Here is a 115,343-nt window from a genome sequence, read left to right on the forward strand (position 1 = left end):
ACCGCATCGTTTTTCCTCAAAGCAGCGGCAGCATCTAGTGACAAACCATTGGGAATATAGCCGTTCAACGGATCATGTGCCGAAGTTTGATCAGTAAGCATATCAGGGATGATATTATCTTTCAATAGTTTTTCGAGCAAATCACCGGCATCGCTTACTAATCCCACCGAAAGCGGCTCCTTTTTGGCGATGGCTTCTTTTACCCAGGCGATAGCTTCATGATACGAATCCGTCATCCTGTCGATATATTTCGTATCAACCCGCTTTTGGATCCGTGACGCATCCACATCGGCGCCTAAAAACACGGCACCGGCCATGGTTGCAGCCAATGGCTGAGCGCCGCCCATTCCTCCTAAACCGGCACTTACAATGAGTTTTCCGGCCAGGTTGCTCTTGAAATGTTGGTTACCACATTCCACAAAGGTTTCATAGGTGCCTTGCAAAATGCCCTGCGTACCTATATAGATCCAGCTGCCGGCGGTCATCTGCCCGTACATCATCAGCCCTTTTTCGCGCAGTTCATTAAAATGCTCCCAGTTGGCCCATGCCGGCACCAGGTTACTGTTGGCTATCAAAACCCTTGGCGCTTCGGGATGGCTCCGGATGATCCCAATCGGCTTACCCGACTGGATCAGCAATGAATGATACTCATCCAACTCCAGCAGCAACTCAATAATTTTGCGGAGCGCCTCCGGGTTACGGGCAGCCTGACCGATACCACCGTAAACCACGAGTTCATCGGGATTTTCGGCTACCTGGCCATCAAGGTTGTTAAGCAGCATCCTGAGCGGAGCCTCGGTTTGCCAGCTTTTAGCATGAAGCTGCATCCCACGCGGCGCTTTATACACCGGGTGGTTAGCGTAGGTTTTAATAAATTCCGAACTCGTCATGACTTAAATCAATTTGGTGAGCAATAGCGGCTTCGCCTGCGGTTTTCAGCAGGGAGCCATCGGTAATCAGTTTATGGAGGCTGTTAATATCATCGGCAAAAACACGGTCGTCCTGTATAAAAGCTACATGCTGCCTTACCAATTGATGGCAAGCCTCAATAACCGGCGTCGATTTTAGCGGCCTGCGGAAATCCATAGCCTGCGCCGCGTAAAGCAGTTCAATAGCCTGAATGTATTCAATATTATCTATCACCTGGTGTAACTTGCGCCCGCTTATAGAACCCATGGATACATGATCTTCCTGCCCAAGTGAGGTTGGCACACTATCGGCACTGGCGGGGAAACAGAGGGTTTTATTTTCGGTAACGAGGGCGGCAGTGGTATACTGCGGAATCATCAAGCCCGAATTAAGCCCGGCATCATGCGTAAGCAGTTTGGGCAAACCGTAACGACCTTCGCTCATCAGGTAGCAGCGCCTGTCGGCAATGTTACCAATTTCGGCTGCTGCTGTGGTTGCATAATCAAGCGGCAAAGCAAGTGGCTGTCCATGAAAATTGCCCCCGCTAATGGTATCATCGGCATTAAAAATAACCGGGTTATCGGTAACCGAATTGAGCTCTATTTCGGTAAGTTCTTTCAAATGCAGCCATGCATTACGTGATGCACCGTGCACCTGCGGCATACAGCGCAACGAATATGGGTCCTGCACCCTGTCACAATTGATGTGCGACGAATTGATTTCTGATCCCTCAAGCAAAGTAAACAGGCGATGGGCTACCATCCTTGTACCTTTAAAAGGCCTGATCTGGTGCAGCCGCTCATCAAAAGGACGGATAGAGCCCATCAATCCCTCTAATGACATGGCACCGATGAGGTCGGCACGGTTCAGAACATCATCCAGGCGTTGTACAGCCTTGGCTGCAAAAGCCAGGATAAACTGTGTGCCATTGATAAGGGCAAGGCCTTCTTTAGGGCCAAGGGATAACGGCTGTAAACCGTGCTTCTTTAAAAGTTCTCCGGCCGGTATCCTCCCGCCATTCTCAAATACTTCTCCCAAACCAATTAATGGTAAAAACAGGTGCGATAAGGGTGCCAGGTCACCGGAAGCCCCAACCGAACCTTTTTCGGGAACTACCGGGATAATATCATTATCGATATGCCAGATGATCCGTTCAAGCGTTGCAAGCGCAATACCCGAATAGCCTTGTGCCAAAGCCTGCACTTTGGTAATCATCATGAGTTTGGCAATTTCCTGCGGGATGGGTTTTCCGACACCTACGCTATGGCTTTTGAGGATATTGCTTTGCAGCAAACTGGTATCTTCTTCCGAAATCCGGGTATCGCAAAGCGGGCCAAAGCCGGTATTAATGCCGTAAACCGGATGATGGCTATGCACAATTTTTTCCACCTCGCGCCATGAAGATTTGATCATGTCGGCGGCTTCTTTGTTAATGATGCCTTTGGTTTTGCCCGCTGCTATATCAAGACAAATACCTATTGTAAGATGGTCGGTGCCGTAATTAAATTTATCAGTCATTGCCGGCGGGTTTTAAATTGGTATTCAGTTTTTCAACGATGTTATCGGCCAGTTTAGTTTGGCGGAAAGTATTTTCAAGCGCGCTTATGGCCGGCAGTAATTGTTTCGCCGCTTCGTCTTTAGCAACAAGTTCGACCATCGACAGGCTGATAGCATCCCAAACCGGTACTACCTGCTTTAGTAACTCACGCCCTTCGGCTGTAAGGGTAACCAGTTGCCGCCTGCCATCGTCGCTACAGGTATCAGTACTTACAAGTCCTCTTTTTTTCAGGTTAGTGATCAGCTGACTGGCAGCAGGATGTGAAACCTCTATCTGTTCGCTTAATTCTTTGATAGATAAAGCATCATTCCTTGACAGTAAATAAAACACGGGAAACCAGCTGGCATCAAAATCGATACCCGCGGTTTGATAAGCACGATTAATTTCGGCCAAAAAAGCTTCACTCAGCCGCCTCAAACGGCTGCCCAAAACCAGATGCCCGAGGCTTTGATATAAATTCATAATGCAATTTATATAAGTGCTTATATAATTGCAAATTTTATTTTGGACTTGTGTAAATGTTATTTTTTTGACTGTAGAGGCGCATCACATGCGTCTCTACAACAAAACAGCTCAAACAAATAACAAAAAAGCTCCCGGTGGTTATCCGGGAGCCTTTCATTATTACTTAGTGATCAGGTTATATAACTCATCGAGCTTAGGGGTAAGCACGATCTCTATTCGCCTGTTCTTTGCGCGGGCTTCGTCGGTGCCGGAGGCATCTACCGGCTGGAACTCACTCTTACCTGTCGCGGTAAGCCTGTGCGGGTCAACACCTTCAGTTTCGGTAAGGTAGCGGGTTACCGAGGTAGCGCGTAAAACGCTCAAATCCCAGTTATCTTTGATCTGGCCAAGGTTTTTTACTTTCTTATCATCCGTATGACCTTCAACCGCCATATTGATATCTGGTTCCTTGTTTACTACCACCGCTAATTGCTTCAACGCAGCCTTACCCTTCTCATCAATAATGATACTGCCCGAAGGGAACAATAACTTATCAGCTAATGATACATAAACCTTGCCATTTCTGATATCTACTGTTAAACCGCTTTGCTGAAAGCCTAATAATGCCTTCTGCAATTTATCTTTCAATGCATTAGTAGCCTCATCGCGTTTCTTTAAAATATCTTCTACTTCCTTTAAACGAGCTTCACGTTTTTTCAAATCAGCGGCCAGTCTTGAGGTTTGGGCGGCCAATTCGTTAGCTTTTGATGATGTTGCATCCAGGTTGCTGTTTAATACACTGTTGTTTTTGCGCAGATCGGCAAGCTGGTTGTGCAGGCGGGCTGTATCTGCCTGCAGTTGTGCAAGCTCTCCTTCAAGGTTTGTTGTGCGGTTAGCTAAAGAGTCACGTTCGGCAACAAGGCTTTTGTATGCTTTTGGAGACATTACCTTGCATGAGTACATTGTGAAACATACAGCAGCGGCTAAAAATGCATATCTAATTTTCATAGTTATTAAGGGGTTATATCGAATTAAGAAAGGGCGTTCTTCAAAAATACATTAAGCGGATGGATCATGCTGCATACATCAGCAACCAACTTTTCCGCACCAGGAGCCGTTAGCTCTTTATCTTCCAGCTTATGCCAGGCTACAAAGCTTTTAAGCTTCAGCAGGTCGATATTTTCATTGTCGGGTTCATATCCTTTGGGTACCGACTTAAGTTGCTCCTGCTTCCTGAAATCGCCGAATAGCTTAACAAACGCCTTATCATCGATGATCTTTTTCAGATCGTCAGCGTTATAATCTATTTCCTGGCGGATGGCTTTCAGATGCGGCGCTTCGGGCATCCAGTATCCGCCGCCGATAAATGAATTACCCGGTTGGATATGCAGATAATATTCCACACCGCCACCTTTTAAGCCCGAGATTGGCATACTTACCCCAAAGTTATTTTTGTAAGGTGCTTTATTTTTACTGAAGCGGATGTCGCGGTAAATGCGCATCACACATTTTTTGGCATCAAGGTTCTCGTCCATGCATGCCTCAATCTTACGAACGCTGTCAAGCACCTTCGTTGTAAAATCAATTACATTTTCGCGGGCTTTATCGTAACGCTTTTTATTGGCGGCAAACCATTCGCGGTTATTATTTTCGGCGAGATCTTTTAAAAAATCAATACTTTCCTGGTATATCATCGGTATCTAAATAGCTTTGGTAATGTATCTTGGGTGATAACCAATACAACAAAAACACACGCGAATATCTGAAATTTACAGGAGCAAGTACAAAACAGCCTAAAATTATAGCGCCAAGATATAACCATGGCGAATCCTGGTTATGGGTAACCAAATAAGTAAGCCAGGCAATGCCGAGGGCCTCGCCCACATTTAGTGCATAGCTAACGTACATGGCGGCATAAAAATAACCGGGCTCAATCTCAAAGAAAAGACCACAATGAGGGCAGTTAAGATTTATTTTATTGGAGAAACTGTAAGGGCTACCCTTAAACATATCGCCGCGCCTGCAGCGCGGACATTTACATTTAAGCATAGCCCATGACTTTGGTGTTTGCGACACGATAAGTATCTTATAAGGTTACAAAAGCGGCAAATAATACCCGCAGTTGCTTATTAATTCAGATTAAGTTTTTCGCCGCGCATCTCAAGCTTAACATCTTTACGGCGGTATTTTTTATACCAGATGTAGCCACCTAATGCAGCAGCAAAATAAGGAGCGCCCAATAAAAACAGGATCCCGTTATTTAAACCCCTTGTTTTTGAACTACCGCTTTGAGCGTTGGTTTCGACAGTAGCAGCGCATTGTGCGCACTGAGCTTTTACAGGTTCACGGGCAATTAGCATAAGGCCAAGGGCCAGTACAAAAAGGATAACTTTAAAACCTTGTTTCATAAGAACAAATTTAACCAATTATAAATTAAAAATGATAAAACGGGCGGATCATTAAGTAAACCACCACACCGCTCGCAGTAACGTACAGCCATATCGGGAATGCCCAGCGCACCAGCTTACGGTGCTTTTCAACCTGCATTTGCAGCCCGCGGTAAAAGCTCAATAATATTAACGGTAAAACAGCTGCTGCAAGTATAATATGGGGCGTCAGAATGGTTAAGTATATTGTCCTTAAAGAACCTGCAGATGTCCTTTCTGCTGCTGACAACTGCCCATCGCCGTTAAGATCTCCGTAAACGATCTCGTTACGCATCAGGTAATGAAACAGGATATACGATACGAGGAATAACGATGATAAACAGAACGTAATAATGTTAAGTTTTTTATGCAGTGTTATATTCCCTTGTTTAATTTGATATAACGACAAAAGAAGCAATAAGGTACAAGTGCCGTTAAGTACAGCATTAAGCATCGGCAGGTAAGGTGTAAAAGCAGGAGCCACAGCCGGGCCCGGGATCAGGTGTCTGTTTAACAAAACAACTACTGCAATTACAAATATGGTAACACCCGCAACAAAGCGGATTATAAATTTATCACTCATGGCAAATTAATATAACGGCTTATCAACTTTACGAAGCTCTTCGGCTATCAACACTTTTATCTCATCGTTAAGGCGGTTTACCTCTGGTGTTACCGCTGCTTTGTAATATCCACGAATCCGGTGTTCCTGATCAACCAGTACAAAATCATCGCTGTAAACAAAGTCGCTACCGGCTTTTGCAGCATTTACAAACAGCCCATTACGGGCAAAGTTGTAAACCGATGAAGTATCGCCACTGCACATCAGCCAGCGGTTTGATTCGGGCTTAAATGTTTGCAGGTATTTGTTTAATACTTCCTGAGTATCATGTTCCGGATCAACTGTGATGGTTAAAAAGTAAACCATCTTGTTTTTGTAATACGTACCCACCAGCCAGCTCATGTTTTTGTTGATGGTTTGACAAACCGTAGGGCAGTTAGCGTAAAAGAAATTAACTACAAAAATCTTTCCTTTCAGTGTGTTCAGTGTAACCGGCTTTCCTTCCTGATCGGTAAGTTTAAAATCAGGAATGGTGTGGTAAATGGTATCAGGAATGTACTTGCCGTGAAATTTATGCCCTGTTTTGGCAACCACCTTTGGCCCAAAAACAGCGAGGGGCTTATACCTGTTTTTACCTTTAGCGGTAAGTAAATAATATAAAAATCCCGGTACCGCTAATATGAGTACCAGGATCAGGATCTTTTTTAATATAGAAGCCTTGTTCATTACCTCAGGTCAACCCAGTGGTGGCTTTCGTTTGTAAGTACCAGGATTAAACCGATTATAAATATTACCGGAATTGCTATTGACAATATGAGACCCATTTTCTCAAACTTCAAGTGCATGAAATATGCAACTATATAAAATGCTTTAAGCAAGGTTAAAACGATATATACAGGATTGGCATACTGTATCGGAAGAATTCCTTTAGGCACACATACAAGCGCGATAAAGAATTCGATACAGGTAATAACAGTTAAGATACCTGCAACCTGCCATATCCGCTTTCTGCTCATGGTTTCATGATCACCATCGTGATGAATTTCGTGCGATTCTGCTGACATATGATAAATATTTTTAAACTAAGTAAAAGAATGTAAATACGAATACCCAAACAAGGTCTACAAAGTGCCAGTACAAACCAACCTTTTCAACCATTAAATAACTGCCTCGTTTTTCGTATGTGCCCATTAACACGTTTACTGTAATAATAATGTTGATAATAACACCTGTAAATACGTGGAAACCGTGGAAACCTGTGATGGTAAAGAACAAGTTAGCAAACTCCTGCGAAGTCATATGTTGCACAGCTTCGGTGCCGCCGGTAAATAACTTTTTAAGTTCTTCGGCAGGCGGAACACTTCCCCACCAGAAACCTTCATGGTGTAAATGTCCCCATTCCAAAGCCTGGCAACCAAGGAACATGAAACCGCCTATCACTGTAGCTATCATCCAACCTACTACCTCTTTTTTAGCATTACGATGGCCCGCCTCTACAGCCAATACCATAGTAACAGAACTTGCAATGAGGATGAAGGTCATTAAACCCACAAACACCAATGGTGCACCGTGATCAACTAATCCGGGTACTGATTGAAAAACCTTATCCGCACCTGGCCATACGCTTGCGCTGAAACGCAATGAACCGTAAGCTATCAATAACGATGAAAAGGTAAATGCATCCGAAAGGAGGAAAAACCACATCATTATTTTTCCGTACTCCACGTTGAACGGGGATCTTCCTCCCGACCAGGGCGAAGTTTTTACTTCGTCAATTTGTGAAACTGTTGTACTCATCTGTACTAATCTATGGGTGTATTAATTATGATTCAAAAGTAAAAAAACATAGAGATAAATCCATATAATATCGAGAAAATGCCAGAAAATGGAAGTTAATTCCATCTTAAACATATTCTTTACCTGGGGGATATTACGGTATGTACCTATAAGTGTATTTATTAGCAATAACAGCGCCGCAAAAATGTGTACCAAATGCGCGCCAACAAAAACATAAACAAAGGAGCGTGAAGCATTAGGATCAACAAAATAGATCTGCATTTTGAAGGTTAACACATAGCAGGCATAGATCTGTAAGGCAAAAAAAGCCAGCCCTAAGCCCAATGTGATCCATAAATACAGCTTCTGTTTGTCAAACTGCAACGCCTTGGCAGCCTTTGACGCTAAAAACAACGAGCCGCTGCTTAACACTATAACAATAGTGCTATACAAAAACGACTGCGGCATGATCACATTTAAACCGTGCCCGCTGCCTCCCGAATAAACGATAAAGCCGCTGGTAAAAGCTGCAAAAAGCATAAATGATGTGAATATGAAGATCCACATATTAAACTTTTTGGCACCAAGGTTCAGCCTGTCGTTATCTTGTTCCATCCTTGCCATCATCTCACTTAACTATAAAATCTACTAAAAACATTATCTGAACTACCGGCAGGTAAAAAAACGAGCCGAACATTAATTTACGAGCCTCGGGTATTTGCCGGGTACGTAACAGCATAAATGACTGATATAAAAATATTAAGCTGCATATCAGCGATACACCGCCTACCCAGTAACCACCATAACCGTAAAAGGTTGGCAATAAACTTACGGGTACTAAAACGATGGCAAATATAAACGTAATTACCGCACTTGTTAAATCTCTTTTACCTGACGGCAACAAGCGAAAACCTGCGAGCTTGTAATCATCATCCAAAACCCAGGCAATAGCCCAGAAATGAACAAACTGCCAGATAAACTGGATAGAGAATAAGATTAAAGCTATTTCGTCTATCCTACCGTGAACCTGCGCAGCTACATAGCCTATAAGCGGCGGCAATGCTCCGGGGATAGCGCCAACAAAAACTGCTGCAATACCCGATTTGCGTTTCAAAGGCGTATACGCAAATGCATACAATAAAATCGAAAATACAGATAGTAAGCCGGTTAACAGGTTTAAGCTGCCTAACAAGTAAGTGCCGGCCATGCCCATGCCTAAACCTAATACTAATGCCTGCCCCGTGGTCATTTTACCTGAAGGGATTGGCCTGTCCATAGTACGCTTCATCAGCCTATCCAAATCTTTTTCGATGATTTCGTTAAAGGCATTGGCTGCCGATGTAACCAGGAAACCACCTATAATAAGCTTTACCCAATCAATCCAAACAATATGGCCATTTGCGCGACATCCGATTAAAAATGATATCGACGCCGAAAATACCACCAAGGTAGTAAGTCTTGTTTTGATCAATTTTGAAAAATCAGCCCATTTCATCTGCTTACCTCCCTACCCTTAACACCCTGAAATAAATTCAAAAGCAAATAAAACTGTGCCCCAAATATTAAACTCGCCAATACAATATGTGCAGCCTGGGCAACAGGCGGCAATGCGAGATATGATAACAAGATCCCGGTAACTATCTGCAACGTGATCATTAAAAATGTAAAACTCATCAGCTGCTGCTGAATAGAATGCCTGTTAAAGCCTTTACGGATCAAAGCAAACAAAGCAACGTTCAATATCAACACCAAAATGGCTATATCCCTGTGATGTTGAAATATCTCGCCGGCATTAGTGATCCAATCTTTACGGTAACCTCCCTGAAAATGATTGGCAACCGCATCTATTTTCTCACGTACCTCGGTTCCGAAAGCAATTTGCAGAATACTTACAAACAGCGCAGCAAGCGTTATAACGTAAACCAAAGGTGACGATCCTGAAGTACTTTTACCCGAAATCCGCGCTACATGATAAGTGTAAATACAAATAGCTAAGATAGCCAGCGCTAAAAGCATGTGTACGGTAACAATCCAGGCAATCAAATTGGTAGATACCACGATTGAGCCTAACCACGCCTGAAACCCCACAAGCACCAGATTAAAAATACTCAGGATGGCTATCCTCTTATCCGTTTTCCAGTAGCTGAATGAAAAAACAACCGAAAGCAAAAGAAAAAAGCCAGATAAAGCACCAATTAGGCGATTGATATACTCAGTCCATGTTTTGCCCGCGTTAAACTCTTCAGGCACAAGGATAGAACGGTCTTCGCGGATGCGCTTCGCCAGATCGCTATAACCAAACACATCAAGTGTCTTTGCAAAACGCTGGTTCTTTTCCACGCGTTTGGCTACATACTTTTGCTTATAATCTTTTGGAAGATCAGTTACATCAGCAGGTGGAATATACCTTCCGAAGCATTTTGGCCAGTCGGGGCATCCCATACCTGAACCTGAGCTACGCACAACACCACCGGCAAGAATCAAAACAAAGAGCAGAACAATGGTTGTAATATTGATCTTTTGAAACCTATTTTTTGCGGCTGTGCTCATTTAAATGTTTCTAAAAATTTAGGGTACCTTATTAAGTCGGAAGTTCTAAGTTTTAAGTTCAAAGCTGCTTAACTTAGGACTCAAAACTTCCGACTTAAGACTTAACCGGTACCCTAAAAGATCAGATAAGTATTAAATTATTTTACTTGTTCGTTTGCTTTCAGTGTACTTGTAAACTTGTTTAGTTCTTCCAAACCTGCAGGATTATCTTCGAAATCATGCGGAAGGTTTGAGCTCATAGTTTGCGAGTAAGGAACAGTTTGAGGGATGTAATCCTCTTCTGCACCTGGTTTGCTGTAATCATATGGCCAACGGTAAACGGTTGGAATTTCGCCCGGCCAGTTGCCGTGTAAGTGCTCAACAGGAGTAGTCCACTCCAATGTATTTGACTCCCATGGGTTTTGAGTTGCTTTTTGTCCTTTAAAGATTGATACAAAGAAGTTATAAAGGAAACCAAACTGTGTAAGTGCAGCAATAATAGCAGCCCAGGTAACAAATGTGTTGATAGTTAACCATTTTTGCATTGAAGCAAATTCGGTGAAGGCATAATATCTACGTGGAACACCGTCAAGACCCATAAAGTGCATTGGGAAGAATACCAGGTAAGCACAGATAAATGTTAACCAGAAGTGCAGGTAACCTAATTTCTCGTCCATCATGCGGCCGAACATTTTAGGGAACCAGTGGTAAACACCTGCAAGCATACCAAATATAGCAGCCGAACCCATTACGAGGTGGAAGTGGGCAACCACAAAGTAAGTATCATGTAAGTTGATATCCAAAGTAGCGTTACCCAGGAAGATACCTGTTAAACCACCAGAGATGAAGAACGATACCATACCGATAGCGAACAGCATAGCAGGTGTAAACCTGATGTTACCGCGCCAAAGCGTAGCTAACCAGTTAAATGTCTTTACTGCCGATGGAACCGCAATGATCAACGTAGTGATCATGAACACACCACCCAGGAATGGATTCATACCTGTAACAAACATGTGGTGGCCCCATACGATAAACGATAATACCGTGATACCGATTAGAGAGTAAACCATCGCGTGGTAACCAAAGATTGGTTTACGTGAGTTTACCGACATTACCTCAGATGAGATACCCATCGCAGGCATAATAACGATATATACTTCCGGGTGACCAAGGAACCAGAACAAGTGCTGGAACAGGATCGGGCTACCACCTTCAAATGGTTGCTGTACGCCGTTTAATACGATATCAGATAAATAGAAGCTTGTACCAACACTGCGGTCAAATATCAACAATACTACACCAGCAACTAAAACCGGGAATGCAAGGATACCTAATATAGCAGTAAGGAATAAAGCCCAGATAGTTAATGGCATTTTCCAAAGGTCCATGCCTTTTGTACGCATGTTTAATACAGTACTTACGTAGTTGATACCACCCATTAATGATGATGCAACGAACAGTACCATACTGATCAGCCAAAGGGTCATACCCTCGCCTGAACCCGGCATTGCTTTTGGCAATGCAGATAATGGCGGATAGATTGTCCAGCCACCGCTGGCAGGGCCTTTTTGTACAAAGAAAGATGACAACATGATAACGCTGGCTAAAAAGAAGAACCAGTATGAAAGCATGTTCATGAAAGGCGAAGCCATATCACGTGCACCTACCTGCAATGGAATTAATAAGTTGGCAAAAGTACCGCTCAACCCGGCAGTTAGTACGAAGAATACCATGATAGTACCGTGTATGGTAACCAAAGCAAGGTAAAAATCGGGGCTGATACGACCGTTAGGCGCAAAACGACCTAACAAAGTTGTTAACAGCGGGAATGTTTTATCAGGGTAAGCAAGCTGGATCCTAAACAGGATTGACAAAATCATTGCGATAACCGCCATCGTAATACCTGTAATCAGGAATTGCTTGGCAATCATCTTGTGGTCCATGCTAAATACATATTTAGACAGGAATGATTGGTCATGATGGTGTTCGTGACCGTGTTCGTCGTGGTGGGCTCCTGCGTGGTCGTGAACTGCTAATGTTGACATATCTCTATTTCTTATCTTTATTAATTATTTAACGCTAACCTATTTGTTGAAGCACCGCTTTGCTCGTTGTTTGCTGCCGCAAAATGAAGCTCTTTTCTTAAAGCATCATTGAGGTAAGGCTTTTGCCTTGACAGCCATGACTGATATTCGGCTTCAGAAACAACACGTACAACTTTTTGCATGTTGTAATGGCTTCCACCGCATATTTTGTTGCAGTAAAGGGTATATTCAAATTTAGGGTCGTCTAATTTGGTACGCATTTCTGCGGTAGTAATAGTCGGGGTAAATTTAAAGAAGGTTGGTAAACCAGGTACCGCATTCAACTGAACCCTGAAGTGGGGCATATAAACGCTATGGATCACGTCCTGTGCAAGGATATTCAGCCTGATTGATTTGTTAACCGGCAGATACATAGTATCAACCTTCAAGTCATCAAAACTGCTTTTCTTTTTAAAGTTAACACCTAACAAGTTAGCGCCTGTAACCAAACGGAAATCTTTGGGGCCTAATACACCATCTTTACCAGGGTAACGCAATTCCCAGGCAAACTGGTGACCGGTTACATCGATATTGATATCATCTTTAAGATTTTCGCTGTTCATGATCTTCTGCCAGGTAAAGAAACCAAACACAACCAGGATAGTCAGAACGATGGCTGGTGCAATTGTCCAAACTTTCTCAATGGTATTATTGTGAGGCAGGAAGTGTGCACGACGTTTATCAGAATGACGGTATTGGAACAGGAATGTAAACAGCAGGATCTGGGTAACAAAAAATACTATCATTGTTAAAACAGTAGTGACTGTAAACATCTCATCTATTTTAACGCCATGGGCCGAAGCGGCTTCAGGTAATGTCATACTGCCCTGTTCGGTAAATGACCAGTAAGCACCGTATAAACCTACAAAAAGGAAAACAATACAAATTACAGCCATCACGGTATTCCACTTAATGCCTTTTTTGCCTTGCATCTTTAAAGTAAGATCGTAGATCTTGAGGATTTTACCAACAATGGCAACGCCTAAGCAGATCAGGAAAAATATAAGCACATAATACGCAATCCCGGTCCAGTCAACCTTAGGGGCCTCTTCCTGGCCCGGAGCAGCACCTGCCGCAGTTTGCGCCATCAGCAGGTTTGTGCCCAGGAGCATAAACGCAGCGAAGAACGATAGTAGTTTTTTAGAATTTATTAGTTTTCTGAATCCCATTTTAGTAAGCTGTTTGGTATTCTGTATATGGTGCAAATGTAATAATTATTATATGTGATGATGAAGGCTTTCCTGTAAGAACGGGTGTTTTTTAGGAACTAACGATTTGAACTTGGTTAAAGCTGTCATCGCAGTGAAGGTAAATAAACCTCCGAAACCTAAGAACACGCCTATCTCAATCGGGCCAATCTCAGTTAACCACGATGAAGTTGGGCCAACTGTACCAGGCATGATCATCATAAAGTAATCTAACCAGTGACCAACAATCAGGATAATACACATAATCTCAACAGTACGATAGATACGTTTAGAGTCACGTGACATCAACACTAATAAAGGAGTAAGGAAATTTACTACGATGTTGATCCAGAACCAAGGTTTAAACTCAGGCTCCCAGCGTTTAAAGAAGTAAACTGTTTCCTCAGGCATGTTAGCATAGTAAATCAACAAGAACTGAGCAAACCATACGTAAGTCCAGAAGATAGAGAAACCGAAGATAAACTTGGTTAAGCTATGCATATGATCTTCTGAAACCCATTCAAAGTAACCAATACGTTTTAACCTGATTAATGTAAGTGTAATAACAGATAAACCGCTAACCCACATTGCTGCGAAGTTATACCAACCAAACATAGTTGAGAACCATTCTGCTTCTAATGACATGATGGTATCGAAAGCGTATATTGGTGTAGTAAAACCAAAGATCACCAGGAATAAGCATGACATGTTAAAGCTCTTTTTGTAGTAGAACATGCCGCCCAAATCATCTTCCGCTTCTGAATATTTAGCCAATAAACGACCAAATATGCAATATGAACCAAGGAAGCAAATTAAACGGATTATAAATCCAACTTTATTCATGTAACCGGCTTTGCCAGCTATAATGGCGTTGTAATTTTCGTTATGAGGATCAGTAACACCGGCAGCAGCCCAAATTTTGTACAGGTAAGGAGCTACAACCTGCTTACCTTCTTCATTGGTTACTGTATGTGTTAATGAAAACCCTGCGATAACTACCACAATAAGAGTAATTGCTGCTATCGGCAAAACTTTACCAAAAGCTTGTGGAATCCTGATCATTGATGCAGACCAACCAGCTTGTGCTGCATATTGCACGGCGCAAAAGAAAATACCGCACATACAAACCGCTGCAAAGTAATAGGTCATTAGCAACAGGTTGGCAAAGGTACGCTCAGCGTAGCCAAGCGCAAAGCCACCAAGTATGGCAACCAAACCAATCACGATGCATATTAAGCTCCATGTTTTGGCTTTGCCGACAAATTCGTATTGCCCGTCAAAATTATTATGAGTCTTCATTAATATCTTTTTCTTATAAGGTTTGTAAATGGTGAACATACATGATCACTTTCCAGCGTTCTTCGGGAGCAAGCTGAGAAGCGTATGAACCCATAGCATTTACACCGTAAGTAATGGTATGATAAATTTTACCGTCTGTAAGGTCTTTCATGTTACCACCGCGTGATGACTGGCCTTTTGAATATGATGGAGGAGCCGGATAACCGTGCTGTACCACTAAACCGTCACCCTGACCGTTAACACCATGGCAAGGTGAGCAAAAGTGCTCAAACAAAATCTTACCTTCGGCGTAATTAGCCTGAGTTTGTGCCAGTACAGATTTAACCTCAACACTGGCTAATTCATAACCTTCTTTGGTATTTGGATAATCAAATTTGGTAAAGCCAACCGGGATAGTTCCGGCAGGTGGTAACTGAGCGGTTTTACCATCTTTAAAATTATCATTTTTCTGATCCGGATCGTATGCCAAATGCTCGTACATATTAGGTGCATACTCCCAGCCGGTACTCCTTTTATCCTTGCACGATGTAAAAACTATCGAAGCAGCGATAATAGTAACAATTGTTCCTAATATTTTAATTTTATTCATAGCTAACATATTTTCTGTCGTTATGCTTAACTTCTGTAGCGCCCGCTTCTTTTAGTAAATTAGTTATATCATCGTGAGAAATGTTTCCTTTAGCATTGATTGCTATTACAAACTTATCATCAGTTGCACGCAGGTCCATTACCCTTGGCGCGCGGCCCGGGAAAAGGTGACTTGCGAAGAAGAAAGTAAAGGTCATACCAAATGAGGTCCATAATACCGTCCACTCAAATGTAACCGGGATAAAATCCGGAATAGCAAAGAAGTTTTTACCACCGATATTGATAGGCCAATCATGAACAAGCATATAATAAACCATGCTGAACATAATGGTACCGCCCAAACAACCGAACATAAATGCTGCATAACCTAAACGCGAATCCTTAATGTTCAATTTAGCCTCAATACCGTGGATAGGCATAGGCGTATAAACGTCATAAATAGGTACGCTGTTCTTTTGCAGCTTATCAATCCCATGCATCATATCATCGGGATCATCAAAAACGCCTAATATATATTTAGTGCTACTCATTAGTATTATGCTTTTAAGTATTCAGACTGTTCAACACTATCAAATTTCTCCAGCGAAGCGATGTAAAATTCTGCTTCGGCAGGTACAACATGGCCTTCGTCCATAAGTTTCTTCTTGGCCTGCTCGCTTGAGCTCTTCAACAGTAATTTCACCTCGGCCATAGCCACTGAAGGTAATACCCTGATGAACAACAGGAACATGGTAAAGAACACACCGATTGAACCGATGAACACGCTCACGTCAACCCAGGTTGGATAGAACATAGCCCAGCTTGATGGTATAAAGTCGCGGTGCAGCGAGGTAACGATAATTACGAAACGCTCAAACCACATACCGATGTTAACCACGATTGACAGTACCCATGACAACGGAATGTTGGTACGGATCTTTTTGAACCAGAACAACTGCGGGGTAATTACGTTACAGGTCATCATGCTCCAGTAAGCCCACCAGTACGGACCGGCGATACGGTTTGCGAAAGCATATTGCTCATACTCGTTTTGTGAGTAGAAAGCGATGAACAACTCTGTTAAGTAAGCCACACCTACTATCGAACCTGTTAACATGATGATCTTGTTCATCGATTCGATGTGGAACATGGTAATGTAGTTTTCCAGGCCTAAAACCTTACGTGCGATAAGCAACAGGGTTTGTACCATGGCGAAACCCGAGAAGATCGCACCCGCAACGAAGTATGGAGGGAAGATGGTAGTGTGCCATCCTGGTTCCAGTGAAGTTGCAAAGTCCATTGATACGATGGTGTGTACCGAAAGTACCAGTGGGGTTGAAACACCTGCCAGGATCAATGATACTGTTTCAAAACGCTGCCAGGTTTTAACTGAACCTGTCCAGCCGAATGACAATACCGAATAGATACGGCGGCGGATACCTTGTGCACGGTCACGGATGGTAGCGATATCAGGCAATAAACCTGTGTACCAGAATACCAATGAAACCGAGAAGTATGTTGAGATCGCAAATACGTCCCAGATCAGAGGTGAGTTCCAGTTTACCCACAATGAACCGTACTGGTTTGGCAACGGTAATGAATAAACGGCCATCCATGGGCGGCCCATGTGAGCGGCGATATAAGTAGCCGCACAAATTACCGCGAAGATTGTCATCGCTTCGGCCGAGCGGTTGATAGAGTTACGCCAATTTTGACGGAACAATAACAATACCGCCGAGATCAGTGTACCGGCGTGACCGATACCTACCCACCATACGAAACCGGTAATGTCCCAGGCCCATCCTACTGTTTTGTTCAGGCCCCATTCGCCCAAACCGAACCAGAAGGTCCAGCTGATTGCGAAAACCCAAAGCGAGGCGCCAAGCGAGGCTACACTAAAGCCGATCCACCAGGCTTTACCCGGCATATTTTCTACAGGGCGTAATACATCATTCGTAATTTTTGCATACGTGATGTCCTTACCCGTAATTAACGGTTCCCTTATTATTGATTCACTATGAGATGCCATATATCTTAATCTCTGTATATAAAAATTTATGCCTGAGCTTCAGTTTCTATTATATTTCTAACTTTTGTCTGGTAACCAATACCTGGCTGTACGTTAAGTTCTTCAAGCACGTAGTAAGTTCTTTCGCTTGCAAGTGCTTTTGAAACTTCCGAGTTAGGATCATTCCTGTTACCGAATACGATAGCGTTGGCAGAACATGTTTGCTGACAAGCCATTTTGATTTCGCCATCTTTAAGCGGGCGTTTTTCAATTTTAGCTTTCAGTTTACCAGCCTGGATACGTTGGATACACATTGAGCATTTTTCCATAACACCACGGAAACGTGTAACCACATCCGGGTTAAGTACTAATTGTGTATGCTCACCCTGCAGGTAGTTATCAAAACGTGCATCGTTCCAGTAGTTGAACCAGTTAAAGCGACGTACTTTGAACGGACAGTTGTTAGCGCAATAACGTGTACCTACGCAACGGTTGTAAGCCATGTGGTTTAAACCTTCAGACGAGTGAACAGTAGCTAATACCGGGCACACAGTTTCGCAAGGTGCGTGGTCACAGTGCTGACAAAGCATTGGCTGGTGAACAACCGATACATTGTCAAAGTTCTCAAGCTTATCAATTTCCTTTTCTTTGGTAACTGCTTCTTCGCTGTTGCCATGGTCATTGTAGCTATAGTAGCGGTCGATACGGATCCAGTGCATTTCACGACGACGTGAAACCTCATCTTTACCTACAACCGGGATGTTATTTTCTGCAGAACATGCAACCACACAAGCACCGCAACCGGTACAAGCGTTAAGGTCGATAGCCATTACCCAGTCATAAACAGGGCGATCATGGTTATCCCAAAGCGATTCGGCGTTGTAATCTTTACGACCGTGCTCATTACCGCTTCCTGCAGCAGGGTTCTTTTTGTATTCAACAAAAGTAGCCTCGCGGATCACGCTCCTGCCCTCGTACGAGTGGTGGGTTTGTGTTTGTGCAAGCGGCGATTTGTAACCAGCCGATTTAAATGACGCTACAGCAGCAGTTTGGAAAGTACCATTACTTAAGCTAAAGAATGGGAAAGCATTTTTACCAACGTTGTTACCAACCGGACCAGCATTTGTACGGCCATAGCCTACAGCAACAGATAAAGTTCCCTGAGTTTGACCAGGCTGGGCTAATACCGGTAACTCAACCGAATAACCGTTAGCTTCAATTTTGATCACATCACCTTCTTCCAGTTTCAATTTCTTCATATCAGAAATTGACATGGCAGCAAAGTTATCCCAGGTAACTTTTGAAACCGGATCAGGAAGTTCCTGCAACCATGGGTTGTTGGCACGTTTACCATCACCTATAGCCTGGCTTACATAAAGTTGTAACTCAAATTTGTCACCATCTGCAGTAACAGCTTTGCTTTGGGTTAATATTTTTTGCGTTACGCCGGCAAGGTCAAGGCTAAAGCTGTAAGCACCCGCTGTAGCAGGAGCTGCTATCACCATACCTGTTTGCAACAAGGTTTCCCAGCCTTTTTGACCAGACAAGCCGCCTTTTGCCAACAAGCCTGAATCCCAGGTTTTGCGTACGTAAGTGTAGTAATCTTTTATTGGGTTTTCCATCCAAACCAGTAAGCTGTGCTCTGCCTGGCGGGTATTATAAACCGGGTTAATTGTTGGCTGTATTACAGTGTAGTAACCTTCAACAGCATTAGCATCGCCCCATGTTTCCAGGTAATGGTGGTTTGGAGCGTTAACTGTAGCTAATAAAGCTGTTTCATCAGCATGATCAGCAAATGATACTGTTAAACGAACGTTTTTCAACGCTGCTTTAAACTCATCATTTTTGTAGTAATCGTAAGCAGGGTTAGCATTCAAAAATAATACCGCACCAACATCACCACGTTTTACTTCGCTTACAAACTCAACAAATGCAGCATCATTACCAGCGTATTGTTTTGATGGGTTATCCAAATCGATAGTAGTACCGTAGCTACCTAATAAGGAGTTGATAGCGTTTACCAATACTTGTGTAGCAACATCGTTTGAACCTGAAACAACCAATGCTTTTCCTTTAGCTGCTACTAATTCTTTAGCGGCTAACTGGATAGCGGTATCAACTTTTTTGCTTCCGGTTGCTTTTGAACCAGGTAAAGTAGTACCAGAGATTGCATTGTAAAGGTTTATTAATGCAACGCCAATTTCAGATGGTTTGGTAGTGATACGGGCATCGGCGTTAGTACCGGTCATGCTCATACCAGTTTCAAACTGAATGTGACGAGACATTTTTTTGTTGGCCAGCGATTTGCTGTTACGGTTTGAAACGTACTGGCGGGTAAATTCTTCGCCAGAGATCCATGTACCTAAGAAATCAGCACCAAAGCTCACAATTACATCGGCTTTATCAAAATTGTAGTGAGGCAATACTGCTTTACCAAAACTGTTTTGATTAGCCTGAATGATACCGGTGTAGGAAACCGCATCATAATTGATATGTTTTGTAGTAGGGTATTTAGCGATGAACTCGGCAATAACTGCTAAGGTTGAAGGGCTGTATACAGTTGAAGTAACCAAACGGATACCTTTGCCTGATGCAGCAACAGCTGCAAGCTCTTTCATTACATAAGCATCAACCTCGGCCCAACCTGCTTCGACACCTTTTAACTTAGGGTCTTTTAAACGGTTAACATCATACAGGTCAAGTACCGAAGCCTGGGCCTGAGCGCTTAAACCACCTTTTGAAAACACGTCGTTAGGGTTACCTTCTACTTTGATAGGGCGACCTTCTCGGGTTTTAACCAAAATAGCCTGACCTTCGTAGCTTGAAGAGTAATAGTTAGCCACACCCGGGGTAACCTCTTCAGGTTTGATCAGGTACGGAATTGATTTATGCACCGGCACTTTCTGACAAGCTGCCAATGTAACCGCACCAACACCAAAGCCAAGCGCTTTTAAAAAGTCGCGGCGGGGAGTTTTAGCTGATAAACCAGATCCGCTAAGCACTTCCTCGATAGGAATTGGCTCTGCAAATTCGTTCTTATTTTTCTCAACAAATTCTGGTGTTCTGTTTAGTTCTTCTAAACCTTTCCAGTATTTTTTATTGCTGTCCATTTAAGCTGTATAAACTGTAATGCTAAATTCTTTTTATTAATAGTGACACTTACCGCACTCGATACCACCCAATACGGCGGCTGTAACTTTCTCACCTTTCTTGATCTTATCGTGTGCAGCCAGGATGCTGTCATAGTAAGCATTGCCTTTACCGTTAACTTCGGTACGTTTGTGGCATTGGATACACCATTTCATGGTAAGCGGAGAGTATTGGTAAACCTCTTTCATTTCCTGTACCGGGCCGTGGCACTGCTGACATTTAATCCCGCCAACTTTTACGTGTTGTGAGTGGTTAAAGTAAGCCAGGTCGGGCAGGTTGTGGATACGTACCCACTGAATTGGTTTAGCCGCGGTGCTGTCATACTTCTGTGTTTTTGGATCGTAACCCAAAGCGTCATAAATCTTGTGAATCTCTTCCGATTCGGTTTTAACAACCTTGTGGCAGTTCATACACACGTTTAATGAAGGGATAGAAGCATTTTTTGACTTGTATGCACCTGAGTGACAGTACTGGCAATCAATTTTCATGATACCGGCGTGTAACTCGTGCGAGTATTTAATAGGTTGCACCGGCTGGTAACCCTGGTGAACGTTGGTGTTCCATAAAGTAACCCAACCCCAGCTGCACATTGCAACAGTACCGGCAACCAATATAAAGAATACCAGTTTTTTGTTTTTAAGGATCTTAGCGATAAATTCCTTTTTAGCATCAACCGCTACAGCACCTTCCGGAGTAACAACCTCGTCCTCAATAATAAGATCTTTGTTTTTAAGCAAAATGCGCTCTAAAGAACCTACTACCCTGTTTAATACCAGGATAACAATGAAGGCGATAACGATTATACCGATCAAACCGTAAACAACCATATCGCTCGGGCCGCTTTCAACTTTTGTGCCCGGAGCAGCAGCACCTGCAGCCGGCGCAGCTTTCATATCTTTCCATGTAGTACGTACATAGGTTAAGATATTGCCTACATCAGCATCGCTAAGGTCAGCAAATACGGTCATGCCCGACTGGTTATACTCATTATAAATTTTGAGTGCCTTAGGGTTTTTAGCAGCTATCAGCGCCTGGTTGTTCTGGATCCACTGGATAAGGTATTTATCATCAGTTTCTTCAGTAAGCTGCGGGCCTAATGCCGGACCAATTAAACGGGTGTCGATTTTGTGACAGGTAGTACATTTTGATTTGAAAATGGCCTCGCCTTTAGCAGCGTCAGTTTGCGCGTACGCAGTAGATAAACTCCAAAAAGCAAACCCGGCAATCAGTAAAACCGACCTTGAGAATTGTTTAAGAATCAATGAGAAACTTCTCATACAGTGTATTTATGCTAAATAATTTTTATATTAATGATTGAAACTGTTGTAAGATGTATGTTTCATCGGATAATTACAGGCACAAAAGTATAATTTTATACACTATCGGTGACACATAAATGACACCAACCTATAATTTATAATCGTTCTAAATAGACAAAAAACTGCGTTTAAACGCTGCTAAATGCATATTAATGTCATTTGACATTTTTGGGGAATAATTATTATCCAACTTTAATTATAAAATTTTATCTATTGTTTTAATAACCAGGCAAAAATAAGCGGTGCAACAATCGTAGCATCGCTCTCTACAATAAACTTAGGTGTGTGGATGTCAAGCTTGCCCCAGGTTATTTTTTCGTTTGGAACTGCGCCCGAGTATGAACCGTATGAAGTAGTTGAATCGGAGATCTGGCAGAAGTAGCTCCAAAAAGGTACATCATGCATTTCCATATCCTGGTAAAGCATCGGCACAACGCATATCGGAAAGTCGCCGGCTATACCGCCACCTATCTGGAAAAAGCCGATGCCTTTGCCAGATGAATTTTTAGTATACCAGTCGGCCAGCCATGCCATGTATTCGATACCGCTTTTCATGGTTGAAGCTTTAAGCTCACCTTTAATTACATATGAAGCAAAGATGTTGCCCATGGTTGAGTCTTCCCAGCCTGGTACTACGATAGGCAAGTTCTTTTCGGCAGCAGCCAGCATCCATGAGTTTTTAGGATCAATTTCATAGTATTGCTCCAGCTCGCCACTCAATAATATTTTGTACATGTACTCATGCGGAAAATAGCGCTCACCGCTGTCATCAGCATCTTTCCAGATTTTGTGGATATGTTTTTGTAAACGACGGAAAGCTTCTTCTTCCGGGATACAGGTATCAGTAACACGGTTGTAGTGATTTTCGAGCAGGTCCCACTCTTCCTGGGGGCTCAGGTCGCGGTAGTTAGGCACTCTTTTATAGTGTGAGTGCGCCACAAGGTTCATGATATCCTCTTCAAGGTTGGCTCCTGTACATGAAATGATAGCAATTTTATCCTGGCGGATCATCTCGGCCAGTGAAATACCCAGCTCAGCTGTACTCATGGCACCAGCTAAAGTTACCATCATTTTACCGCCTTCTTCAAGGTGTGTTTCATAGCCTTTAGCTGCATCCATTAATGCCGCGGCGTTAAAGTGCAGATAATTTCTTTCAATAAACTGCGAAATAGGTCCTCTTGTAGTGCTCATAATATTTCAATAAAATTTCAGCCGCAAAAGTAGACATTTTAGTTAAATTGAATTTTAAATGAACCTTTATCTTTTTATAACCATTTCATGCCTAAAATTAGCTTCCTGTCCCCTACCCCCTTAGCGTATTGTCATCCTAATTTTAAAAATGCCCGTTCGCAGAACCTTATAAAACAAAATGGGTTATATTAGCCACGACAAACATCTATGAAGAAACTTGTTACCTTAATACTGGTCTGCGCTTTTTCAACCAGTGCCTTTTCACAAATCTCCCGCATTGTAAAGCGAATGTATTTTGATAAAGATACTTCCCGCAAAAGCAGCTTTGTTATTTTGCCTGTATTAAGCTCTGCCCCGGAAACCGGCCTTGAAGTTGGCGGCGCCGGTTTACTATCTTTTTATACCGATACGTCCAAGTTTAATACGCGCGTGTCTAACGTTTTTGGTTATGCTTCTATAACTACCAAAGGCCAAAGCCATTTAAGCCTTACCACCAGTTATTGGACTCCCGGAAACAATTACCATCTTACCGCAGGCATCAGCTACATTAATTTCCCTTTTGACTTTTACGGTATTGGCAACAATATTTTAAAGGCTAACTCTGATAGGCTTGGTCAAAAACGTTTCAAAGTAAATTTTACTGCCGAAAAAAAGATCTCCAATAACCTGTACGCCGGCATAATCGGTGGTGCCTGGGATTACAAATTCAGAGACGATGATAAAACAGGCATATTTTACACCGATCCGCGCGTGGAAAACCGCGGCGGCGGACCAAGTGTCTATTTAGGTCCAACCATTGTATTCGATAACCGGAACAATAATACTTATACCACCAAAGGACTCATCGTAAACACTTATTTCCAGGCTATACATGGCATGTTTGGCAATAACGATTATAAGGGTGGCTTCTTCAACATCGAATATTCCCAGTTTTTTTTACTGGCGCCTAAATGGGTGCTCGGCCTTGATGTGCAGGAGCAAAGCCTTACTGGCAGCACTTCTCCATTTTATTTATTGCCCGACCTGGGGAGCGATGAGTTGATGCGGGGATATTACAATGGCCGTTTCCGCGATCGTAACATGCTTGCCGGCCAGGCCGAACTACGTTACCGCCTAAGCGACCGCATTGGATTTGCCGGTTTTGTTGGCGGAGGCGAAGTTTTTAAAAGCAGCTTTAGCACATCCGAACTGAAACCCAACTATGGCGGCGGCATCCGTTACTTTTTCGATGTGGAAAAAGGGCTTGCCGTACGTGTTGATTATGGTGTCGGTCAGAAGATTCCTAACGAGAAAAGATTAACCGGTTTTTATATTGCATTGGGACAGTCGTTTTGATCTTTAAGTTCATAGTTGATGGTTCATAGCAAATTATCGTAAATGGATTGAGTAGTTTAATACAACCACACTTCGGCCATGAACTATGATCTATTAACCATGAACTAACCAACGGTTAATACCTCACCTTAAAATCTTCTTTACTCATTCCTGGCTTAAAAAATATCAGGCCGATATAAAAGAGATCAATAGTTACCCTAACCTGCTGGTTTAGTTTAAGCTGCTCCCATGATTGCCTGGTGGATGCATTGCGATAGATGTTTGTAAATATGATAACGCTGTCATCATGGATAGACGGAATAATCTTTTCAAGATAACTGACAGGCCTTTGTTTTAAGGCATCTGCCAGTATCATGTCAACCTGGCGAATGCCTGATGTTGTTGATGAAACACTTTGAACCTCGGGGTTAGATTGTTTAATAACAAATTCGGCAATGTAATCCTCCGCATCAGCTAACAATATCGTTTGGGGCTTAAAGTAAACACAAAACCTATAAAGCAGACGGTAAAATTTTAACGGCAGTGTATTTATCACACCCTTGTCAGAATGTTGTTTTTGGGCGATTTTTTTAATATCGCGGTACACTTTTTGGCCTCGATAATCGTAGATAACCGTATCAATCAGCTTGTAAACAAATGGAGAGTGTATGCCGTGCCTGTTGTTAGCCCTAAAACGGTGCCGCAGGTAATTAAGCCCATACCTTATATTATACATTGCTGTAAAAATAGAAAAGGTTTAGTATTTTAGCATTACAGCGTATGATAAATCCAACTGAAGTAAATTCATTGATCCGCCTGCTGGATGATCCGGACAGCGAGATCTTTGAGCACGTGTATAACAAATTGTTTTCATATGGAGCAGAGGCTATTACTTATCTCGAGTCGGCCTTTGAACAGGCTTTTGACCCTATTCAACAAGAACGCATTGCCAACCTGGTACATGAAATTCAGTTCAGTAATCTTAAAAACGATTTAAAACTTTGGAACCAAAGCGGAGCATTCGACTTGTTGCAGGGCATCCTCATCATTAACCGATACCAATATCCCGACCTTGATGAGCAAAAGGTAATTAACCAGATAGAAGCTATTAAACGAGATATCTGGATCCAGATGATGAACGAAGCCAGCCCGAAAGAGCAAATCAAGCTCATTAACCATGTGTTTTACAATATCTATGGTTTCAGCGGCAATACAGCCAATCACCTCGATCCGCAAAACAGCTATCTGAGCCAGGTATTGGAAACTAAAAAAGGCAACCAGATCTCATTGGCGATTATCTACTCTATCATTGCACAAAAACTGGATATCCCTGTTTACGGTGTAAACCTTCCCCAGCATTTTATCCTCGCCTATCTTGACGAGAGCATGCAAAGCGAGTTTGAAAGCGGGATCCTGTTTTATATCAACGCCTTTAATAAAGGCTTCCTGTTTGGCAGGCGCGATGTAGATATGTTCCTGAAACAACTTAACCTCAAATTTGACAAACAGTTTTACGAGCCATGCTCTAATACAGATATTATTAAGCGTGTGCTTCGCAACCTCATCAGTGCCTACGAAAATCTGGGTTCGGCCGAAAAGGTTAGGGAGTTGAATGAGCTGCTAAATATCATGGAAGCCCCCCCCGCCCCCTAAAGGGGGTGCTTTTGATTTGCAGGATTTCATCTTTTCACCTGCTATTTGTTCCCCCTTTAGGGGGTTAGGGGGCCCTTCATCACACCGATACTGTGTTTCATCCCATTTATTTATTCAGTAGTATTGTGAATTATACCTTGCGGGCATAATTCAAAACACGATGAACGATCTCCTGAAAAAAAACCTTAACCTTGGCAAAATTGAATTTTGGGCCGCAACCACTATTTATGTTTTTGGCCTGCTCCTTCTGTTAGCCAAAGTGTCTAACAGTGTCGATAATGAAATATGGACCCCATACCGGTACATGTTCAACAATTACCACCTGCACTACTCCTACTCTAAATATTTCTTTTTCCCGCAGGTGTTTAGGTACACTGGTTATTACGGCGCCTACCTGCTCTGGAATTTTATTATAGTACCGGCCTTAGCACAAAAAAGGCGGGTAGCATGGCATATCATTTTGGGTTTGGCCTTGCTTGTTGCCCTTTGGGGCCTATTCGGCATTACCGATACCTGGCTTAAGGGATATCTATTTTACCATAAATCGGCCGATTATGTGTATAACATCGTTTTTAAAACAAATGTATTATACGCTTTGTGGGTAATAATGATGCTTACTTTTTATAGCATGATCAAATTTGCTACCCGGTTTTTATTGAGTAACGTTGATAAAATAAACGCCAAATACCAGGTAATTACCCGTGGCTGTGTTATAGCCCTGGTTATTTGTATGATCACAACATTCTTGCTGGCGCTTTCCGAAGCCCAGTATGAATTGATAGTTACGTTTGTGATTATAGCGCTGACAGGCATTGGGAATGTTAGTTTTTCGTTCTATAGCCTTATACCAGCAACATTTGCCAAAAATAGGGGTTTCTTTAACTACCTGTTTAAGGTTACAGGCATAATGCTGGTGATCAGTGTGCCGATAGGATTTTTAACAGCAGTTATTTTTAACAAGGTAAATATAGAACCTGTGTTTATCATAGGTGCCTTTAACTGTGGCATCCAGATATTATTGGTTGCTCCTATAAGCTGGATGATTTATAAGCGCAATCTTGCCGGAAAACAGGAGATTGTACATCTCAAAACGGCCCTCGGCCGCTCCACTGCCGATCTGGATTTCCTTCGCTCACAAATTAACCCGCATTTCCTGTTTAACGCATTAAATACACTTTACGGAACAGCTTTACAGGAAGATGCCGAACGCACCGCCGAAGGCGTGCAACGGCTGGGCGATATGATGCGTTTTATGCTACAAGAAAACATGCAGGAAAAAATACTGCTGGTACGCGAGATCGATTATCTTAATAACTATATCGCCCTGCAAAAATTGCGCACTCAAACCTCGCCGGACATCAGCATCGTGCTGCAAATTGAAGAGCATGTTAATGCCCTGCAGATAGCGCCCATGTTGCTGATCCCGTTTATTGAGAACGCATTTAAACATGGTATCAGCCTGCGCGAACCGTCACACATCAACATCAGCCTGCAAACCAAAGAAAACACACTTTACTTTGATGTGCATAACAGTATCCATCCTAAAGTGGTTAACGACACCGAAAGATACAACAATGGCATCGGCCTCGAGAACGTTAAACAGCGACTGGCACTTTTATACCCTAACAAACACGAATTGGTGATCCGCGAAAGTGCGAAAGATTTTTTCATACATTTAACCATACAATTGCAATAAGCTTTGATTACTGCCATAGCCATTGATGACGAACCTATAGCACTTGATGTGATCCGCTCGCATGCTGCAAAAGTGCCTTTTGTTGACCTCAAAGCCGAATTTACCGATGCTTTTAAAGCAATGGACTATCTGCAGCGCGAACCTGTGGACCTATTGTTCCTGGATATTAAGATGCCCGATATTTCGGGCATCGATCTGTTAACATGTCTCAATAAAAAACCGCTGGTAATATTTACCACCGCCTACACCGAACACGCTGTTACCAGCTTTGAACTGGACGCGGTAGACTATTTATTGAAACCCTTTGCGCTTACCCGGTTCATAAAAGCCTGCAACAAAGCTTATGAACTTTACAGTTTTAGGAACACTGCCGAGGTTAAGGATTACATATTCCTGAAAACCGGCTATGAGCAGGTGCGCGTTAACTTCGATGACATTTATCATTTAGAAGCCACAGGTAATTATGTAAATTTTATATTAAAGGATAGCAAAGTGCTTACCCGCATGACCATCACTGAAGTTGAGGCGCTACTGCCAGCTGAGAAGTTTATCAGGATCCATCGGTCGTTTATTGTCGCTGTAAATAAAATTGATAAGATAGAACGCCATCAGGTAACAGTAAATGGATTTTTGCTGCCTGTAGGCGGTGCTTATGTGCCGAATTTGGGAATGATTAAATAATCCTTTACAGATCGTTTATACGCTGGCATAATCATTATCTTTAGCTTATGCAGCAACGCGAACTTATCATCAGCAATTATGTAAAGGCCTATAACAACTTTGATGTTGAAGACATGCTTAAAAACCTCGCACCATCCGTTAAATTTCAAAACATATCAAACGGTGATGTGGATATGGAGCTTGATGGTATAGCAGCGTTCAGGAGTCAGGCCGAACAGGCAACTGAGCTTTTTGAACGCCGCGAGCAAATTATCCGGTCATTTAAACACACCGGCAACAAAACCGAAATAGCTATTGACTATAACGCAATTTTAGCTGCCGACCTGCCAAATGGATTAAAGAAAGGTGATGAGTTAAATCTGAAAGGGCATTCAATTTTCACTTTTGACGGAGATAAAATTGTTGGGATAATGGATATTAGTTGACAAAACTCATGCTAAGTTTGAAAGTCCGGCGGACATGAAGATGTGACTACAAAAGAAGCCTGTCAGTTTGAGCCTGTCGAAGACTTGAGCGCAGAGGCTCTACCCACTATGCTTCGACGGGCTACCCATGACAAGATAAAAAATGTGGTTTTTCGCAGCAGATCAGCTTCGGGTGAAAACGAGCAGAACGATGCTGGGCGGTGCGGCTGCAGGGGCATGGCAAGTTTTTGCAGAAGCGGAGGCATTGCGTGCGAATCGGGGCAAAATAGTTGCAGCCCGTGGTTCTGTTCGTTTTGCAGGGTGAAGGCCGCACCGATGGCTATGGGGCCAGGTTGTGCGCAAAGAAGCCTCTCTGCTGCAAGCCTTTTTGGTTACTTTTGTGGCGACAAAAGTAACTGGCCCCGCGCGGCCAAGAGCGCGACGATGTAAGTCAAATACTAATGAAGCCCGTTAGCAGCCTGTCGGGGGTTGCTTCATTCCTTATAGCAATGACGTGACGCAGATGTCATTTTACCTTCAGAGGCCACCGGATTTAAATCACTTCAGGATGACACCCATTTTTAAACATCAACGTTTTACTCTACCACCAACTTCTTTAACGTAATTCCAATAGTAGCTGTTTTCCTTTTAGCCGACGCCCCGTAGCTGAATGCTATCTTATACATTTTTTTTGATTTGATCCAATTAACAAACTTGGGATCACAAACTGGGTTCAGTTTATAAACATACTGTTGAGGCTGAGGCTTAACTTCTGACACCGCTATATAAATAGAACCGGGTGTTTTACAATCTGCAGGGGCATCAACGTCACCCTGCTGATCGACTACAAGGTACACCGCAATATTCAGCGTTTTGTGATCAGTATATACATAACGTTTTTGTAGATTATTTAAAACATATGTAAGGTCCTGATTAGATACGCTTTTATATTTGATTGATTGGGCGATAACATTAAAGCAGGCGCCGACAACAAACACCCCTGCTAACAGTATTCTTTTCAACATAAAATCATCATTAAGGTCGAACTTCAAGCTTTCAAAAAAAGACTGTTTACCTCAACAATAAAATTAGCCTACTGTTTTACAGAAGAAGAAATTAGTTGTGCCGGATCACTTCCCGCTCAAAAACCCATTCTCCTCCAGCCACGCGGCAGCCCATTCAAACCATTTGCCTTTATTTTTAGAGTTATACATTCCAAAGCCATGGCCACCTTCCTGGAACAGGTGCAGCTCTGCCTTTACTTTATTTTTTAAAAGTGCATCGTAAAACAACAGACTGTTTTGCACAGGCACTACGTTATCATCTTCAGCATGCACTAAAAATGTTGGCGGGGTATTGGCAGTAACCTGTTTTTCGTTCGAATACAGATCCAACTGCTCTGTCGATGGGCTCTTACCTATCAGGTTTTCCCTTGAACCAACATGGGCATATTCACCAAAAGAAATTACAGGATAGATCAGCATCATAAAATCAGGGCGTACGCTGATGTTTTCTTTATCTTCAATAACCGGTTTATCAAAATGCGTACCTTCTGTTGAAACCAGGTGCCCGCCTGCCGAAAAACCGATAATTCCTATCTTTGAAGGGTTAATATTCCAATCGGCAGCATTTTTGCGTACGGTATATATGGCCATTTGTGCATCCTGTAACGGACCGATAGATTTATCTGTCATAATATCATCGCTTGGCAAGCGGTATTTTAGCAAAAACGCAGTAACACCAATATTGGCAAAAGCCTGTGCTACGGCCTTTCCTTCATGATCCGATGCAAGTCCGGCATATGCACCGCCGGGGCAAACAACTATCGCGGCACCGTTGGCTTTCCCTTTTTCCGGAAGATACGGCGTTAGCGTTGGTTCTGTAACCATGGTGATCCAGCTTCCGTTATTAGTTTTTTCTGTATAGGTAGCAGGCGCCTTTTTAGAATTTGGCACCCCTTTGGGATAAAGTGGCATGGGTTTTTCCTGTGCAAGGGATACAAAAGTAATAGCGGTCAATACAAAGGCTGATAAAATGGTTTTCATACTTATTTAAGGAAAATTGGATGTGTCCAAAATACAATTAATCTCCCGAAAACAAAAGCGGAGCATCAGAAATGATACTCCGCTTTTATAATTTCTAAAACAACGTTAACTATACAGGGCGGGCCTGCTAATCGGGGATTGCTTCGTACCGCGCAATGACGCCTTTTTTATCTATTTTTTTACGTCTTTGGCCCGCCAAACTCCATGAGGTAGGCTTTCAGGAAATCATCCAGATCGCCATCAAGCACTGCTGCCGCGTTTGAAGTTTCATGATCGGTACGCAGGTCTTTCACCAATTTATAGGGGTGTAAAACATAGTTACGGATCTGTGAGCCCCACTCTATCTTCTTTTTGTTGCCCTCAATAGCATTGGTTAGTTCCATACGTTTGCGCATCTCAATTTCGTATAACTGTGATTTCAGCAAGCGGATGGCATTATCCTTATTTTGCAATTGCGAACGCGATTCCTGGTTTTTGATGATGATGCCCGATGGCTTGTGATATAAACGCACGGCAGTTTCTACCTTATTCACGTTCTGACCACCGGCACCACCCGAGCGGAAGGTTTCAAATTCGATATCGGCCGGATTTACTTCAATCTCAATGGTATCATCAACCAGGGGATAAACATATACAGAGGCAAATGAGGTGTGACGTTTGGCATTAGCGTCAAAAGGCGATACGCGCACCAAACGGTGTACGCCATTTTCACCCTTTAAATAGCCATAGGCAAACTCGCCTTCCAACTGCAGGGTCACGGTTTTTACGCCGGCCACGTCACCTTCCTGGTAATCCTGCTCGGTTACTTTATAACCGTTCTTTTCGCCCCACATAATGTACATACGCATGAGCATGCCGGCCCAGTCGCAGCTTTCGGTGCCACCGGCACCCGCTGTAATCTGAAGCACAGCGTTTAGTTGATCTTCTTCGGCCGAGAGCATGTTTTTAAACTCAAGCTCTTCAACGGCTTTTATAGCTGCATTATATTGCTCCTGCATTTCAGCCTCGGTGGCGTCTCCGCCCTGGTAAAATTCAAAAAGCACACCGGCATCATCAACAACCGATACTACCTTCTGAAAAGCATCCGTCCATACTTTTTTAACTTTGATGGATGCCAGTACTTTTTCGGCCTCTTTGGGGTGATCCCAAAAATGTGGACCAACGGTTATTTCCTGTTCCTCTTTTAATAGTTCCAGCTTCTTATCAATGTCAAAGATGCCTCCTCAGGGAAGTTACTCTATCCCTTAAATCCTGAACTTGTTCTTTAGTCATGCGGCAAATATATATAATTTGAAAAATTGCCATAAATAAAAAGGCCTGCAAATTGTTTAACAATCGGCAGGCCCGTTCATTAGGCAGATGTAATAGTATGTTAGGCAACCATCAGGTTGTTCACAAGCGGGTTCAGATCGGTACGGTTACCGTTTAGTTTAGTTAACATAGTACCCAAAGCAAATTCTTTGGCCTCACCACTTTTAGTTTCCTTAACCAGCTCATTCATTACGGCCGGGATCAAAGCTTTTGCAGTAGCCAAAGCATGTTCCGGATCGATACTGTAAAAAGTATTAAGCTTATTTGCAAAGCGGTTGGTTATGCTCGATACTAATGAATTGTTGTAACTACCCGAGAACTGGAAGTACTTTATAAGTTCCTTCACCTTGCCGCTTTCAAGCTGGCCTTTTAAAACTTCAATGATTGAACTTGAAGCTTCATTGATCACCGCTTCATGATATTTAGCAGGGATCACCGGGTTGTTGATAACAGCCGTCCCGGCATTATCTTTTACAAGCAAAAACAGTTTTTCGAACATAGTAATACGTGTTTTTAAAGTAAATTTACAAATTGATGATAAATACTTGATTTGATTACCATCGATACAAATATATTAAATAAAAATTTTAAACTTCAAAATATATTTGTAATTCTTTTGTAATTCTCATAATTTTCAAGTGTAAAATCAACACTATGCCAGCCGTGTTTAAACAACACTAAGACAGGCTAATAATTTATTTAATGACTATCTAACAATTAACTTTTTACTTTTGTTGAAAAATAACACAATTATGCTGCCAACTACTGATTTTACAACAACCCAGGCTTACAAATATCTTACAGACCATTACATTGATATTGTATCAAAAAACCTGAAGGAAATGTTTGATGCTGACGACCAGCGTTTTAATAAGTTCTCGATCCAGTTTGAGGATATTCTGCTCGATTATTCGAAGAACCGTATCGATGATGAAACTATCGCTTTATTGATCCAACTGGCCAAAGAATGTTCATTAAAAGAGGCAATAGACGCCATGTATTCCGGTGAAAAAATTAACGTTACGGAAGGCCGTCCGGTATTACACATCGCATTACGTAACCGCAGCAACACTCCTATTTATGTTGATGGTAAAGATGTTATGCCCGATGTAAATAAAGTGCTTGACCAGATGAAAGCCTTCAGCGAAGCTATTATCTCGGGCGAGTGGAAAGGCTATACCGGCAAAGCTATTACCGATGTGGTAAACATCGGCATCGGCGGTTCAGACCTTGGCCCGGTAATGGTTACAGAAGCATTAAAAGCATACAAAAATCATTTAAACCTCCACTTTGTAAGTAACGTGGATGGCACTCATATAGTTGAAACCCTGAAAGCGGTTAACCCTGAAACCACTTTGTTCCTGGTGGCTTCAAAAACTTTTACTACCCAGGAAACCATGGGCAACGCGCACAGCGCCCGCGACTGGTTCCTGGCCAGTGGTGCTACTGAGGCCGATGTAGCTAAACACTTTGCCGCCCTTTCAACCAATGCAGCAGCTGTTGAAAAATTTGGCATCGATACCAAAAATATGTTTGAATTTTGGGATTGGGTTGGTGGCCGTTACTCTTTATGGAGCGCTATCGGTTTGTCAATTGCCCTGAGCATTGGCTTTGAAAACTTTGCCGATTTGCTTGCCGGTGCCCACGCGACTGACAATCATTTTAAAACTGCCGAGTTTGATCAAAATATCCCTGTTATTATGGGTTTGATCGGTATTTGGTATAATAACTTCTTTGAAGCCGAAACAAATGTAATTTTGCCTTACGACCAGTACCTGCACCGCTTCTCGGCCTATTTCCAACAGGGCGATATGGAAAGTAATGGTAAACATGTTGACCGTAATGGTAAAGATGTTGACTACTCAACCGGCCCGATCATTTGGGGTGAGCCAGGCACAAACGGTCAGCATGCTTTTTATCAGTTAATTCACCAGGGCACTAAACTGATCCCTGCCGATTTCATCGCCCCGGCACAATCGCACAATCCACTGGGCGAACATCACAACATGCTGCTGTCAAACTTCTTTGCTCAAACCGAAGCTTTAATGAACGGTAAAACCGAAGAGGTAGTTATTGAAGAACTAAAAGCTGCCGGAAAATCTGACGAGGAAATAGCTAAAATAGCTCCGTTCAAGGTATTTGAAGGCAACCGTCCAACAAACTCGTTCCTGATTAAAAAGATCACACCATACACTTTAGGCGCGCTGATTGCCATGTATGAGCACAAAATTTTTACCCAGGGCATCATTTGGAACATATACAGCTTTGATCAGTGGGGTGTTGAGCTTGGCAAGCAACTTGCCGGCAAAATCCTTCCTGAATTGAAAGATAATGCAGAGATCAGCAGCCATGATTCATCAACTAATGGCCTGATCAATCAATATAAAGCCTGGCGATAGCCCCCCGCCCCGTAAAGGGGGAATTTTATGTTTTAACAACAAACGCCCGGAAAATCCGGGCATTTGTTGTTAAAAAAACCTGAGTGCTTAGTAGAAACTTTTCTGGCGATTTCGGCTAAAGCCACCTCATGTTGCTTTTTTTGTTCCGTTGGTTAAAACCAACGGCAATGAATTTTATTTTTATAGAGAATTAACGCAATCGAGCAATTTCCTATTCATTGGTTGAAAGAAGCCTTTTCGAAACCTTGTTTTCATTGCCGTTGGTTTTAACCAACGGATAAAGTTGCCACGTGCTAAGTGGCTTTAGCCAAAATAACCATACATTTAGGACAAACCACACACCATGTCATTTGTAAAAATCTGGATCCATTTGGTATTTGCAACTAAAGACAGACAACCCTTGCTTACTCAAAACATAAGATACCAGATACATAAACACATCATAGAGAACTGCAAAGAGAAAGGGATATTCTTACAAGCGATTAATGGCTATACCGATCATATCCATTGCCTTATTTCTTTAGGAAAAGATCAAAGTATCGCTAAAATAAGCCAGCTAATTAAAGGCGAATCATCCCTTTGGATAAATAAGAACAAGCTGATAGACCAACAATTTGGCTGGCAGGACGATTATTTTGCGGTATCAGTAAGTGAATCACAGGTATCAACTGTCATTAGCTATATTAACAATCAGGAAAATCATCATCAAAAGAAATCATTCAGTGATGAAGTTGAAGAATTTATGAACCGATATGGCTGGCAACTGCTCAATAACTAAAACATGAAACGCCCGGGCAATCCGGGCGTTTCATGTTATAAAAATAGTCTTTCAAGCTATGGTTCCCCCTTCAGGGGGTTAGGAGGCGAGGCTTAGGGAACCGGCACAAACTTTACCTGGTACAAATGCGGCCATTTTTTACCGGTAACAAACAGGCGCTGACCTTTGGCATCCCAGGCAATTCCGTTTAGCACGTTATTATTCCAGTCCCTGTCCTGCGGACGGCTTGCTACCGGGTAAATCTCTTTCATATCAATTATCTGCTCCACCGCACCGGTTTTAGGATTGATCACCAATATGTTATCGGTTTGATAAACATTAGCATATATCTTGCCGTTGATGTATTCCAGTTCGTTTATTGAATCTATCTGTTGTTTATCGTCACACACATCAATGTGGCCTATCTGATGGTAATCATTTTTATCCAGGAACCAGATCCGGTTGGTGCTATCGTCCATATAAAGTTTGGTTCCGTCAAAACACATTCCCCAGCCTTCCGGGCCAACATTATTGGTAAAATTGTTAAGTAGCTTCAATGTATTTTTATCATATACAAAGCCTACTTTTTCTTTCCAGGTAAGCTGCACTACTTTATCACCAATAACCGAGAGGCCTTCACCAAAATATTGCTCGTCAAGCTTGGTTTGATTCAAAATTTTTCCGGTATTCAAATCAACCTTGCGGATGGATGAGTGTTTATAGTCTCCGGTACTTTCGTATAAAACACCATCAACATACTGTAGGCCTTCGGTATATGCAGCGGTATCATGAGGGAAAACTTTTTCAACTTTATAAGTGTACCTGGCAGGGGCTTTTGCTGCTAATAACAGGACATTGGTTGATACCTCATTGCTTTTACTGCCCTCGTAAACTTTAGCCGTGATTATCCTGATGCCCAGGCCAATGGTATCCGTTTTAAGACTGATACCTGCAGTATCCTTACTGGATGCGAACTTTACCGAATCGAGCAGGTACACTACCGAATCAACTTTACTACCTGTGGGATAGCCTACTTTAATGTCGATCTTGTCGCCGGCTTTGTAGTTTGCGCCGGCGTCGGGTGTTATGGTATAGTCTGTAGCCGAGCTATCAGGTTTGTGTTTACAGCCGTAGTACCCCAAAGCCGTTAGGGCAAGGGCGGCAAAAAATAGCTTTAGTTTATTATTCATAAGTGTTATGTGGCCGAAGGCCAAAACGCATCTTCTATATGGTTTAGTATATAATTTCCACTGCGGTCAAACAATATGGCGATGATATCAAACCGCACTTCGCTCTGGTGGTTCATGAGGTAAATGTATTCATCGGCAGCTTCGGCCAATAATTTCTGCTTACGATTGTCAACAAAATCTTCCGGTTCACCGAAACCATTGCCCGTGCGGGTTTTTACTTCGGTAAATATAATAACCTTGTCTTTATAAGCAATAATATCTATCTCGGCTTTTCCGAAAGTCCAGTTTTCATCGAGGATCTCGTAGCCTGCATTTTCGAGATGGGCTTTGGCTAACGCTTCGCCGGTACGACCAAGTTCGAGGTGTTGGGCCATTATTTTATGATTACGGAGCCCAAAAAGTCAGATATTGATTTTTCTACCTTTTTCATACGCATGTACTGGTTAAGCAGTATTTCCTGGTCGGCCTCAGTATCGGCTTTTTGAAGCTGGGTGCGCAGGTCTTCCAGCATCTTGCCAACCTTGTGCTTTTTAAGGTGAAATATAGCACCGAGAATAGTTGCTTTCATATTAACCTGCTCATCGTTCACCGTGATCCTATGCATTTCGTACCAGTTTTCACTAAGCGAATATTTACTGGCTAACATGTTAATAGTTAAATCAACTATAGCTTTGTCCTTATGGTGAATAAAATAAGCCTCATCCGGCAGTACACCGTTTTCTACTTCGCGACGGTAAATTTCGGTAATCTGCTTACAAACCGGATGATCAAAAGTAACATCACTCAACTCGGCTATAATGAAAGGGCCTATATAGGTATTGGCAATCCCGTCCCAGTCAATCATACGGCTTCCATAATGCAGCAATAAACGCACAATTTCCTTTTCCTGAAAGGCATCGTCTTTAGCAACTTGTGGCTCAAGTTCAACAGGCTCATCAAAAAAGTGGGGTTCGTCGGGCATTTCGGCAAACCTGTTGTTTTGCTGCTGACGCTGTTGCTCTTCCTTTTTTGCCTTAGCCGTGCGCATTTTATTGAGCTCGGATAAAAGGGCGCGCTCATCTATCTGCAATAAGCTGCTACACTCTTTTATAAATACCGATGCCTTGATGCTATCCGGGATCTTGGCGATACTTTCAACCACTTCACGGATTACGTCGGCTTTCCTGATCGGGTCGTTTCCAACTTCTTTAAGCAGGATCTGGGTTTTATACAGGATAAAGTCCTTCTTATTTTCCTCAATATGCTTTTTAAAAGCGCTTGATCCTTTCGATTGTACAAATGAATCAGGATCATGTCCATCCGGAAACAGCACTACTTTTACATTAAGCCCTTCCTCCAGGATCATATCCAAACCACGCAGTGAAGCTTTGATCCCGGCTGCGTCGCCATCATATAATATGGTGATGTTTTTAGTAAAACGGGCAATGAGCTTAATCTGCTCAGTAGTGAGCGATGTGCCTGATGAAGCCACTACGTTTTCAACCCCCGCCTGGTGTACCGAAAGCACATCGGCATAACCCTCTACCAGGTAACAGTTATCCTGCTCACGAATGGCCTTTTTAGCAAAGTAAAGCCCGTAAAGTACATTTGATTTATGGTAGATCTCCGACTCGGGCGAGTTAACATACTTGGCTACGTTCTTATCTTTTTTTAGTGTACGGCCGCCAAAACCAATTACCCTGCCGGTAAAACTATGGATTGGGAACATCACCCGGCCGCGGTACCTGTCATACAAAGCGCCGTTGTCCCGTTTTACCGACAGACCGCTTTCAACCAGAAACTGCTCTTTATAACCATTTCTGATGGCGGCGCCGGTAAAAGCTTCCCATTGATCGGGCGAATACCCCAGCTCAAACTTTTTGATAGTTTCGGCGGTGAACCCTCGTTCTTTAAAATAGCTGAGGCCTATGCTTTGACCTTCCTCCGTATCAAGCATGGTTTCATGAAAAAACTTAGCGGCAAATGCCGATACGATCATGAGGCTTTCCCGGCGTAGCTCCTCTTCACGGTTTTCGGGAGCTTCAACAGTTTCTTCAACCTCGATGCCGTACTTTTTAGCGAGCCATTTCAAGGCCTCGGGATAACTGAACTTTTCCAGCTCCATTAAAAACGTAACAGCTGAACCACCTTTTCCTGTTGAGAAATCTTTAAAAATACCTTTTGCCGGGGATACTGTGAACGACGGGGTACGCTCGTTCGCGAAAGGCGAAAGGCCTACGTAGTTAGCCCCGCGTTTTTTTAACTGCACAAATTCCCCTATCACCTCCACAATGTCGGTGGCTTCCATAATACGGTCGATAGTGGATTTTTGGATCATGTGTTAAAATGCAAATGTAGGGAAGATAGATCGTTGCCCGTAATTCGAAAACGTTAAAATACGGTTTTGTTTGATAACGAGCGGTTTAAAATTCAATCTCCTTGAGAGGCAAGTTCACTGTTTAATACTTCAAGTAAAATCCTGAAATATATGCCCCTTTCATCACCGCGATGAAGGGGGTTAACAGGGTTAACAGAAATTCAACAATACTGACATACAAATCTTAAAATCAACTACTTAACAAAACAAGGGATTAACATTAAGTATTGCTAAATTATTGAAAAGCTGATAAAACTATACGATAGTACTTCGATCGTTGCAACTTAAGCGGACCGATGAGATTAAAATTATGATATGGTATAGGTTCATTTGTACTGCGCTTAAACCCGTTTAAACCAAGGTATTCGCTTTTCGACTTCGTGGTTTTAAAAAGGTAACCGCTATCCCGGCCAATACAATTATGCTGCCAACAATCTCATTAAAACCTAAACGTTCATGCAGAAAAAAAGCAGCCAGCAGCCCGGCAAAAACCGTTTGGCTTAATAAGGCAATGGAAACCCTGGTTGGTTCCAGATAACGTAACGAGTAATTGATGGTTAGCCAGCCTGCTAACTGGCAAATAAGCCCCATACCTATAAAGCAAAGCCAAACTTTTAAAGAAAGATGAACAATATCGTTATGCATAGATCCATTGATTACCAGCAAAAAAATACTGGCGCTCAGCATACTGTAAAACATAAAACTAAACACATCAATTCCGGCCATAATATTTTTGGTGATCATGATGTAGGTGGCATAAAAAAAGCTGGCAAGTATAGCCAGCAGTATGCCGGCATTAAGTTCCATGTGCAAAATATGTTCATAACCTACCAAAACAACCATACCGGCGATGGCAATAAGCGTACCTATCCAAAATAGCCGACCTGATCCTTTTCTTAAAAACAGGAAGCTCATCAGGCCCACCCAAACCGGGGCCAGGTTGGCAATAAGGGTTGATACAGTGGCGCTGATCTTTAACAGCGAAATATTCCATACCGCAATATCAAGGGCGAAAACCATGCCCGCAGCTATGGAAATAAGCAATTGCTTTTTATCTATTTTAAGTTTTTGCCTAAATACACAAAATGGGGCAAGACAAATCCAGGCTATAAACACCCGGTAAAATGCCGATCCTATAGGTGATACCCCGGCAAGCTTTACAAATATCGGCGAAAAGGAAATACATAAAATACCAATAACAAGGCTCACTTTAGGATTCATAGGCGATAAAACAAAATGAGCGGCAAACTTACTGAAACCACGTATAATATGCCTTACTTTTAAATATCTTTATATTTCCTGTACAATTTATTAACCTGTCATCAGTAAGCAATGAAATATCCCTGTTTGATATTAGCCATAGCCGTGGCCCTGCTTTTTTCAGCCTGCAAAAAAAAGGACTGTTGTAATTTTCCGGTCATACCCGATTTTATGCTTGCGCAAAAAAACAACATCAAATGGGAGGCTAATCCTTCCGGTTCGAATATAATGGGTGATACCATTACCATATCAGCAAAAAGCACCATTGGAGGTGAAGAAGAGCAGGTAGGTTTTAAAATTGTGTTTGATGGTGTTGGGTATTATACCCTCAAAGCAAACGAAAACTATTACCACATTACAAAAAACGGCTCCCCGTTAGCCGGATACAAACCTGACCCTACCCATCTTAGTTCGGTAACTATAATTTCGTACAACCAGGCCGATAAAATACTGCAGGGATTGTTCGAATTACGTTTTCTGAAAGTAATTGATAGCCAAACCGAAAGTCATCCGGACAAGGTTACTTTTAGCGAGGGCAAGTTTAAAGCTAAGCTCAAATATTAACTTTTATATTAATTGTAACTAAGCTTAATTATCATTCGTATTAGTTGTAAATTTGTTTTATGAAAAAAGCTCTATTATTAACCGCCTCAGTATCACTTCTGTTATTTGCTGGCTGCCAAAAAAATGGTGTAGCCCCAAAACAAGACAGTGTTAGTGCAAAAAAAAGCATTACCAACCAGTCCTTGAATAAAAGCAAAGACACTATTATGGTAGGCGGCGCGACGACAAACACGTTGCTCCGTGACACAATCATGGTTACAAACAAGTAAGCGTCAAAAAGAAATAGCCGGGATACTTCATGTTCCCGGCTACATTTTTAGTCGCTGGTTTCCTTTTCCCCTTTCTCCTGATATATCTTTCCGTGTTAACATGCTAATGTTTTTTAGCTCATGTTTCAAAGTGCGCTTTCATAATTAATTGTATTTTTGCGACTCTAAAAATTTACATGATATGAGTCAGCGAACTAAGATCAAAGCATTGCTGCAAAGCCAGCAAACCGAAATTGATGTAACAGTTAAAGGATGGGTGCGTGCATTCCGTTCAAATCGTTTTATTGCTTTGAATGATGGCTCAACTAATAATAACATCCAGGTAGTTGTTGATTTTGAAAATACCGACCCGGCTTTACTTAAACGCATTACCGTTGGTGCAGCACTTAGTGTTCAGGGTAAATTGATAGCATCTTTAGGTAAAGGCCAAACAGTTGAGGTTGTTGCAACTGAGATTGAGATTTTAGGCGATAGCGATCCTGAAAAATATCCTATCCAGCCTAAAAAGCATAGCCTTGAGTTTTTGAGGGAAAACGCCCACCTGCGTTTCCGTACCAGTACGTTTGGCGCTATTTTCAGGGTGCGTAACAGCCTGGCATTCGCGGTGCACCAGTTTTTCCAGGAACGTGGTTTTGTTTACCTGCATACCCCTGTAATTACGGCTTCAGATGCTGAAGGCGCGGGCGAAACTTTTCACGTTACCAACTTCGACCTGGATAACATTCCGAAAACTGATACCGGCGAGATTGATTTCAAACAGGATTTTTTTGGTCGTGCCACTAACTTAACCGTATCCGGTCAGTTGGAAGGTGAGCTTGGCGCTATGGCCCTGAGTGATATTTATACCTTCGGCCCAACTTTCCGTGCCGAAAATTCAAACACCACACGCCACCTGGCCGAGTTTTGGATGATTGAGCCGGAAGTAGCCTTTAACGATCTGGTTGACAACATGGACCTTGCCGAGGACATGCTGAAATATGTGATCAAATACGCGTTGGATAAAAATGCCGATGACATTGAATTTTTAACCCAGCGCTTAACTGAAGAGGAAAAAACCAAACCGCAAAACGAGCGCTCAGAAATGACGCTGCTTGAAAAACTGCAGTTTTGCTTAAATAACGATTTCGAGCGCCTAACCTATACCGAGGCGATTGACATCCTGAAAGAATCTACCCCGAACAAAAAGAAAAAATTTGTTTACCCTGTTGAGGGCTGGGGTACCGATCTGCAGAGCGAGCATGAGCGTTACCTCGTTGAAAAACACTTTAAAAAACCGGTGATTCTGACTGATTATCCGAAAGAGATCAAAGCGTTTTACATGCGCCAAAACGATGACGGCAAAACTGTACGCGCTATGGACATCCTGTTCCCGGGCATCGGCGAAATTGTAGGTGGTTCACAGCGTGAAGAACGTTTAGACAAGCTTGAGCAGCGCATGAACGAAATGGGCATCCCTACCGAAGAACTTTGGTGGTATTTAGATACCCGCCGTTTCGGCTCTTGTCCGCATGCCGGCTTTGGTTTAGGCTTTGAGCGGTTGGTGCTGTTTGTTACCGGCATGGGCAACATCCGCGATGTAATCCCCTTCCCAAGGTTTCCGAAGAATGCGGAATTTTAACCGTTGATTGTTTTTTGATTTTGATGATTACGCTGATTATTTGTAATGCGTAACACTATATTTGGGCTGTCGCTAAACGACAGCCTTTTTTATACTATATGCCATCACAAATTCTGCTTGCTACCCATATTAATGCGCCTGTTGAAAAAGTATTTGACATTGCCCGTAACATTGATGTACATGTAGAATCAACAAAACATACTGGCGAACGGGCTATTGCCGGGCGTACAACCGGCTTGATTGAACTCGGCGAAACTGTTACCTGGCGGGCAAAGCATTTCGGCATATGGCAAAACCTTACCTCAAAGATCACTGAAATGGACTATCCAAATTACTTTACCGATATCCAGGTTGAGGGTGCTTTCAAAAACTTTACGCATGAGCATTATTTTTATCCTATCCTTAACCAAACCATGATGCGGGATATTTTCACGTTCGAATCGCCGGGCGGAATATTGGGAGAAGCGGTAAACTTTCTGTTCCTCTCAAACTACATGACACAATTGTTGGTAAAGAGGAATAAAGTGATTAAACAGGTGGCTGAAGGTAGTTCAAACTCATGACCGAGGGTTAAAATCCCTATATTGAGCTTTCATTTATTAGGTTATTTAACATCTTACCGAAACTATGGTTTTCAATGCTGATATTCTTATACACCCGGGATTGGGTAATTCAGGTTCACAACACTGGCAAAGTATTTGGGAAAAGCAGTTCAATTTTACCCGTATTGAACAACAGGATTGGGACACGCCGATTTGCGGCGATTGGATAAAAACTATAAATGATTATGTAAACCGCTATGACCCGGAAAACGTAATCTTAGTTGGTCACAGCCTGGCTTGTGCTGCCATAGCCTCGTGGGCAAAACAATATAACATTGCAATAAAGGGTGCATTACTGGTTGCACCGAGCGATACCGAAGCGGATAGCTATCCAACCGGCACAAGTGGCTTTACGCCGATGCCATTAGGCAAACTGCCATTCAAATCAATAACGGTGGTTAGTAACAATGATTTCTACGTAGGCCCGGAACGAGCCCTGTTATTTGCAAAAAGCTGGGGAAGTGAGATAGTTAATATAGGTGATGCAGGCCATATCAATGTATCAGCGGGTTACGGCAAATGGGATAAAGGGCTGGACCTGTTAAAAAAGCTGGATGCGGAATATTAAACCCGCGGCAGCTGTCTGTTTTTAGCAATCTGCACATCTGAAATCTGCATATCAACACATCTGCCATTCCCTCGTCAAACCAGTGTAAACATCAACCGTTAAAACATTATATCGATCCGATTTGTCGTATCTTTATATAGATCGAAAAGCCGAGTAAATAATATCGAATCGGTGAAATCATCAAAAATCTGTGTAATCCCAACAAAAAATATGGAGTACAATCAATTAACGCCCGAAGAAGAAAGGGTAATATTATACAAAGGTACCGAAAGGCCGTTCACCGGCTCGTTACTGAACAATAAGGCGCAAGGTTTATACGTTTGCAAACGCTGTGATGCGCCGCTGTATAGATCGGAAGATAAGTTTGAGTCGTTTTGCGGCTGGCCGAGTTTTGACGATGAGATTGAAGGAGCTGTTCGCCGCGAAGTAGACGCCGATGGCCGCAGGGTAGAGATCCTGTGTGCAAATTGCGGCGCACACCTGGGCCATGTGTTTGAAGGTGAATATATGACGCCAAAAAACACCCGCCATTGTGTAAATTCAGTATCGATGAAATTTGTTCCGGTTGAGGACGCAAAATAATTCGTAAAACTTTCAGGAATACGCCCGTTGGTTCATGATTAACGGGCGTAATTGTTTTCCACATACCGACCTGCAGAGACCTTTTAATTTCGCATTTAAATATTGATACCGGCTGCAAGCAAAAGCATTTCATTATTGGCAATAATTGTCGGTGTTAAGTCAAGTAATTTATAATGTTAAATTATCGTAATCCGCAAGTATAAAGGCCTCCAATTTTCAATCAAATTTTTAATCGGCTGTTTTCAAGTCCATTAATTTTTCATCAATATAACAAGTGCCAATAAAGTGTGGATAACTCGGGGGTTTGTGAAAAACTATCATTCACAACTACACAACTCAAACATTAACTTTGCTCAGCAAGGTAATAAAAAAAGGCATTCAGCCGGCAGCCAGAAGCATTCGTTAACTTCTAATTAAATAACTGACTGTCAGAAAGTTACACAATACAGTTGCTAAGGAATAAATCCGAAGGCATCAAAATTTAAAGCTTTATTGAAAAGTAGGGCTTGCTTTCGTGTCTGAATACCTGATTGAAGAAAGAAACTAATAAAGTAGACACCAATGAGTTTGGAAAACGAATTATTACTACGGGAAAACAAGGACCGGTTTGTTATCCTTCCCATCAAGTATCCCGCAATTTGGGAGATGTATAAAAAAGCGGAAGCCAGCTTCTGGACCGCCGAGGAAATCGACCTGTCGGACGATATCAAACATTGGGAAAGTCTTAATTCGGGCGAGAAACATTTTATCTCGCATGTACTCGCTTTTTTTGCCGCAAGCGATGGTATCGTGAACGAGAACCTGGCGGTAAACTTCATGAGCGAAGTACAATTGCCCGAAGCACGCTGCTTTTACGGTTTCCAGATCATGATGGAAAACATCCACTCTGAAACCTATGCCCTGCTGATAGACACCTACGTAAAAGATCCCGCCGAGAAAGATCGCCTTTTCCATGCTATTGAAACCGTACCATGTGTTGGTAAGAAAGCTGAGTGGGCATTGAAATGGATCAACAACGGCAACTTTGCCGAGCGTTTGGTTGCATTCGCGGCGGTTGAAGGGATCTTCTTTTCAGGAAGCTTTTGCTCCATATTTTGGCTTAAAAAACGCGGCCTGATGCCGGGTTTAACTTTCAGCAATGAGCTGATCTCGCGCGATGAAGGTTCACACTGCGAATTTGCATGCTTATTATATGGCATGCTTGAAAACAAACTACCGCAGGAACAGGTTACCAAGATCATTACCGATGCGGTGGAGATAGAAAAAGAATTTATAACCGAGGCGTTACCGGTTAACCTGATAGGAATGAATGCCAAGCTAATGAGCCAGTACATTGAGTTTGTGGCCGACAGGTGGCTAAGCGAACTGGGTTACGATAAATTCTATAACGCAACCAATCCGTTCGATTTCATGGAAATGATCTCGTTACAGGGCAAAACCAACTTTTTTGAAAAGCGTGTAGGCGATTATCAAAAAAGTGGTGTACTGAATGCGTCGGCCGAAAGCAAAAGCTTTTCGCTTGATGATGATTTCTAATTGAAGAGGTTAGAGATTGGTGATTAGAGGTTAGGTAGTCTCAGGCCAATCAATCCCAAAATCAAGAAAAATCAAGGTTCAGAAAATAATCAAATCACAATAATATTAACTAAAAAAGCTTCGCTTTTAACGGGGCAAAAGGAGGGGCAAAATGTTCGTAGTAAAAAGAGACGGAAGAAGAGAATCCGTAAAATTTGACAAGATCACCGCACGTATTGAAAAACTGTGCTATGGGTTTCAATTAGTTGACCCCATTGATGTGGCTAAAAAGGTAATTGAAGGTTTATTTGATGGCGTAACCACCTCCGAGCTGGATAACCTGGCTGCCGAAACCGCCGCTTCATTAACCACCAAGCACCCTGATTATGCTTTGCTGGCTTCGCGTATCGCGGTATCAAACCTGCACAAAAACACCATTAAGTCGTTTTCAGAAACCATGCGCCTCCTGCATGAGTATGTTGACAAGAAAACAGGTAAAGATGCCTCGCTTATCGCTGACGACGTTTATGAAGTGATTAAAGAAAACGCGGAACTGCTTGACAGCACCATCATTTATGACCGCGACTTTGGCTTTGATTATTTCGGTTTCAAAACCCTGGAGAAATCATACCTGCTAAAAATCGACGGTAAAATTGCCGAGCGCCCTCAACACCTGTTTATGCGTGTATCGGTAGGGATCCACAAAGATGATATTGAAAGCGCCATCAAAACCTACCATTTAATGAGCGAGCGTTGGTTTACACATGCTACGCCAACTTTGTTTAATGCAGGTACACCAAAACCTCAAATGTCATCATGTTTCCTGTTAACCATGAAAGATGACAGCATTGAGGGTATCTATGATACATTAAAACAAACTGCCAAAATTTCACAAAGTGCAGGTGGTATTGGTTTAAGCATCCACAATGTAAGGGCTACAGGCTCGTACATTAGCGGTACTAACGGTACCAGCAATGGTATTATCCCAATGCTGCGTGTATTTAATGATACCGCACGTTACGTAGATCAGGGCGGTGGTAAACGTAAAGGCGCTTTCGCTGTGTACTTAGAGCCATGGCATGCTGATATTTTTGAATTTTTGGACCTGCGTAAAAACCACGGTAAAGAAGAAATGCGTGCCCGCGATTTGTTCTATGCCCTTTGGGTATCTGACCTGTTCATGCAACGCGTTGAAGCCAATGAGGATTGGAGCTTATTTTGCCCGCACGAAGCACCAGGCTTAGCCGATTGCTGGGGTAAAGAGTTTGAAGAGCTTTACGTTAAATACGAAAAAGAAGGCCGCCAGCGTCGTACTGTAAAAGCACAGGAACTTTGGTTTGCAGTGCTTGATGCACAGGTTGAAACCGGTACGCCATACTTATTATATAAAGATGCGGCCAACGGTAAATCAAACCAGCAAAACCTGGGTACCATTAAAAGCTCAAACCTTTGCACCGAGATCATCGAGTATACCGATGCGAACGAAGTGGCTGTTTGTAACCTGGCGTCATTGGCACTGCCTCGTTATATCAACAACGGCGCTTTTGATCATGATAAACTGTACGAAGTAACTTACCAGGCAACTATCAACCTTAACAGGATCATTGATGGTAATTATTACCCGGTTAAAGAAGCTGAATACTCAAACCTGCGTCACCGTCCTATTGGTTTAGGTGTACAGGGCTTGGCTGATACTTTCATTCAACTGCGTATGCCGTTTGAAAGTGATGAAGCTAAAAAACTAAACATCGAGATCTTCGAAACCATCTACTTTGCAGCAATGACAGCTTCAAAAGATATGGCTATAAAAGATGGCGCTTATGAAACATTCAAAGGCTCACCATTGTCACAAGGTAAATTCCAGTTCGATCTGTGGGGTGTAAAACCAGAAAGCGGCAGGTGGGATTGGGAAAACCTGCGTTTAGATGTAATGAACCACGGCGTACGCAACTCATTATTAGTTGCACCGATGCCAACTGCTTCAACATCACAGATTTTAGGTAACAACGAATGCTTTGAACCATATACATCAAACATATACACCCGTCGTGTATTAAGCGGTGAGTTCATTGTAGTAAACAAATATTTATTGCGCGATTTGGTTAACCTTGGCTTGTGGAGCACCAGCATGAAAGATAAGATCATCAGCGCAAACGGCTCGATCCAGGAAATAGCTGAGATCCCTGCTGATATTAAAGCATTGTACAAAACTGTTTGGGAGATCAAGATGCGCAGCATTATTGATATGGCTGCCGACAGGGGTGCGTACATTTGCCAGTCGCAATCATTGAACTTGTTCATCAACTCGCCAAACGCTTCAAAACTGACTTCAATGCACTTCTACGCATGGAAAAAAGGATTGAAAACAGGTATGTACTACCTGCGTACACAAGCAGCATCGCAAGCGGTTAAATTTACGGTTGAAAACCAGGGCGGCAAAAACATGGATCCGGTTATCCCGGCCGTTGTTGACGCCGTTGCCGACGAAATTCCTGCAGGCCCAACCTGCTCAATGGAAGAAGGCTGCGTGACTTGCTCAGCATAGTCCGGAAGTCGGAAAGTCCGCAAGTCCGGAAAATAATTTTCAAAGTCCATAAGCTTCGGCTTGTGGGCTTTTTTGTTTTAGTGGAAGTCAAACTCCTTCATCATAGATTGGGATAGGATTTTCAAAACTTATTCCAAAAATAAATTTCTTCCAAATTTCTTTGAGACGATCAAATATATCGATGAATAGCATTGCCCCTCCATCATCATACGGACTTGTCCAAATGACTTGTTTACCATTTTTAAAAATGAAGTGAGCGTTGTCTTTGAATAAATAATCATAGTCCTTACCGAAGTAAACCCACTGAGTGTGTATTGTGTTTCTAAGTTTGCTTAAGAAATTTAAAAATTCTCTATCGTTCTTGACGTCGCCATCATATCTTTTCCCTGCATATTTAAACAAAAGCTCAATCTTTCTTATGTACGGAACATGCGTCACATGATTTTTAACCAATAGTTTCTCGAGCTTTTTTTGTGCACTATCACTTAAATCAGCCATTTTGAGTATTTGACTAACCTCATTTAAACTATACCTAAGAACATGATCAATTTCATCGGGACTAATAATCGCTTCAACTAAGACATTTAAACAAACCTCAAAACTCGAAAAAGCGTCCAAAAAGAAACTTCTATTTATATTATTATTAAAACTCTTTATTAGCACTTCGAGATCAGCAGCCTCTATAAGCCTTTGAATATGCTTGTCTGATTGTTCTAACAGCTCCTTAGTAATTGATATATTTCGTCTTGATATCTGTGAACTTAGCTCACGCATAGATTTACTTATATACAGATTATAAACGACATCAAAATAATAAGTAAAATACACTATCCTTATGTCATCCCTTTCAAATGGCAATTTTTCTATCTCAATCTTTAGATCTTCCGTATAATTAAGTAAAAAGTCCAAATCTTCCATAATTTTAGTATTAATAAAGGAATCTACAATAATTGATACCAAAGTCAATGAATTGAAATAAAATAGCAAAACGAATTAAATGGCACCATCTGTTCTTATACTTGCGTAATGAATACTCACGTTAAACACGAGATCATCCGTTGCGAACGTTGCCAAACACCTTTTGAATGTAAAGCCAATTCATTCACCAAGTGCCAGTGCAGTACCGTTCAGCTTACTATTAGCGAGGTGCAATATGTGAGCGAGCTGTATGACGGGTGTTTGTGCGCCAATTGCCTGCTCATTATTCAGCAAGAGTATAGAGAAAGCATGGGGTTGGTTTGATGATTATAATCAGCATCATTGACAACAAATAGTTCTCTTCTTTCCAAATTAATCCCTGATTAATCCTTTTCCATTTCCATTAGTCATACATGTGTACATCTTCAATATAGATGATGATTAAAGATTTTACACCATGAAAAGGAAATTTGTTGCTTTGGCACTATTAATATCAGCAGTAGTATCCGTAACCTCAGGTTGCGTTGTTCGTGAAGATTATGGTCACCATCACAGGTACCGCAACGGCTATAACAACGGGTATAATAATGGTTACCATGACGGTGACGATCACGGTCATTATCACGACCGCGGTTATTAAGAATTGTTAATTTAAGTTTTCTATAAGTAGTTTAGTGAGTGATGAAAGAGGGCGCCGGTTTTACCGGCGCTCTTTTTATGCCCATCTGATTTATTCGGCACAGAATTTTATTATGGGTTTAAATGGAAAATAGATTAAAATCAGAATTTATAACAATCAAAATAAATATAATCAAAATTTAATTCCGTAAAATTTGATTTTTCAAAATCATTTTTTGTAGATTTGGTTCAACATTATAAACCTATCAAAAATGATCAGCATTAAAACTACAACGGGCTATATATGCAGGTTCGCATTTATAGCTGCAGTTGCTTTAACCGGCCCGGGCGTTGCACCGGTTATCGCAAAAGTTGCAAAGTCACCAACAATAATTATTGCCGATACCCATCTCAAAGCTTTTGAAGGCATTTATCAGCAAAAGGATAACGAGTATAGAGTATATAAAATAACAGCAGATGGTGATAAACTAATTGCCCAACAACTTGGCGGAGATCAAAAGCTAACTTTAACCCGTAAATCAGATCTTGAATTTGAATTTTTAGATGATGACGGCGATGAAAAGATCCCTGTTGTATTTTCAAAGAATGAAGCCGGAGAAATAAACCAGATCACCTTAGGTGGCAGGCAAATATGGGCAAAGATAAACAGCTATACCCCACCTAAAGAGGTACAACTGACACCCGAACAAATAAAAGTTTTGGCGGGCAAATATCAGTCGGATGAGAGGGCTGATCTTTTTCTGACTATAACCGCGATACCCGACGGATTAACGCTCAAACAATCATGGGATGGCAAGGAAATCCATTTTAAACCATTGTCTGAAGTGTTATTTTTAAATCAAGCCTTTGGCTTTCCCTTAAAGTTCACTAAAGACGCGAGCGGCAATCCAACCAAAGTATTGGCTTTTAACCGCGACACCTGGAATAAGGTAAAAGAATAAGCTCCCTTATTAATTCAATATATAAAGTATTACGGGCCGGCCCGCTGTCACCTAAACCTGGTTACATCGGTAACCGGCCTTTTTTACCGTTGATATTTATGATTACGTTGATTTCGCTGATTATTTTTCTGAACAGTGATTAAAGAATTAACAAAATGCAAGCGAATTCTATAAATTCTTTAATTCGTTTAATCCGAGTTCAGACAACTAAAAAAGACTTAAGAAATTTTACTATTTCACTGTTCATTTAGCCATATATTTTCAAACTCCTCTTTAGTAATCTCAAACTCCGCAAATTCGTCTGCCTCAAAAGGTGCTTCGGATAATTTACCGTATTGATCCTCGGGGTGATTTTCATCATATTTTAAAACAGTCCCATCACCGTATACCTCTATCTGCCTCAAGGCATAATCATCTTCACCACATTCAAAGTACCATAATGAGGTACCCCAGAAATCAAATTCATCACCTCTCGGTTCGTCCCAATTTCGTTTGTAATATTTCATCGTCTTACTAATTCATTCTAATATCGCATTTATCAGCAAAACAAATGAGTTATGTGGGCCACACCCTCAACTTCTTCCCCTCAAAAAAACTTTCACACAACTACTTGAAAATCAAAAATAATGTTAGTACTTTTGCAGTCCCGAAATGCGGGATAAAATAATTAGACAAAAAAGCAAGAAATGCCTACTATTCAGCAATTAGTTAGAAAAGGTAGAGTAGCTCTGGTTGACAAGAGTAAGTCACCAGCGTTGGACAGCTGTCCACAGCGAAGAGGCGTATGCACACGCGTGTATACCACTACCCCTAAAAAACCAAACTCAGCAATGCGTAAAGTTGCCCGTGTGCGCTTAACCAACGGAAAAGAAGTAAATGCTTACATCCCTGGTGAAGGTCACAACTTACAGGAGCACTCTATCGTTTTGATCCGTGGTGGTCGTGTTAAAGACTTACCAGGTGTACGTTACCACATCATCCGTGGTGCACTGGATACATCAGGTGTAGCTGGCCGTAACCAACGTCGTTCAAAATATGGTACCAAACGTCCTAAACCAGGTCAGGTAGCAGCAGCGCCAACAAAAGGTAAAAAGAAATAATTAAGGAGGATAGAAAGCAATGAGAAAGTCAAAACCAAAAAAGAGAATTATCCTTCCTGATCCAAAGTTCAATGATACTTTGGTAACAAGGTTTGTAAACAACATGATGTATGATGGTAAAAAATCAACTGCATACTCTATTTTTTACAACGCTGTTGAAATTGTTGAGAAAAAAACAAGCGAAAACGGCTTAGAAACCTGGAAAAAAGCTTTAAACAATGTAATGCCTGCTGTTGAAGTAAAAAGCCGCCGTGTAGGTGGTGCTAACTTCCAGGTACCTACAGAGGTTCGTCCTGAGCGTAAAATAGCTTTGGGTATGAAATGGTTAATCAGCTATGCCCGTCGTCGTGGTGAAAAAACCATGATGGAGAAATTAGCAGGCGAAATCATCTCTGCTGCAAAAGGCGAAGGTGCCGCTGTTAAGAAGAAAGAAGATACGCACAAAATGGCTGAGGCTAACAAAGCGTTCTCACACTTCAGGTTCTAAAAATTTAGATTACACCGATTTAATAATAAGATTACACCGATTATTTACGTTTACACTTTTTAATCGGTGTAATCATTAACGGATCAGGTGAAATCACAAAACAAATAAAATGTCAAGAGATCTAAAATATACAAGAAACATTGGTATTGCCGCTCACATTGATGCTGGTAAAACTACCACTACCGAGCGTATCCTTTACTATGCTGGTGTAAGCCACAAAATTGGTGAGGTACACGAAGGTGCCGCTACTATGGACTGGATGGCCCAGGAGCAGGAACGTGGTATCACCATCACTTCGGCTGCGACAACCGTAAACTGGAAATATCGCAACCACAACTATCACATGAACATTATTGATACCCCGGGTCACGTGGACTTTACCGTGGAGGTAAACCGTTCATTACGTGTACTTGATGGTTTGGTGTTCTTATTCAGCGCGGTTGATGGTGTTGAGCCTCAGTCAGAAACTAACTGGCGTTTGGCTAACAACTACAACGTTCCGCGTATTGGTTTCGTTAACAAAATGGACCGCTCTGGTGCCGATTTCCTTAATGTGGTAAAACAGGTTAAAGAAATGTTGGGCAGCGTTGCTATTCCATTGCAGTTACCTATCGGTGCCGAAGACCAGTTTAAAGGTGTGGTTGATTTGATCAACTTCCGTGGTATTGTTTGGAATGAACATGATAAAGGTATGACCTTTACCGAAGTTCCAATCCCTGCCGATATGCTTGACGAAGCTACTGAGTGGAGAGAGAAATTATTGGAAGCAGTTGCTGAGTTTGATGACTCTTTAATGGAGAAATTCTTTGAAGATCCTACAACCATCACTGAGCGCGAAGTATTAGACGCTTTACGTCAGGCTACTTTGGCCGGCAAAATCGTTCCGATGACTTGCGGTTCATCTTTCAAAAACAAAGGTGTACAAACCATGCTTGACTATGTAATGGAGTTAATGCCTTCACCTCTTGATTCAAAAGGTGTTGTTGGTACTAACCCTGACACAGGTGCCGAAATTTTGGTTAAACCAGATGTAAAAGAACCATTTGCAGCATTAGCATTTAAAATTGCTACCGACCCGTTTGTAGGTCGTTTATGCTTCATCCGTGTTTACTCTGGTAACCTTGATGCTGGTTCATACGTGTACAACATGCGTTCAGAAAGCAAAGAGCGTATCAGCCGTATCTTCCAGATGCATGCTAACAAGCAAAACCCTATCCCTAACGTGGGTGCAGGTGATATTGCTGCGGTAGTAGGCTTTAAAGATATCAAAACAGGTGATACCCTTTGCGACGAGAAACATCAGTTGGTTCTTGAGTCGATGGTATTCCCTGAGCCGGTTATCGGTTTGGCAATTGAGCCTAAAACTCAGGCCGACGTTGATAAATTAGGTATCGCTTTAGGTAAACTGGCAGAAGAGGATCCAACTTTCCGGGTACAAACAGATCAAGATACTGGTCAAACAGTTATCTCTGGTATGGGTGAGTTACACCTGGATATTTTGATGGACCGCTTAAAACGCGAGTTTAAAGTGGAAGTTAACCAGGGTGCTCCTCAGGTAGCTTACAAAGAAGCTATCACCGGTACTATCCAACACCGTGAAACTTACAAGAAACAAACTGGTGGTCGTGGTAAATTCGCGGATATTCAGGTTGTTATCTCTCCAGCCGACGATAACAAAGAAGGCTTACAGTTTGTTAACGAAATTGTTGGTGGTTCAATCCCACGTGAGTTTATCCCATCTGTTGAGAAAGGTTTCAAAGCCGCTATGGACAATGGTGTACTTGCAGGTTACCCGCTTACAAGCTTAAAAGTTCGTTTGATTGATGGTTCATTCCACGCAGTCGATTCGGACGCGTTATCATTCGAGATCGCTGCACGTTCTGCTTACCGCGAAGCATTGCCAAAATGTAAACCGGTATTGCTTGAGCCAATCATGAAAATCGAGATCTTAACCCCTGAAGAAAACATGGGTGACGTTATCGGTGACATGAACCGTCGTCGTGGCCAGCTGCAAGGTATGGACACCCGTAACGGCTCACAGGTTATCAAAGCTATGGTACCACTTTCTGAAATGTTTGGTTACGTAACTCAATTACGTACTATCACTTCGGGCCGTGCAACTTCAACTATGGAGTTTGACCACTACGCTGATGCACCTCGTAACGTACAGGACGAAGTTGTTGCCAAATCAAAAGGCCGCAAACAAGTTGCTATCGACTAAACTTGATATGATTACACCGATTGGTTTGTGATTTCACAGATTCATCGGTGTAATTAATAAATAACCCAATGATCGTACCTAATAAATAGCTCTTAGGTTGGTCAATTAAAAATCGGTGAAATCGCCAGTAAATTGGTGAAATCCCAAAAAGTAAAATAACAATGAGCCAAAGAATCAGGATCAAATTGAAATCTTACGATTACAACCTGGTAGACAAATCTGCCGAGAAAATCGTAAAAACAGTAAAGCCAACAGGCGCAGTAGTTAGCGGACCACTTCCGTTACCAACCGAAAAGAAAATCTTCACCGTATTACGTTCACCACACGTAAACAAAAAAGCACGTGAGCAATTCCAACTTTGCTCATACAAGCGCTTATTAGACATTTACAGCTCTAACTCAAAAACTGTAGATGCCCTGATGAAGCTTGAATTGCCAAGCGGTGTTGAGGTTGAGATCAAAGTTTGATAGACGACCGGCCCACTGAAAGGTGTGGGATCAAAAAATAGAAAGACCATTTGCGTAAGCGGATGGTCTTTTTTTGTTGGGTATAACCTATATTTAATTATTATATAAACTTTCTGATTTTTGAAATTACCCGGGTTCAGAAAAATTCCGAAATTGAACATCCTAAATTTGAAATAAATATTTCCCGCCCTGTCCTATTCAGCCATTCCCATTTGATATAGAGGTGTAATTCATATATTTATTAACCTTTAAAATTTAAAAAGATGGACGAATTCGTTTTAATTTTCAGGCACGAGGATGGCACTAAAATAGCTTCTCCCGAACAGATCCAGATCTGGATGAAACAAACTATGGACTGGATTGGCGGCATAGCTGCTCAAAACAAATTTGTGAGCGGCACTGGTTTGCCCTTTGCCGATGCCAAAATTGTAGGTCACGGAGGCGTAGTTACCAATGGTCCTTTTGGCGAGATCAAAGAAACGATAGGCGGCTTCATCACTGTAAAAGCCGAATCGGTTGAAGAAGCTGTGGAGTTTGCCAAAAGTTGCCCTGTTTTGCAGGGCGATGGTAATACCGTTGAAGTGCGAAAGGTTGCCAAAAATGATGGGGTGCATTAAAATAATTTTATAAATCATGTCATTGCGAGGAGCAGCTCGGGCAAAAGAGTATCCGGCGCGACGTGGCAATCACGTCGTTATGCCTGCGAGATATGCAAAGTGGCAAAGCACAGCTACGAGATTGCCGCGCTATCGCTCGCAATGACATTTTTCCATTTGCCCCATGCAAAACCCCGAAATCATTCCCCATCTATTCCGCACCGAGTACCGTAAAATAGTATCGGTGCTATGCCGCCGCTTTGGGTTTGATCAGATAGAAACTGCCGAGGACATCGCCAGCGATACCTTCCTTACCGCAGCCCAGGCCTGGAGTTATAAAGGCATTCCGCCTAACCCAACCGCCTGGCTTTATAGCGTAGCCAAAAACAAGGCGAAAAATCATTTACAGCGTAATACCATTTTTGAAAGCAAGGTATCCCCGGAAATACAAACCGCGGAGACCTATGAACCGGAAATCGATCTTTCGCTCCAAAACATCAGCGACAGCCAGCTGCAAATGATGTTTGCCATTTGTCATCCCGCCATCTCGCCCGAGGCACAGATCGGGCTTTCGTTACGCATCCTTTGCGGTTTCGGAATTGATGAAGTGGCCGAAGCTTTCCTGACCAATAAAGAAACCATTAACAAACGCCTGTTCAGGGCTAAGGAAAAGATCCGCAATGAAAAAATAGAAATCGAAATGCCGGGTCCGGCTGAAATTGATAACCGGCTTGAAAACGTGCTCACTATTATTTATCTGTTGTTTAGCGAGGGTTATTATTCGGTTAGTGATAACCAGGTTTTGCGTAAAGATCTTTGCTTTGAGGCCATGCGCCTTTGTCACATGCTTATTGAAAACGAAGGCACTAACAAACCGCCGGTTAATGCATTGCTTTCGCTCATGTATTTTCATGCCTCGAGGTTTGAAGCCCGCACAGATCAAAACGGCGGACTAATTTTATATGAAGATCAGGACACCAACCTCTGGAACTATGACCTTGTAACCAAAGGTGCCTTTTATTTAAACCTTGCCACTACCGGTACTCAATTATCAAAATATCACATTGAAGCCAGTATAGCCTACTGGCATACTCAAAAAAACGATTCCAAACAAAAATGGGAAAACATATTGCAGCTTTATAATCGCCTGCTGCAAATAGCATACTCCCCTATAGCGGCGCTTAACCGCACCTTTGCGCTTGCCAAAGCCAACAGCCCCGAAGAAGCCATTATTGAGGCTGAAAAATTGAAACTCACCGGAAACCAGTTTTACTATACCCTGCTTGGCGAATTATACACCGGCATTGACAATGAACAGGCAAAACTAAACTTTGAGAAAGCACTAACGCTGATAAAAACACCTGCTGATAACGCCATTATTCAAGGCAAAATAGATAAACTTCAAAATTAACATTAGCCCAGGTCAGCAAAAAACGCCTGATAAACAACAACAAAAAAGCATTAATTACATGACTTATAAGCAAAGCATTACCATGCTTAAAAATAACACCGGATACTTAAAGCTGGTATCATAAGTATGTTGAAGCGATTAAAACTATTTTGGGTAAACCCGGAGAGCATTTTATTCACTCAGCGCCGGGTTCCTCACTATCCCTGCAAATAGTATCAGCCCGGTTTTCATTTCCCGTATTGCAAAAATGAAAGGTTTATTAAAAACATGAGTTGGTGGAGCTGCCGTAGTCACTATGCCAACAGATGTTACTGCCACGGCTTCGGTACCGTCTTCATTCACATCAATATAAGCTTTGTGTTTCACCTCGGATATACTAAGGCCACCACCCGCGTTAATGCGACTAAAATCAGCCATATCGCTAAAGGCAATGCTCATCCCTAATGATTTTAAAATATCATTCAGCGTAATATCATAGCTAAATTTAAACCTGGGCATGGTAATGTCCGATTTGCCGGCGGTGAGTTTACCCATCAGTAAATTCCATTTACTTGAATCGAGGCCCTGTGCAAAGCTTTTTATATCTCCATCAGGCATCATCAATATCATGCTGTATTTACTGTTGCTATAAGGCAGTTCAACCACATTGGTACCGTTATAATACGCGCTTTTAAGTTCGGCATGGCTATTGGTCATAAAATCAGCTTGTACAGTGCCGCCATTTAACAAATTAAATGGCGCCTTGAAGGTTGCCTTTGCATCAAAACGGGTTTTCCATATGCTTTTAAAATAAATGGCATTGATGAGGTACATACGGGCCCCATCCGAAATTTTATCGATGATCTTTGGAATCTTGCTGTTAGTTTGCTGGCTTACCCAACCATTAATAGTAGTCAGAGATGCTGATTCATTGCTAAAATCGAGGGCTTTCACCTCGGCACTATAAAAATCGGTATTGTTTTTCAGGAATGCCGGCAGCACCGTAAAATTATGAGCGTACCAAATGGAATTGGCTATTTTAAGCGTAGTATTTGGATCGAGATCGGGGAGGTTTGTGATGAGGTTGTGATAGTAACTGTTAACCTGTTCTTCGGTAAAACTGCTAAACTCCATGGTTTTGCGGATATCTGTAAGGGTTTGCCCGCTGGCGCCATTACTGGTCATACCTATAGCAAAGCTTACGCTTAATGGCGAAATGATGAGGTTTTTATCAGCGTCAAGGCTATTAACATTAGCGCTGAAAAGCTTTAAGGTAAAAGCATTACCAGGCCCAATTTGTTGCTGTTCGGTTGCGGAAAGCACCAGGTCTTTACCCGGATCCTTATTAACTGGGCTGATACCTCCCTTTTTACAGGCGGCTATAGCTAAAATCCCAAAACAAAGTAAGGTTAGTTTGCGCGTCATGGCTGATAGGTTTATAATTATATTACGCCTTGTAAATCATTTACGCTACAGCATGTTAAAAATATAACAGCTCAAAAAGCATAACAATTTTTTAACGCCTGCACTTTTAAAACACCGTAATTTAGCCCTTTAAAAACACTTACTTATATCGATGCGAAATCTACTTAAAACCGCAGCTTTTTTCCTCCTGATATCGGCCGGGCTAAATACCACCGCCCAAACCCGCAAAGCAGTCTTTATTATTGCTGACGGCATCCCAGCAGATGTTATTGAAAAATTGAATACCCCTAACCTGAAACTGATAGCTAAGCAGGGCACCTACCTTCGTGCGCATGTTGGCGGCGAAAAAGGTGGTTATTCGCAAACGCCAACCATATCGGCAAATGGCTACAACAGCTTACTTACCGCTACCTGGGTTAACAAACACAACGTTTGGGACAACGACATCAAAGCACCAAATTATAATTACTGGAATATATTCCGGATGTTTAAAAACGCTTATCCCAACAAAAAGACAGCTGTATTTAGCAGCTGGACAGATAACCGCACCAAGCTAATTGGGGACCAGTTATCCGTAGCAGGTAACATCCATCCTGATTTTGCTTACGATGGTTATGAACTGGATACCGTTAAATTTCCGCATGACAAGGCCGGGAACTATATGCACCTGATAGATGAGCAGGTAGCAACAGCGGCAGCGGATTGTATTAAAGATAAAGCCCCTGACCTTTCATGGGTATACCTGGAATATACCGACGATATGGGGCATAAATACGGCGATAGCCCGCAATATTATAATGCTATTGAAAAAATGGATGCACAGGTAGGCAAGATCTGGGCAGCAATACAATACAGGAAGCAACATTTTAAAGAAGACTGGCTGATTTTTATCACAACAGATCATGGCCGCGACGAAGCAACCGGTAAAAATCACGGTGGTCAAAGCACCCGCCAGCGCTCAACCTGGATGGTTACCAGCTACCGCCCGCTTAATAACTATGCTAAATTCTATACCCCGGGTATTGTTGATATAACACCCTCTATCAATAGTTTTTTAAATGTAAAAGTACCCGAAGCACAACAACGTGAGATGGATGGGATCTCGCTTATCGGTCCGCTATCAGTGGCAGAGCCTGCCGCTAATTATGTGCAGGGCTCATTGGATATCACCTGGAAAGCACTTGACCCCAAAGGCAGTGTTAAGGTTTGGGTAGCAGCCGATAATACTTTTAAAGAAGGTAAAGCCGATGATTATAAGCTGTTAGCTACTGTACCGGTTACTAATGAGCATGTGCTGGTTGATGTTAAAAATATGCCCTCTAAATTTTATAAGGTTGTTATTGAAGGATTGAATAATACAGCGAACAGATGGGTTGTACTTGATGAAAAGAAGTAACCTGGCTCATTATTTAGAAATTTTCATAACGCCTCCCTGCACTAAATGTAAGGAGGCGTTATTGCTTTGTATCTCTTGTAAAAACATCCCGGTTAAGCTTTCCAAACCCAATCAGCTCAAAATACAAACTACTTTGTATTGTGTACCCTCCCCGGGCTCCGTAAACTTGTGATATAAAAACAATCCAAATCACAATGAAAAAGCCACAATCATGTACCTCTGGTGTAACGCCTGCTGCCAGCAGCACGTTAAATTTTATTATGACAAGCCCCGCAGCTCCGTTAATAAACCAGCCGCTCTATCGCAAAAACAAAAAATTACCTGTTGTTTTTTTGCAGGTAAATTGCATACATTAGATCATTGCCTGTTGGCGTTGATCTGTTCATCACAATCATCAAAACACACCTAATCCGTTTACTAAAATGATCTGTAAAACCAAAATATGGGCAATTATTTGCTGTGTTACCGGTGCATTTTGTTTGAGTACACAAGCTGCTTATAGCCAAAACCAGTTTGAAAAAGAACTCACGCAAAAAATAGACAACTTTCTGGCAACTGTCCCTCAAACCAACCAGCAAACAATATCAACACAAAATGAGCTTTACCCAAGCGATGCCCCCGGCGGCATATTAATTCCGTCGGGCTTTGGGGGATACGGCACCTATCTGTTTGGAGGCCTTGGCGCGACCTACCCCGAAGTGTACAGGGACAACAAAGCCGATCTGATTGCCTCGGTGGGTGCATGTGTTGGCAACCCTGTAAAAGCAATAAACTTTGCCGCCAGTTTAAATATAACTGACGTGCACCGGTTCAGAGATTTCTCAGGTAACTTCATTGTAAGCCGTAAATTATTTGCAGGTACAAGCATTTCGGCCGGGGCTTTGCAGATGTTTGCCAACGTAAGGCAATCAGACGCATCAGGTTCGACCTTTTATATGGCTGTAAGCCACGCTGTACAAACTATTAAATCATTAACGCCAGGCTGCTCAAGGCTCAGTTATACAATTGGTATTGGCAGCGGCAGGTTTTATGAAAAAAGTCCGAAAGATATAGCTGCGGGAAGAGGGAAACACGGCACCGCTGTATTTGGCAGCATATCCTATGAGCTTATCCAGCATGTAAACGTAAATGCCGAATGGACCGGCGTGAACCTTGGTATTTCGGCAGGCATTAGGCCGCTTCCCGTGCCTTTGAGTTTAGCTGTGGGTGTTGCAAACCTTACCCGGTATACCAATGATAAGGCCAATATGGTGTTCTCTATAGGTTATCCGCTCTCCCTAAGCCGACGATAATTCTTTCTCAGCAAAAATTAATTATTTCATTAAAACATATAAAATCTATGAAAAAGATAATCATAGCAGCATTCGTCGTGTCCGCAACTTTAATTATAAGCACTAAGCGGACTTCTGCCCAAAGCAGAAACAATCAATCGGATTGGAATGTACCACCACCGATACCTCCTTATACGCCACCGCCACCGGTAATTCCGCCACCCACAGTGCCGCCACTGCCTCCACCGCCGTATAAACCGGTAATACCAGTGCCACCGATTAAACCACCTAACATTCCGCCCACTCCGCCGCCACCGGGACCGGGGCCACATATGCCACCGCCAACCCATATGCCACCACCAACACATATGCCGCAGCCTACTCATATGCCGCCCCCAACGCATATGCCACCGCCTACGCACATGCCGCCACCGACCCATATGCCAAGCCATTAGTAAACAGTGATTTAGATTTAATTTTTCAATCCAACAGGGGATAATATAAATCGATTAAAAAAATGAAAACACACCTCTTCAATATAAAAACGGCATTAATGGCTTTATTGCTGTTCACAGCCTGCGTCAGCAAAGCCCAACGCCGCGAACTTACGTTTAAGCAAGGCGATGAGTACAATAAAACAACCTATATAAGTGCGGCAAGTATATTGCAGCGGGGGAAGCAAACATTCAATATCAATACAACATCATCAATATCAAAAACCTATAAGGTTACAGGTATTACCCGTAGTGGGTTTGTTTTAACTGTTACCACAAGTCACATCAACGATACAATGGATGCCTTTGGTAAAAAAATGGAATACAGCTCAGACAGGCCTGCCGATACCAGCTCATACATCCAGATGGCATTGCAAAGTCTTATAGGCAAATCGGTAACGCTCAGCATTGATAAAAATGGGATCATAACCGATGTAAATGATCCTGATGAGCGATACGCCACCGATACGCTGTTATTATTCGCAGGTTTTAAACAGGATCAGTTTATAACCGGCACACGCTTAAACCTGGTTGCCGATAACTCGGAAGCATTAAAAACGGGTGCAAGCTGGGTGAGCGATATATCTTCGGGTAATGAGAGGATAAATACTACTTATACAGTAAGCCAATCAACACAGCCTGACAAGTATACTAACCTGATGCTTACCAGTACATCATCAGCACCTGAACAAAACAGTAATACAAATGGTGTACTTGTGGTTGATAACGCTTCAGACGTGATATTGGTTTCTTCAGTAAAAACAGCTACGCTGAGTTACAAATTTGTTAATGACGTCACTTATTCATTTGGCCGGCGTACCGAAGTAGTGGAAAATTGTATAAAAATGAATTAATACGAACCGGGGAGATTCATTACAAAACGCACAGCTTTTACCGAAAGCTGTTACAAGATACATTAGTCCCGAACGTAGGGGTACAATAAGGGCTATTGTTAAAAGAAGAGGCTATGCTGTTAAGTTATGCATATGCCTCTCTTTTTATAATCCTATTTTTTTACTGTACTTAATGAAGTTTCATCCTTTTGGCTGTTGCCGGGTGCAGGTAATTATTATCGCTCAACCAGTCGGCCATGCGCTGGGGCCAGGTGCTGATGCTTTGCAGCTTTGATCGGTAACCCATATTAAAGCCATGATCGCCCTGGGTATAAATATGTACTTCAACCGGTATTTTTGCTTCCCGGTAACGCTGCAGTAATTTTACTACCGATGGAGAGCAGCAAACATCATCATTAGCAGCTAACAAAAACGCCGGCGGGGCGTCATAAGATAGTTTATCGGGAATATAAAGGGGTCCCGGATAAATCTGAATCAAAAACGAGGGACGGGCATTTAACCTGTCGACCGGATCAGCAGCTCCAGGGTCACCTTTACTCTCGCCATAAGCAACCATATCAACTACCTCGCCGCCTGCCGAAAAACCCATCATCCCGATACGGTTTGTATCCAAACCATATTGAGTTGCTATGCTGCGTACCAGCCGCATGGCCCTATAGCCATCCTGTTTGGCGTGTACATCAATTTTGTATGGCGATAGCGTATCCCTGCCTAAACGATATTTCAGCACAAAAACCGTAACACCCAACGTATTAAGATATTTTGCAGGGTCAACACCCTCGGCAGTATACACCAGCAAGCGATGCCCGCCGCCGGGGCATATCACCACCGCGGCACCATTGGCTTTATCCTTCGGCGGCGCAAAAACAGTAAGTGATGGATTATGGATATTTTTAACCCAATAGTCCTTAGCCTGCTCTGGCTCGTTGCGGCGGCTTTCAAAGCCCGGTGCTCCTTTTGGCCAAAGTGGAATTACAATGTCCTGGGCCACACCCGCAAAAGGCAGTATAATGAACACCAGGAATAGGTAAGCGCTTAGTTTTGTTTGCATAAAGTAAATATACTTCATAGCCGATGCTTTGATATTAAAACACTAAACTTTTACGCGGGTAAATGGTTAAATTTGAATAGTATATAGTTTATGGATCATAGTTCATAGCCATTAGCTTATCTACAGAAAACAGGCATCACTATAACGCCCGTACTATGAACCATCATCCATGAACCATGAACAACTAATAAAATACATATGGCAAATTTCCAGGAAATAATAGCATCAGAAACACCGGTGCTGGTCGATTTTTCGGCCGAATGGTGCGGGCCTTGTAAAATGATGCCGCCTATACTGCACGATGTTAAAACAGCGTTAGGTGATAAGGTAAAGATCATCAAAATAGATATTGACAAAAATCCTGCTGCAGCCAGTGCTTACCGCATACAAAGCGTACCAACCCTCATGATTTTTCAAAAAGGGCAAAGCAAATGGCGCCAAAGCGGCGTGGTGCAGGCCAGGCAGCTGCAACAGGTGGTTGAGCAATTTTTGTAACCTCGCCCCAACCCTCTCCAAAGGAGAGGAAGTTTATAGAGTTTGATTTAAATATAACAACTTAAAAAAGTGCTCTCCTTTGGAGAGGATTGAGGAAAGGTTTAACATGGCAACTATCGAAAACATCCAGAACACCTATATCGATTATGTGTTAACCGAAGGCGAACAGCCTAAGTCGGTTTATATATTCGCTAAGCAAAATGAAATGAGCGAAGCCGAATTTTACCAGTTCTACGGTTCGTTTGAGGCGGTTGAGCAGGGCATTTGGGCTGGTTTTGCCACCAAAACACTGGCCGAGATCCGTGCACAGGAAGTTTGGGAAGGCTATACAGCACGTGAAAAAGCTTTATCATTTTTTTATGGCTTTTTTGAATTGTTGAAAAGCAGCCGCAGCTTCGCGGTTTACAGCATAAAAAAGCAGCCTAAAGGTTTTACAACACCCAGGATATTCAGCCCGCTGAAGGACATTTTTGAGGGCTTTGCAGATGAGATTTTGAAGGAAGGAATTGAAAGCACCGAACTAAGCGATCGTAAATACTTCTCCAAAAAGTATAAAGACGCGTTATGGATCCAGTTCGTTTTCGTACTTAACTTCTGGATCAACGATAACTCGGCCGGCTTTGAAAAAACCGATGAGGCTATTGAAAAAGGAATAAATGTAACGTTTGATCTTTTCCAGCGCTCGCCTATCGACAACCTTTTTGAATATGGTAAGTTTTTGGTGCAAAACGGCGGGATAAAGGATAAGATGGGATTTTAAAAATTATGGCAGATGAAACTCCGGGAGCCACTCCCGAACAAAATAGCATACCCACTACCAAAGTACAGCGGTCGGCCAAATTTGTAAAAACAGGCATTAAAATTGGCGGCAACTATATTAAGCATTACTCCAAAAAGCTATTCAATCCTGATCTGGATAAATCGGAGTTGAACGAGGATAATGCTGCTGATATCTATCAATCATTAAGCGAGCTTAAAGGCAGCGCGCTCAAGGTAGCACAAATGCTCAGCATGGATAAAAACCTGCTGCCGCAGGCTTATGTTGATAAGTTTACTCAATCGCAATACAATGCGCCGCCGCTTTCGGGACCGCTTATTGTGCAAACATTCAGGAAATATTTCGGTAAAAACCCCGATCAAATCTTTGATAAATTCAATATCCGCTCAACCAATGCAGCTTCGATAGGCCAGGTTCACCAGGCAGAGCTAAATGGCAAAAAGCTTGCAGTTAAGATCCAGTACCCTGGTGTAGGCGATTCTATCTCGTCTGACCTGAAACTGGTTAAGCCTTTTGCTTTCAGGATGCTGGGCATGAGCGAAAAAGAACTGGATATATATATGAAAGAGGTTGAAGAACGCCTGCTGGAAGAAACCGACTACGAACTGGAAGTTCGGCGGTCTGTTGAGTTTTCCAATGCCTGTGCCAATCTCAATAATGTTGTTTTCCCTAAATATTATCCGGAGCTAAGCAGCAAGCGTATCATTACGATGGACTGGCTGGAAGGTAAACACCTGAAAGAGTTTTTAGCCACCAATCCATCGCAGGAGCTGCGCAACCAGATAGGTCAGGCTTTGTGGGATTTTTACAACTTTCAACAACATGAGCTCCGCGCCGTACATGCCGACCCGCATCCCGGTAATTTTATGATCACGCCAGCAGGTAAACTTGGGGTCATTGACTTTGGCTGCATTAAGGAAATGCCCGAGGATTTTTATTATCCCTTCTTTTCCCTTACATCAACCAATTTACTGGATAACAAGGAAGAAACCATCAAGGCATTCCGCCAGCTGGATATGATCCACAAGGGTGATACCCCGGCGCAGATTGAATTTTATTATACTCAGTATAAAGAGATGATAAGCCTGTTTGCCCAACCATATATTACCGACACATTTGATTTTAGCCAAACAGCATTTTTTGATCAGTTATATGGTTTTGGCGAGCGTATATCAAAAATGCCCGAGTTTAAACAGGCCCGCGGTGTAAAGCACTTTATTTATGTAAACCGTACAAATTTTGGGTTGTATAATATTTTACATGAGCTAAAGGCAAAAGTTAAAACGGATACTTTTAAGCCGCATGTGGTGCTGGAATATTAAAACAGTTTACAGTTTTGAATTTGGAGTGAACATTACAAGCAAATTATTCATCTATATTTGACTAAATCCATAATATCCTTATGCCAATACTTCAAAACACATTCGTACACCACGTACATTTTTGGCTTAACAATAAAGCCGATAAAGATAAACTGATCGAAGGGCTTAACATCCTCCTTCCTATTCCGCACATCCGCGATATACATATCGGCGTACCGGCCAATACCAACCGCGATGTGATCGACCGTTCATATGATTTATCACTATTGATCTTATTTGATTCGCCCGAAGCCCAGGAGGCTTACCAGGTTGACCCTACCCATATCATCTTTGCCGAGGAATATGCAAAACCGCTATGCAGCAAAGTAGTTGTTGTCGACAGCGTAAACATATAGGCTCTAACTAATTGGTAACATATTATAAGGCAGGCACTGTTGTTTAAAACCGCCTGCCTTTTTTGTTGTTTCACTATGCATGAAGGTATTACTTGCTGGTGCTAATGGCTATATAGGTACACGGCTTATCCCGGTTTTACTGGAGAACGGTCACGACGTAGTTTGCCTGGTACGTGATAAACGTCGTTTTCATGAGCACAGCGATTTCAGCGGGCAGGTTACTCTCATTACCGGTGATCTGCTTAAAGAATCAAATATCGAAGCATTTCCTGAAGATCTCGATGCTGCTTATTACCTGGTGCATTCCATGGCGCAAACACAGGATTTTGCAGCACTCGAGGCCCTCTCGGCGCATAACTTTGTACAGGCACTCGATAAAACCAATTGTAAACAGGTTATTTTTTTAAGCGGGATTACCAACGACGAAAATCTTTCGCGCCATCTTGAATCCCGGCGGCACGTAGAGGATGTGCTGAAAGAAGGCAAAGCCGCATTAACTGTTTTGCGAGCTGCAATTATCATCGGTTCGGGCAGCGCCTCATTCGAGATCATTCGTGACCTTACCGAAAAGCTTCCTGTGATGACCGTTCCTCGTTGGGTCAATACCAAATCCCAACCCATTGGCATCCGCGATGTACTTGGTTACCTGGAAGGTGTAATGCTAAATGAAAAATCTTACAACCGGGCCTTTGATATAGGCGGGCCGGATATCCTTTCTTTCAGACAGATGATGCTTACTTATGCTGAGGTACGTAAGCTGAAAAGGTATATTATAACCATACCCTTCCTGTCTCCTAAAATATCATCGTATTGGCTGTATTTTGTTACTTCTACAAGCTTTACACTTGCTCAAAGCCTTGTAAACAGCATGAAGAACGAAACCATTATGCATGATCATAGTATTGATGAGGTTGTGCCACGTAAATGCCTTACTTATAAAGAATGTCTTGAGCTTGCCTTTGTTAAAATTGAGCAAAACTCCATCGTTTCCAGTTGGAAAGATGCTTTTAACCAGGGTTACCTTAATCCCGGTTTTATGGACCAGATCAAGGTACCTCAAAACGGCACGCAGGAATACAAAGTAAAAATGCCTTTTGAACGCCCGGCCAACGAAGTGTTTACCAATGTGCTTTCTATAGGCGGCAACCGCGGCTGGTATTATTGGGACTGGATTTGGAACATCCGCGGTTTCCTGGATAAGATCTTTGGTGGTGTTGGCTCGCGCCGGGGGCGCACAAGCAATATCAATATAAGTCCGGGTGATGTAATTGATTTTTGGCGGGTTTTGCTGGCCGACCGCGAAAACAAACGCCTCCTCCTGTACGCTGAAATGAAATTACCTGGCGAAGCATGGCTTGAATTTAAAATAATTGAACGCCATGGTAAGCAAAGTTTAAGTCAGGTAGCTACCTTTAGGCCCAACGGCCTGTGGGGCCGCTTGTACTGGTATGCCATGTGGCCTTTTCACCTGTTTATATTTAACGGTATGGCAAGGGAGATTGTTAATTATAAAGAAAAAGCCGGGACCATAGTCGATAGACCATAGTCCATAGCAATAGCGTATCAGGTAAAAACACTATAGGCAAGATTATGGACAAAAGTATACTACTAACCGGCGGATCGGGATTACTGGGAACACATCTCACTAAAGCATTATTGGCTAAGGGTTATACCGTAAGTCATTTAAGCAGAAACGCCGATAACAATCCGCAGGTAAAGACATTTGTATGGGATATCAACAAAGGTATCATTGATGAGCATTGTATCGACGGGATCGATACCATCGTGCATCTGGCCGGCTCGGGCATTGCTGAAAAGCACTGGACCGATGCCCGTAAAAAAGACCTGATCGATAGTCGCGTAAAATCAATTGAGCTGGTGTATGATCTGCTAAAACGCAAACAGCATCAGGTTACTTCAGTTATCTCCGCATCAGGCATTGGTTATTACAGTGACCGTGGGGATGAACTGATGTATGAAACAAGCGCTCCGGCCAGGGATTTTATATCCCAATGTTGTGTACTATGGGAAGCTGCCGTTGATGAGGGCCAAAAGTTTGGGGTTCGAATTTTGAAATTCCGTACCGGTGTAGTACTGGATAAAGATGGCGGTGCACTACCAACCCTTGCAAAACCTATAAAACTATATATTGGCTCGCCAATTGGCAGCGGTAAACAATGGGTGCCCTGGATCCATTGGCAGGATGTTGTGGATATGTACCTTTTAGGGATCGAAAATAAGAACCTTAGCGGCGTTTACAATATGGTTGCACCAAATCCTGTCACCAATAAGCAATTAACCCAGGCCGTTGCCAAACAATTACATAAACCATTGTGGGCGCCAAATGTGCCGGGCTTTGTGCTCAAACTTTTATTGGGCGAGATGAGCAGTATTGTATTAGGAAGCACCAAAGTATCGGCACAAAAAATTGAGGACGCCGGGTTCAAATTTAAATTTACTAACCTGGAGGCTGCTTTAAGCGCGATATATGGGTCATAAAATACCGGTAACTTTATTTTGGTTCCGCCGCGATTTGCGGCTTGATGATAATGCGGGATTTTATCATGCCCTCAAAAGCGGGAACCCGGTTTTGCCCGTTTTTATTTTCGATAAAGAAATATTAGAAAAACTTGAAGACAAAGACGACGCACGTGTTACGTTCATTCATCAAACCATAGCAAGCTTAAGTGCCGAACTGCATAAACACGGCAGCAGCCTGATGGTATTGCACCACAAAGCCGTAGATGCCTGGGACAAGCTCATCAAAACATATAATATTGCCGGAGTTTATACCAACCATGACTACGAGCCTTATGCCACTAAACGCGATGATGAGGTACGCGCAAAACTTGAAGAGCGCGGCATCCCCTTCAAAACCTGCAAAGACCAGGTTATATTTGAAAAAGACGAAGTGCTGAAGGACGACGGCAAACCCTATACTGTTTACACCCCTTATCAGCGCAAATGGTATAGCACATTGAAGCCGTTCTATTTAAAAGCCTACCCAACAAAAAAGTATCTTAAAAACCTATATAAAACAGAAGCATTACCCATTCCCGCACTAAGCGAACTGGGCTTTGAAAAAAGCGACATCCCCCTGCCGGATAAAAATTACGAAAGCGTAATTAAAAACTATAAAGATAAACGCGATTTCCCCGCCGTTAAAGGCACCTCACATATCGGCATGCACTTGCGCTTTGGTACGGTAAGCATCCGGGAGTTGGCGGCTACGGCCTATAGTCATGATGATAAAACCTGGCTTAATGAGCTTATCTGGCGCGAATTTTATATGATGATATTACATCATTTTCCTGATACGATGGATCATGCTTTCAGGCCGGAATATGATCGCATCCATTGGCTAAACGATGAAAAACAGTTTGATGCCTGGTGCAAAGGCGAAACCGGTTTCCCAATCATTGATGCAGGGATGCGCGAACTGAATACAACCGGCTTTATGCATAACCGCGTACGCATGATAGTGGCCAGCTTTTTAAGCAAAGACCTGCTGATTGACTGGCGCTGGGGTGAACGCTATTTTGCCCGTAAGCTACTGGATTACGAAATGGCCAGCAATGTAGGCGGCTGGCAATGGGCTGCCGGCTCAGGTACCGACGCGGCGCCGTACTTCAGGATCTTTAACCCCGATGCCCAGACCAAAAAATTCGACCCGGAGCTTCAATATATAAAAAAATGGGTTCCGGAATATGCCGACTTCAGCAAATATCCAAAACCCATTGTTGATCATGGCAAAGCCCGTGACCGTTGTTTAGCAGCGTTTAAAAAGGCGCTGGCTAAATAATTACATCAATTAGTAACCGTAGCTACTGTAAAGTCAAAATACAAAACCACATTTGCAGCTATTGATGAACCACTGCCAGTGTTGCCATAACCAAATCTCGAAGGTATTATGATAGATACTGCAGACCCGGCTGTTTGCCCGGTTAAACCCTCCTGGGCACCTTTAACCAAACCACTAACTGTAAAAGATGAAGAGGTTGTCCCTTGCAGGGAGGTACTGTCAAACACTGTATCATTTAAATATTTGCCCGAATAGGTGCAAGTTATGTATGAATCGAGGTCTATTAAATCAGAACCGGTGCCAGGTGTAGCTACTTTTATATATACTCCGTCAGCCGTTTTGGTAAACCCGGTAAGCCCTTTAGTTTTTATATAATTTTTAATAACAGCGTCATCATACAGCTCCTGGTTTGAAACCACATTAATATAATAATCCAAACTTTGGTTACCGCCGATATGAGTATTTGCATTGCTTGAGCTGCCCGATCCGTAACCATTAACGCCATAAGCCAAATGCGATGGGATGATCACCCTTGCAGCCGTACCTTTATATTTTATCAGGTTGTGGATAGCTGTCTGTAAACCTTTGGGCAGTGAGTTGCTAACATGTCCCAGGTAACCGTAAAAATGGTTTGTATTAAGCGAGTCAACGGATACAAACTTACCATCGAGCGTGCGGACGGTGAATACAAATGAGATCTGATCTGAATAATCCATCGGTGCACCGCGGCCTTGTGAAAGGATCTTGTAGTAAATACCGGTTGTATCGCCGTCGGTGGTATCACGCAACATACCTGTAATGCTGTTTGCTGCTATGTAATTCTTGATCTGGGTGTCATCATATTGCTTAATGTCCGGATCGTTCCTGTCTTTCCGGCATGATATAAGGCCTATAGAGATAAGTACTAAGAGCGTAAAAATAGTTTGTTTCATTTATTATAATTTGTCTTTTTTAACCGCCTAAGCTTTTGCTCGCCGGCCTATATTGTCCTTTTATCTGGCTTTATTAATTGGTTACATTATACAGCTGAATTTGAAAATCAAGCACTGAATTAGCCGGCAAATGTATCGAATCCTGCGCATATGGCCCATAGGCATAACGCGATGGGATCAGCAACCGAACTTTACCTCCCGGTTTGATCTGCGGGATGCCTAATTGCCAGCCTTTTATTACACTCCCCAATACATAGGTGGGATGAAACTTATCCGTTTGGGCAAATACAACGCCCGATGTTAGTATTTTGCCGGTATAACCAACTGTAACCTGTGTCGAACTGGTATAAAGCACATTACCTGTTCCCCCTTCTCCATCGTTTACTATGTAATAAACGCCTGTTGTATCCACCCGCTTCGCATTTAACGATGTATTGGCAGCCAGGTAGTCGCTTATGATCTTATCGTCAATTTCCTTTTGCTTGTTGTATTGAACTAAGGGACTGACGGATGATTTTACGCAACCACCTGCAATAACGCCTAAAAGCAATAAAACTATCAGTATCCTGTTCATCAATTCAAAAGGCAAATTTATTCTTTTAAAAGAGAAAAACGGCAGCTTAACACTTTTTAACAATTAATAAAAAGCAGGCACCGTTTAAAATACCCCATAAAGGATATTTCGAAGGTAAAACGTTCAATTTTAAGTAAAAGTGTATGAATGTCATTTTGCTGCGCAGTCATTTATTTCACGTCATTAAGTCATTGTTACTCGCCCCATAACATAAGGCAAATCCCCCAATAACGCGAAGCAAATTACTTAATGACTACACAGTGCAATGACACGGAGTAAATGACAGCGCAGCGCAATGACGCGAAGCAAAATGACCAATCAGGGTTTATAGTTAACCGTAAGCTTGTTCAGCTTTTTAAGCGTTTCGATGAGATGTTGTTTATCGGCTTCGCTGATGTTGGCATCGAGGTAATTATTGAACTGGCGCACTATTACACGGGCCTGGTGCCGTTTTTCTTTACCTAACGCAGTAAGGTAAATTTTAACCGAACGCTTATCGCCCTCGTTGCTTTCTCGATATATCAGCCCGGTGGTTTCCAGCTGACTAAGCATGCGCGACAAGCTGGTTGATTTAAGCCCCAGCAAGGCAGCAGCCTGCGATACGGTAGTACCTTCCTTTTCGTCGATATTAATGAGCAGGTAACCTATTGATTGTGTAAAGCCAAACTCCGTCACCAACTGGTTATAACGGTTAGCCATGGTTTGCCACACTATCTTTATAAAATAGTCAATAGTTTCCTGGTGTTTTACATTATTATGCATGCATACCAAACGTAAGAAATGCTTATTGATTACGCAAATTTAGTTGCAGTAGCACTGGCAGTAGCAGCGATAGTTGCAGCGTCACTAATAGTTGCAGTGACAGTAATAGTTGAGACTTCTTACTATAGGCTTCGATTATGCTTTTGGATATTTATCCTTCAACTAAAAATTGCTGCTGCTGCCTATTATACCTGCCACTAAAAACTGCTATTGCTACTAAAAACCCATCTTGGTATCATCCCCTCTCGGGTCGGCCCCGCCTTCGTAGTAGCCCCATTTGGTTTTGAGGATAGCATCAACACGGCCAATGGATTTGGCGGTTACAATCTTATATCCTTTGCTTTGTAGCTTACCAACTGTAGTACTGTCAACACCGTCCTTTTCAATAGTTACTTCGTCGGGCAGCCACTGGCTGTGGAAACGTTTTGAAGCAACGGCCTGCTGCATGCTCTGATTAAATTCAATTACATTGAGTATGGTTTGGAAAACAGAAGTAATAATAGTTGAACCGCCGGGGGTTCCTACTACCATAAACAGTTTACCGCCCTTTTCAACAATGGTGGGTGTCATGGATGATAACATCCGCTTGCCAGGCTGGATGCTGTTAGCCTTGCCGCCAACCAACCCGTACATGTTTGGCACACCGGGCTTGGAACTAAAATCATCCATTTCATTATTCAGCAAAAAGCCTGCCCCTCCAACAAAGATCTTTGAGCCAAAACTATCATTCAATGTGGTGGTAACAGATACCGCGTTGCCCTCTCTGTCCACAATGGAATAATGCGTGGTTTGGTCGCTTTCATAACCAACAAATGAGCCTGGTTGAATACTGGCACTTGGCGTAGCAGCGCCCCAGTTAAAGCTTTTCATGCGCGATGTAATATAAGCCGCCTGGAGCAGGCTATCAACCGGTACTTTATAAAAGTCCGGGTCGCCAAGATATTTGGAACGGTCTGCGTATACCCGGCGCTCGGCTTCCACAATAAGCCTGATGGTAGAATCCTGATTGTAGCCCCATCTTTTCAGCGGATAAGGCTCAACCGATTTCAGCAATTGCAACAAAGCAATCCCCCCGCTTGAAGGCGGCGGCATGGTAATAATCTTGTAATCCTTGTATTTACCAACAAGTGCATCACGCCAAACAGCATGATAGTTTTTGAGATCGGCTTTTGTGATTAGGCCATTACCAAGTTTCATTTCATCAACAATCAAATCCGCAACAGGCCCGTCATAAAAACCGTCACGGCCTTTATCCCGGATCTGTTCAAATGTTTTGGCCAGATCTTCCTGTATCAATAAATCGCCTTCCTTCCATTCCCCTTCCTTTACCAAATAATTTTTACCTGGATTTAATTTTTTAAATTGTTGGGCGGTACGGTTAAGGTCGCTGGCCAAATGTTTGGTTATTTTAAAACCATTGCGGGCAAGTTTAATGGCCGGTTCAATCAAATCGGCCCATTTCAGTTTGCCGTACTTATGATGAGCCTCAATCATTCCATCAACTGATCCCGGCACGCCCGATGCTTTGTGAGTGTACAAACTCATATTGGGGATTACATTACCGGCCGAATCAAGATACATATTAACATTAGCTGCACCCGGGCCCTTTTCCCTAAAATCGAGTGTGCTTGTTTTACCGTTACCTGCACGGTAAACCATGAAACCGCCACCACCTATGTTCCCGGCTTCGGGCAAAGTGACTGCCAAAGCAAATTGCACCGCTACCGCGGCATCAACTGCATTACCTCCTCGCTTCAATATATCAAGCCCCACCTGTGCGGCATCGGGATATGCGCAAACTACCATTCCGTTACGGTACTGACCGCTGTTATTGAGCCCGAGCTGCCCCGGTGCACATCCCGACAAAACAAAAAATATTACAGATAAAAACAGGATCTGGCATTTCGGATTATTTATTTTAAGGCGATTTATAGTCATTACAGCAATTTAATTTTCACTAAAATAACTCATTTGGATACTTAATTTAACAATTCGGAGCCATTCTTTTCTATTGAAAACCAATTCAATACCAATCAAAGCACGATGTTTTTTAAGCACCAATAGCATAAAAAAGCAATTCTGACGTTTATTTGCATGAAATAAAAAAGCTCAAAATTGAGCTAAACAAGCTGGTCACTTTTTTGTTACAGCTACATTATTGTCAATCATTAAATTCATCTGCATGAAAAAACTAACGTACCTTTTATTATTTTCCGTATCCTTTTTATTGATCAGCAAAAACTCACAGGCCCAAGACTATAAAACAGCAGTAGGTTTAAAATTTGGCGCATACGAGGTTGGCCCCTCTGTTAAATACTTTATGGATAAGGGCACCGCGCTTGAAGGCATCCTGGGTATCCGCGATCACGGCGTAGTATTAACCGGCTTGTATGAATTAAACCAACAAGCTTTTAATGTTGATAAACTGAGCTTTTATTATGGCTTCGGCGGTCACCTTGGTTCGGTAGGCAATGGCTACTACAAACGTTTTGGCGGCGACGACGAATACTACAACGGCAAACACATCCTGATAGGTGCCGATGCTGTTATCGGTTTGGAATATGTTATCCCTTCGGCGCCAATTGCAATCAGCCTTGACCTTAATCCGCGACTTGAACTGGCAAGAGGGCCATTTTTCGATATCGCACCCGGACTGGGATTGAAGTATACCTTCTAAAAAATAAAAGAGATTATCATCACCTGCCTAACGGGTGATGATAACTTTTTGCGAATAGACCTTCTGTCCAAGCAATACCCTAAGCACATATACCCCAGGCGTTTGCCTGCTCACATTCAAAATAGTGCTGTAATTACCCTGATCAATATTTTGCTGCCCACCCTGGTAAACCGCTTCACCTAAAGCATTAATGAGGGATAATTTCATGGTGGTGGCTTCTTTGGCCGCAAATACCACGTTTAAATCAGTACTTACCGGTACCGGGAACACGCTCAACCCAATTTCATTTTTATTTCCGGCCTTGCCTTCGTGTGCGTAAACATAATTATCTGATTGAGCCAGGCAGCCATTGGCCAGTGTAACCTGCACCTGGTATTTTCCACTTTGTACAGGGTTGTAAGTTGCAGCGGTGGCCCCGCTTATTACATTGCCATTTAACAGCCACTGGTTACCATCGGTAAAGTTTGAGTTAAGCGTGTTATTGGTTTGGCTAATAAGCGGCTTGCTCAACGTTACCGCCTTACGTGCGGCCGATGCGCAGCCCAGGCTTTGCACCTTCATGTCGTAAAAATAATAGTAGTACCCTTTGTAGGCGGTAGTATCGCCATTGGTTGCAGTGGCGCTGTTACCGGTAATGCTAAATATATTACCAATCTTAAACGGATAACCTGTTACCCCTCCGTTATTACGATATATGGTAGCTTGATCAGCAAAATCAACCGAAATCTGGTAATTGCCGGCACCTGGTAACGACAGGTTTAAATCATACACCTGTCCCTGATCGTTAGGGTCATCGGGCTGTGCGCCTGCCAGGGGGGTGGTACGGGTTGCAACAGCATTTATGGTAACCGACGATACAATTTGCCCGTTAGCATTAGATACATTAAATGTTATTTTACCCGAATTACCGATGTAAAGACGCGCGCTCTTAATCAATACCGGTACCTTAGTGTTTACGGTTACATAAGGGGTAAACTGGTTGTATCCCCCAGCCGTAAATACACTTTTAGTGGCAGGACCGATTGTTCCGCTAAAATCATTTACGCCTGCATAGTAAGTGTTATTAACCGGCGCCTGGGTTATTAACGCTTCGCTGCCTGCCGCTATCGGCAATTCATCAGTTGCATTCTGATACCATAGTACAGTACCGTCACCGGTGCCAAATAACTCGTATTGATTGGTAGTGGTACAATAATAAGCACTCAGATCGCCAATAGTTGCCGGCGAATTAATGGTGATATTGGCTGTAACCGAATTATTGCTACTAACCGGATCGCCGGTGAGTTTACTGGTAGCGGTAATAGTATAGGATGCCCCTGCAACCGCATTAAACTCCTGGCTAAAGGTAAAGTTATCCTCGGCCAATGCGGGCAATGATGCCTTGTAGATCTCGTTGTAAGTAGTTGTAACATTATTGGCATTGGTAATGGTAACTGTTACCGGGATATTGTTTATGGCCGCGTTGCCAAAATTTTTAAGCCTCACCGTAACAGGTGTACTCTCCGAGCACGAACCACTGCTACCAGGGCTAACAATGGAAATAACGCCCGCGTCAATACTGGTTTGCAGAAATTGCACCCGGTAATCCTGGGTTTCGCCTTTGGTATAGCTGCCGCAAGCTTTAATGCTTGATGCATCGCCGGTTTCAGTAAGCACAACCCGCATGAGGCTATAAGCCCCGGCAGTTACTGTTCCCGGCACGGTAATGTTGGTATTATAGGTACCGGTTCCATTAATGATCCCGGTTGTTGCTGCCAGTTCATTATCTTCAAACACACCGTTAGCATTCCAGTCTATAAACACTTTTGCAGCTTTATTAAAATTGTTGCCGCAAGTACCAAGGGTGATGCTCAAAGGATACGTTTTAGCCTGCTCAAGCTGTACGGTAAGGTTGGTATAGTCCGAATAGCCTGTGCAGCCTGCAGCCGCGGTATTATCAATATTAGCGAGTTTTAAATTATCAACCTTTGAGTCGGCATTTGAGAGCGGAGCCGAAGCGCAGTAAGCAGTTCCCCCAACCCCGGTAACAATAAGCGAGTATGCCTGCGACCCGGATGACAAGCTTCCTTTATGCGATACCGTAATAGTATAAGCCCTGCCGGGAACCGAGTTAGGGATATATACCTGTTCAATATTATCCCTGATATTGTCCCCTTTAGTTGCAGCAAATCCAGGCTTATTAGGGTCAAGCACCCAGGGGGTAAAAGTTGTTGTACCGTCGCTCACCCTGATATCGAGGTCATTCACCAATTTAGGAGTTCGGCTGTTGATTACGCCTTCGGTGGTTGGCGTACCTTGCAGATCGGTCCATGATATGGTTGCGGCCAGTAAGCGGTTACCGGATGCTATTACGTTATAGGTTTGTGTTTGTCCCTGTGTAAGCGTTTTTTCGCTTACTATGCTTTTACCACCATTATTGGTTATGGCTTGTGCAGCCTCGGTCATGTTAAGCAATCCCCAGCCATAAATATAATCAGGCCCCACATTACCGGCATCAAAGGCAGTATGGCAAACCAACCCTTTCAATGTGGCCGACCGCATAAATGTTCCTCCATTTTGTTTAGCATAGTATTCCTGCAGCAAATAAAGCGAGCCCGTAACATTAGGGGCAGCCATTGAGGTACCTGATAAAGTAGCGTATGAGGTAGTGTTATCAACCCCTACCGAAAGTACGTTAACACCATCGCCCACAATATCGGGTTTGATACGGCCATCATCCGTTGGCCCCCAGCTGCTAAAAGGTGCGATGGCTACATCGCTCCGGTTTTTTGGCCCATACAACAGCGGGTAAACTGCACCTACAGTAAGTATGTTTTTGGCATTGCCGCTGGTGCTGATAATATCATAACTATCATTATTGCTGATCCCGGCAGGGCGGGCGCCTTTGTTCACAAAAGTTTGATCGGTTTTACTTTTGTAACCATAGTAGGTTTCGCCTACCGCGGGGCCGTTACTTGTGCGCTCGTTACCTGCCGATTCAACAATGAGGTAATATGGGGCAGTATAAGCTATCTTATCCCAGTTGGCTGTTTTTGAGTCGTAGAAGCCAAAGTTATAATCTACCGTGTCGCCTGGTAAACCATTCCATTCCCAGCGGCCGGCCGAATCATTATAATCCCATCCCGTTACTACCCCGTATGAGTGATTGGAAAGTAGAAGATTGGCAGCAGCGGCACTCATGGTGGTTTCATCATTATTAAAATCGTATGACTGAAGCGTAGTTGCTCCAAACGACATGCCCTTAGCCGGTGCATAAATACCTTTGGCAATCATGGTACCTGCCACGTGTGATGAATGGTCATTTACCGGTTCGGTTGTTTTTAGTGTGATGGTTTTGCCTGCAAATTCCTGGTGGGCTTTGTAAACCGCGCCGCCATCCCATATGGCCAGTTTATTGGTTAAAAAGTCTGATGAGCCGGATAAATTTAAGCCCAACGAACCGCCGGGCTGCAGGGTATTAGTACCTGTGGTGGCTGCCGCGGTTGTATTGTTATGCGTAATAAGATATATAGGGAACCCTAATTTATTAACTCCCTGTAAGGTAACCAGGTTGCCGTTTTTTGTACGGCGGGATAATGTCCATCCATGCGTGGACGCTAATGACACTGCCTTGTCGTGAGATGCTTTATAGCTTGTGAGCGATTGCTGTGAAATATCGTTAAGCTGAAGCCTGTTCTTTTCGCTGATCAATGGCTGTTGAGCCATAGCGTCGCTTACTGCAAACAACAGCAAAAAGCAAAAGGAAGCAATTGTGTAAAGTTTGATCATTGGTTTGAAAGATAGGCAATTTTAAGAAAAATCAACCTCAACTAAAACAAAACAACCAACGCTTTACAATATTCGTAAACTTGACAATTAAAGAGTGAAATTTTAGCTGTTACGACAGGTATTTACCCACAATAGGCATCCTGCGGCCCATACCAAATGCTTTTGGCGATACCCTTAAAATAGGTGGCGTTTGATAACGCTTATGCTCGGCCGAATTAGTAAGCTTGATAACCCGGCGAACGGTTGCCTCGTCATACCCCATCCTGATAATCTCGGCCGATGAGCAGCGGTTTTCTATATACTCGGCCAGGATCTTGTCAAGTACATCGTATTCGGGCAGCGAATCGGTATCTTTTTGATCGGGCCTTAGTTCGGCCGATGGCGGTTTAACGATGGAATTAATTGGTATGATCTCCTTATCGCGATTAATGTATCGCGCAAGCTCAAAAACCTGGGTTTTGTAAACGTCGCCAATAACAGAGATACCGCCGCACATATCTCCATATAAAGTACCATAACCTACAGCGGCTTCGCTTTTGTTACTGGTGTTCAGCAAAATATACCCGAACTTATTGCACATCGCCATTAATAAAACAGCCCTGCTGCGCGACTGGATATTCTCCTCCGCGATATTAAAAGGCAAACCATCAAACTGCGGATTTAACGCTGTTTCAAAGGCCTCTGTAATGCTTTTAATGGGCACTATTTCGTGTTTGCAACCAAGGTTATCAACCAAATCCTGAGCATCTTTTAATGAATGATCTGTTGAAAAGCGTGAAGGCAGTAATACAGCCATCACATTTTGCGGCCCCAGCGCCTCTGCAGCCAAAGCACATACCACAGCCGAATCAATACCGCCCGACAAACCTAAAATTGCTTGTTTAAAGCCCGATTTATAAAAATAATCACGGATGCCAAGTATAACGGCCTGATGGATCTGCTCGATATCGCCCGGACGCTCGGTTTTTATCGTTGTTGGATGATCAAAGCTTAGCGTGTTATCTTCAGTTAAGGTATAATAAGCCATGCTTTCCTCAAAATAAGGCATCTCATCAATTAGCTTACCTGTATTATCAAACACCAACGAACCTCCGTCAAATATCAGTTCCGTTTGGGCGCCAACGTGATTAACATACAACAAAGGCAACTTATACCGGCTGGCGTTATCACTCAATATCTCAATACGCTCCTCATCATGGTTATAAGCGAACGGTGACGCCGCTATATTGATCATTAGGTGCGGGTTTTGATGAATGAGGGTATCCATCGGCCGGGTAACGTATAGCGGGTTTTCAATGGTATTCCACAGATCCTCACAAATGGTGAGTGCTATACGCTTGCCTTTAAACTCAATACAATTAAACTCGGTTGAAGGCTCGAAGTAACGGTATTCGTCAAATACATCGTAATTAGGCAGCAAGGCTTTGTTTACCACTGCTTTCACCTCGCCGTTCTCAATAAAATAAGCAGAATTGCTCAGATCTTTACCCTCTGTTTTATGGTTGGGTGTTGGCAAGCCTATGATGCAAGCTATATCAACACATACTTCAGCTATCTTTTTAGCAGCTTCATCGCACAGGCCTATAAATTCATCAAACTCTAAAAAATCGCGCGAAGGATAACCGCAAACACATAGCTCGGCAAATACAACCAGGTCGGCCCCGTTATTTTTCGCCTTGATAATATGATCAATGATTTTATTGGTATTCGATTCAAAATTACCTACGTGATAGTTGAGCTGGGCTAACGCGATTTTCATAGTATATGTATATTTAGTCTTAAGCCGCAAGTCTTTAGTCCAAAGTCAAAAAATGCGACTTTCAACTTAGGGCTACCGACTATTGACTTAACAATAGTAGCAACATTAATGCAAATAAATTTACTTTTGCCTTAAAAGATAAAGATGAACCCTACCCGGTATATAGCAAAGCAAATTTACTTAATTTTTTCCATCGGCCTGATATTAAGCAGTTGTACCCGCAACAAAAAAATTGATGTAAGCAATATCAACGTTAATGTTAAAATTGAACGGTTTGATCATGATTTTGATGCTATGCGCAATAAGCCTATGACATTGCAGGCCGCATACCTGCAAAAACAATACGGCAATTTTTACCCCGATTTTATCGAACGCATTTTACAGGTTGGCAGTACTAAGGATACCACGTATTTTAAAGCACTTCGCCAGGTGTTCACGGGCAAAGCCTATAACGACCTCAAGCACGATGCTGATGCTGCATTCCCTAATATGGATCAGCAGAATGCCGGCCTTACCGAAGCCTTTAAATACATTAAATATTATTACCCTCAAAAACCGCTCCCGGGGGTATATGCTTATATTTCCGGTTTCCAGGCACAAACTACCATTGGCGATGGCTATTTCGGCATCGGGATAGATCTGTTTTTGGGTGCGGATTCACGTTTTTATCCTTCGCTTACCAATGCTTTTCCGCATTATCTTTCCAGGTGGTTTACCCCGGATAATATTACGCCCCGCGTTGTTGAAGGTATAGCACGTGAGGACATGTTTCCAGAAGATGACAATGACAAAGCACTCTTGAATAAAATGATCTATAACGGCAAGATCATGTACTTTATGGACAAGATACTGCCCGATGTGGCTGATAGCACCAAGATCCGGTACACTACCGAACAACTAAAATGGTGCCATGAATTTGAAAGTAAAATCTGGGGATACTTTTTAGAACAAAACCTGCTGTACGAAACTGATTATCAAAAAATCCAAAAATATCTTACAGAAGCCCCCTTCACTCCCGGCCTTGGCGAAAAGAATGAATCGGCACCGAAACTTGCTGTGTGGACGGGCTGGCAGATAGTAAGGAAATATATGGATAAGCACCCTGATGTAACGCTACCCCAGCTGATGGCCGATAAAGATGCCCAAAAGCTCCTGAACGAATCGGGGTATCACCCCAAATAAAAGGCACAAAAAAAAGCGCTTTCATTTGAAAACGCTTTTTTTATATCATTTCCCTGTTATAGGTTTATTACTTCATAATTGCGAAAACGCATTTCAAAGCGATCAGGATACCAATGATCAAAATAATATTTGATATAGAAGTAAACATGAAGCCTGTGTTGGCATCGCCGGCAAAACGCAGGAACACGCCTACTATACCGATAACAATAGCTACAGTTAATAATTTGTAATGACCTTCTGCGTTAGCATTTTCCATTGATTCCATGGTACCGATTTTTAATGTTTGCGCAAAAATAGAAATGTTTACCGAAAAAGCGACAAAGTTTTTATGATTTTATGCCGCCGGCAAACCAGGTTGGGTGTTTACAAGTACTGGACGAAGTTACGCTATCGCTAAACTTCGTCCTAAAATGAGTTAAGCTTTCAGCTTAACTTAATAACAGGCAACAATCCATCTTCATCCAAATAATAATCCTTAGCACTGCTGTATGGATATTTTGGCGGATAATCCACCGCACCAGATTCAACCGGGTTATTATGCAGATAATCCAATCTCTGTGTCAGCATCTGATGTGTCGATAGTTCTATAGGATGATTATTCTGTTGCCAAAATTGGTATTGTTCGTTATTAGCATTTCGCTTTCCGGCGCGTTCAAACATCCACAACAGCCATTCCCGTCTGCTCTCTTGAATATTTTCTGCAATGGCTTTTAAAATTGTTTTAGAAGTATGCCTTTTTAAATCACGAAGAATATCTGACAAGTTGCCTTTCTCGGTACTAATAATCAAATGCACATGGCTCGACATAATACACCAGGCATATAATTCCAAACCTTTGTTTTCAATGCAATATCTAAGACTATCAACTATGATGTCACAATAAATTCGCCTTACAAAAACATCAATCCAATTTACTGTGGCAAAGCTTACAAAATAAAGTTGGTCATGTTCGTGAAAAACGTATTTACGGCCCATTGATACGAATATATAGGTTTAGGTTGTTAGTTTCGCAAGCAGGATGCTTGCTTCATTTTAGGTCGAAGTTACGCTATCGCTAAACTTCGACCAGTTTTCGGCTAAACTTCGACCAGTTTTCGAGACATCCTTTCTAAAATGGATTGTAACCCTTAAGCACAATCTTAACACTCGATTCTATATATTCTGAAAGCGTCGAACCGAGCTCATGAATCCAAGGATCTTTATCCAATAAAGCCTGATATACAAATGGATCGTCATCTTCATCCAAATAAACAAATAGAAACTTCTCTCCATAATTATACACATCAATTATAAAGAAGGGCCGGGTTATGCTAAGATTTCGATCATCATCGATCAACCAACTACGCGCTTCTTGCTGCATATCTTCTAAAGAATCAAATGCACCGTATTCCAAAACATAACAGCTTTCACCAGCTATCGATAATAACTCCTTTAATGAAGATGGAAAATCCCGCCCGTTATTGTATGAACTTTCAAGACTCTTAATTTCAGCATTCGAAAGAGGTTCGTTTCTCAAGAAGTATTCAGAACCCTGCGCTCTTACAATAGGATTTCTATTCAAAAGCTTTAAATATTTTATCCTCATTTTCTTTATCCATTTGTGGCCTTAATAAAGGTCAAAATTTAGTAATAAAATAGTAATCCACATCCAACAAAAAAGGCTCTCCTCCCGGAAAGCCTTTTCTATATAAAAGTATTTTAAACTTAGTTACCGCCTGAAAGGGCTGCCGCACCACTCACGATCTCGGTAAGCTCGGTAGTGATGGCTGCCTGACGGGCCTGGTTGTATGAAAGTTTCAATGATTTCAAAAGCTCGCCGGCATTTTCGGTCGCTTTATCCATTGCTGTCATACGGGCACCGTGTTCAGATGCATTTGAATCCAACACCGCACGGTAAAGTTGAATCTTGATATTTTTAGGGATCAATTGCTCAACAATTTCCTGTTGTGATGGCTCAAGGATGTAATCAACATTAGCTGCTTTTACTTCCTCTTTCTTCTCGGCCTTTGGCACTGGTAATAACTGTTCAGTGATCAGGTATTGTACCGCAGCATTGCGGAAATGGTTATACACCAGCTCCACACGGTCGTAATCGCCGTTAACAAAGCCCTGCATAATAGCTTCGGTAATTTTTGAAGCGTTCTCGAAGTTAAGGTCCGAGTACAGGTCGTTGTTGTTACCAATTACGTTATACTTACGCCTTTGATAAAACTCCTGTGCTTTTTTACCGATGGCAACGATAGATACGTTACCGGCAGCAAGTTGCTTAGGATATTTTTCGGCAATAAGGTTATTGGCAGTTTTAATAACGTTAGTATTGAAAGCACCGGCCAAACCACGGTTTGATGATACCACAACTACCAATACACGTACCGGCTCACGCTCCTGAAGGTAAGGAGAAGTGTTATCCTCCAAACTTGCAGATAAGTTAGCCAGCAGGTCCTTCAACTTACTTGCGTAAGGACGCAGCTGAATAATAGCGTTGGTAGCACGTTTCAACTTAGCAGCCGAAACCATTTTCATAGCCTTGGTGATCTGCTGGGTTGATGATACAGATTTGATCCTGTTTCTTACTTCTTTTAAATTAGCCATTCTTTATTGAGATGTGAGATTTGAGATATGAGATTTGAGATAGCCTCACATCTGCACTTTCAATCTGTTTATCTAATTTATATAAAGATGGCAGATGTGGAAGAGACCAGTCTCATATCTCACATCTAACATCTCCAATCTAAAAATTAATACCTTGCTGACAATTCTTTAGCTACTGTTTCCAGTACGCCGGTAAGCTGGTCGTCAAATTTACCCGCTTTAAGGGCTGCTAAAACTTCAGGGTGACGAACTTCCAACTGATCGGTAAATTCGGTTTCGAACTCCCTTACTTTATTTACCGGTACGTTACGCATTAAGTTTTTAGTACCAAGGTAAATGATAGCAACTTGTTTTTCTACAGTTACCGGAGAGTACTGACCTTGTTTCAGGATCTCTACGTTACGGATACCTTTATCCAACACGTTTTTGGTTGAAGCATCAAGGTCAGATCCGAATTTTGAGAAAGCCTCAAGCTCACGGAACTGAGCCTGGTCAAGTTTCAAAGTACCGGCAACTTTCTTCATTGATTTGATCTGCGCGTTACCACCTACACGTGATACAGAGATACCTACGTTGATAGCCGGACGAACACCTGCGTTGAACAAGTTAGATTCAAGGAAGATCTGACCGTCGGTGATAGAGATTACGTTGGTTGGGATGTATGCAGATACGTCACCAGCTTGTGTTTCAATGATTGGAAGAGCTGTTAATGAACCACCACCTTTAACGATGCCTTTGATAGACTCAGGAAGGTCGTTCATTTGCTGCGCGATAGAATCATTTGAGTTGATTTTAGCGGCACGCTCTAATAAACGGCTGTGCAGGTAAAATACGTCACCCGGATAAGCCTCACGGCCCGGTGGACGACGTAACAACAATGAAACCTCACGGTAAGCAACAGCTTGTTTTGACAAGTCATCATAGATGATCAAAGCCGGACGGCCTGTATCACGGAAGTACTCGCCGATAGCTGCACCTGCAAACGGAGCAAAGAACTGCATGGTAGCAGAGTCTGAAGCGTTAGCAGCAACTACGATTGAGTAAGGCATAGCGCCGTTCTCTTCAAGCGTACGAACGATGTTAGCAACAGTTGATGCTTTTTGTCCGCAAGCTACATATATACAGATTACAGGTTTACCTGCATCATAAAATTCTTTTTGGTTGATGATGGTATCTATACAAACCGCAGTTTTACCTGTTTGACGGTCACCGATAACCAACTCACGCTGGCCACGACCGATAGGGATCATCGCATCGATAGCTTTGATACCGGTTTGTAATGGCTCGGTTACCGGCTGACGATAGATTACACCTGGCGCTTTACGCTCAAGCGGCATCTCGTAAGTTTGACCGGTGATTGGGCCTTTACCATCAATAGGGGCACCTAAGGTATCAACAACACGGCCAAGCATGCCTTCGCCTACGTTGATTGATGCAATCCTGTTGGTACGTTTAACGGTATCACCTTCTTTAATATCGTCAGATTTACCTAACAATACCACACCCACGTTATCTTCTTCAAGGTTAAGTACGATGCCTTGCAATCCTGTGCCAAACTCAACCAACTCACCCGACTGTACTTTAGTTAATCCATAAACGCGTGCGATACCGTCACCCACCTGGAGTACAGTACCCACTTCTTCTAATTCAGATTCTGACTTGAAGCCGGCCAACTGCTGACGCAAAATTGCTGATACTTCGTCTGGTCTTACCTCTACCATTGTTTAAAATTTATTTAGAGTTTTACTTTTAATACTTACTATTATGCCTTTACAGCAAATTCCTTTTTCATTTTCCTCAGGCTTGCGGCAATACTGGTATCAACCTGCCTGTCACCTATAGTTAACACAAAACCGCCTATCAAAGCCGGGTCAACTTTAGTTTCCAGCACTACTGTACCGCCAACTGATTGTTGCAATTCGGCAACCAATGTCTTCTTATTAGCTTCAGAAAGCGCAGTAGCTGATGTTACCTTAGCTTTGGTGATATGGTTTTTAACATTGTACAGGTTAATGTACTCGCCGGCGGTAAAATATAATACTTCGCCGCGGCCTTTGTTAACCATCAGCTTAAAGAAAGCGATAGTAGTTTTGCTAACCTTATTTAAAAATATCTCGTCAAGGATCTTGATCTTTTTTGAATGAGATATAATAGGATTAGCCAATACTGCTACCAGTTCGGGGCTGCCCTTCAGGGTTTTTAAGAAAAGGTCCATATCGGCTTTGACCTCTGCAACAATTCCTTGTTCCTGTGCAAGATCAATGATCGATTTGGCGTACCTGGTTGCTACCGTGATTTCTGACATGTTTTTTTATTTCGGATTTCGAATTTTCGATTTCGGAATTTTCAATTTGAATTTCGGTTTTTAATTGGTCAGCGAGTACGGGAATAAATCCGAAATCCCACGTCCCAAATCCGAAATTTTATAACTTCACTTCTTTCAATAATTGGCTAACCAATTCGTCTTGTTGCTGCTGATCTTCAAATTGCTTGCGAAGGATCTTCTCAGCAATCTCTAAAGATAAAGTAGCTACCTGGTTTTTAACATCAGCCAAAGCGATAGCTTTTTGGTTGTTAATTTCAACACGGGCAAGCTCAATCATACGTGCACCTTCTTTGTGTGCAGCCTCTTTAGCATCAGATACGATCTGCTCTTTCGCTTTACGTGCTTCAGACAGGATCAGGTCGCGCTCGGCCCGGGCTTGTTTAATCAATGATTCGTTTTCATTGGTTAAACGGCTCATTTCCTCTTTGGCAGCTTCTGCTTTCAATAACGCATCTTCAATTGAACGCTCACGATCGCCAATGGCGGCCATGATCGGTTTCCAGGCAAATGCCCTCAGTAAAATAAGTAAGAATAAAAAGGTTACGGATGTCCATACAACCAAACCCCAATCAGGCATTACTAAATCCATCTTTTATATTATTGTTGTGACTATAGTTCTAATTAACATTATTCATTCAAGTAAAAACCGGTGTGTAACCAACCGTTACACCACCCGGTTTTTATTTTTTTCGGGTAAAATTATTTGTTACCCAAAAGTGCAACGATCACACCGAAAAGAGCAACACCTTCAACAAGTGCCGCAGCGATGATCATGGCAGTCTGAATTTTTGAAGCAGCTTCCGGCTGACGAGAAATACCTTCCATCGCTTTACCACCGATTTGACCGATACCAATACCAGCACCGATAACTGCTAAACCTGCACCTAATGCAGCAATACTTCCAACCATTGTTTTTAAATTTAAATGAATATAGTGTTATTATTAATTACAAATTATTAATGATGATGCTCTTCAACAGCGCTGCCAATAAACAACGCGGTAAGCATTGTAAAGATGAAGGCCTGTAAGAAAGCTACCAGCAACTCAAGCACATCGATAAACAAAGCGAAAGCTATTGATACCGGCGATACCCAAAGTGTCTGGAATATAAAGATTAATGAAATCAATGCCAATACGATAACGTGGCCCGCCATGATGTTTGCGAACAAACGCACCATTAACGCAAAAGGCTTTGAAATGATACCGGCAAGCTCAACTATCCACATGATAGGGTAAAGCCAAAACGGAACGTCAGGTGCAAAAATGTGTTTCCAATAGTATTTGTTACCATTAAAATTAACTACGATAAGGGTAATAACAGCAAGCACCATGGTTACCGCTATATTACCGGTAAGGTTTGAACCTCCGGGGAAAAACGGCACCATACCAATCAGGTTATTGATCAGGATAAAGAAAAACATGGTTAACAGCAGCGGCATAAAGCGCGCGTATTTGTAACCGATGTTCGGCAGCGCTACTTCGTCACGAATAAACAGGATAAGCGGCTCCAATAATGATTGCAAACCTTTAGGCGCTTTACCTACGCGCTTTTTGTATGAGCCGGCTACGCTAACAAATATAATGATCAGCAATATTACCGACATCCACATGGAAAACACGTTGCGGGTAATTGACAAATCAAAAATCTTTGCGGTTTCATCAACGGTTGTACCATCGGCGCCAACAACTTTAATTTTGTCTTTAATTAAAGCATAATTGTGGTATTTACCCTGGTGGGCTTTCTCACCATGCTCGAATTCAGAAGCCGAAAATACTTCCAGTCCGCCGTCTGTATAAAGTATAACAGGCAAACCAATAGCAACCTTACCACCTATGTGAAAATAGTGCGAATCGGCAATGTGTTCAAGAATGGCTTCATTAGGGTCAAATTTTTCCTTTTCTTTACTTTCAACAGTTGTTGATGACTCATTTTTTTCTTGTACAGCGTTAGCATTTAACGTTACAAATAGCGAAAAAACGCCTAAAATGATGCTTAAGGTAATTTTTTTTGAGTTCAAAATATGGCTAAAATCCATTAGCAGAGAGATTTTTACTTTAATTTTTGGTTGCGCAAGGTACGTAACAAACCGTAAATTTCAAAGGCGAGGTTAAAGAAATATACGTAAAAAAAATTAGCAACAAATATCACCCCATTTACTTTGATTTTAACTAAAAAAAACAGGCAAAAAAACATGCAGGTCAAAAGCTTGATCATGGTTGCCCCAAGGAAGGTTTGAGCATATATTTCCTTGTTAATTTTGGTTACCATCAATATGGAAACAATGGTGATAAATGTGAGCCCGGTTACAAAAGCATATATCATCCAGAAATGAGGATCGAGCCAGGCGGCATGTGTTGATTTGCTTAACAGAAATGGCGGCACAGCTATGATAACTGCAAACAGCAGGAACGATAAAATAACAGTGTGCAGTTTCAATTTTTAACAGATCTGATGACGATAAACAAAGCAATGAATACCCCGATAAGGGCAAGTATGGCAGTAGCCCATTTTACATCATGTTTGCCGGCTTCATCAATTTTATAACCGGCAAATGTAAAAATGCCAATGATAACCACCATCTGAAAACCGATGCTGCTGTATTTAGCATAAGCGCTTAAAGGCTTGCCTACCTCATCTTCGTTATTTTGTTCATTTTCGGACATGCGCAAATTTATTAAACCTATTGCATAATCTTTAGTATTTTAGCAATGCTTTTTTAACTACCATATAGCATTGAGGCGATTATCATCATCCTATAAACCAAACACCAGCATTTTTTTTCTGTTTGCAGTTGTATTGATAGCGGCCGGTTGCTCGCTTGAAAAACAAAGCGGCTTTAACCGCACCATGCAAAACCTCACTGCTCACTATAACATATTATTTAATGCTAACGAAATTTTAAGGCTCAAGCAGGAAAGCTACGCAGCATCCTTTCCCGATGCCTATAGCGAGCTATTAAATGTTTACCCCGATACTACTGTACAAACAGGTACGCCTGACAAGGACCTGGAAGAAGCCATTGTAAAAGCCAACAACATCATCAGCATAAAAGAACAGAGCCACTATTTGGGCGATGCCTATTTGGTGTTGGGCAAAGCAAGATATTTAGAAGCTAATTATTTTGATGCTGTTGAGTATTGTAATTATGTAACCCGTTCGTTCGGCAAGCAAGCTAATTTAAAACAGGAGGCTTTGGTATGGAAAGCCCGCGGGCTTATGTACCTTAACCAGTTACCTTTAGCTAAGCTGGTAATTGATTCGGCCATACAGAATATCAACCCTAAAAAAAATGTTACTGCCGATGTTTACGCGAGTAAGCTGCAATATGATATTCTAACCCAAAACTATGCCGAAGCCGAAGAGATGGCTAAACTGGCCATTAAATACAGTTATATCAGCAATCTCAAACTCCGCTGGATCTTTATCCTGGGCCAGTTACAGGAGCTTAACCTCAAGCCGGCCGATGCCTACGAAAGCTATACCCGCATAGTTAAAAGCAACGCCAGTTTTGAAATGGCATTTAATGCCAACCTTAACCGAATCCGCATCCGCGACAATCAAAACGGTGTTAAGGCCAGTAAGATCGACCTGTTACGTGCCCTGCTTAAGAATGAAGACAATACTGATTTTTACGACCAGATCTATTACCAGATTGGTGAACAGCAGTTTAAAGCCGGCGAAATCGACAACGCCCTGAAAAGTTACAAGAAATCGGTGCGGGTTAGCACCAAAAATCAAAACCAAAAAGGGCTTTCGTATTTACGTATTGCCGATATCAACTTTAAAAACAAGGCCGATTACGTAAGTGCCAGGCTTTATTATGACAGTACGCTCAATAACCTGTCGATAAATTACCCGGGATACCGGATCATCCGCAAAAAGGCCGATAACCTGCAGATCCTTACCCGTCTGCTTGAAACCATCTCGCGCGAGGATACCCTGCAAATGCTTGCCGCTTTGGATGATAAAACCCGCGATGCCCGTATAGATGAAATGGTAGCCCGCAAAACACGTCAGCAGCAACAGGCCGCTTTGGAAGCCACCGGTGCCGCTGCCAATGTCAATAACGGCACTATGCCAAATACCTTCGACAGGAACAGTAATTCACCTTCCTCCAATAAAAACAGCGGTAGTACATTTTACTTTTACAACAACAGCGCCGTAAGCCAGGGCTATAACGACTTTAAGCGTTTATGGGGCAACCGAAAGCTTGAAGATAACTGGCGCCGCAGCCGGCGTTCAAATACTGGTATTCCTACAGCCAATACCGGCATTGGCTCACAGGTTAATGATCCGGATGCTCCGGTTGGTAGCGTAGCGTACAATAGCACAAATGTATCGGCCGGTACTTTCAGGCAGGACTTGGTTAAAAACCTGCCTCTCACCCCTGCCCTTTTGCAGCAATCCAATTTCAAGATCTACAACGCTTATTTTGAAATGGCCAATTTTTATCGTGATGTATTGGAAGATAAAAAGGAAGCCATTGCCACTTACGAAACTTTGCTTAGCCGCTTTCCTCAAAGCAGCGATAAACCTTCTATCTATTATAACCTTTACAGACTTTATGCCGATATCGATGCGACAAAATCAAACGATTACAAGAACAGGCTGCTTAAAGAGTATCCGGAAAGTGTATTTGCTAAAGTAATTCTCGATCCGGATTATGCACGCAAGCTGGCAGATGTAGATGCTGTATTTAACGGCTTTTATAACGAAGTGTACGATCAGTATGCTCAAAAGCAATACGCAAAAGTGATTGAGAAAGCAAATGATTTGCTTAACAAATATCCTGACAACCGGTATGCAGCGCAGTTATACTATCTGAAAGCTATTGCTGCCGGGCATATGGAAAAGTTGCCGCCATTTCAGGCCGATCTGCAGTTAATCGCCGCAAAATATCCGCAGGATAAGCTCATCGCCCCACTGGTCAACCAACACCTGGCCTATATCGATTCGAACAAGGTCGAAATAGCTGCGCGTCCGGTGGTATTATTTAATGATGATCCTAACGAGGTCCCTTTTACCCCACCGGTAGCATATCAAAAACAAACAGAATACCGTCCGCCATATACCCCATCGGCACAAAATGTAACTCCCCAGGAGCGCCTGCCCGAACGGGACACGCATATAATAGCCGGGGCTAAAACATCGGCACCACAAATTCAGCAGGCTGCAATTCAACAACCAAAACAACTTGCCGTAGGCCAGATCCCTTTACCGCAACACCAAATGCCGGATACTTCAAGGGATATAGCCACGCAGCCGGCACCTAAACAAAAAGATACTGTGGCTACGGTTCACCCGGCCGCCATTAACAATACACCAGCGGTAAACTACATATTCAGCAAGCGCGACAGCAGCAACTATTACTTTGTGATAAATGTATCCAGTGGTACAACTAATCTGGCTTCTACACGTTTTGGAGTAGGGCAGTTTAACCGTACACGATACACCCGCAGCGAAGTAATCCACCACGTTAAAAGCGTTGGCGAAAATAACCAGCTGATATACGTTGGCCGTTTTTACAGCCTTGCCGATGCTAAAGATTATGCACGTACCATTGTACCTCTGCTACCCGATATTATGAAGGTTCCAAAGGATAAATACAGCATTTTTATCATTACCAAAGAAAATCTGGATAAATTAGCAACCCAAAGTATATTGGATAGTTATTTTGACTACTATCAGAAATTTTATTAGAAAATGAGAACCACTAACACAAGGTTTAACTCGAAAAATCAACTCCAGCCTGCAGATATAAGAAGATACAACTGGTACATATGGCGAATTGTGCTTGGCCTTTTTGCTTTTGTTGTTATGATGATAACACTCACTATTTTTGATGTGTTTGGTCAGCTGCCTTCGTTCCGCGACCTGGAAAACCCCAAGAGCAACCAGGCTACAGAGATCATCTCGTCCGACAAACAGGTATTGGGGACTTACTATATCCAAAACCGCTCAAACGTTACTTACCGCGAACTGTCACCAAATGTAATTAACGCTTTGGTTGCTACCGAAGATAAACGCTTTTATGACCATTCAGGCATTGACTTTGGCCGAAGCTTTACCATTTTCGCGCATTTGCTCATCGGGCAAAAGCAGGGTGGCAGTACCATAACGCAACAGCTGGCGCTTAACCTTTTTTCAGAACGATCTGCCAATCCATTCAAGCGGATCATTCAAAAACTACAGGAGTGGGTTACAGCTGTTAAGCTTGAACGTCATTACACCAAAGAAGAGATCCTCACTATGTACCTTAACACGGTCGACTTTGGTGCTTATAACACTTATGGTATCAAATCGGCCGCGCGCACTTATTTTAACACTACGCCTGATAAACTAACACCCGATCAGGCTGCCCTGTTAATAGGCATGGTTAACGGCCCCGGCATTTATTCGCCTATCCGTCACCCGGATAATGCACTTAAAAGGCGTAACCTGGTACTAAACCGTATGGCCGAACAAAATTACCTGAGCGAAGGCCAGGTTGAAGAATATAAACGCAAGCCACTTGGCCTTGATTTTCACCAAAACAATCACTTTGACGGCCTTGCTCCTTACTTCCGTTCGGTATTGAAAAAAGAGCTTCAAAAGATCTTTAAAGAACAGAATATTAACCGCCCTGATGGCTCACCTTATGATCTTGACCGCGACGGCTTAAAAATATATACCACCATTGATGCCACCATGCAGCAATATGCCGAGGATGCGCAGCGTGATTATATGAAAGATTTGCAGGCCCAGTTCAATGATCACTGGCGCGGCCGTAACCTTTACAAAAGCATCCACAACTTCAAATTTTTGCTTGACCAGGGCATGCAAAAATCCGACAGGTACAAGCAACTGAAACAACAGGAAAAATCTGACGAGGAAATTGAAGAAAACTTCAAGACCAAAACCATGCTTAACCTGTTTACCTGGCACGGCAATATCGATACCATGATGAGGCCAATTGACAGTATTATCTACTGTAAAATGCTTTTGCGTAATGCTCTCATGAGTATGGATCCCACAACCGGCTATGTTAAGGCATGGGTTGGCGGCACCAACTTTGAACATTTTAAATATGACCAGGTAAAGAATGGCACCCGCCAGGTAGGTTCAACAGCCAAACCATTTACTTATGCTGTAGCTATCGACAACGGCTACTCTCCATGTATGAAAATCAATAACGTGCCTGATACTATCCGTGGTTATGGCGCGCCGTGGTGCCCGCGCTCGTCGCCATCCGAAACTTTGCCGGGCTTTATTACTTTAAGGCAGGCACTGGCGCACTCACAAAACTGGGTTACGGCCCACGTTATGGGCGAGGTTAAACCAGAACCTGTTGTTGATCTGATCAAAAAGATGGGTATTACAACCAATGTTCCGCCTTATCCTTCAATTTGCCTGGGTACGTTTGATGCTTCTGTGTTTGAGATGACCGCCGCTTACTCCGCTTTTGCCAACCACGGCCTGTGGACAGAGCCTACTTATATTTTACGCATTGAAGATAAAAACGGCAACGTATTGTATACCCATACTCCGCGCGTGGTGCAAGCCATGAACCCGCAAACGGCTTATGTGATGACCTATATGCTTAAAGGTGTTATTGAAGATGGTACCGGTTCAAGGTTAACCTATAAATACGGGTTACGCAACCCAATAGGTGGTAAAACCGGTACAACCCAAAACAATTCAGACGGTTGGTTTATAGGTATAACTCCACAGTTGGTTACCGGCTTATGGACAGGTTGTGAAGATCGTGACATCGCCTTCCAGAGCACCCGTTTGGGCGAAGGTGCCAACAGTGCCCTGCCGATATTTGCCATGTATATGAAAAAGGTATACGCCAATGCAGCCTTAGGTATTAAAAAGAATGTTGATTTTGATGCTCCTGCAAACGGTGTAAGCATCATATTGGATTGCGGAGCCTATAACCAGCAGCAGCAGGGAACTACTGAGGTGGATAAGAAATTGGGATTTTAATTATTTTTGTTCGGGTAATCCCCATCGTCATTGTCAATTTAAAATATGTCATTGCGAGCGATAGCGTGGCAATCGCGAACTAAGCAGGTCGGCCCTGTATAGCATGCGATTGCTTCGTCGTTCCTCCTCGCAATGACATATTTTAGATTAGTAATGACATTTTCATTAAAACCAATAATTCAGTGAGTGAGAAATTTGATTATAGGGCAGCTTTAAAAAACATTCCTCACAAACCCGGGGTTTACCAATACTGGGATAGTGAGCAGGAACTGATATATATTGGTAAGGCCAAGGACCTGCGCAATCGGGTTGGGTCGTACTTTAACCAGGATATTCATATCAATGCCAAAACACGGGTACTGGTATCCAAAATCCGTGCTATAACTTTTACTATCGTTGACACCGAGGTTGATGCCTGGCTGCTGGAAAACAGCATGATCAAGAAGCATCAGCCTCGCTACAACGTCATGCTTAAGGATGATAAAACCTATCCATGGATCATCATTAAAAACGAAAATTACCCACGCATCTTCTGGACCCGCCGTATAATCAAAGACGGCTCCAAATACCTTGGCCCTTATGCATCGATAAGCATGATGCATAACATTTTAGGGCTTATTAAGGAAACTTATCCTCTACGTACCTGCAACCTGCAGCTTACCCGCGAAAATATTGATAAGGGCAAGTTTAAAGTTTGTTTGGAATACCAATTGGGTAATTGCAAAGGCCCCTGCCAAAACTATCAAACCGAAGAAGACTATGATAACAGCATCGAAGAAATTAAGGATATTCTGAACGGGAAGATTGGTGCAGTTCTTCGTCGCTTAAAAAATGAGATGGAAGCGGCTGCTATGGAAATGAATTTTGAGCTGGCCCACCGGCTTAAACGTAAGTTTGAACTCCTTGAAAACTACCAAAGCAAATCAACCGTTGTTAACTCATCTATAACCGACGTGGATGTGTTCAGCATTGCGTCAGAGGAAAAACTGGCATTCGTAAACTTCCTGAAGGTGATGAATGGTACCATCATCCAAACACAAACCATCGAACTAAAAAAGCGACTGGATGAAAGTGACGAAGAGTTGCTTACACTGGCCATATCCGAGTTCAGGAGCCGTTATAACAGCGACAGCAAGGAAATCATCGTACCGTTTGATATCGATCTTGAGGACCATCCAAACATCAAATTCACGGTACCAAAACTGGGCGAAAAACGCAAATTGCTTGACCTTTCGCAAAAGAATGTACAGTTCTTTAAGAAGGAAAAGATTGACCAGTACGAGAAACTGAACCCCGAGATCCGCACCGAACGGTTGCTCACGCAGATGATGAAAGATCTGCGCATGAACCAGCTGCCACGCCATATTGAATGTTTCGATAACTCTAACTTCCAGGGCAAATACCCGGTATCGGCCATTGTAGTGTTCAAGGATGGAAAGCCCTCCAAAAAAGATTACCGGCATTTTAACGTAAAAACCGTTGAAGGTCCTAACGACTTTGCCACTATGGAAGAAGCTGTACACCGCCGTTACCGCCGCATGCTGGATGAAGGAACAGAATTACCGCAGCTGATCGTGATTGATGGAGGTAAGGGCCAGTTATCATCGGCCATGCATAGCCTTAAGTTATTGGGTATAGATAAAAAGGTAACCGTGATAGGCATTGCCAAACGCCTGGAGGAGCTTTATTATCCCAACGATCAGTACCCCATGTATCTCGACAAAAAATCGGAAACACTTAAAGTGATCCAGCACCTGCGTGATGAGGCACACCGTTTTGGGATCACCTTCCACCGTAAAAAGCGCGATAAGGGCACATTGGTAACAGAACTTGAGCTGATAGAGGGCATAGGCAAAACCACAGCCGAAAAGCTGCTTAAATACTTTAAATCGGTAAAGAAGATTCGCGAAGCTAACGAGGAAATGCTACTCGAAGTAGTAAATCTTAAACAGGCCAAAGCCATATTGACGTATTTTAATACAGGAGCAGAAATTAAGCAAGGATAGCTCCCAGATTACTACGCCTAAAATAACAAAGGCCTGGTTCAATCAACCAGGCCTTCTTTATATATTGATGTTTGTGATTTTTATTACTGGGCGATGTAAAATGATTTTTGATCGCCATCCTGATAAACATGGATTGATTTTTTAACTACCTGTTTGTCGGTAGTGATCTCCATAGTGTATTCACCATCTTCTAAACCGGTTAACACATAACCTTTGCTTACATCGGTTTTGCTTGGCACAATGTCTTTCAATAAAAGCTCATTTTCTTTATTGTAAACTTTTACTACTGACTTTCCATTTTCAGTTTTTGCAAAGTTCACTTTCAGACCGCGATCATGATCAAGGGCTTTAAAGCTTACAACTTCTTTGGCTTTAGGGGTAACATCGATTTTGTCTTCGTCGGCTTTGGCTGCTGTAGTAGCAAATACACCTGCAGTTAATAATACAAATAAGGCTGATAATTTTATTGAGGTTTTCATGATCGTAAGGTTTTAATGTTTTAAATATGTTGTGTTGTTGTTTTCAATGATCAAATGAACAACATATATTTTGATCGCTAAAAAGTGTTATACCAGCTGTAGATATAAATAGACAAAGCCTCAAAAACACTCGGCAAACCCTAAAAAGCCCTTGTTTACTATTATTTCAGGCGTTGGTCGGAATTTTGGGGGAGTTGGTAGAAAGGAGTAAGCGATTGGTCATGCGTGGGGTGAAAATCGCATATGAAAAGAGATAAGCAATTGTTATCCTGTTAAATGTTTACCGGCTAAATAAGCACGGCAGCAGGTGCGATGAAAAATCTTAGCCGCCTTCCCGATAAAACAGATCTTAAAACAAAACAGGCGATGAAAATTCATCGCCTGTTTTATAATCTTGTTAATCTTAATGTATTAGTACTGCCAAAGATTAAGCTCCCAGTCAAGAAGGGACTTTTTAACCCTTTCTGATTCGTAAAGCTTATCAATACCCTGAGCATAATCTTTTATACGCTCATCTTTGTCGTTACTTTCTTTTACGATATAACTGGTAAAGATGCGTTTTATAAACACGTCGTCAAAGCTTAAGCCGGTGGCATCACTGTTACGGCTAACCACTTCTTTGGTTGCAAGTACCGCGCGTGCTTCAGGAAAATAAATCCAAAAAGCGGGCTGAAAATCGATGTCGAGTGTACCTGTACCTTTAGGTTTAACCAAAGGAGCAATACCTATAATCCGGGGCTCAAATACCGAGCGCTGTTTATCAAAGATCCAATCTTCTTTAATGCGGAATTTAAGCACGCTATCAGGGTTAAACTCACCTGCAACAAGCGTAGATGATATAACGTTATTATCCTTATCGCGCTTTTCAACCACGCTGCTGTCAGATGCTAACCGGCCACGGGCCTGTGCACCTGTTAAAGGAGTAGTAAAACCATCGCCATTGGGGTCATCCTTTTTACCCGGGGTAGGGTCATATGCGGTAAGCTCGCCTTTGGCTATGGCATCAAGCAATACATCAATTAAACGGCCCTTGGGTGAAGCCAGGTACTGGTTCATCTTTTCGCGTACATCAATTTCGCGCCAAACGCGTTTGGCAAATGCCACATCATTTTCACGCAAATTAGGATACGGTGTAACCTTGGCGTTTAAAATATTGTTCTTTTTGTAATAGCCATCAAGCGGCCTGTCAAAAGGTTTTGCAGCAATTTTACTCGCAGTATCAAGGGGCTGCTGGCTGGTAACATTATCCGGCTGAACCTGTACAGGTTTCTGAGTTGTTTGCCTGGCGGTGGTGGTCTTTTTTGCCGGCGGCCTCTTGGTGCGCTTTTTTTGCGCATAAGCGCTTACACAAGCCAGGCACAGGATAACAACTAAAATTCTCTTTTTCATACGCGTTTAATTTGCGGATAATACAATCGGGTCAAGTGACCTCGGTGAATGGTCAGGACCTACCGCGATGATATCCTTAAATATAACAGTAGTTCCTGGTGTAACTGTATTTAAAGCACTATGCATAGCGCCGGTTAATTCACCGCCCGAGCCTGATAAAATAATGGCATCCTGGCGCGGTTTTACAACCAGCATAGTAAAGTGCGTTACATTAAATTTAGCATCAAAGTCAAAGTTATCCAGCTGGGCAAAAAGCCTGTCCTGTGCTCTGATATTAGCCGAACTGGTGTTACCTCCACTTTTACCTGCAAACTGTGGCTTAGGGTCAGGGATCCTTTTGATACGGAACTGTGTTGAACCCAATACCGCTCCTTTTGCACCACTAACAGAAATTGTAGCTTTGCCTATGCTGTTTACAATTGCTGTGTAATGCCCGCCCGAACCACTAAGAGAACCGGCACCACTAAAATGCACGTTTAAGTCGCTGGCTGCTACGCCAGGCGCAGATACCGAAATAGGATTCGGTACACCGATATAAAGTACATTCATTTTATCAGGAGAAATAACTGCCGAAGGCCTTGCAACTGTATATTCCTGCTTGAAAGGATAAGAGTCATTTTTACCGGTTGTATTGTTTTTAACCGTGATAAAACCTTCTACGGTATGTTTTCCTTCGCCGCTCGCGGTAATGGTATAATTACCCTTACCGTCTGTAACAGATACCCTGCTACCGTTAACAGTGATATCAGGGTTTGATTTTGAATCGTATGCTGTCAAAAAGATCTGGGCAGTATATGGCTGTCCTGCTATCACATAGCTGCTTGGAGCTACCACTACTGCGCTAAACTTATCGAGCGTAACCTGAGCCTGGTCAATTTTACCTAATAATTTCTTAACTACTTCGTTTTCGGCGTTTTTGCTATCAGCTTCAATTTTGGCTAAAGTAGTGAGGGCCGCGCCTAAAGGTATGCCATCCCCAAAGTTAGCTTCCTGCCATGATTTTCTAACATCCCCATGCGGTTTAGGCGCTACGGTATTTAGTGAAAACTGTACGCCTACACTGTCCTTACCTAAAGCTACCATTAACCTTTGGCGGGTTTCATCAATTTTAGCTTTCAGTTTCTCCCCATTTTTTTGATTGATCATGATACGGGGCGATATATCCAGGTTATCCCGTGCGTCAACGTCATCAATCTCCGGGTTAATGCCGCCGCCTTCCTGAATCAGCTTTGCTTTCAGCTGTTCAACGTAGGTATTTAATTCTGCAGCTATAGCACTTGCCTGTTTAGCCTTATCATAAATTGGTTTCGCCCGTTCAGCCTGTTCTTTCAATTTTGTAGCCTCAAAAGCGCTGTATGTGTTTTGCAAACCAGTATTAACATTCCTGGTTGATGCATCCAAACTATTCGTAATATTCTTAAACGCGTCCAACAGGCTATCCGGTACGTTAAGGGCAATGAGGCCCAATAGTACCAGGTATAGTATACCTATCATTCGCTGTCTTGGGGTTTCCTTACCTCCGGCCATCTATTATAAATCTTTTCTGGTAATCAATTAATTAATTATATTAAACACGCGGCTGGTTCATAGCTGTAAGCATGTTACCATAAATGGCGTTTAATGATGCCAGGTTCTTAGCCAATCGACCTACCTCTTCCTTAAACTGTTTTGAATCATCCATTGATTCATTAAAGTTGTTCATGGTAAGCGAAAGGTTCTGGTAAAATTTATTCATTGATTTTAAGTGCGCGCTTGAATCCTGTAATTCCAGCTCGTAAACCGCATTAAGTGCCGACAGATTTTTAGCTAATTGGGTAACCTGGTCATGGTAAGCTTTTGAATCAACATTTGAGTTAGCCATTTCAGTTAAATTAGCTGACGCCTTTTCAAAAGAAACACTTAGTTTTTCATAACTTGCGGTTGCATCTTTAACTTTGCTTGTAAAAGCAATAGTAGCTTCTCCCGCATCGGTAACACGTGATATAGCGGCTACCTTATCGCCAAATGTACGTAAACCATCACCAAGACTGCGTACCAGCTCAGGGCCAATTTTTGCATCTTCCATCATTTTATCCAGCGCAGCAGTTGTTGAAGGGCCTGTATTACCGACGCTCCTTACAGTTGCTTTTGGAAGTTCTCCCTGAAAGTCTTCATTTAATTCAGGATACACACGTGCCCAGTTAATTTCTTTATCTTCTCTCTGAAATCCTAATATAAAAAACAGTATAGCCTCAGTTATAAGTCCCCCTGCTATCCAGTATGTGGCACCGGGCCAATGCAAAATCTTAAACATTAACCCTATAATCACCACAGTAGCACCCCATGATACGATGTTGCCTATTCCGTAAGGTTTTTTCTTTCCAGCCATAATAATTCAGAAGTAAACTTTTATTTTTTAATTTGATTTGCTTGCGTTTAACTAACTCTCGATTAGCGTTTATCTGTAATGTCGCGCCCTAAATATTTGGTGACGCAGCGGAAACCGATATATGATTTAGCAGTGTCCTGGTATTCGTAGGTCCGGGTTGAGTTTTGAAGAAAATATCCGATATCTTTCCATGAGCCCCCGCGTACAACTTTACGTTTCAATATTTCGGGGTCGGTAGACTTAGCTTCGTAATTGAATGTTGGTGCGAGGTCATGTACAAATGTTGACGCTGATTCGTCAAAAGCAGATAATGTCCATTCGGCTACGTTACCCGCCATATTGTATAAACCATAATCATTAGGGAAATATGAACGTACCGGCACAGTATACGCGCCGCCGTCATCGGTATAATTACCACGCCCTGGCTTAAAGTTAGCCAATAAGCAACCTTTTGCATTTTTAATGTAAGGCCCTCCCCATGGATAATCGGTACCTATCCTGCCGCCACGTGCCGCGTACTCAAACTCGGCTTCCGTAGGCAAACTATAAGGTGCACGGTGCGGTAAATGGCGCTTATCTTTATAAGCGTCATTATAGCGCGTACGCCATACACTGTAAGCTCTGGCCTGCCTCCAGGTTACCCCTACAACAGGGTAATTACGGAATGCAGGATGTGAAAAATAACTTTCAACCATAGGCTCGTTGGCGGCATATGAAAAATCGCTTAACCAAACAAGCGTATCAGGGTATACCGCTACGGTATCACGAACAATGAAGTCGGAACGATGTTTTGTTTTATCGTTATGATGATCTGCAGCATCGCGCAGGGTAAACAAAGCATAGTTATATTTAAGTAAGCGCACGTCAACCTCATTACGGTCAAACACACGGTCATCACCCTGGTAGTACATACCCTGCAATTTTTGAGCATTGTTTGCCTGGTTGCTTTTACTGCTCCAGATTGGGTTTTTCTTCACAAACTCCCAGTTGATGAATTTTTTACCGCCATTATTATTACCGGCGCCACCTTTGGGCTGAATGAAATACTTATTATCGTTGATATAATTGGTAATGGCTATTGAATCGCGCACCCAGTTCACAAACATTTTGTACTGACTGTTGCTGGTTTCGGTTTGATCCATAAAAAAAGGAGAAACAGTAACCTGTTTAGTTTGGGCTATCTGGGCAAAGGTTACATCCTGATCAGTTTGCCCCATAAGGAAACTGCCACCCGGAATATAAACCATTCCGTAAGGCACTTCGGCCCTGAATGATCTTGCAGGAACCCCTACAACTTCCCCCCGGTCACCGCCTCCGCGGCCACAACCACTTAATACACCACCTGCTAAAACAATTATTAAAAAGTAGATCTGCTTCATTTTACAATCAAAATCAGTTATATAACTATAACACAATGCAACGTCCGAATATATTACATTTTACTCAATGTAAGCTATAAAAAACGATAATTTGGCTTCTTGAACCGATAAACTGTGTACTTATCTTCCCAATACCGCACAAAACGCTATATAATTAACAAACCGCTAACCAATTGTTAACATGACAATTAGTTAGCGGTTATACGGGTAAATATGGTAAAAAGTTGCAGCCTGGTTAAATAAATTTCTAATTTATTTATTTACAAGCTTAACATACTGCTCAATAGCCATTGTCATTGACGGCGCGCCGGGGGTTGGAGCTGGTATATCCAAAATTAAGCCAGCCTCAAGCACTGCCTTATGAGTAGTCGCCCCAAAAGCGGCGATGCGTGTATTGTTTTGCTTAAAATCGGGAAAGTTTTTATACAGCGATTGTATACTCGACGGGCTAAAAAATGCTATAACATCGTAAAACACATCGGCCAGATCGGAAAGATCACTGCAAACAGTACGGAAAAGCACTGCAGGAGTAAAGTTATAACCGTTTTCCAGCAAAAAACGCTGCGTTTCTTCGGCAGCAACATCCGAGCATGGATAAAGGAATTTTTCCGACGAATGCTTTTTCAAAACCTCCGCCAGATCAGCAGCGGTTTGCTTGCCAAAAAAGATCTTACGTTTACGGTACTGAATGTACTTTTGAAGGTAAAGCGCTATCGTTTCTGAAAGGCAAAAGTATTTCATTTCAACAGGCACCTCAAAGCGCATCTCTTCGCATATGCGAAAAAAATGATCGGCCGAATTGCGACTGGTAAAGATCACAGCGCTAAAATCAGCTAAATTGATCTTCTCTTTTCTGAAATCCTTTGCGGGCACACCCTCAACATGAATAAATGATCTGAAATCAATTTTCAGGTTAAGCTTTTTAGCCAGCTCGGCATAAGGATTTTTATCATTTTCGGGCTTAGGCAAAGTAACCAGTATGCTTTTAACCTTTTTCTTTCTATCTTCCAATTCAGTGCTTTTAATAACCTAAATTTTAATATTCAATGCCTTTATTAAAATCAAAACAGGGCAAATTTCGAGGGCACAAAGATACGTAAATAAATAAAACTTATGAAATCGAAAGGTAGAAATTATATTTACGCTGCTCCTGATGTATTGCCATATAAAAATTATAATGATGATAATGAGCGTAACTGTAAGTAGTACAGGAATGTATTGTGCACCAAGAAGGCTAAAACAAATAACCACCGGCAAAAAAACAAACGCGATATTAAAATAGGTAAGATGCAGAATATTAAGGTATTCGCTCACCAGCTTATTAATATCAAACACAAACCCTAAAAACTTGAGTATTAGAAACTTGAGCGAAAATAATACAATAATGACTATGGTAAGAAAAGTAAACAGGCCGCTTCCCGCTATTTTATAATAAACGCCTTTGTACGCAGCCAGTTGATATAAAAACAAACCGAACGTAGCACAAAATAACAAAAACAAACCCAGGAAAGCCCACGAACTAACCGGACTCTCTTCTTTACCGGCTATCGAAAGTACGCGTTTGCTGTAAAAAGAGGCAAATACATTGCTTACATCTTTGCCCAGGGCAAGGTTAAGAATAGCTGTATACAACAGCATGGCAATAATGAGCACAATAACCCAGGGATCACGCGAAGGGCGGTTATGCCCCTCCATTACCCTGCTCTTTGACCTGGAATGGAGATCAAGAAAGCCGTAGCCATGATATAATTCGTGGGCAAAAACGCTATCGGTATATTGGGCACGCATGGCCGCGTCAGGCACCCTGAGGTAACGCATAGCAATAGAGTCTGCAATAAATTTATCTCTGTTTTGCATGGCATAAGCTACCGAATCAAGCACCGAATTACCGGGACGAAAAGCGCGTGTTGGTGATTTTAAAGGCGTATCAGCCACTATTGAATCCTGTTGCGCAAAAGCAGCAGTACAATTCAATAAAAACAGCAGGCAGCACCAAATAACCAAACAGATCCTCAAAGCTTAAAAAGGGCTATTATTTTTTGCAAAAGTAGGGTAATTATCTGAACCAGAATTTTATCAATTAATATTTTTTTGAATTTATTTGACCTTAATCACTTGCTATTCATTAAAAAGTCGGATTCCTATAAAGAAAAGTCTAATTAATACAATCTGGGTAAAAGCTGGTAAAATATATTTGTTGCAGGATAAGCCGGGGTGGTTAACTATTTAAGGGATGGCTGAAATTCAGCTAATATTAAGCAGTCATGTAAATTATTTGCCAAACCGTTAGTTAAACGACCCAACGCCGACATTAAACCGATAATTAACAATTAACCTAAATACCGATCTGGAATATTTAAATTCTTTGTACTGTTTATTTAAATGACAAAAGCGCTAATTATGAAAATAAATACCTGCTTATTACTACTTATGCTGTGTTTGTATTACAATGGATATGCCCAGCAAAAAACCATCACCATTAGCAGCCCCGACAGACAAATTAATGTCCACATATTCATCGCCAAAGGCAAATTAACATACAACGCGGCAGTTAACAATACGATGTTGATAGCACCATCGCGCCTGGGTTTAACTGTTGATGGTATCGATCTTGGAGTTGAAACCAAATTTGCGGGTGCCACTTCAAATAAAAAGATAAAGGAAACCTATACTATCAACGGCGCTCACAAAATGGCACATAATGAAGCAAATGAAACTACAATTCCTTTGCTGACAGGAGAGAAGAAATTCAACCTGATTGTGCGTGCTTATAATGACGGCATTGCTGTACGTTACACATTACCTTACAATACCAAAAAAATCAATGCCGACTCGACCTCATGGGAATTTGCCGGAAAAGTAACGCAGGTTGCCTGGTCGGATTATAATGAAGGATATGAAGGCTTAAGCCATGTAACTCCATTGCCATCGGTTCCACAAAATACACCGATAATGGGGCCCTTAACTTTTAATGTAAACGGGATTTTTGCCTCGGTTTCAGAAGCTGATTGCGAAGACTATTCAGACATGTCTTTTATACGCCATGATAGTTCTTTCAAAGCAAATTTCCCCTTTGCCCCTAACGGCTGGGATGTACAACCGGATAGCGATACTGAACATGCTGTACTTAAAGGTGCTTATGAAAACCAAAAAGTATCTCCCTGGCGAACAATTATCATAGCCAAAAATTTAACTGAATTAGTAAACTCAGACCTGCTCACGAATCTTTGTCCGGCACCACAAAAGGGTAACGATTTTAGTTGGGTAATGCCCGGCCGTTGTTTATGGCAATGGTGGAGCGTTGGCACCCCCAAGCTTGCTGACCAGAAGAGTTGGTATGATGCAGCGGCTAAACTAAAATGGGAATATTATTTAGTGGATGACGGCTGGCGAAATTGGAGGGAGCCGGGTAAAGATCAATGGCAACTTTTGGGAGACGTGATAGCGTATGGAAAAAGCATTGGCGTAAAATCAATTGTTTGGGTTGACTCTAAAGAAATGCGATCGGCAGCAGCCCGTTATTCGTATCTGAAGCGAATCAAAGATCTGGGAGCAGCGGGCATTAAAATAGATTTCATCCCCCCTGCAACGTCATCTATTATGCAATGGTACATGGGTACCATGCAAGATTGTGCAGACCTCAAACTAATGCTTAATTTTCATGGAAGCGTAAAACCAACGGGATTGACAAGAACCTATCCCATGGATATTACAAGAGAAGCCGTTAGGGGTAACGAATATCACATGACCCGGTATAAAAGAGTGGCACCATTAGACCATGACGTATCTGTACCGTTTACGCGTTTTACAGCCGGTTCTGCAGATTTTACTCCGGTAATACTGAACCCGGAGCAACTTACATCGCAAAAATTCACCTGGGCCCATGAATTTGCTCAATCCATAGTATATCTTTCTCCTATTACACACTTCGCGGACGAATATAAATTTTACCTGGAGAGCCCGATGTTTGATTTATTTCAACAGGTACCTACAACCTGGGATGAGACAAAAGTTTTAAGCTGTACCCAAATGGGGGAAATTGTTGCTTATGCACGCCGAAAAGGAAACAGCTGGTGGGTTGGCGTAATGAATGGTGCAGATGCACGTGAAATTAAAATTCCTTTAAACTTTCTACAGCACGCAACAAAAGGGGTACTGATATATGACGGAGAAGATACCAATGCATCTATCCACCGTGAAGAAAGATTAGTCAATCCCAAAGACACGCTTACTATAAAATTATCGCCGGGTGGTGGCTTTGTAGCTATGCTACATTAAAAGCAAGGCGTTATATAGCATGTGGCGTGCATAGCGCATGAGCACATGCCAGGCCATGTTAAACGCTTGTTTTGTATAAGAATGCAGAATCGACACAAAACAAAAGACATGTTCAATTTAGTAAATACGTTATTCCGTAACGCCTGTAGCAGCCCAAAAAACAAGGTATCCGGCTTTATCTTTACTTACAGTAACTTTTTTTAGAATGCGCCCGGGATCAGGATGAATATTCAATACATCGATATTATGATGATCATTTTCTGTTATCTTATTTCCCTGCCCCCATTTAGCCAGATCATGTACTAAGTAGCTCAGGTTTGAGTTACCTTCAGGTATATCATCATAATAATCGGGCAATTTAAAATCTTTAAACTCGCTACCATCGCTATAAGTTAGTGTAATATATAGTTGCGAAGGCCCTTCGGAACTGGTAAGGCTCAGATACAAACCAGAATATTTTTTGTGAGGAACATCGAAGCTAAAACTATCAATGCCGGCAACATTTAGGCTTTGGTTACCGTTGTCACCGTTTTTATAATGAAGCAAGGTGGCTGGGTGAAACGAATTAGCCGGGATCAATGGATTATCAGGCAAAGCATGCGTATCATGATCGCCATTAAGTTTTGCTGCATCCGCGGTAAGATAACCATCCCCTTTGCCCCCGCCATCAATACCGGTTACCCAGGTTTGCAATTTACCATCGGTAACTGTAGTTACAGGGCGGGCATTTAACAGTTTTTGGATATCTATTTGAATGGTTTTATTGCTGTGCTGGCTGTTGGCAACTCTGCCGGCCAGCAAACACACAGATAAGAAAATAAAGTATTTAAAGGTCATGGTTGTTGTAATTGGGAACTAAAGATAAACAAAGCTTAAATGTCCCCTGCCCTTATTGCACAAATACCGGCTTTAGTCAAAAAAATAATTGCACTACCTTTGCCGCATGGCCGGCATTTACATACATATCCCCTTTTGCAAGCAAGCTTGCCATTATTGCGATTTCCATTTTAGTACATCGTTAAAGTACAAAGATGAAATGCTGCATGCTTTGATCAGTGAGATCAAACTGCAAAAAGGTTACCTCAACGGTGAAACCATCGAAACTATTTATTTCGGTGGCGGCACCCCCTCTGTTTTGGATGGCGATGAAATCAGCAGGATCATCAACACGCTAACCGAACTCCACACCGTATCGTCCGCGGCAGAAATAACCCTGGAGGCCAACCCCGATGATCTGAAACCCGACAAACTCAAAGCCCTTAAACAAACACCGGTTAACCGCTTCAGCATAGGGATCCAGTCGTTTTTTGACGAGGACCTGGTTTGGATGAACCGTATACACCGCGGCCAGGAAGCCGAATCATCCGTAAAACGCGCCCAGGACGCCGGTTTTGAAAATATTACGGTCGACCTCATTTACGGTTATCCTATGCTCAGCGATACCAAATGGAAGCAAAACCTCGATAAGGTATTTGAACTTAACGTTCCGCACATATCTACCTATTCCATGACGGTTGAACCGCAAACTGCCCTGGCAGCTTTCATCAATAAAAAGAAGCAGCCACCCATGAACGAGCATCAAAGCGCCGAACAGTTTATGGTATTAATGGATGCGATGAATGCACAGGGGTTTGAACATTACGAGATATCTAACTTTTGCAAGCCTGGCCAATATTCACGCCATAACTCCAACTATTGGAAGGGTGTAAAATATTTAGGGATCGGTCCTTCGGCGCATTCTTATAATGGCGATACCCGGCAGTGGAACATAGCTAATAATGCCAAATACATCCAGGCGCTCGAAAGCGGGAAACTATCGACCGAAACAGAGGAACTTACTGAAGCGAACCGTCTGAATGAATATATCATGACGTCGCTACGTACCATGTGGGGGCTTGAACTAACTAAGCTGAACCAGATAGCTAAAGGCGCATCAGACGAATTACTTAAAGCTGCCGCCGAATATCTCGACAGGGAATGGATCATACAAAAAGATAATGTTATTTATCTTAGCCCAACGGGTAGACTGTATGCCGATCATATTGCAGCCGGATTATTTTTCTAAACCTTTGAGGTTTTTTACAGTCAGTACTTTGTTACAAAGCAAAATGGTTTTAAAAACTGTTTATATTTATCAAATCGCAATGTTTTATATACCTGCAAGTATGAAAAAAGTACTCATTATCGCTCTATCGTTTATAGCTATTACCATAGCCCCAAAAGCTTTCGCCCAAAAAACTGTGGGCGGTACCGTCATGTCGCCCGCTAAAAATATCGTACAAAACGCATCCGGCTCAAAAGACCATACTACGCTCGTAAACGCTATTAAATCTGCCGGCTTGGCGCCTACCCTATCAGCGACCGGTCCGTATACTGTTTTTGCACCTACTAATGAAGCTTTTGCCCAGCTTCCTGCAGGCACGGTTGACAACCTGATGAAACCTGCAAGCAAGGCCAATCTTATTAAACTGCTTACTTATCATGTGGTGCCCGGCAAATTAACCTCGGCCGACCTGTTAACCAAAGTAAAAGAGGGCAAAGGCAAGTTGGAGCTTAATACATTGAGCGGCGGTACACTTATAGTGATGTCGCAGGGGGCAAAACTTTACCTTGTTGACGAAAAAGGGGGCAAATCATTCATCACCATAGCCGATGTTGCCCAAAGCAACGGTGTTATTCAGGTAGTTAATTCAGTTTTGAAACCTAATTAAGCCAGTTGCAGTTTGTAATGGCAGAAGCAGTTGGCAGCCGCAGTTGTACAAGCGGTACACTGATTAGAGGAAGATAGGCAAAATATACTCTTTTTATTACACTCCATGAAACTGCACCGGCAACTTTATACTGCCTGCAGTTACGTATTGCCACTGCAACTTTATACTGCAACTAAAATACAACTGTCAGCACAATTTCAAAATCGGCTCAAATCGTTTACATATTATTTACAAAGAATTAATTTTGCTCGTTAATTAATTTGTGAAAATGAGTATAACGCTTACACCTATTGATAGTGTAGACAATATAAGCAAGGAGGATTTTGTTAACAATTACTTAAATCCGCGTAAACCGCTTATTATCCGCAAAGCCACTGAAAGCTGGCCCGCACTGCAAAAATGGACTTTTGAATACCTGAAAGAGGTAGTTGGAGATAAAACCGTTCCGCTTTATAACAGCTCAAAGGCCGATCCTTCCAAAGCTATCAATGCATCTGCAACTGAAATGAAGTTTGGCGATTATATCGATCTTATTCAAAAACAGCCTACTGATTTAAGAATTTTCCTCTTCGACCCAATTAAACATGCCCCAAAACTGCTGGAAGATTATCGTTCGCCATCTGATTTAATGGGTGGTTTCCTGGATAAATACCCCAATATGTTTTTCGGCGGCGCCGGTTCTGTAACATTTTTACATTACGACATCGATCTTGCACACATTTTCCATACACATTTTAATGGCCGCAAACATGTAATGCTGTTCGATCAGAAATGGACCGAACGTCTGTACTGCATCCCCTTTGCTACCTATGCTTTGGAAGATTATGATATTGAAAACCCAGATTTCACCAAATTTCCGGCACTTGACGGCATTGAAGGACAAGAGGCCATTTTGGAGCACGGCGACACCCTGTTTATGCCAACCGGGTACTGGCACTGGATGAAATACCTCACCGGTTCATTTTCGATATCGTTACGCGCCTGGGATAAATCATGGGCCATTAAAGCCAAAAGCTTGTATAACTTAACAGTGCAGCGCAAGTTTGACAACCTGATGAAAGCCCGCTTTAAAAAGGATTATATGGACTGGAAGGAGAGCCTGGCTATCAAACGCGCTAACAACGCCCTTGTATCAGGCAGGCCATAATATTAAGATATATTTATACTACTTTGGGGTTTATTTCGTTATTTTGAATGCTTTTAAACGAGTAAGAAACAATATTGTAACTTTATTTTAAAATAAGCGTAATCCCCCTAAAGTAATAAACTATTATGTGCTTCATTCTTAACCCGATCGATACGGTTGAAAATATTTCTCCCGAAGACTTCAAGAAGAATTATTTAGACCCTCGTCGCCCGTTGGTTATCAAAGGGCTTACCAAAAGCTGGCCTGCCCGCGAAAAATGGACACCCGAATATTTAAAGCAGGTTGTTGGCAATAAAGTAGTGCCATTGTACGATAATTCAAAGGCCGATCCTTCAAAACCCATCAATTCATCGGCAACTGAAATGCCCTTTGATGAATATATCGACCTTATCCGCAGTAAACCAACCGAGTTAAGGATTTTTTTCTTTAACATATTTAAGCAAGCGCCACAACTTTTGGATGATATCATATTACCCAAGGACCTGATGGGGGGCTTTTTGGAAAGCATGCCCGCCATGTTTTTCGGCGGTTCAAACTCGGTTACTTTTTTACATTACGATATTGACCTTCCGCATATTTTCCATACCCATTTTGGAGGGCGTAAGCATGTGATCCTATTTGAAAACAAGTGGAAGCGCCGCCTGTACTGTATCCCCAATGCCACGTATGCACTGGAGGATTATGATGTACTAAATCCTGATGTCAAAAAATTCCCGGCGCTTGACGGTGTAGAAGGTATTGAAGTTTTCCTTGAACATGGCGATACCCTGTTTATGCCAACCGGCTACTGGCACTGGATGAAATATGTGGATGGTTCATACTCACTCAGCCTTCGCGCATGGGATGCCAGCATAAGCCGTAAAGCGGCAAGCCTATACAACCTGGCCGTTAAAGGTGGTGTTGATAGCGCTCTAAAAATGATGTTCAAAGGCAAATATGCTAAATACCGCGAAGGACTGGCCGTTAAATGGGCTAATAGAGAGCTTGCCGCAGGGAAACCTTTTTAAAGTCGAAAGTCTTACGTTTTTAGTCTTAAGGCATGATATTGAGTAGCGATGGATTTGTCCATCGCTATTTTGTTTTATACCCACGACCGTGTCTTCACAACTAGCTTGTTTATCAAATGCTCCCGAAAACGTGTATATGAGATACAATCTACCAACGCTCCAAGCCCAAAAGTTTTTTACCCAGATCGCTAAGCTCAGCTACCGGATTTTGCTTTTCCCGTTCCAGCGGATCGCCCGGAAAAGCGTAGCCCTGCATGGCTTCGCGGCTTTGCCAACTGTTAATGCGCCATTGTCTTAGCTCTTCATTGTCTTCCTGGGCGGGCATCATGGATATATACTGCGCTATACGCACTTTATCTGCACTGGTATTAGGTCTTATGCCATGCGGCTGCAAACTGTTAAATATCAGCAGATCACCTGCTTCCAGTTTCACTTTCACAGTCTCAAAACCGGTGGTATCAGGTTTATAATGATCCCTATCTTCGGGTTGGGTTAATTTCCAGGTATCGTATGTACGGTATAGTTCCGGGATACATTGAAAACCACCCATGTTTTCATCGGTCTGATCGGCAAGGGCCAGTACGCCCTGCACATTTTGAGGTTTGGTTTCCGGGTCATAATCCCAGTGAATAAAACCTTTATATTCAAAGCCCGGCCTTAGCGGAAAATTCAGATTGGCCCGGTCAATAGTTACCCATAGCTTTTCGGTGCCCCAGATATCTGAAAAAGCGGCATGTACTTTAGGATGTTGCCGGTTATCCCACATAAACTGCTGATTATAAATTTCAACCATACCCGTATTATTCAGCTCGCTCATTTGCATTTGCGCGTTGGGCTTTTTATACCAGGTGCTGATATCATTAGCATCCTTATCTTCATATTGCCACAGATAATTAGCTAATTTTTCAACTTGCACTTTAGGCACTGCATTTTTGATGATCACGTAACCGTTCTCTATCCAAAATTGCCAATCGGCCTCGCTAAGCACTTTCAGCGGTTCATTGTTTTTACGTTCATTCAGGCGGATCTGGCTTGATTTAGCGGTTGACGGATTACCGGGGATCTCTTTATGCGCATTAGCCGGCGTGGTTGCCACGGTCATGGCTGCGTTTTCGGTCTTCATTTTCTTTTTGATTTATAACTCAAATTTAGGTTGGCATGACAGATGGATTATCCTGTACAATGACCAAAATTTGCTCTACATTGATCATTTTATTTATCTTTACTAAAACCTTATGCTCAATATAGCATGGATAAGATACAGTTAGAGAAGATTAATTTTGAACCTGGCAAATCGTTCAAACTCTTTTCACCCCGGCTTCGCAACACTTTTCTGTGGCATTATCACCCCGAATACGAATTGGTTTATGTTGAGGCAGATGCAGGGATAAGGCACGTAGGTTCACACATTTCCGGCTACACCCAGCATGACCTGGTGCTTATTGGCAGTAACCTCCCCCACCTCAACTTTGATTACCGGCTGCGGAGCGAATACCATCAGATAGTGGTGCAGCTAAAAGAAGATTTCATGGGAACGGCAATAGGCATCACTCCCGAATTTTCGACCATCGGGCAGCTTTTCAAAAAAGCCGCCAACGGTATTGCTTTTTATGGAGATACCAGGACTACAGCAGTGCGAAAACTGAAACTTTTACCGGGGATGGATTCTTTTCAGCAGTTAATGGGGTTAATGGAGATCTTTAACATACTGGCTGGTTCAAAAGAATTTACGATTTTAAACAACGACGAGCCGAACCTGCAGTTTTTTTTAAAAGATAAGATCAGGATGGGGGCTATTTATGAATATATCGGCAGTAATTACAATCTTAAACCCGATGTAAATGTAGTGGCGGCTAAAGTGAACTTTACTACAGCGGCTTTTTGCCGCTATTTTAAAAAACAAACTAAAATGACCTTCACCGATTTCGTGAACCAATACCGTGTTGATGTAGCCAAAAACCTGCTCATGCAGGATAAAAACGTTACTGAAACCTGTTACGCTGTGGGATTTGAAAGCTTATCATATTTTAATAAACTCTTTAATAAGATAGTTGGAAAGAATCCCTCCGATTTTAAGCGGAACTGGTTTGCTAAGGATTGATCGGGAATAACGCCTGTAAAATATTGCCGCCAGAATTATTCAGCCTGATTTTTTATAGTAATCCTTAACCACATCGGGTAAAAGATGCAGGTATAAGTCAGGCTCTTCCCTGATGTTTGCCGCTGGCACCGGTACAATTTTACAGGGTTCTTCATAAATAACGCTTTCACAATCCAGGAACCGCCCCATATAAGCGCCATAGGCCTCTGAAGCAAATATCACATCAATAGGCGGCAGCTTCTTTTTAAGATAGCTGGCCCAAAGTCTCGACATATTTTCTATCGAGTCGCCCGCACCCGGCAGCATAGCTTCATCATAGCTTAATAATACAGGTTTAACCTTGTCATTACCTGCGTAAGTTTTTTCGAGCCAGTCAAGCCTGATATTTCCATCAATGGGCTCATCATCACTGGCACCAATAACCACTACAAGCTCATCACAATGGTCAAGCGCGTAACCAATCAAAGCCATATGCCCAATATGGAGCGGCAAAAACTTCCCAATTACTAAACCTCTTTTCATGCAGTAGTATTTTTGCGATCCGGTATCTTTATAAATTCCGCTCTTAAGAGAGGAATCGCTAATTCCCACGCTTCCAAATCCCCGTATTTATCCACTTAACCTTTTATCTCCACCCCTAATCTCCTTACGAGGTGTGGTCACAAACTATCTTCCACTCACCCTTAATTTTCCTAAACCATAGCGTAAAATAGCCGCCTGGTGTATCTTTTTCACGGGTTAGTTTCCATCCTCCCAAAACAAAAGCATTGGTTGCATCCAATACCTTTAGCTGTATGATCTCAAAGCTAAGCTGCCCCATGGCAGCCTTATCAGGATAAGTTTGTTTGTAATGTTCAAGTGTTGTTTGCCAGCCATAGGCGGGGGCTGTTTTCCCCACAAAAACCAACGAATCTGATTTCCAGTAGGTCGTCATAAAGCTTTCAATATCGCCGCGGTTCCAGGCTTCTTCCTGTGTATGCATTACTTTCAGGATGGCCTGCCTGTCCTGTGCAAAGCAATACACGGCCACAAGCATCAACGCTAAACTCAGTAATATTTTTCTCATATAATAAAGATAGCTTTTTGTTTTTGTCTGAACCTGAATTTTAAGAATTGCCCGAATTAACAGAATTAAAAAGAGAAAATTCAATTAATTCTTCAATTCGATTAATTCCGGTTCAGACAATACAGTATATTTGGATTTCATCGACACTAAAAACAACTTAACTATGGGAAATCAGGTATTAAGTTTTGGCGAAGTTTTATGGGATGCTTTTGGTGATGGAAAAAAAGCGGGCGGCGCCCCTATGAATGTAGCCAGGCATTTGGTACAACAAGGCGTAAAAACAGCGTTTGCGAGCTCTGTGGGTATGGATAACTCGGGCGATGCACTGATAGGCTTTTTAAAAAGCAATGACCTGTATTCGGACCTGATTCAGCAGGACGATGAATTTCCAACCTGTGAAGTTACAGTACAGCTTGATGAAACCAACACCGCTACTTATATTATTCCCCAACCCGTTTCATGGGATAACATACAACCATCGGCTGCAC

110 protein-coding genes (2 of these 110 running past the window's edge) are annotated in these 115,343 nt (G+C 42.4%); 46 read left to right on the plus strand and 64 right to left on the minus strand.

What is annotated here, in order from left to right; genetic code table 11:
• From hutU to FHW88_RS10180, 23 genes are all read right to left on the minus strand, one after another.
• Positions 1-890 carry the 5' portion of a urocanate hydratase gene (gene hutU, locus FHW88_RS10070; protein ID WP_176625215.1) on the minus strand. The gene continues 781 nt to the left of window position 1, outside the view, so only the first 890 of its 1,671 coding nucleotides appear in the window; it begins with the start codon at positions 888-890; the stop codon falls past the left edge of the window.
• Positions 868-2,427, minus strand: coding sequence for a histidine ammonia-lyase (hutH, locus tag FHW88_RS10075; protein ID WP_176625217.1), 1,560 nt, complete (start codon positions 2,425-2,427; stop codon positions 868-870). The genes hutU and hutH overlap by 23 nt, the downstream gene beginning before the upstream one ends.
• Positions 2,420-2,929: a MarR family winged helix-turn-helix transcriptional regulator gene (locus FHW88_RS10080; RefSeq protein ID WP_090530113.1), complete on the minus strand. Its 510-nt coding sequence runs from the start codon at positions 2,927-2,929 to the stop codon at positions 2,420-2,422. The genes hutH and FHW88_RS10080 overlap by 8 nt, the downstream gene beginning before the upstream one ends.
• Before the next feature lie 162 nt (positions 2,930-3,091).
• Complete coding sequence (locus FHW88_RS10085) at positions 3,092-3,919, minus strand: OmpA family protein (protein ID WP_254780156.1); 828 nt, start codon at positions 3,917-3,919, stop codon at positions 3,092-3,094.
• A 23-nt stretch (positions 3,920-3,942) separates the two neighbouring features.
• The gene (locus FHW88_RS10090) at positions 3,943-4,605 is read right to left on the minus strand and encodes a DUF2461 domain-containing protein (protein WP_090530120.1); all 663 of its coding nucleotides are present in this window, start codon (positions 4,603-4,605) and stop codon (positions 3,943-3,945) included.
• Positions 4,583-4,987 (minus strand): DUF983 domain-containing protein, encoded by a 405-nt coding sequence (locus tag FHW88_RS10095; protein WP_175490026.1) that lies wholly within the window; start codon positions 4,985-4,987, stop codon positions 4,583-4,585. Before FHW88_RS10095 ends, FHW88_RS10090 begins: the two co-directional genes overlap by 23 nt.
• A gap of 53 nt (positions 4,988-5,040) precedes the next feature.
• Positions 5,041-5,319, minus strand: a complete 279-nt coding sequence (locus tag FHW88_RS10100) for a hypothetical protein (protein ID WP_090530123.1) — start codon at positions 5,317-5,319, stop codon at positions 5,041-5,043.
• Between the two features lie 25 nt (positions 5,320-5,344).
• Positions 5,345-5,920: a DUF420 domain-containing protein gene (locus FHW88_RS10105; RefSeq protein WP_090530126.1), complete on the minus strand. Its 576-nt coding sequence runs from the start codon at positions 5,918-5,920 to the stop codon at positions 5,345-5,347.
• A 6-nt stretch (positions 5,921-5,926) separates the two neighbouring features.
• Positions 5,927-6,625, minus strand: a complete 699-nt coding sequence (locus FHW88_RS10110) for an SCO family protein (protein WP_090530128.1) — start codon at positions 6,623-6,625, stop codon at positions 5,927-5,929.
• Complete coding sequence (locus FHW88_RS10115) at positions 6,625-6,963, minus strand: cytochrome C oxidase subunit IV family protein (protein ID WP_090530131.1); 339 nt, start codon at positions 6,961-6,963, stop codon at positions 6,625-6,627. Before FHW88_RS10115 ends, FHW88_RS10110 begins: the two co-directional genes overlap by 1 nt.
• 13 nt (positions 6,964-6,976) lie before the next feature.
• Positions 6,977-7,696, minus strand: coding sequence for a cytochrome c oxidase subunit 3 (locus FHW88_RS10120; protein ID WP_090530134.1), 720 nt, complete (start codon positions 7,694-7,696; stop codon positions 6,977-6,979).
• A 21-nt stretch (positions 7,697-7,717) separates the two neighbouring features.
• The gene (locus tag FHW88_RS10125; RefSeq protein ID WP_229701753.1) at positions 7,718-8,290 is read right to left on the minus strand and encodes a heme-copper oxidase subunit III; all 573 of its coding nucleotides are present in this window, start codon (positions 8,288-8,290) and stop codon (positions 7,718-7,720) included.
• 13 nt (positions 8,291-8,303) lie between these two features.
• Positions 8,304-9,170, minus strand: coding sequence for a heme o synthase (gene cyoE, locus FHW88_RS10130; protein WP_112653994.1), 867 nt, complete (start codon positions 9,168-9,170; stop codon positions 8,304-8,306).
• On the minus strand, positions 9,167-10,225 hold the full coding sequence (locus FHW88_RS10135) for a COX15/CtaA family protein (protein WP_176625219.1): 1,059 nt from the start codon (positions 10,223-10,225) through the stop codon (positions 9,167-9,169). The genes cyoE and FHW88_RS10135 overlap by 4 nt, the downstream gene beginning before the upstream one ends.
• 137 nt (positions 10,226-10,362) lie before the next feature.
• The gene (locus FHW88_RS10140; RefSeq protein ID WP_175490027.1) at positions 10,363-12,252 is read right to left on the minus strand and encodes a cbb3-type cytochrome c oxidase subunit I; all 1,890 of its coding nucleotides are present in this window, start codon (positions 12,250-12,252) and stop codon (positions 10,363-10,365) included.
• A 20-nt stretch (positions 12,253-12,272) separates the two neighbouring features.
• A complete protein-coding gene (locus FHW88_RS10145) occupies positions 12,273-13,460 on the minus strand; it encodes a cytochrome c oxidase subunit II (protein WP_090530148.1) in 1,188 nt (395 codons plus the stop codon).
• A gap of 48 nt (positions 13,461-13,508) precedes the next feature.
• Positions 13,509-14,777 carry a quinol:cytochrome C oxidoreductase gene (locus FHW88_RS10150; protein ID WP_090530151.1) on the minus strand — a complete coding sequence of 423 codons (1,269 nt, stop codon included), beginning with the start codon at positions 14,775-14,777 and terminating at the stop codon, positions 13,509-13,511.
• Positions 14,778-14,790: 13 nt separating this feature from the next.
• Positions 14,791-15,375, minus strand: coding sequence for a c-type cytochrome (locus FHW88_RS10155; RefSeq protein ID WP_176625221.1), 585 nt, complete (start codon positions 15,373-15,375; stop codon positions 14,791-14,793).
• The gene (locus tag FHW88_RS10160; protein ID WP_176625223.1) at positions 15,359-15,895 is read right to left on the minus strand and encodes a DUF3341 domain-containing protein; all 537 of its coding nucleotides are present in this window, start codon (positions 15,893-15,895) and stop codon (positions 15,359-15,361) included. Before FHW88_RS10160 ends, FHW88_RS10155 begins: the two co-directional genes overlap by 17 nt.
• A 5-nt stretch (positions 15,896-15,900) precedes the next feature.
• Positions 15,901-17,373, minus strand: a complete 1,473-nt coding sequence (gene nrfD / locus FHW88_RS10165) for an NrfD/PsrC family molybdoenzyme membrane anchor subunit (protein ID WP_091165019.1) — start codon at positions 17,371-17,373, stop codon at positions 15,901-15,903.
• 26 nt (positions 17,374-17,399) lie between these two features.
• A complete protein-coding gene (locus tag FHW88_RS10170; RefSeq protein ID WP_176625225.1) occupies positions 17,400-20,462 on the minus strand; it encodes a TAT-variant-translocated molybdopterin oxidoreductase in 3,063 nt (1,020 codons plus the stop codon).
• A 36-nt stretch (positions 20,463-20,498) separates the two neighbouring features.
• Positions 20,499-21,779, minus strand: coding sequence for a cytochrome c3 family protein (locus tag FHW88_RS10175; RefSeq protein WP_090530166.1), 1,281 nt, complete (start codon positions 21,777-21,779; stop codon positions 20,499-20,501).
• Positions 21,780-22,031: 252 nt separating this feature from the next.
• Positions 22,032-23,012 (minus strand): deoxyhypusine synthase family protein, encoded by a 981-nt coding sequence (locus FHW88_RS10180; RefSeq protein WP_090530168.1) that lies wholly within the window; start codon positions 23,010-23,012, stop codon positions 22,032-22,034.
• A gap of 207 nt (positions 23,013-23,219) precedes the next feature.
• On the opposite strand from FHW88_RS10180, the gene FHW88_RS10185 reads away from it, so the two are divergent.
• A complete protein-coding gene (locus FHW88_RS10185; RefSeq protein ID WP_176625227.1) occupies positions 23,220-24,347 on the plus strand; it encodes a polymerase in 1,128 nt (375 codons plus the stop codon).
• Between the two features lie 115 nt (positions 24,348-24,462).
• On the opposite strand, the gene FHW88_RS10190 is transcribed toward FHW88_RS10185, so the two are convergent.
• Complete coding sequence (locus FHW88_RS10190; protein ID WP_176625229.1) at positions 24,463-25,062, minus strand: hypothetical protein; 600 nt, start codon at positions 25,060-25,062, stop codon at positions 24,463-24,465.
• 44 nt (positions 25,063-25,106) lie between these two features.
• Between FHW88_RS10190 and FHW88_RS10195 the strand changes: the two genes are divergently transcribed.
• The 4 genes from FHW88_RS10195 to FHW88_RS10210 all read left to right on the plus strand — a co-directional run bounded on the left by FHW88_RS10195 (position 25,107) and on the right by FHW88_RS10210 (position 28,781).
• Complete coding sequence (locus tag FHW88_RS10195; protein ID WP_112654002.1) at positions 25,107-25,979, plus strand: transglutaminase-like domain-containing protein; 873 nt, start codon at positions 25,107-25,109, stop codon at positions 25,977-25,979.
• Between the two features lie 160 nt (positions 25,980-26,139).
• Positions 26,140-27,675, plus strand: a complete 1,536-nt coding sequence (locus tag FHW88_RS10200; RefSeq protein ID WP_217633167.1) for a sensor histidine kinase — start codon at positions 26,140-26,142, stop codon at positions 27,673-27,675.
• A 3-nt stretch (positions 27,676-27,678) separates the two neighbouring features.
• Positions 27,679-28,356, plus strand: a complete 678-nt coding sequence (locus FHW88_RS10205; protein ID WP_218117177.1) for a LytR/AlgR family response regulator transcription factor — start codon at positions 27,679-27,681, stop codon at positions 28,354-28,356.
• Positions 28,357-28,403: 47 nt separating this feature from the next.
• Complete coding sequence (locus FHW88_RS10210; RefSeq protein ID WP_091165001.1) at positions 28,404-28,781, plus strand: nuclear transport factor 2 family protein; 378 nt, start codon at positions 28,404-28,406, stop codon at positions 28,779-28,781.
• Positions 28,782-29,356: 575 nt separating this feature from the next.
• Here FHW88_RS10210 and FHW88_RS10215 read toward each other — a convergent pair.
• The 4 genes from FHW88_RS10215 to FHW88_RS10230 all read right to left on the minus strand — a co-directional run bounded on the left by FHW88_RS10215 (position 29,357) and on the right by FHW88_RS10230 (position 32,615).
• A complete protein-coding gene (locus FHW88_RS10215; protein WP_176625231.1) occupies positions 29,357-29,785 on the minus strand; it encodes a hypothetical protein in 429 nt (142 codons plus the stop codon).
• Between the two features lie 105 nt (positions 29,786-29,890).
• On the minus strand, positions 29,891-30,805 hold the full coding sequence (locus FHW88_RS10220) for an alpha/beta hydrolase (protein ID WP_090530185.1): 915 nt from the start codon (positions 30,803-30,805) through the stop codon (positions 29,891-29,893).
• Positions 30,806-30,984: 179 nt separating this feature from the next.
• Positions 30,985-32,077, minus strand: a protein-coding gene (gene prfB / locus FHW88_RS10225) for a peptide chain release factor 2 (RefSeq protein ID WP_176625233.1) whose coding sequence is annotated in 2 segments (ribosomal slippage) — positions 30,985-32,016 and positions 32,018-32,077 — 1,092 coding nt in all. Because the reading frame shifts where the segments join, the coding sequence is not laid out codon by codon here.
• Positions 32,078-32,177: 100 nt separating this feature from the next.
• Positions 32,178-32,615, minus strand: coding sequence for a hypothetical protein (locus FHW88_RS10230; RefSeq protein WP_176625235.1), 438 nt, complete (start codon positions 32,613-32,615; stop codon positions 32,178-32,180).
• Between the two features lie 253 nt (positions 32,616-32,868).
• Between FHW88_RS10230 and pgi the strand changes: the two genes are divergently transcribed.
• Together pgi and tnpA are read left to right on the plus strand one after the other, a co-directional pair.
• A complete protein-coding gene (pgi, locus tag FHW88_RS10235; protein ID WP_218117178.1) occupies positions 32,869-34,515 on the plus strand; it encodes a glucose-6-phosphate isomerase in 1,647 nt (548 codons plus the stop codon).
• Between the two features lie 343 nt (positions 34,516-34,858).
• Positions 34,859-35,293, plus strand: a complete 435-nt coding sequence (gene tnpA / locus FHW88_RS10240) for an IS200/IS605 family transposase (RefSeq protein WP_176625237.1) — start codon at positions 34,859-34,861, stop codon at positions 35,291-35,293.
• A gap of 92 nt (positions 35,294-35,385) precedes the next feature.
• On the opposite strand, the gene FHW88_RS10245 is transcribed toward tnpA, so the two are convergent.
• The 4 genes from FHW88_RS10245 to FHW88_RS10260 form a co-directional block, all read right to left on the minus strand.
• The gene (locus tag FHW88_RS10245; protein ID WP_176625239.1) at positions 35,386-36,462 is read right to left on the minus strand and encodes a glutaminyl-peptide cyclotransferase; all 1,077 of its coding nucleotides are present in this window, start codon (positions 36,460-36,462) and stop codon (positions 35,386-35,388) included.
• Positions 36,463-36,467: 5 nt separating this feature from the next.
• Positions 36,468-36,836, minus strand: coding sequence for a YraN family protein (locus tag FHW88_RS10250; RefSeq protein WP_176625241.1), 369 nt, complete (start codon positions 36,834-36,836; stop codon positions 36,468-36,470).
• The gene (dnaG, locus tag FHW88_RS10255) at positions 36,836-38,779 is read right to left on the minus strand and encodes a DNA primase (RefSeq protein ID WP_176625244.1); all 1,944 of its coding nucleotides are present in this window, start codon (positions 38,777-38,779) and stop codon (positions 36,836-36,838) included. Before dnaG ends, FHW88_RS10250 begins: the two co-directional genes overlap by 1 nt.
• Positions 38,780-39,169: 390 nt before the next feature.
• On the minus strand, positions 39,170-40,039 hold the full coding sequence (locus FHW88_RS10260; RefSeq protein ID WP_176625246.1) for a DMT family transporter: 870 nt from the start codon (positions 40,037-40,039) through the stop codon (positions 39,170-39,172).
• A 111-nt stretch (positions 40,040-40,150) separates the two neighbouring features.
• Between FHW88_RS10260 and FHW88_RS10265 the strand changes: the two genes are divergently transcribed.
• The 8 genes from FHW88_RS10265 (at position 40,151) to FHW88_RS10300 (ending at position 48,341) form a co-directional block, all read left to right on the plus strand.
• Positions 40,151-40,642 (plus strand): DUF6252 family protein, encoded by a 492-nt coding sequence (locus FHW88_RS10265; protein WP_090530207.1) that lies wholly within the window; start codon positions 40,151-40,153, stop codon positions 40,640-40,642.
• A 59-nt stretch (positions 40,643-40,701) separates the two neighbouring features.
• The gene (locus tag FHW88_RS10270) at positions 40,702-40,911 is read left to right on the plus strand and encodes a hypothetical protein (RefSeq protein WP_090530211.1); all 210 of its coding nucleotides are present in this window, start codon (positions 40,702-40,704) and stop codon (positions 40,909-40,911) included.
• A 181-nt stretch (positions 40,912-41,092) separates the two neighbouring features.
• Entirely contained in the window at positions 41,093-42,529 is a 1,437-nt protein-coding gene (gene asnS / locus FHW88_RS10275) for an asparagine--tRNA ligase (RefSeq protein WP_091171971.1), read from the plus strand.
• Positions 42,530-42,627: 98 nt separating this feature from the next.
• Entirely contained in the window at positions 42,628-43,092 is a 465-nt protein-coding gene (locus FHW88_RS10280) for an SRPBCC family protein (RefSeq protein WP_176625248.1), read from the plus strand.
• Positions 43,093-43,156: 64 nt separating this feature from the next.
• A complete protein-coding gene (locus tag FHW88_RS10285; RefSeq protein WP_176625250.1) occupies positions 43,157-43,699 on the plus strand; it encodes an RBBP9/YdeN family alpha/beta hydrolase in 543 nt (180 codons plus the stop codon).
• Positions 43,700-43,909: 210 nt separating this feature from the next.
• Complete coding sequence (locus FHW88_RS10290) at positions 43,910-44,281, plus strand: methionine-R-sulfoxide reductase (RefSeq protein ID WP_091171965.1); 372 nt, start codon at positions 43,910-43,912, stop codon at positions 44,279-44,281.
• Positions 44,282-44,842: 561 nt separating this feature from the next.
• Positions 44,843-45,817, plus strand: coding sequence for a ribonucleoside-diphosphate reductase small subunit (locus FHW88_RS10295; RefSeq protein WP_176625252.1), 975 nt, complete (start codon positions 44,843-44,845; stop codon positions 45,815-45,817).
• Between the two features lie 151 nt (positions 45,818-45,968).
• Positions 45,969-48,341, plus strand: coding sequence for a ribonucleoside-diphosphate reductase subunit alpha (locus FHW88_RS10300; protein ID WP_176625254.1), 2,373 nt, complete (start codon positions 45,969-45,971; stop codon positions 48,339-48,341).
• Between the two features lie 87 nt (positions 48,342-48,428).
• On the opposite strand, the gene FHW88_RS10305 is transcribed toward FHW88_RS10300, so the two are convergent.
• A complete protein-coding gene (locus FHW88_RS10305) occupies positions 48,429-49,259 on the minus strand; it encodes a hypothetical protein (RefSeq protein WP_176625256.1) in 831 nt (276 codons plus the stop codon).
• A 108-nt stretch (positions 49,260-49,367) separates the two neighbouring features.
• Between FHW88_RS10305 and FHW88_RS10310 the strand changes: the two genes are divergently transcribed.
• The 3 genes from FHW88_RS10310 to FHW88_RS10320 all read left to right on the plus strand — a co-directional run bounded on the left by FHW88_RS10310 (position 49,368) and on the right by FHW88_RS10320 (position 50,839).
• Entirely contained in the window at positions 49,368-49,583 is a 216-nt protein-coding gene (locus tag FHW88_RS10310) for a cysteine-rich CWC family protein (protein ID WP_176625257.1), read from the plus strand.
• A gap of 133 nt (positions 49,584-49,716) precedes the next feature.
• Positions 49,717-49,899: a hypothetical protein gene (locus tag FHW88_RS10315; RefSeq protein WP_090530234.1), complete on the plus strand. Its 183-nt coding sequence runs from the start codon at positions 49,717-49,719 to the stop codon at positions 49,897-49,899.
• A gap of 250 nt (positions 49,900-50,149) precedes the next feature.
• Entirely contained in the window at positions 50,150-50,839 is a 690-nt protein-coding gene (locus FHW88_RS10320; protein ID WP_176625259.1) for a hypothetical protein, read from the plus strand.
• A gap of 236 nt (positions 50,840-51,075) precedes the next feature.
• On the opposite strand, the gene FHW88_RS10325 is transcribed toward FHW88_RS10320, so the two are convergent.
• Positions 51,076-51,345: a DUF6881 domain-containing protein gene (locus FHW88_RS10325; RefSeq protein ID WP_090530240.1), complete on the minus strand. Its 270-nt coding sequence runs from the start codon at positions 51,343-51,345 to the stop codon at positions 51,076-51,078.
• Positions 51,346-51,525: 180 nt separating this feature from the next.
• Between FHW88_RS10325 and rpsL the strand changes: the two genes are divergently transcribed.
• From rpsL to FHW88_RS10355, 6 genes are all read left to right on the plus strand, one after another.
• Positions 51,526-51,939, plus strand: coding sequence for a 30S ribosomal protein S12 (rpsL, locus tag FHW88_RS10330; protein ID WP_073405808.1), 414 nt, complete (start codon positions 51,526-51,528; stop codon positions 51,937-51,939).
• A gap of 19 nt (positions 51,940-51,958) precedes the next feature.
• Positions 51,959-52,426, plus strand: coding sequence for a 30S ribosomal protein S7 (gene rpsG / locus FHW88_RS10335; RefSeq protein ID WP_022830654.1), 468 nt, complete (start codon positions 51,959-51,961; stop codon positions 52,424-52,426).
• 109 nt (positions 52,427-52,535) lie between these two features.
• Entirely contained in the window at positions 52,536-54,647 is a 2,112-nt protein-coding gene (gene fusA / locus FHW88_RS10340) for an elongation factor G (RefSeq protein WP_090530243.1), read from the plus strand.
• A gap of 161 nt (positions 54,648-54,808) precedes the next feature.
• Positions 54,809-55,114 carry a 30S ribosomal protein S10 gene (gene rpsJ / locus FHW88_RS10345; protein WP_022830652.1) on the plus strand — a complete coding sequence of 102 codons (306 nt, stop codon included), beginning with the start codon at positions 54,809-54,811 and terminating at the stop codon, positions 55,112-55,114.
• 263 nt (positions 55,115-55,377) lie between these two features.
• A complete protein-coding gene (locus tag FHW88_RS10350) occupies positions 55,378-55,731 on the plus strand; it encodes a YciI family protein (RefSeq protein ID WP_176625261.1) in 354 nt (117 codons plus the stop codon).
• A 163-nt stretch (positions 55,732-55,894) separates the two neighbouring features.
• Positions 55,895-57,121, plus strand: a complete 1,227-nt coding sequence (locus FHW88_RS10355) for an RNA polymerase sigma factor (protein WP_176625263.1) — start codon at positions 55,895-55,897, stop codon at positions 57,119-57,121.
• Between the two features lie 171 nt (positions 57,122-57,292).
• Here FHW88_RS10355 and FHW88_RS10360 read toward each other — a convergent pair whose 3' ends face one another.
• The gene (locus tag FHW88_RS10360) at positions 57,293-58,525 is read right to left on the minus strand and encodes a serpin family protein (protein WP_176625265.1); all 1,233 of its coding nucleotides are present in this window, start codon (positions 58,523-58,525) and stop codon (positions 57,293-57,295) included.
• A 151-nt stretch (positions 58,526-58,676) separates the two neighbouring features.
• Here FHW88_RS10360 and FHW88_RS10365 point away from each other — a divergent pair, with 151 nt between their 5' ends.
• From FHW88_RS10365 to FHW88_RS10375, 3 genes are all read left to right on the plus strand, one after another.
• A complete protein-coding gene (locus FHW88_RS10365; protein ID WP_176625267.1) occupies positions 58,677-59,921 on the plus strand; it encodes an alkaline phosphatase family protein in 1,245 nt (414 codons plus the stop codon).
• A 422-nt stretch (positions 59,922-60,343) separates the two neighbouring features.
• On the plus strand, positions 60,344-61,213 hold the full coding sequence (locus FHW88_RS10370; RefSeq protein ID WP_176625269.1) for a hypothetical protein: 870 nt from the start codon (positions 60,344-60,346) through the stop codon (positions 61,211-61,213).
• Positions 61,214-61,709: 496 nt separating this feature from the next.
• The gene (locus tag FHW88_RS10375) at positions 61,710-62,540 is read left to right on the plus strand and encodes a DUF6263 family protein (protein WP_090530265.1); all 831 of its coding nucleotides are present in this window, start codon (positions 61,710-61,712) and stop codon (positions 62,538-62,540) included.
• Positions 62,541-62,709: 169 nt separating this feature from the next.
• Here the strand turns inward: FHW88_RS10375 and FHW88_RS10380 are convergent, their stop codons facing one another.
• Positions 62,710-63,609: an alpha/beta hydrolase gene (locus FHW88_RS10380; RefSeq protein WP_255485293.1), complete on the minus strand. Its 900-nt coding sequence runs from the start codon at positions 63,607-63,609 to the stop codon at positions 62,710-62,712.
• 180 nt (positions 63,610-63,789) lie between these two features.
• Between FHW88_RS10380 and trxA the strand changes: the two genes are divergently transcribed.
• The 7 genes from trxA to FHW88_RS10415 all read left to right on the plus strand — a co-directional run bounded on the left by trxA (position 63,790) and on the right by FHW88_RS10415 (position 70,383).
• Positions 63,790-64,086, plus strand: coding sequence for a thioredoxin (trxA, locus tag FHW88_RS10385; RefSeq protein WP_090530271.1), 297 nt, complete (start codon positions 63,790-63,792; stop codon positions 64,084-64,086).
• A gap of 106 nt (positions 64,087-64,192) precedes the next feature.
• Positions 64,193-64,846, plus strand: coding sequence for a TetR family transcriptional regulator C-terminal domain-containing protein (locus FHW88_RS10390; protein ID WP_176625271.1), 654 nt, complete (start codon positions 64,193-64,195; stop codon positions 64,844-64,846).
• Positions 64,847-64,851: 5 nt separating this feature from the next.
• The gene (locus tag FHW88_RS10395) at positions 64,852-66,186 is read left to right on the plus strand and encodes an ABC1 kinase family protein (protein ID WP_176625273.1); all 1,335 of its coding nucleotides are present in this window, start codon (positions 64,852-64,854) and stop codon (positions 66,184-66,186) included.
• A gap of 80 nt (positions 66,187-66,266) precedes the next feature.
• Positions 66,267-66,581, plus strand: a complete 315-nt coding sequence (locus tag FHW88_RS10400; RefSeq protein WP_090530282.1) for a Dabb family protein — start codon at positions 66,267-66,269, stop codon at positions 66,579-66,581.
• Positions 66,582-66,660: 79 nt separating this feature from the next.
• The gene (locus FHW88_RS10405) at positions 66,661-68,127 is read left to right on the plus strand and encodes an SDR family oxidoreductase (RefSeq protein ID WP_176625275.1); all 1,467 of its coding nucleotides are present in this window, start codon (positions 66,661-66,663) and stop codon (positions 68,125-68,127) included.
• Between the two features lie 44 nt (positions 68,128-68,171).
• On the plus strand, positions 68,172-69,080 hold the full coding sequence (locus tag FHW88_RS10410) for a TIGR01777 family oxidoreductase (protein ID WP_176625277.1): 909 nt from the start codon (positions 68,172-68,174) through the stop codon (positions 69,078-69,080).
• Entirely contained in the window at positions 69,070-70,383 is a 1,314-nt protein-coding gene (locus FHW88_RS10415; protein WP_176625279.1) for a cryptochrome/photolyase family protein, read from the plus strand. Before FHW88_RS10410 ends, FHW88_RS10415 begins: the two co-directional genes overlap by 11 nt.
• Before the next feature lie 5 nt (positions 70,384-70,388).
• Here FHW88_RS10415 and FHW88_RS10420 read toward each other — a convergent pair whose 3' ends face one another.
• The 4 genes from FHW88_RS10420 to ggt form a co-directional block, all read right to left on the minus strand.
• Positions 70,389-71,315: an FKBP-type peptidyl-prolyl cis-trans isomerase gene (locus FHW88_RS10420; RefSeq protein WP_176625281.1), complete on the minus strand. Its 927-nt coding sequence runs from the start codon at positions 71,313-71,315 to the stop codon at positions 70,389-70,391.
• A 73-nt stretch (positions 71,316-71,388) separates the two neighbouring features.
• Positions 71,389-71,889 carry an FKBP-type peptidyl-prolyl cis-trans isomerase gene (locus FHW88_RS10425; RefSeq protein WP_176625283.1) on the minus strand — a complete coding sequence of 167 codons (501 nt, stop codon included), beginning with the start codon at positions 71,887-71,889 and terminating at the stop codon, positions 71,389-71,391.
• 318 nt (positions 71,890-72,207) lie between these two features.
• Positions 72,208-72,651, minus strand: coding sequence for a MarR family winged helix-turn-helix transcriptional regulator (locus FHW88_RS10430; protein ID WP_090530294.1), 444 nt, complete (start codon positions 72,649-72,651; stop codon positions 72,208-72,210).
• 216 nt (positions 72,652-72,867) lie between these two features.
• On the minus strand, positions 72,868-74,589 hold the full coding sequence (gene ggt, locus FHW88_RS10435; protein ID WP_176625285.1) for a gamma-glutamyltransferase: 1,722 nt from the start codon (positions 74,587-74,589) through the stop codon (positions 72,868-72,870).
• A 244-nt stretch (positions 74,590-74,833) separates the two neighbouring features.
• Between ggt and FHW88_RS10440 the strand changes: the two genes are divergently transcribed.
• The gene (locus tag FHW88_RS10440) at positions 74,834-75,328 is read left to right on the plus strand and encodes a hypothetical protein (RefSeq protein WP_090530302.1); all 495 of its coding nucleotides are present in this window, start codon (positions 74,834-74,836) and stop codon (positions 75,326-75,328) included.
• 27 nt (positions 75,329-75,355) lie between these two features.
• Here the strand turns inward: FHW88_RS10440 and FHW88_RS10445 are convergent, their stop codons facing one another.
• The gene (locus FHW88_RS10445) at positions 75,356-79,096 is read right to left on the minus strand and encodes a S8 family serine peptidase (protein WP_176625288.1); all 3,741 of its coding nucleotides are present in this window, start codon (positions 79,094-79,096) and stop codon (positions 75,356-75,358) included.
• Between the two features lie 109 nt (positions 79,097-79,205).
• A complete protein-coding gene (locus FHW88_RS10450; protein WP_176625289.1) occupies positions 79,206-80,855 on the minus strand; it encodes an NAD+ synthase in 1,650 nt (549 codons plus the stop codon).
• A 144-nt stretch (positions 80,856-80,999) separates the two neighbouring features.
• Between FHW88_RS10450 and gldB the strand changes: the two genes are divergently transcribed.
• Entirely contained in the window at positions 81,000-82,037 is a 1,038-nt protein-coding gene (gene gldB / locus FHW88_RS10455) for a gliding motility lipoprotein GldB (protein ID WP_176625290.1), read from the plus strand.
• 67 nt (positions 82,038-82,104) lie between these two features.
• On the opposite strand, the gene FHW88_RS10460 is transcribed toward gldB, so the two are convergent.
• The 11 genes from FHW88_RS10460 to FHW88_RS10510 all read right to left on the minus strand — a co-directional run bounded on the left by FHW88_RS10460 (position 82,105) and on the right by FHW88_RS10510 (position 89,619).
• A complete protein-coding gene (locus tag FHW88_RS10460) occupies positions 82,105-82,302 on the minus strand; it encodes a hypothetical protein (protein ID WP_090530314.1) in 198 nt (65 codons plus the stop codon).
• A gap of 158 nt (positions 82,303-82,460) precedes the next feature.
• Complete coding sequence (locus FHW88_RS10465) at positions 82,461-83,012, minus strand: REP-associated tyrosine transposase (RefSeq protein ID WP_176625291.1); 552 nt, start codon at positions 83,010-83,012, stop codon at positions 82,461-82,463.
• Positions 83,013-83,145: 133 nt separating this feature from the next.
• A complete protein-coding gene (locus FHW88_RS10470) occupies positions 83,146-83,622 on the minus strand; it encodes an SMI1/KNR4 family protein (protein ID WP_176625292.1) in 477 nt (158 codons plus the stop codon).
• Between the two features lie 119 nt (positions 83,623-83,741).
• The gene (gene atpG, locus FHW88_RS10475) at positions 83,742-84,629 is read right to left on the minus strand and encodes an ATP synthase F1 subunit gamma (protein WP_090530320.1); all 888 of its coding nucleotides are present in this window, start codon (positions 84,627-84,629) and stop codon (positions 83,742-83,744) included.
• Between the two features lie 146 nt (positions 84,630-84,775).
• Positions 84,776-86,350: a F0F1 ATP synthase subunit alpha gene (gene atpA / locus FHW88_RS10480; RefSeq protein ID WP_112653231.1), complete on the minus strand. Its 1,575-nt coding sequence runs from the start codon at positions 86,348-86,350 to the stop codon at positions 84,776-84,778.
• A gap of 41 nt (positions 86,351-86,391) precedes the next feature.
• On the minus strand, positions 86,392-86,934 hold the full coding sequence (gene atpH, locus FHW88_RS10485) for an ATP synthase F1 subunit delta (protein WP_090530328.1): 543 nt from the start codon (positions 86,932-86,934) through the stop codon (positions 86,392-86,394).
• Positions 86,935-87,052: 118 nt separating this feature from the next.
• Positions 87,053-87,544 (minus strand): F0F1 ATP synthase subunit B, encoded by a 492-nt coding sequence (gene atpF, locus FHW88_RS10490; protein ID WP_176625293.1) that lies wholly within the window; start codon positions 87,542-87,544, stop codon positions 87,053-87,055.
• A 110-nt stretch (positions 87,545-87,654) separates the two neighbouring features.
• A complete protein-coding gene (gene atpE / locus FHW88_RS10495) occupies positions 87,655-87,864 on the minus strand; it encodes an ATP synthase F0 subunit C (protein ID WP_110585792.1) in 210 nt (69 codons plus the stop codon).
• A 47-nt stretch (positions 87,865-87,911) separates the two neighbouring features.
• Entirely contained in the window at positions 87,912-88,991 is a 1,080-nt protein-coding gene (gene atpB / locus FHW88_RS10500) for a F0F1 ATP synthase subunit A (protein ID WP_176625294.1), read from the minus strand.
• Positions 88,992-89,005: 14 nt separating this feature from the next.
• Positions 89,006-89,392 carry a hypothetical protein gene (locus FHW88_RS10505; protein ID WP_090530339.1) on the minus strand — a complete coding sequence of 129 codons (387 nt, stop codon included), beginning with the start codon at positions 89,390-89,392 and terminating at the stop codon, positions 89,006-89,008.
• Positions 89,389-89,619 carry an AtpZ/AtpI family protein gene (locus FHW88_RS10510; protein ID WP_090530342.1) on the minus strand — a complete coding sequence of 77 codons (231 nt, stop codon included), beginning with the start codon at positions 89,617-89,619 and terminating at the stop codon, positions 89,389-89,391. Before FHW88_RS10510 ends, FHW88_RS10505 begins: the two co-directional genes overlap by 4 nt.
• A 70-nt stretch (positions 89,620-89,689) precedes the next feature.
• Between FHW88_RS10510 and FHW88_RS10515 the strand changes: the two genes are divergently transcribed.
• The 3 genes from FHW88_RS10515 to uvrC all read left to right on the plus strand — a co-directional run bounded on the left by FHW88_RS10515 (position 89,690) and on the right by uvrC (position 96,930).
• Positions 89,690-92,656 carry a tetratricopeptide repeat protein gene (locus FHW88_RS10515; RefSeq protein WP_176625295.1) on the plus strand — a complete coding sequence of 989 codons (2,967 nt, stop codon included), beginning with the start codon at positions 89,690-89,692 and terminating at the stop codon, positions 92,654-92,656.
• A gap of 3 nt (positions 92,657-92,659) precedes the next feature.
• Entirely contained in the window at positions 92,660-94,924 is a 2,265-nt protein-coding gene (locus tag FHW88_RS10520) for a transglycosylase domain-containing protein (RefSeq protein WP_176625296.1), read from the plus strand.
• 182 nt (positions 94,925-95,106) lie between these two features.
• Positions 95,107-96,930, plus strand: a complete 1,824-nt coding sequence (gene uvrC, locus FHW88_RS10525; protein WP_112653236.1) for an excinuclease ABC subunit UvrC — start codon at positions 95,107-95,109, stop codon at positions 96,928-96,930.
• A gap of 83 nt (positions 96,931-97,013) precedes the next feature.
• Here uvrC and FHW88_RS10530 read toward each other — a convergent pair whose 3' ends face one another.
• From FHW88_RS10530 to FHW88_RS10560, 7 genes are all read right to left on the minus strand, one after another.
• Complete coding sequence (locus FHW88_RS10530) at positions 97,014-97,409, minus strand: hypothetical protein (protein ID WP_112653237.1); 396 nt, start codon at positions 97,407-97,409, stop codon at positions 97,014-97,016.
• Between the two features lie 411 nt (positions 97,410-97,820).
• Positions 97,821-98,798, minus strand: coding sequence for a gliding motility protein GldN (gldN, locus tag FHW88_RS10535; RefSeq protein ID WP_091171862.1), 978 nt, complete (start codon positions 98,796-98,798; stop codon positions 97,821-97,823).
• A 6-nt stretch (positions 98,799-98,804) separates the two neighbouring features.
• Positions 98,805-100,325, minus strand: coding sequence for a gliding motility protein GldM (gene gldM / locus FHW88_RS10540; RefSeq protein WP_176625297.1), 1,521 nt, complete (start codon positions 100,323-100,325; stop codon positions 98,805-98,807).
• A gap of 40 nt (positions 100,326-100,365) precedes the next feature.
• Positions 100,366-101,166: a gliding motility protein GldL gene (gene gldL / locus FHW88_RS10545; protein ID WP_090530363.1), complete on the minus strand. Its 801-nt coding sequence runs from the start codon at positions 101,164-101,166 to the stop codon at positions 100,366-100,368.
• Positions 101,167-101,228: 62 nt separating this feature from the next.
• Positions 101,229-102,545 (minus strand): SUMF1/EgtB/PvdO family nonheme iron enzyme, encoded by a 1,317-nt coding sequence (locus FHW88_RS10550; RefSeq protein WP_176625298.1) that lies wholly within the window; start codon positions 102,543-102,545, stop codon positions 101,229-101,231.
• Positions 102,546-102,797: 252 nt separating this feature from the next.
• Entirely contained in the window at positions 102,798-103,556 is a 759-nt protein-coding gene (locus FHW88_RS10555) for a uroporphyrinogen-III synthase (RefSeq protein WP_090530369.1), read from the minus strand.
• A gap of 18 nt (positions 103,557-103,574) precedes the next feature.
• Positions 103,575-104,519 carry a DUF4271 domain-containing protein gene (locus FHW88_RS10560; protein WP_176625299.1) on the minus strand — a complete coding sequence of 315 codons (945 nt, stop codon included), beginning with the start codon at positions 104,517-104,519 and terminating at the stop codon, positions 103,575-103,577.
• A 456-nt stretch (positions 104,520-104,975) separates the two neighbouring features.
• Between FHW88_RS10560 and FHW88_RS10565 the strand changes: the two genes are divergently transcribed.
• Positions 104,976-106,823 (plus strand): glycoside hydrolase family 97 protein, encoded by a 1,848-nt coding sequence (locus tag FHW88_RS10565; RefSeq protein ID WP_255485297.1) that lies wholly within the window; start codon positions 104,976-104,978, stop codon positions 106,821-106,823.
• A 129-nt stretch (positions 106,824-106,952) separates the two neighbouring features.
• Here FHW88_RS10565 and FHW88_RS10570 read toward each other — a convergent pair whose 3' ends face one another.
• Positions 106,953-107,660 (minus strand): hypothetical protein, encoded by a 708-nt coding sequence (locus FHW88_RS10570; RefSeq protein WP_176625301.1) that lies wholly within the window; start codon positions 107,658-107,660, stop codon positions 106,953-106,955.
• 106 nt (positions 107,661-107,766) lie between these two features.
• Between FHW88_RS10570 and hemW the strand changes: the two genes are divergently transcribed.
• The 4 genes from hemW (at position 107,767) to FHW88_RS10590 (ending at position 111,688) form a co-directional block, all read left to right on the plus strand.
• Entirely contained in the window at positions 107,767-108,888 is a 1,122-nt protein-coding gene (gene hemW, locus FHW88_RS10575; RefSeq protein WP_176625302.1) for a radical SAM family heme chaperone HemW, read from the plus strand.
• A gap of 100 nt (positions 108,889-108,988) precedes the next feature.
• The gene (locus FHW88_RS10580) at positions 108,989-109,534 is read left to right on the plus strand and encodes a fasciclin domain-containing protein (RefSeq protein ID WP_090530380.1); all 546 of its coding nucleotides are present in this window, start codon (positions 108,989-108,991) and stop codon (positions 109,532-109,534) included.
• A 268-nt stretch (positions 109,535-109,802) separates the two neighbouring features.
• On the plus strand, positions 109,803-110,681 hold the full coding sequence (locus FHW88_RS10585) for a cupin-like domain-containing protein (RefSeq protein WP_176625303.1): 879 nt from the start codon (positions 109,803-109,805) through the stop codon (positions 110,679-110,681).
• A 125-nt stretch (positions 110,682-110,806) separates the two neighbouring features.
• Positions 110,807-111,688, plus strand: coding sequence for a cupin-like domain-containing protein (locus FHW88_RS10590; RefSeq protein ID WP_090530386.1), 882 nt, complete (start codon positions 110,807-110,809; stop codon positions 111,686-111,688).
• A gap of 148 nt (positions 111,689-111,836) precedes the next feature.
• On the opposite strand, the gene FHW88_RS10595 is transcribed toward FHW88_RS10590, so the two are convergent.
• Positions 111,837-112,811 carry a phytanoyl-CoA dioxygenase family protein gene (locus tag FHW88_RS10595; RefSeq protein WP_091171707.1) on the minus strand — a complete coding sequence of 325 codons (975 nt, stop codon included), beginning with the start codon at positions 112,809-112,811 and terminating at the stop codon, positions 111,837-111,839.
• 126 nt (positions 112,812-112,937) lie between these two features.
• Between FHW88_RS10595 and FHW88_RS10600 the strand changes: the two genes are divergently transcribed.
• Positions 112,938-113,789 (plus strand): helix-turn-helix domain-containing protein, encoded by an 852-nt coding sequence (locus FHW88_RS10600; RefSeq protein WP_090530392.1) that lies wholly within the window; start codon positions 112,938-112,940, stop codon positions 113,787-113,789.
• 39 nt (positions 113,790-113,828) lie between these two features.
• Here the strand turns inward: FHW88_RS10600 and FHW88_RS10605 are convergent, their stop codons facing one another.
• Both FHW88_RS10605 and FHW88_RS10610 read right to left on the minus strand, forming a co-directional pair.
• Positions 113,829-114,311 carry an adenylyltransferase/cytidyltransferase family protein gene (locus FHW88_RS10605; RefSeq protein ID WP_090530395.1) on the minus strand — a complete coding sequence of 161 codons (483 nt, stop codon included), beginning with the start codon at positions 114,309-114,311 and terminating at the stop codon, positions 113,829-113,831.
• A 124-nt stretch (positions 114,312-114,435) separates the two neighbouring features.
• Positions 114,436-114,855: a YybH family protein gene (locus FHW88_RS10610; RefSeq protein ID WP_090530398.1), complete on the minus strand. Its 420-nt coding sequence runs from the start codon at positions 114,853-114,855 to the stop codon at positions 114,436-114,438.
• A 163-nt stretch (positions 114,856-115,018) separates the two neighbouring features.
• On the opposite strand from FHW88_RS10610, the gene FHW88_RS10615 reads away from it, so the two are divergent.
• Positions 115,019-115,343 carry the 5' end (the start) of a carbohydrate kinase family protein gene (locus FHW88_RS10615; protein ID WP_090530401.1) on the plus strand. Its footprint extends 554 nt past the window's final position, so the window shows 325 of its 879 coding nt (coding positions 1-325); it begins with the start codon at positions 115,019-115,021; its stop codon lies off the right edge, out of view.

This window comes from Mucilaginibacter sp. SG538B (assembly GCF_013376065.1).
Taxonomy (GTDB): Bacteria; Bacteroidota; Bacteroidia; order Sphingobacteriales; family Sphingobacteriaceae; genus Mucilaginibacter; species Mucilaginibacter rubeus.

Bases quoted from the DNA above. Each gene is read 5' to 3' on its own strand.
- FHW88_RS10250 (WP_176625241.1), bottom strand. From the start codon at position 36,836: ATGGCCCAACACCTCGAACTTGGTCGTACCGGCGAAGCGTTAGCCAAA.
- FHW88_RS10155 (WP_176625221.1), bottom strand. From the start codon at position 15,375: ATGTTAGCTATGAATAAAATTAAAATATTAGGAACAATTGTTACTATT.
- FHW88_RS10285 (WP_176625250.1), top strand. From the start codon at position 43,157: ATGGTTTTCAATGCTGATATTCTTATACACCCGGGATTGGGTAATTCA.
- FHW88_RS10590 (WP_090530386.1), top strand. From the start codon at position 110,807: ATGTGCTTCATTCTTAACCCGATCGATACGGTTGAAAATATTTCTCCC.
- FHW88_RS10470 (WP_176625292.1), bottom strand. From the start codon at position 83,622: ATGAGGATAAAATATTTAAAGCTTTTGAATAGAAATCCTATTGTAAGA.
- trxA (WP_090530271.1), top strand. From the start codon at position 63,790: ATGGCAAATTTCCAGGAAATAATAGCATCAGAAACACCGGTGCTGGTC.
- FHW88_RS10110 (WP_090530128.1), bottom strand. From the start codon at position 6,625: ATGAACAAGGCTTCTATATTAAAAAAGATCCTGATCCTGGTACTCATA.
- FHW88_RS10420 (WP_176625281.1), bottom strand. From the start codon at position 71,315: ATGAAACAAACTATTTTTACGCTCTTAGTACTTATCTCTATAGGCCTT.
- FHW88_RS10465 (WP_176625291.1), bottom strand. From the start codon at position 83,012: ATGGGCCGTAAATACGTTTTTCACGAACATGACCAACTTTATTTTGTA.
- atpF (WP_176625293.1), bottom strand. From the start codon at position 87,544: ATGGATTTAGTAATGCCTGATTGGGGTTTGGTTGTATGGACATCCGTA.
- FHW88_RS10595 (WP_091171707.1), bottom strand. From the start codon at position 112,811: ATGAAGACCGAAAACGCAGCCATGACCGTGGCAACCACGCCGGCTAAT.
- hemW (WP_176625302.1), top strand. From the start codon at position 107,767: ATGGCCGGCATTTACATACATATCCCCTTTTGCAAGCAAGCTTGCCAT.
- FHW88_RS10140 (WP_175490027.1), bottom strand. From the start codon at position 12,252: ATGTCAACATTAGCAGTTCACGACCACGCAGGAGCCCACCACGACGAA.
- FHW88_RS10585 (WP_176625303.1), top strand. From the start codon at position 109,803: ATGAGTATAACGCTTACACCTATTGATAGTGTAGACAATATAAGCAAG.
- cyoE (WP_112653994.1), bottom strand. From the start codon at position 9,170: ATGAAATGGGCTGATTTTTCAAAATTGATCAAAACAAGACTTACTACC.
- FHW88_RS10105 (WP_090530126.1), bottom strand. From the start codon at position 5,920: ATGAGTGATAAATTTATAATCCGCTTTGTTGCGGGTGTTACCATATTT.
- FHW88_RS10395 (WP_176625273.1), top strand. From the start codon at position 64,852: ATGGCAGATGAAACTCCGGGAGCCACTCCCGAACAAAATAGCATACCC.
- tnpA (WP_176625237.1), top strand. From the start codon at position 34,859: ATGTCATTTGTAAAAATCTGGATCCATTTGGTATTTGCAACTAAAGAC.
- atpE (WP_110585792.1), bottom strand. From the start codon at position 87,864: ATGGTTGGAAGTATTGCTGCATTAGGTGCAGGTTTAGCAGTTATCGGT.
- gldM (WP_176625297.1), bottom strand. From the start codon at position 100,325: ATGGCCGGAGGTAAGGAAACCCCAAGACAGCGAATGATAGGTATACTA.
- FHW88_RS10320 (WP_176625259.1), top strand. From the start codon at position 50,150: ATGATCAGCATTAAAACTACAACGGGCTATATATGCAGGTTCGCATTT.
- FHW88_RS10405 (WP_176625275.1), top strand. From the start codon at position 66,661: ATGAAGGTATTACTTGCTGGTGCTAATGGCTATATAGGTACACGGCTT.
- FHW88_RS10605 (WP_090530395.1), bottom strand. From the start codon at position 114,311: ATGAAAAGAGGTTTAGTAATTGGGAAGTTTTTGCCGCTCCATATTGGG.
- asnS (WP_091171971.1), top strand. From the start codon at position 41,093: ATGAGTCAGCGAACTAAGATCAAAGCATTGCTGCAAAGCCAGCAAACC.
- gldB (WP_176625290.1), top strand. From the start codon at position 81,000: ATGAACCCTACCCGGTATATAGCAAAGCAAATTTACTTAATTTTTTCC.
- FHW88_RS10115 (WP_090530131.1), bottom strand. From the start codon at position 6,963: ATGTCAGCAGAATCGCACGAAATTCATCACGATGGTGATCATGAAACC.
- FHW88_RS10090 (WP_090530120.1), bottom strand. From the start codon at position 4,605: ATGATATACCAGGAAAGTATTGATTTTTTAAAAGATCTCGCCGAAAAT.
- FHW88_RS10580 (WP_090530380.1), top strand. From the start codon at position 108,989: ATGAAAAAAGTACTCATTATCGCTCTATCGTTTATAGCTATTACCATA.
- FHW88_RS10210 (WP_091165001.1), top strand. From the start codon at position 28,404: ATGCAGCAACGCGAACTTATCATCAGCAATTATGTAAAGGCCTATAAC.
- FHW88_RS10245 (WP_176625239.1), bottom strand. From the start codon at position 36,462: ATGAATAATAAACTAAAGCTATTTTTTGCCGCCCTTGCCCTAACGGCT.
- FHW88_RS10180 (WP_090530168.1), bottom strand. From the start codon at position 23,012: ATGAGCACTACAAGAGGACCTATTTCGCAGTTTATTGAAAGAAATTAT.
- FHW88_RS10425 (WP_176625283.1), bottom strand. From the start codon at position 71,889: ATGAACAGGATACTGATAGTTTTATTGCTTTTAGGCGTTATTGCAGGT.
- FHW88_RS10550 (WP_176625298.1), bottom strand. From the start codon at position 102,545: ATGAAGCAGATCTACTTTTTAATAATTGTTTTAGCAGGTGGTGTATTA.
- FHW88_RS10610 (WP_090530398.1), bottom strand. From the start codon at position 114,855: ATGAGAAAAATATTACTGAGTTTAGCGTTGATGCTTGTGGCCGTGTAT.
- FHW88_RS10190 (WP_176625229.1), bottom strand. From the start codon at position 25,062: ATGTATAATATAAGGTATGGGCTTAATTACCTGCGGCACCGTTTTAGG.
- FHW88_RS10220 (WP_090530185.1), bottom strand. From the start codon at position 30,805: ATGAAAACCATTTTATCAGCCTTTGTATTGACCGCTATTACTTTTGTA.
- FHW88_RS10305 (WP_176625256.1), bottom strand. From the start codon at position 49,259: ATGGAAGATTTGGACTTTTTACTTAATTATACGGAAGATCTAAAGATT.
- pgi (WP_218117178.1), top strand. From the start codon at position 32,869: ATGCTGCCAACTACTGATTTTACAACAACCCAGGCTTACAAATATCTT.
- FHW88_RS10370 (WP_176625269.1), top strand. From the start codon at position 60,344: ATGATCTGTAAAACCAAAATATGGGCAATTATTTGCTGTGTTACCGGT.
- FHW88_RS10310 (WP_176625257.1), top strand. From the start codon at position 49,368: ATGAATACTCACGTTAAACACGAGATCATCCGTTGCGAACGTTGCCAA.
- FHW88_RS10380 (WP_255485293.1), bottom strand. From the start codon at position 63,609: ATGAAGTATATTTACTTTATGCAAACAAAACTAAGCGCTTACCTATTC.
- fusA (WP_090530243.1), top strand. From the start codon at position 52,536: ATGTCAAGAGATCTAAAATATACAAGAAACATTGGTATTGCCGCTCAC.
- dnaG (WP_176625244.1), bottom strand. From the start codon at position 38,779: ATGATCCAAAAATCCACTATCGACCGTATTATGGAAGCCACCGACATT.
- FHW88_RS10290 (WP_091171965.1), top strand. From the start codon at position 43,910: ATGGAGTACAATCAATTAACGCCCGAAGAAGAAAGGGTAATATTATAC.
- FHW88_RS10215 (WP_176625231.1), bottom strand. From the start codon at position 29,785: ATGTTGAAAAGAATACTGTTAGCAGGGGTGTTTGTTGTCGGCGCCTGC.
- nrfD (WP_091165019.1), bottom strand. From the start codon at position 17,373: ATGGCATCTCATAGTGAATCAATAATAAGGGAACCGTTAATTACGGGT.
- FHW88_RS10200 (WP_217633167.1), top strand. From the start codon at position 26,140: ATGAACGATCTCCTGAAAAAAAACCTTAACCTTGGCAAAATTGAATTT.
- FHW88_RS10080 (WP_090530113.1), bottom strand. From the start codon at position 2,929: ATGAATTTATATCAAAGCCTCGGGCATCTGGTTTTGGGCAGCCGTTTG.
- FHW88_RS10415 (WP_176625279.1), top strand. From the start codon at position 69,070: ATGGGTCATAAAATACCGGTAACTTTATTTTGGTTCCGCCGCGATTTG.
- FHW88_RS10565 (WP_255485297.1), top strand. From the start codon at position 104,976: ATGCTGTGTTTGTATTACAATGGATATGCCCAGCAAAAAACCATCACC.
- atpB (WP_176625294.1), bottom strand. From the start codon at position 88,991: ATGGATTTTAGCCATATTTTGAACTCAAAAAAAATTACCTTAAGCATC.
- FHW88_RS10315 (WP_090530234.1), top strand. From the start codon at position 49,717: ATGAAAAGGAAATTTGTTGCTTTGGCACTATTAATATCAGCAGTAGTA.
- rpsG (WP_022830654.1), top strand. From the start codon at position 51,959: ATGAGAAAGTCAAAACCAAAAAAGAGAATTATCCTTCCTGATCCAAAG.
- FHW88_RS10145 (WP_090530148.1), bottom strand. From the start codon at position 13,460: ATGGGATTCAGAAAACTAATAAATTCTAAAAAACTACTATCGTTCTTC.
- FHW88_RS10295 (WP_176625252.1), top strand. From the start codon at position 44,843: ATGAGTTTGGAAAACGAATTATTACTACGGGAAAACAAGGACCGGTTT.
- FHW88_RS10230 (WP_176625235.1), bottom strand. From the start codon at position 32,615: ATGTTCGAAAAACTGTTTTTGCTTGTAAAAGATAATGCCGGGACGGCT.
- FHW88_RS10160 (WP_176625223.1), bottom strand. From the start codon at position 15,895: ATGAGTAGCACTAAATATATATTAGGCGTTTTTGATGATCCCGATGAT.
- FHW88_RS10100 (WP_090530123.1), bottom strand. From the start codon at position 5,319: ATGAAACAAGGTTTTAAAGTTATCCTTTTTGTACTGGCCCTTGGCCTT.
- FHW88_RS10400 (WP_090530282.1), top strand. From the start codon at position 66,267: ATGCCAATACTTCAAAACACATTCGTACACCACGTACATTTTTGGCTT.
- FHW88_RS10325 (WP_090530240.1), bottom strand. From the start codon at position 51,345: ATGAAATATTACAAACGAAATTGGGACGAACCGAGAGGTGATGAATTT.
- atpG (WP_090530320.1), bottom strand. From the start codon at position 84,629: ATGGCTAATTTAAAAGAAGTAAGAAACAGGATCAAATCTGTATCATCA.
- rpsL (WP_073405808.1), top strand. From the start codon at position 51,526: ATGCCTACTATTCAGCAATTAGTTAGAAAAGGTAGAGTAGCTCTGGTT.
- ggt (WP_176625285.1), bottom strand. From the start codon at position 74,589: ATGACTATAAATCGCCTTAAAATAAATAATCCGAAATGCCAGATCCTG.
- FHW88_RS10135 (WP_176625219.1), bottom strand. From the start codon at position 10,225: ATGAGCACAGCCGCAAAAAATAGGTTTCAAAAGATCAATATTACAACC.
- FHW88_RS10450 (WP_176625289.1), bottom strand. From the start codon at position 80,855: ATGAAAATCGCGTTAGCCCAGCTCAACTATCACGTAGGTAATTTTGAA.
- FHW88_RS10260 (WP_176625246.1), bottom strand. From the start codon at position 40,039: ATGAATCCTAAAGTGAGCCTTGTTATTGGTATTTTATGTATTTCCTTT.
- FHW88_RS10195 (WP_112654002.1), top strand. From the start codon at position 25,107: ATGATAAATCCAACTGAAGTAAATTCATTGATCCGCCTGCTGGATGAT.
- FHW88_RS10445 (WP_176625288.1), bottom strand. From the start codon at position 79,096: ATGATCAAACTTTACACAATTGCTTCCTTTTGCTTTTTGCTGTTGTTT.
- FHW88_RS10375 (WP_090530265.1), top strand. From the start codon at position 61,710: ATGAAAACACACCTCTTCAATATAAAAACGGCATTAATGGCTTTATTG.
- FHW88_RS10510 (WP_090530342.1), bottom strand. From the start codon at position 89,619: ATGTCCGAAAATGAACAAAATAACGAAGATGAGGTAGGCAAGCCTTTA.
- FHW88_RS10440 (WP_090530302.1), top strand. From the start codon at position 74,834: ATGAAAAAACTAACGTACCTTTTATTATTTTCCGTATCCTTTTTATTG.
- FHW88_RS10360 (WP_176625265.1), bottom strand. From the start codon at position 58,525: ATGACGCGCAAACTAACCTTACTTTGTTTTGGGATTTTAGCTATAGCC.
- gldL (WP_090530363.1), bottom strand. From the start codon at position 101,166: ATGGCTGGAAAGAAAAAACCTTACGGAATAGGCAACATCGTATCATGG.
- FHW88_RS10600 (WP_090530392.1), top strand. From the start codon at position 112,938: ATGGATAAGATACAGTTAGAGAAGATTAATTTTGAACCTGGCAAATCG.
- FHW88_RS10120 (WP_090530134.1), bottom strand. From the start codon at position 7,696: ATGAGTACAACAGTTTCACAAATTGACGAAGTAAAAACTTCGCCCTGG.
- FHW88_RS10150 (WP_090530151.1), bottom strand. From the start codon at position 14,777: ATGAAGACTCATAATAATTTTGACGGGCAATACGAATTTGTCGGCAAA.
- FHW88_RS10460 (WP_090530314.1), bottom strand. From the start codon at position 82,302: ATGGAATCAATGGAAAATGCTAACGCAGAAGGTCATTACAAATTATTA.
- FHW88_RS10365 (WP_176625267.1), top strand. From the start codon at position 58,677: ATGCGAAATCTACTTAAAACCGCAGCTTTTTTCCTCCTGATATCGGCC.
- FHW88_RS10270 (WP_090530211.1), top strand. From the start codon at position 40,702: ATGAAAAAAGCTCTATTATTAACCGCCTCAGTATCACTTCTGTTATTT.
- FHW88_RS10300 (WP_176625254.1), top strand. From the start codon at position 45,969: ATGTTCGTAGTAAAAAGAGACGGAAGAAGAGAATCCGTAAAATTTGAC.
- rpsJ (WP_022830652.1), top strand. From the start codon at position 54,809: ATGAGCCAAAGAATCAGGATCAAATTGAAATCTTACGATTACAACCTG.
- FHW88_RS10520 (WP_176625296.1), top strand. From the start codon at position 92,660: ATGAGAACCACTAACACAAGGTTTAACTCGAAAAATCAACTCCAGCCT.
- FHW88_RS10410 (WP_176625277.1), top strand. From the start codon at position 68,172: ATGGACAAAAGTATACTACTAACCGGCGGATCGGGATTACTGGGAACA.
- FHW88_RS10185 (WP_176625227.1), top strand. From the start codon at position 23,220: ATGAAGAAACTTGTTACCTTAATACTGGTCTGCGCTTTTTCAACCAGT.
- FHW88_RS10390 (WP_176625271.1), top strand. From the start codon at position 64,193: ATGGCAACTATCGAAAACATCCAGAACACCTATATCGATTATGTGTTA.
- FHW88_RS10430 (WP_090530294.1), bottom strand. From the start codon at position 72,651: ATGCATAATAATGTAAAACACCAGGAAACTATTGACTATTTTATAAAG.
- FHW88_RS10530 (WP_112653237.1), bottom strand. From the start codon at position 97,409: ATGAAAACCTCAATAAAATTATCAGCCTTATTTGTATTATTAACTGCA.
- FHW88_RS10355 (WP_176625263.1), top strand. From the start codon at position 55,895: ATGCAAAACCCCGAAATCATTCCCCATCTATTCCGCACCGAGTACCGT.
- FHW88_RS10350 (WP_176625261.1), top strand. From the start codon at position 55,378: ATGGACGAATTCGTTTTAATTTTCAGGCACGAGGATGGCACTAAAATA.
- FHW88_RS10085 (WP_254780156.1), bottom strand. From the start codon at position 3,919: ATGAAAATTAGATATGCATTTTTAGCCGCTGCTGTATGTTTCACAATG.
- FHW88_RS10570 (WP_176625301.1), bottom strand. From the start codon at position 107,660: ATGACCTTTAAATACTTTATTTTCTTATCTGTGTGTTTGCTGGCCGGC.
- atpH (WP_090530328.1), bottom strand. From the start codon at position 86,934: ATGTCAGAAATCACGGTAGCAACCAGGTACGCCAAATCGATCATTGAT.
- FHW88_RS10175 (WP_090530166.1), bottom strand. From the start codon at position 21,779: ATGAGAAGTTTCTCATTGATTCTTAAACAATTCTCAAGGTCGGTTTTA.
- FHW88_RS10265 (WP_090530207.1), top strand. From the start codon at position 40,151: ATGAAATATCCCTGTTTGATATTAGCCATAGCCGTGGCCCTGCTTTTT.
- FHW88_RS10170 (WP_176625225.1), bottom strand. From the start codon at position 20,462: ATGGACAGCAATAAAAAATACTGGAAAGGTTTAGAAGAACTAAACAGA.
- FHW88_RS10125 (WP_229701753.1), bottom strand. From the start codon at position 8,290: ATGGAACAAGATAACGACAGGCTGAACCTTGGTGCCAAAAAGTTTAAT.
- hutH (WP_176625217.1), bottom strand. From the start codon at position 2,427: ATGACTGATAAATTTAATTACGGCACCGACCATCTTACAATAGGTATT.
- gldN (WP_091171862.1), bottom strand. From the start codon at position 98,798: ATGAAAAAGAGAATTTTAGTTGTTATCCTGTGCCTGGCTTGTGTAAGC.
- atpA (WP_112653231.1), bottom strand. From the start codon at position 86,350: ATGGTAGAGGTAAGACCAGACGAAGTATCAGCAATTTTGCGTCAGCAG.
- FHW88_RS10280 (WP_176625248.1), top strand. From the start codon at position 42,628: ATGCCATCACAAATTCTGCTTGCTACCCATATTAATGCGCCTGTTGAA.